Below are 115,343 nucleotides of genomic sequence, written 5' to 3'. Positions count from 1 at the left end.
GCCCCAGCTTAATAAAATACAAATACCTCCAAAATAGTGTTCAGTTGGATAAGTAAAAAGCAAGTTGAGAAATCTCGTCTGTTTGTCTATACTTTTTACTAATAGATAGAAAATAAATGCGATAAGTAGTGCAAAAAAACTTGCTGTTCCAAGATGTCTCTTTCCTAAATAATCCATCAGATCAAAAACCAGAAAAAAGCTGAGTCCAGTGATAGCAAAAAAAAGATTACTGATCAAACAGCTGATAAACAGGTTTTTCGTAGTAAAATAAAAAAGAAACATCAATAATAAGCCAACTAGGTAAGGAAAGCTCACTTTAGGGATAGGAAGTAAAAGTGTCACCACCATCAAAGCTATACAACCAAAGCTGTTTTTTACTAGCAGTTGTTTCGAAAAGAATAAATAGATACCTAAATCTAAAATCAAAGTAAAGGTCAAATAAAGTGTCACTGTTGCGACCATCTTATTCCTCCATTGTTTTGTTTCAAAATGTACACATATTTTTTTAATAGGAGCCTGCATATGAAAAAGTATTTTATCATAGAAGATAACCAGTTTCACAGCGAATGGATCATCAAAGAATTGGTCAATCATCATATCGAGAATATCGTGCAGCTCACTTCTGTCTCTCAAATCAATCAGTTGATCCAGTTGGGCACTATTGATAATCACGATGTTTTCTTTATCGATATCGACTTGAAGCAATCACTCACAGGTATTGATGTCGCCGAACAAATACGTAAAAAAAATGCACATAGTAATATTGTTTTTTTCACCGCTTATACGAATTTTGCAGTAGAGATCATCAATCGGAAAATCCTTCCGATTGGATATATCAGAAAAGACAGGAATTTATCTGAACAAATTCGTCAAGTGCTAGAACAGATCAATTGGAAAGAACAGCAGATCGTAAATGTCGATAAAATCTTTATTGATCAAAAAGGTGGAAGTCTCGTCCTGTATCCTCGGGAAATTTTATATATTGAAAGTATCAAAGGTTTGAAAAACCAAGTTATGGTCAAAACAACTACAGAAGATAAATTAGTGAATACTTCTTTAAAACAATTGAAGACAGAGTTGGAAAAGTATGCTTACTTTTTACTATTAAAATCTTACTGTATCAACTTATCGCAATTGCAGAAAATTGATTCTGCTCATTATGTGTTAGAATTTTTCAATGGTGACTCCTTACTCGTTGGTCGAAAGATCTTTGAAAAGACAAAGGAACGTTTCCATGACTTCCAAAAAACTGCTTCGAGTTGATGAATAAGAGCTGAGACGTAAGCATAGCAGATTTCAGGGAGTAGGCCTTGAATCGGCTCCACTCCCTGAAGTCATTGATTTGATTTTACGCTTTCCCTTCTGTAGGAGCATCTGTTAACGACCATGTGAATGTTGAAACGTAGTTGTCTACGGCATAATTGGATACAGGAACAAATAATTCCACTGATTGTCTCCCTTGTTTCACATTCTCTCCTAATGAATAAATCCATGTGCCAATCCCTTCATTTGCTCCTGCAGTTACTAGATCTACTGCCTGATCCGCTGGGATCTCAATTCCTTCAGCGCCAGTACCAGAAATAGTAGATGGCGTTCCACTGCTATTAGTTGCGCTATTTCGAATCACGGCGTTTTTGAATTTCACCTTTGAACCAGTTAGTTTATTCGTATCAGATGTTGTACCAATAAATTCTGTTCGTTTGACTGATAGTTTCCAACCGGCATAATTTCCGCTTTTATCCGTTACTTGTACGAAATTCTGTACTTGTGTTGCTGTCCCTGTACTGTCCGTTCCGTTTTGTAATGCAGCATATACTGTTTTTGCTGTACCTAACTTGATTGTTCCAAAATCAAGATCTGGAGCTTGGTCAATCGTCAGTAATCCGGATGTTCCCTGATTTGGTTCGTCAGGTGTAAACGGCGTATCGGGATCATTTGGATCAACTGGAGGAACTGGAACAACGTCTTCAGGATTTGCGGCATCTGGTTTTGTTACAGAAATCGTTCCTTCTGTAGTGGCTGAGCACTTATTCTCAGCAAAAACACTTTGTGTACATAATAATAGACTTCCAGCTAGAACGGTACTTAATGCAATTGTTTTTTTCATTTCTTTTTCCTTCTTTCTTTTAAAATAAATAATCCAGCAAATAAGCCAATAAGAATGACTCCAACAAATATCAGCCATCGCCAGTCAAATGTTTCTGGCTGATTTTTTAAATCAATATCCTTTTCATTCAATTGGTCCGCTGCATCATCAGTTATTTCAAAATCGGTATAGAGATTCCAGCGTTTTTCTTTCCAAGCACCCTTCACAACCGCTTGATAATGTCCCGGAGCTAATTTTTTTCCTTCTAATGGGACAAGTAAATCAAAATTTGTATTGGGTGCTACATTTATTTTTTCTTTTTTTATTGAAAGGTAAGGTTCTTTTGATTCTTTTTTGTAGATTTCAACCGATGTAGTCAAGCCGAACATATAAGAAGCATTTGGATTTTGAAAATTCACCTTAATCACATTTCTTCCATCGCTTTGATCCGCATAAGCTTTTTTTAATTTCAAATCTGGGGAAGACTCTTTTTCGCTATTTCGAATCAAGATTGCTTTCACTTGAGAAAACTGATTGACGACACCAACTGTACTTTTGTTAGAAACGTTCTCTTTTTTTTCTTGAAACGTGATCCCTCCTGCGACCACACCAGCCAGCTCTTTTTCTGGCGCTTTCAGTGAAAGTGTCTCAGTGACCGCACTTTGAGGAGGAACAGTTATTTCTCCCACTGTTTTTGCTAAGTTTTTCATATCATAACTTAATGTTTCATCTAATTTACTTTTTGATTCTCCATATTCGATCACACCGTTTGAATTCGTCGTAGCGGAGTGGATCAATGTCTCAACTATTACTGATTTATCTGTTCGGTTAAAGACCGTGTAGGGGATTTCCTGTGTTTTCCCAGGCTCCATCCTTACATTTATATATGTTTTGTTCTTATCAATCTGATTAGCCGGTAATTCAAAATCTACCGCAAAATTGAATTCGGAGGCATGGACAGGTGTCTGCCAAAGGATGAATCCAAGGAGAAGGATCAGAAGTAAAGAGCAGTTGTTTCGATGACTTTTATTCCATATTCGATTCATCAATCATCCTCCTTGATCTTTATTCTGTCGGCGCATCTGCTAATGTCCATGTCATCTCTGCTGAGTAATTACCAGCTATCTGATTTTCTTTGGTTAAGACAAGTTTAAACGCCCGACCGTTATTTAAATATTCTGAATAATCTGCTTGCACATTCGTTGAATTTTGTCCTCTGACAATTTCCAGTTCTTCTTCATTCACTAATTGATACTCCTCAGCTTTCTTGAAATATAGGACATCCTGCATAGAAAATCCTGCATCGTTTGTGAAAGGCTGAGATAATTTTATCGTTAAGATCCATGGACTTTTTGTTTCTCGCTGATCATAAATCCATAATTTTTCCTGCCCATCCATTTGGCCAAATGCTTCTTGCGTCAACCCAGTTGCTTTGATCTGACCAAAATCGAGTTTGGAAGGGGCAAGAAATGAGAGACCACCTTCTACTACGATCTTCGTAGCAGGTGCAAAAGGCGGGGCATCATGATAAACAACTGGCGTATCACTTGGATTGTGATTCCCAATTTCATCGTTGGTACTTGGCTTGTTCTGCACACCCTTAGCAGCAGCTTCTCCTGCTTGGTCGTTTAATACAATTTCTAATACATCTCCTGCAAAAAGTTGATTTTCTGGGATAGAAAGAACAAATTTCCCTGTATCATCAATAGTTGTTTCGGACAAAACAGCTTGATTTTTTTTCAATGAAACCAAAGCTCCTGCTTCACCTGTACCTGTGATCGTGCGAGAAGCTGCATTGATCAATGTGGTACTTAATTTAGCAGGTTCAGGAGGAATCACATCGACTGTCGTTTTGGCAGAGTCCAGTTCTGTCACTTCTTGGCCGCCTCTTACTTTTTTAGCAGCAACTACTTGCACTTGATCCCCCGTTGTTAGTCTTTCTTCGTTGGGTACTTGAACTTCAAACAAACCGCCTTGTTCGCCTTCTCCCCACGGATTATATCCTGCCCCTTCATTTTCATCTGTTTGTCCTTGTGTGAGAGCAGTAATTTCTACAGGTGATTTCGTCGTATCTGCATAAGTAATACGTAAAGTCACTTCTACTTCGCCTGTCCAAGCATCTCTTGGCTTTGCCTCGACACCTTCGGGAACAACGACATGCCCATAGATTTTTTTATCTGCATTCGTTGGTACTCTTAAGGATTCAATCATCGGAAGCTGGTTATTGGCACTGATTCGATTATAATTTTTCATTCCGGCACCTGTCTGAGCAAATTCATTTGTTAAACCTGCACTAGGGCTTGATACAAAATTACCTAAGTCGGTTCCATTGATCGATAAGTCTGTCATATCAGAAAAATAATCCGGATCTTTTTCAAAGTTATCGAACGTTGCTCCTGCCTTTCGCCATAAAGCAATTTCTGAATGAGCGATCTTCAAAGAAGAATCGCCATTTCCTTGAAATACCCAGCCACCTATGCCATTAGTCTCGCTTCCGATCCGTTTGTTTTGGAAATCGAAATAGGTAGGAGATTCTAAGTCTACATTCAACACATCCCCACTGATGATGCCAGTCTTATCTTCCCCAGTTTTCCCGACCATGACTAAATAAGTTTTTTCGCCAGCCATAAAGTTCAAATCAATATCTCCAGTTGTATCTACGGTAGCTCCGGAATCTGCGCGTATATCGATATTTGATTTTTCTCCAGTAACCGTAAAATCAGCTGACCCTGGACTTTCTAGAAAACCAGAAGCGTCATAAAATTGGATCGCTTGGTTTCCTTGATTGAGTCTGTTCACATAAGATTTGCCATCCCCTGCATTTCTTACCTTCAATGAGCCTCCATTAGTTACTGTTAGTTTTTGCGTACCGTTCTCAAAACGAACTGCGCTAGAACGACCACTTTGCTTATCAATATCGATGACTGATCCGGCTCCTTCTACGATCAAAGAAAGTCCTTTCCCTACAAAACGCATCCCATTGTTTCCAGGTTGGTCGCTATCTCCAGCCATTTTGACCGAGATTTGTCCACCACTTGATACATGGATTTGACTAGAATCTCCTTGCAGGCGAAATCCGCCAGTAGTCGCTGTATTGATTGTGATTTTCCCATCATTCGACACAGCGACTCTTGATCCTGAGCCTCTCATTTGGATAATTCCGCGATTGTTGTCGTTGGTAATATTGATCTTTGTATTTACCGAAAATTCACTTCCTGAGCCACTGACTTCAAATGTGACATTCCCGGGTAGCGTATCGACAGCCTCTCCTTCATCGCTGACGCCATCTGCCCGATCATAGTCAAGAGAGACCTTTGAACCACTCAAGATATGGAGTCCTGGTGCTGTTTTTCCACTGCCCGTCTCATCACCTGAATCTAGAAAACCATAGAATTTTCCTAGATATGGTCCATAAAGCTGACTACCATTGATTACATTTAGCTGATAGCTTCTACAAAAATAAGCTTTACCCGGATCGGCATTCATCCCTTCTTTCACTGGTTGGACATCCAATACACCGGAAACACCATCTAATGTGACAGTTGCACGAGGGGCGTAAATCAGGCCTAATTTAGAACCATCATATAAGTCAAGTGTCCCGGTAAATTTTATTTCTCCCGTAAAATGATATCTGTTTCCCCAAAAATCGGACATATAAGCAATGATAATGGCATTTCCATCGATATTTGGTATCAACCCACCTGGATGAGCTGCCGTTCCTTTAAAATTCTGAAACTCGATCGACTGAGGTGTCTCATTGATATAGATGTGATGTGTGCCGAAATTATGAGCAAGTCCGCCAAAATCGATAACGATATCTCGCTTGATCTCCAATTCCCTGTCTAAAGTCAAAGGCTGAGTTAAACGAATCTTAGCTACTGATTCGTCTGCGAGAAGCTGCGTCAGTTCTTCTGTTGTGGCAGCTTCGCTGTACCCATCCGCTGAAACAACTCTAACCTGTACCTCTTCACTGCTATCAGACGTTTGTTCAGCTACTTCTGAGGTCTCACTTGTCTTATTTTCTTCTTGCCTTGTATTAGAAGTAGGCGCCTCACTTTGGGATTCTGTAGTTTCAGAAGTAATTGATTCTTCTGAAAAAGTAGTCTTGTCAAAACTTTGATTCTCTGATTGCGTTGATTCGCTTGTTTTCTCTACATCGGCAAAAACGGATGTCACCATCAAGAGAGGGAAGACAAACAAAATCGACGCAATCAGCTTTTTTACATATTGATTCATTCTCCACCATCCTCTCTGACGTTTTGACAATTTTATTTTAACGTTTTAATTTATTTGTAATTGTACTTTCATATTTAAAATATGTATTTTTATGGCAAATTTTTCTGTTAGGTGAAAATTTCTTTTTTGTACAAAAAAAGGCTGTGACAAAAGTCTTGTCACAGTCCCTTATTCCGAACAACCGATGTTCTCCTGACAACTCTTCGGTCACAACCTCCATTTTAACAATAAACCTGTAAATGTGAGGGTAACACTTTGATTGTCACAGGTAATTTATCCCCTTCATCTCCATCAACATTCGTCGTCAATTCTTCCTCATCAGCTAATGACACAACTAATTGCTCACAAGTAAGATAGGCTAGATTTTTCGTAGATTCATCTACTCCTTTTAATAGGTCTGGCAATGTTTTAAGCGTATCGATCAAAGAAGAATCTTTTAAATAAACCAAATGGAGCTTACCATCATCCACTTTTGCATTTGGAAGTAATGTTTCAAAACCGCCGACTGAGTTAGTTAGTCCTATCAGCAAGATACTGCTCTCAATTTCTTCCTTCTTTCCATCAACTTCTAAGTGAAACGAGTAGGATTGTGTGGAAGCTAACTGTTTGATTCCTGACATGAAATAAGCTAGTTTTCCGAATTTCGTCTTCTTCTCCGCATCTACATCATTGATTGCTTCAGGGATAGAGCCAATTGCGACGACATTCATAAAATAGTCGTCATTTATTTTTCCAATATCCAATGGCTTGACTGATTCAATCGAAAAATGATTGATCGCTTCCCCAGATTCTAGCGGTATCCCTAATGCTCGAGCCAAGTCATTCACCGTACCCAATGGGAAAAATCCGAAATTTGGCCGATGTTCTTGTTCAGCGATTCCACTGATTCCTTCGTTGACTGTTCCATCTCCGCCCATGACAAACACACTATGATACCCTTCCGTAGCCGCTTCGCGAGTAAAGTTTTTTGCATCCCCTGCTTTTTTTGTATACAAGACGACCACTTCATCAAACACCGATTCCAATTTTGCTATCGCTAATTGCTCAAATTCCTTTGCTTGTTCACCGCCTGAACTGGGGTTTACCACTAATAAAACTTTTTTCATCACTTTCTTTCCCTTCTGATTGATTTCTTTAATATAACGATAGCATAAAGAAAAAAATTAGGCTGTGATGAAGTACTGTTCATGAAACATTCATTTATTTTTTGACAAGATAAAACACCCATACTATGAAACTGAGGAAAATTAAAACAATGATATAGGAAATAAAAGAAAATGATAGGCATTGTATACCTAATAAAGTAAAAATCTTAGGTGGCAGATAAAAACACAAAAATAGCAAGAGAATGTAATAGCGTTTCTTCCACTTTTTGTTATCAGACCTTATAGCGATCAGAGGAATACCAAATGCATAACTGAAAAACTCTTGATGTACTGTTAATATGTCATGACCTTGAATAATAAATGCGACAATCCCCGCTATAATTAGTGTGCCTAACACCAAAACGGAAAATTGATGAATATATTTTATATACAAATGATCCATTGTACTTCCTGCCTTTTTATTTGTGAGAAAAACAAATCCGTATACGTGAATAACTTCTAGAAATAAAAGAAATTTGCAAAACCACTCCATTTATCTACTTCTACGTGCATTTTTTGATATTGTTTTCTTTATTTAAGATTATACAGAAAAATATCTAGGGTCGCTGGATTCTAAGTAAAAAAAATTTTTAAAATAAAAAGAACTAAATCAAGTAGTAATTAAACTACTGTTGATTTAGTTCTAATAAAAAGATTTAGATGAACAGTTTTATTGATTTAAATAGTTCATATTTTTTATTTATTCCGCTTATTTACTACTTGCTGTACTAGAATCTGAAGTGAATGTACTCAAAACATTTTCAAAGTCTTTGTCTTTGATTTTTACATTAGCGTCTTTCAATACTTCGCCAATTACTTTATTCTGGAAGGTACTGTCACTTAATTTTGTGTCTGTTGCAATTTCTTTCAATTCTTTTTTGTATTTATCCATGTCGTTGCCTTTGTTTTGGTTTTTCACCATTTTAACCACATAATATTCCGTAGTATAAGTTGAAGCATTGGTAGAAGTGATCACATCAGAAACTTGACCATCTTTCAACTTAAAGGCTGCTTCTTTGACTTCTGCCGGAACCGTTGTAGTAGTGGAATCAAATTTCACTTTTCCGCCATCTTCTTTTGTCGTAGTATCAGTTGACTTGTCTTTGGCTAATTTAGAGAAATCGTCTCCCTTATCAGCAGCTTTCTTCACATCTTTTGCATCATCTTCACTTGCTACTTGGATAATTTGAGCTTCCACTTCTGGATGGAAAGATTCCCAAGCCGTTTTTAAATCTTCATCGGTCAATTTGATATGTTTCTTTAGACCTTCTTGAAAGGCTAGACTTTGTTTGATACTGTCTTTGAATGTTTGTTCTGTGTAACCTGCAGATTTCAATTGTGAATCAAATGAATCACCCAATTGTTTCTTTGTTTGATCATATTGGGAATCGATTTCTTTGGTTGATACGTCATCTCCATATTTATTTTCAAATACTTGATAAACGATCAACTGTTGCACAGCGGAATCTGCTCCTTGCATTTTTTTCAAGCTATCCATTACTTCTTGTTCGCTGATTGTACCGCCTTTATAACTAACGGCTGTTTTTTCACCGGCATTCGTACAGCCTGACAATAAGCCAGTGCCTAGTACGATGGCAAGTGCTAAAAATCTTTTTTTCATTTATCAATTCTCCTACTTTTCGTTTTTTGCGAATTGCTAAAAACAAAGGTGTTCAAGATGAAAATCATCAAGAACACCTTTACTAATCTGCTCGATACGTCCTGAATAGATATAAGGCTACACAATCCAGAAAGTTCGCTCAGCAGAATAAATGTCAAGTAGCACATCACACCTTAATATACTACTTCTTTTGTTACCGTTTTTCAAGTCTATCTTGCGTTCCGTATTTAACGTAACTAATTCTTAGAACAAATGTTATCGATTTTGTTTTTCTTCTTCCGCTGCTGTGATATTCAAATCAGACACTTTTATGTTCGATTTTCCAGACATTTTTTTGTTGTTTTTATTGAAAAAAATTGATTTTTCATTTGTTTTCTAAAGCATGATCTTCTTGTTTCCTATTTTGGTCAGATATGGATCATGCGTGACCACGATAACTAACGTACCTTGGGAAGCCTGTTGCGATAAAATTTCAACTACTTTATCCTTATTTCTTTTATCCAATGACCCAGTCGGTTCATCGGCTAAAATGATTTTGCTATTCTTCAATAAGACTCTCGCACAGGCGATTCTTTGCTTCTCACCACCAGATAATGTATAAACAGGCGTACTTAGCTTCTTGTCTATATTTACTTTTTTCAATGCTTCATACTTTACTATTCGTTTATCCGAAGCATTTAAATTCGAAAACTTCAAGCCAATGTCTAAATTAAAATTGATCGTTTCATATTCAATCAATCCGAAGTCTTGAAAAAGAAAAGAGAGGGCATTTCTTTTTATCAAGCGCTTCTCTCTTCCAGTTAAATGTTTTGTTTCTTGATTAAATAAATAAAATTGCCCTGAACTGAATTGATCATTCAATCCTAATATATTCAATAAAGTACTTTTCCCTGCTCCGCTCTCTCCAACTACAGTCACAAAATCCCCAGCATCCGCAGTAAAATGGTCCAAATGAAGAATGGTTTTGTTTCGAATGATTTTTTTTGCACTTTTTATCGCTATCAACGGTTCCAACTGTTAACCTCCATTCATCAACAATAACTGACTTTTCTTTTCTGTAGACAAAATAAAAATAACTGAAAGAATAAAATCAATGAAACTAAAGAAAAAAATATTAAAAAGATACTCAGGCTCTCTTTCTATAGGGAAAAGGAAGATTACACTTGTCATTCCCCATTTGATGAGGTTCATTATGAAGAAATCTTTATATGTTTCGAAGAGCGAATAACCACTTAAACGAAAGATAGAGATTTTCCGGCAATTGTAGACAAAATATATGCGTAACATGACGTAGCTCAATAAGAAAAAAGAAAAGAAAGTGAGGAAACATACCTGTATCAAATAATGAAATGACCTGCTTAATACCTTGACAGCTGCCTCTTCTGTTTGAGTATACGGAAATGATAACTGCAAGTTATCACGTAACTGGCTTTCCTCAATCAATTCAAATAGCATTTCTTTCGACAAAGAGCCTATCTTGATCTTTAACGGCGGATAGATTTCTCCACTGAGAATATTCCTTTCCCAATAAGTACTGTTTTTCAATGTCAGTACTTCCACAAGCGGGTAATGTTCAATCCATGAGATAGAAGGAATAAATGTATAAATGGGTTGATTGTTTTTTATAATCTTAATTGTCAAATTAAGTTAGACAAATCATCAATACTTACGTAACTCAAAAATACTTCCAAAGGTGTTCGATAATCCAGTGATTTTCTAGGAATATTATTTCGTTTAGATGTGACAGATTGAATAAAAGATTCATCTACTGAATTGAAATCCATAGATTTCAATAAACCATCTCTACGTAACAATCCGTTAGAATTCTCGTTTAGGCCTCTTTGAGACGGTGTTCCTGGATCAGCGAAATAAATGGCAATATCATTGGCATTACTGATTTGTTTCCAATTTGAAAATTCCTTTCCACAATCAAAAGTGATGGATTTGAATAGATTTTTCGGTACAGATTCAAACCAATGATTTAATTTTTTTTCAATATCAATCGCTTGTCTACCACACGGTTTCAATGTAATGATAACTTTTGATAATCGTTCAACTAAGGTAATTACAGCACTTTTATGTTTCAGACCTACGATAGTGTCACCTTCAAGGTGACCAAACTCATTTGAGAATTGGCTATAATCTTTTTCACGTTCATGAATAGAGCGGCGGAAAGCTTGTTTTCCACGCCTTTCTTGATGTCCATTCGGTTTACGCTTGCCTTTCATCGGTAAGTCAGAAGGATTAAATAGCCCCTTTTTGAACATACGATAAATGGTACGAGCAGAACAACGAATAGGAAACGCTGCACGACCAACAATCACATCGGGTGTCCATCCTTGAACAACCTTTCTTTGAATATATTCTGATTGTTCCTCGGGTAAAACAAGCGGGCGTCTACCACAGTTTGATTTGTTTTTCTTATACTGTTGATAGTATTCTAAGGCTGATTTTCCTTGCTTGAAGAATAGGTATACTTTATGGATCGTTTGTCTTGAACGATTCAAGCAATGCGCAGTTTTCGCAACAGATTGATTTATTTTGAAATAAGACTCTATCATTACAAGTTCATCCGTTGTAAGATGGGTATAGGTCATTTGTACTCACTCCTTATAATTCTTTGGTCAGAACTATTTTGAGTGTAGCACAAATGGCTTTTTTAGTTGTCTAGCTTAATTTTACAATCGGCGTAAATAGAAATTTTGGTTCTTTTTCACTGATTTCTTGATAATATTCCGTTATTTTTTCTAGATTATTTTTTAAACCTGTATGTCTATATCGTTCAGGAATCAATATAACAGGGTGCGCTTCTTCTTCGGTTACTTGGATCAAGTTTCCATGGTCATCAGCCAAAGGAAATTTCTTAAGATAATTCGGATTTATTTTTATCCCTCTGCCGAACTGTTCGTTTTCTTCATTCAAGTAATCTGATACATTGACTAATATACTTCCGTTTTTATTCAAAGTTTCATATAATTCCTGATCTGCTGCTGATGCAAAACGATTGGAATAAATAAAATCCACATGGTTTTTCCCGATGGTTACTGGATAAAACACATGATAGTCTTCACCAGCAATTTCTTTTGGCGGTTCATGGGAAACAGCTAACTGTGAAGAAGAAAAAACGATAGTTGCTAATTCGACATTGGCAACGGTCAAAATAAGAGAAAATAACAACCAAAATGTAAAAAGAATGTATTGGATATAGTTGAACGCTTCTCTTAATGAAACGATTTTTTCAACTAATAGAAGAGAAATCAGAGAGATACCATATATTCCGCTGAACAAGAAAACGTACATCTGGAACAAATAAAGAAATTGCTCCTTATAATACATAAAAATAAAACCACCAATGATTCCTGCAATTATGAATGTAATAATGATTTTCTTTTTCCCCAATAAACACCACAATACTTGATGTAATGAAAAGCCATTATTCAACAATAAACTGATTTCTTTATTCATCAATAAGAAAAAGGATGATAACAAAAGGAATAAAAGAATCAATCCAATAGTTAAATACACTCGATAATTATATACGTCTGTACTTGAAATAACCGAATACGAATAGCTATTTTCAAAGTCTTCAAAAATATTAGTGGCATAATCAGTGTGAAATGCTTGATTGAATCGTTCCACAAATAGTGAAATGAACCGTTCATAGGCTTCTTTTTCTCTCGTCATCAAGAAAAATTCACCTTCAAAATCTTTTATTTTGATCGATTCTTCAATGGACGTTACGCGAAAGGAGGTATTAGAATAGGTACCTTCTCGTGAGAAGATTTGACATCCCCTTGATAATACAATGTCATTTCAAGCTTTGGCTGTATCTTGAAGTTCCAAGATGTATCTACTTCATTGGATTCATTTACTGTTTTTTTCATATAAGAAAGCTCAGTTTCTGATGAGACATTTTCAAATACCATGATTAGCTGCTCATATTCTTCTTGCCCAATAAAATGTTGTGGCAATCGAATCGGAGTATAAGTATCTGTTTGATGGAAAAATTCATTTGTCCGATAGAGTACCTGTTTATTTATACTAACCAAGGCAAAACCACTCATGATACCGGTCACTATGATTGTGAGTAAAACTGTGAACTTTTTTTTGATTATCACCACTCTCCCTTACTTAAATGATTCTTTGATAAAATCATACCGTTTTTCATCAAAAAAACGTATCTATCAAGTGTATAGGTCATGTAGAATAAATCTATATACTGTAGAATCGAAAGGAGAAGAAGATGAACATCGGAGAAAAAATACGAACTTACCGCAGAAATTGTAAGCTTACGCAAAAAGAATTAGGCGAAAAAATTGGTGTTTCCGATAAAACGATTTCTAGTTGGGAAAATTCTCGTACAATGCCAGACCTTGAAATGCTGTCACTTTTACATCAGACTTTAGGTCTGCCGATTGATTTTCCTTCTATTGAATCAGCTACCGAATCAATAGAACCAACATTGCCAGACGAACCTCTTGTTATCAAGAAATCTTATTCATCAAAACAACCCTTCTCACTCAAAAAGACACTATCTTTCTTTCTGCTCGTCTTTTGTTTGGTCTATCTTTTTCTTATCAATTATCAATACAAAAATGAAACGATTGATCGATTCAATCCTTTTTTGAAACCACAAATCGGCTATACCACACTCCCTGTAGGATACGTGGACAATTCCATCGAACATTGGGTATGTAATGATATCTTTGGCCATGGTACATGGCTGTCTTTTCACGCTGGAGAGGTAGAAAAAGAGAAAAACCATGCTGTAATCAAACACAAAGGAAAACACGTCATGAACGTTCGCCTGCTCACTTGGGAAGCCATTCCCTCAGATTACCAAGAAATTCTCAGCAAAGACTATGACGATGCCTTAAAAAGAAGCCCTCAGGAGCCAGATAGGCATTAAGTAGGAGATGAACGTGGAGATAGAAAAAATCAATGCACATGATCTTATCCAAAAAACAGGGGTACAAATTAATTGAAAAAGCCTTGAGATGAAAGTTCCTAAATAAAAAAGTTCAGAATGATAGGTATTTCTGGCTTATAGTATAATATTTACGCCACAGCCTCCCAATGATTCTTTTTGGAATCATAATCAAGGATGGACATTCACAAAAATATTTTGCTCATTCGATCCGAATAGATTAACGACCAATCTAGTAAGTAATATAGATTGGTACGTAGTCAAGCTGCACATAATTTAGATCAATTTTAGTTCTTTTTTATATTTCTATGATCTGCTCATTTACTTTTATATGATGGCTTACAGTAACATAAATAAATATGATAATCGCTGGTAGTTTATCCAAGAGTACTCAATAAAATACAAAATGGATTGTTCAAGCGCCTATCATAATGATAAAATGAAACAAATAAACGATACAAGGAGGAAGAGACTTTGAGTAATGGCAAAAAAATTTTTTCATTGTAAAAATTGTTCAGTTGTTAATCTATGGGATTTCGGTAGCATGGGCATTTTTTATAGAGGAATCACACCAAACTGGCCATTTTATCTCTTGTTAGTGGGAATATTAGTAGGAAATTTTGCCCCTCTTCACTATCGTACCAACTTTTTTTCAACTGATTCTGGCCTTTTTCTTAAAACAAAGACGCGAAAATTAGAAAACATTATTGAAATGACAATTACCTGTATAATCATTTTCTTAGTTATATTCCTAAACGTCTTCTAATAAGAATCTCTTAAAATTAGCTTGTTACAGTTAGTTACCTAGTTTATATAACACAGTTATCTTATCTTCCTTATCAACATCTTTTGCCAACTCTTTGTCTTAAATTCGAAACATATAAGCAGAGCTACGAACACCAAGACTGTTTCGGCTCTGTTTTTTGCATCAAATTCACTCTTATATAGCTGATAATCTTGGCTCTTTAAAAGAAATTATTTTCGCTTCATTTTATTATAAAAAGGCTAGGAACCTGATAACATCAAGGTTCCTAGCCTTTATTTAAGTATTACCCCACAGACCCTTCCATCTCATAACTGATCAATCGGTTGAGTTCGACTGCATATTCCATTGGAAGTTCTTTGGTGAATGGTTCAACAAAGCCCATGACGATCATTTCAGTTGCTTCAGATTCGGTCAGGCCTCGGCTCATCAGATAGTAGAGTTGTTCTTCTGAGATTTTTGAGACTTTGGCTTCGTGTTCTAAAGAGACTTGGCTGTTGTGGATCTCATTGAATGGGATCGTATCGGATTTCGACCATTCGTCCATAATGATTGTGTCACATTCGATATGAGAGATCGAACCCGCACTGTTTTTGGCGAAGGTTACTTGTCCTCGATAGTTTACTTCTCCGCCGTCTTTTGAGATTGATTTAGAGACGATAGAGCTAGATGTATTTGGTGCATTGTGGATCATTTTTGCACCCGTATCTTGGATTTGGTTTGCTCCTGCAAAGGCGATGGAGAGCATGGTGCCTCGTGCACCTTTTCCATCTAAGTAAACACTTGGGTATTTCATCGTTGTTTTTGCACCTAGGTTTCCGTCTATCCATTCAACGGTTGCGCCTTCGTATGCTTTTGCTCGTTTGGTTACTAAGTTGTACACATTGTCTGACCAGTTTTGGATCGTTGTGTAACGGCAATACGCATCTTTTCTTGTAAAGATTTCTACGATGGCGGCATGCAGGCTGTTACTTGAATAAGTAGGTGCCGTACAACCTTCGACATAGTGGATGCTTGCTCCTTCGTCAACGATGATCAGCGTACGTTCGAATTGCCCCGTGTTTTCCGCATTGATCCGGAAGTAAGTTTGTAATGGAACATCGACTTTGACACCTTTTGGCACGTAAATAAAGGTGCCACCTGACCATACGGCTGAATTCAGCGCTGCTAATTTGTTGTCAGTTGGCGGTACAAGTTTTGAAAAGTACTCTTTGAATAATTCAGGGTATTCTTTCAAAGCAGAGTCAGTGTCAGTAAAGACGATCCCTAACTTTTCGAATTCATCTTTCATATTATGGTACACGACTTCTGATTCATATTGTGCGGAAGCACCGGCTAGATAAGCTCGTTCTGCTTCTGGGATACCAATCTTTTCAAATGTATCTTTGATTTTTTCTGGTACGTCTTCCCAGTCACGAGCGGGTTTGTCACTTGGTTTTTGGTAATATTTGATGGCATCGAAATCGATGTCTGAAAGGTCGGGGCCCCATGTTTGCATTGGCATTTTGTTAAATGTTTCTAGAGATTTCAGACGGAATTCAAGCATCCATTCTGGTTCGCCTTTGATTCTTGACATCTCACGGATCACTTCTTCTGTCAAGCCTTCTCCTGTACTGAAAACCGGTTCGACATCATCGTGAAACCCGAATTTATATTCTTCTAATTCTGGTACGCCCATGTTCTCACTCCTCTTCCTTGTGGTAATGATGGAAAGCTGCGGTACCATCGTTTTCCATTGCTTTTCCTAGTGCTTTCCAGGCAAGTGTCGCACATTTGATCCGAGCTGGAAATTTAGCTACACCACCAAGCATAGCAGCATCGCCTAATTGGTCGGGATCTTTGACTTCTTTTCCTTGGACAAGCTGTAGAAAGTCTACAGTTAAATGTTCTGCTTCTTCTATTGATTTTCCGATGACGGCGTCTGTCATCATCGAGGCACTTGCCGTACTGATGGAGCAGCCACTGCCGTCAAAGGCGATATTTTTGATGATTCCGTCTTTTACATCGACTTGCAATTCGATCACATCTCCACATGTGGGGTTGTTCAATTCGATCTTACTTGTCGAGTCAGTCAAGCTTCCACGATGATGCGGATGGGAAGAATGATCCAAGATCACTTGACGGTATAAATTGTCTAATTTAGATAGTCCCATGTTGGAAAAACTCCTTTGTTGCCATGATTGCTTCAACTAAACGGTCGGCGTCTTGCGTTGTGTTGTAGAAATAAAAGCTCGCGCGAGCAGTCGCTGATACTTCAAGGTACTTCAATAGCGGTTGCGCACAATGATGACCTGCTCTGACGGCTACCCCTTCCATGTCTAAAGCTGTCGCGACATCATGGGGATGTAACCCATCCAAATTGAATGCAACGACTCCTGTCCGAAAATTCGGGTCTTGTGGACCATAAACAGTCAATCCATCAATTGCTTGTAATTTTGGCAACACATAAGCGGCTAGTTCTTCTTCATATCGATGGATATTGTCCATGCCGAGTTCTTGCAAATAATCGATTGCATGGCCTAATGCGATAGCACCGGCGATATTTGGTGTCCCTGCTTCGAATTTCCAAGGTAGTTCTTTCCATGTACTGTCGTATAATTCGACAAAATCGATCATTTCGCCACCAAATTCAACAGGTTCCATTTCTTCTAACCATTTTCTTTTACCATATAAAGCACCAATACCTGTTGGTCCGCACATTTTGTGTCCGCTGAAAGCAAAGAAATCACAGTCTAGTGCTTGGACATCAATGGCCATGTGCGGGGCAGATTGAGCACCATCTACTACGATGACCCCGCCGTTTTCATGGACAAGTTCAGCTAATTCTTGAACAGGATTGATGACACCTAAGACATTGGATACATGAGCAATGGAGACGATTTTGGTTTTGTCCGTAATCTTTTTCGCTGCATCCTCCATATCCAGGAAGCCTTCTTCTGTTAGTTCGATATATTTCAAGACAGCACCTGTTCGTTTTGCCAACTGCTGCCACGGGATAACATTAGAATGATGTTCCATGTAAGAGAGCACTATCTCGTCTCCTGCTTTGATATAGCGGTCGCCGAAGCTTCTGGCTACCCAATTCAAGCTTGTCGTCGTACCACGAGTAAACAGCACTTCTGCTGTTTCTTTTGCATGGACGAACGCCCGTACTTTTTCTCTTGCTTGTTCATAATCATGGGTCGCGCGTTCTGCTAACGTATGGACACCGCGATGAACATTGGCGTTATCGTGTTCGTAATAGTGCGCTAATGCCTGGAGTACTTGTTTTGGCTTTTGGGTCGTCGCTGCATTATCCAGATAAACTAAAGGTTCATCATTGACGTCTTGAAATAAGATAGGAAAATCATTGCGTAGCTTTTTAGCATCGATCATCCATTCAACTTCCCTTCGATTACTTCGACTAATTCTTTCCGAACTTGTTCTACAGGGATTGCTGTTAAGACAGAACCGAGGAATCCTCGAATCACTAAGCGCTCTGCTTCTTCTTTATGCAATCCTCGACTCATCAGATAGTACATTTCTTCTGGATCAACTCGTCCTACACTGGCAGCATGTCCAGCAGTTACTTCGTTTTCATCGATCAAAAGAATAGGATTCGCATCACCACGTGCTTTATCAGAAAGCATCAAGACACGACTTTCTTGTTGGGCATCTGCACCTTTTGCCCCTTTCAAGATGTGGCCGATACCATTAAAGGTCAATGTTCCTTTTTCTCGGATCACTCCGTGTTGCAAAATATGCCCGATCGTATGAGGGGCTTTATTGGTTACTCGCGTATCGATTCCTTGGATTTGTCTGCCCGAGCTGATTGCCACGATTTTGACTTCTGCGTGTGCACCTTCTCCTGCTAAATCTGAGTCAAAGTCAGCGATCACATGACCGTCATTCATGACACCAATTGCCCAGTCGACAGAAGCATCTCGTAAAATGTGCCCACGGCGATTCATATAAGAAGTAATATTTTCTCCTAATTGATCTACGGCTGAATATTTGATTTTTGAACCAGCTTTAGCGATGACTTCCACGATGATATTACCTGATGATTTTGCTACTTGTTCTTTGGTTGTCTGGAAACGTTCCAGATAAGAAAATTCACTATGTTCATCTGCCACGATCAACACATGCTTGAAGAAGTGCTCATCGGATGCGCCATCTTGAATGAATAAGGACTCGAGTGGTTCATCGATCACGACATTTTTAGGCACATACAGGAAAATACCGCTGTTCATAAAAGCTACATGGAGTGCAGTCAATTGGTCTTCGTTCATGTTTACTGCTTTTTTCATATAATATTCTTGGACTAGTTCTGGATATTCGATCATTGCAGTGAACAAGTCGGTAAAAATGACTCCTTTTTCTGCTAATTCCACAGGCAGTTGTTCAAAAATCGTCCATGAACCTTGTTGGACAAGCACAGGATTGTCTTTCATTGCATCAAATGCCGGAATCGTGCCTGTTTCACTGATGGTTTGTGTTTCTTTCACATCAAATAACGACCAGCGATGGAATTTCACCCGATCGATATGCGGCAATGGCAGTTCATCTGCTTTCGCTAGTGCGTCTTGACGGAAGGTTCTCATCCAATCAGGTTCGCCTTTACTTAAAGAAAAATCATTTACCGCGTCAAGATAATCGAGCCAGTTTTTTTCTTTCATTCTTGCTCCCCCTTACGCTTCTTCTTCTTTATAGTCGATTCCTAATTCTTTACTGATACCAGCGTAGCCTTCTGCTTCCAGACGTTTAGCTAGGTCAGCATTCCCTGTCATGACTACTCGGCCTTCCATCATGATGTGAACGACATCAGGTGTGATATAGTTCAATAATCGTTGATAGTGGGTGATGATCAATGCACCGAAATTGTCTCCGCGCATTTCATTTACTCCTTTAGCAACGACTTTCAAAGCATCGATATCCAGACCTGAATCGATTTCGTCTAAAATTGCAAATGTTGGTTCTAACATCAACAATTGCAGGATCTCATTCCGTTTCTTTTCTCCGCCAGAAAAACCTTCGTTCAGATAACGTTCAGCCATTTCTTCTGGCATATTTAGTAAAGCCATTTTTTCATCTAACTTTTTCAAAAATGCCATAACAGAAATTTTGTCGTTTTCATCACGTTTCGCATTGATCGCTGCACGCATGAATTCCGCATTCGTGATACCTGGTATCTCACTTGGATATTGCATAGCTAAAAATAAGCCAAGTCGCGCACGTTCATCTACTTCCAAGTCTAAAACATTTTTCCCGTCAAACAAAATTTCGCCTTCTGTTACTTCATAGTTTGGATTGCCCATGATAGCGGCAGATAAGGTAGATTTTCCTGTGCCGTTAGGTCCCATGATGGCATGAATTTCTCCGGTTTTCATTGTTAGGTTTACGCCTTTAAGGATTTCTTTTTCCTCGATCGACACATGTAGATTTTTTATTTCTAAGACAGACATGCATTATACCCCCAAATTCTCTTTCGTTCTCACTCATTTTAGACTAATTGAGAATGAAGCGCAATGACCTTCCTTACTAAAATCAAATATCTTTTATTTATTATTAAACAATTTTGATTTCTAAATTAGAATAGGTATAAAAAAGATGAGAAATAAGCCATTACAGACTTATTTCTCATCTTTTTTGTTCCATACCTTATTTTGCATCAGCCTTTACTGGTTTAACAGAGCCGCCCCATTTGTCTGTGATCCATTCTTGGACTTCTTTGCGGTGAAGCACTTCAATCAGTTTTTTGATTTTGTCACTGTCTTCATCACCTTTACGAGTCGCAATAATATTCACGTAAGGAGAGTTGTCCTTTTCAAGCAATACGGCATCTTCTAATGGATTCAACCCTGCGCCGTAAGCGAAGTTTGCGTTGATTGCAACTAGGTCACCTTCATCATTTTGGTACGTAGAAGCTAAAAGTGATGGGTCGATCGTATGGTTGAACTTCAAGTTCTTAGGGTTTTCTTCAATATCATCGAATGTTGCTGTTTCCAGATCTACTCCATCTTTGACTTTGACTAAGCCAGCATCTTGTAGAATTGTGATGATGCGTCCCCAGTCTGATTCAGAATTTGAAGTAATGATTGTTGCACCATCTTTTAATTCGGAAACATCTTTGACTTTTTTAGAGTACAAGCCCATTGGTTCGATGTGGACAGCACCGGCATTGACAAAGTCATATCCTTTTTCTTTGATTTCTTTGTTCAAATAAGGAATATGCTGGAAGTAATTGGCATCAATGTCGCCTTCTTCCAAAGATTGGTTCGGTAATACATAGTCATCGAATTTGACGATTTCAAGATCGATTCCTTCATCTTTCAATAATGGTTTCACATGTTCCAAAATCTCTGCGTGCGGTGTCGGTGAAGCGCCGACTTTCAATGTCGTGTCGTCTGCTTTATTTGCTGAATCTTTGCTGTCGCTGTTGTTACCGCATGCTGCTAATCCTACAGTCAGCAAAAGCGCTGCTGCAAATCCAAAAATTTTCTTTTTCATATCCTACATCCCCCTATATCCTATTATCTTTTGTCTGTTTTCTTAGTTAAGAAATCACCGATTCCTTGAACGATAAATACGATTAGTAAAATAATTAAAGTCGCAACGAATGTCACTGTCAGATTACCACGCTGGTAGCCTTCCTGCCAAGCAAGACCTCCAAGTCCACCTGCGCCGATCGCGCCGGCCATCGCAGTAAATCCGATCATCGAGATCGTTGTAACTGTTAATCCAGAAATCAATGCGGGAATACTTTCAGGTATCAAGACCTTCCAGATGATTCCCCAGTAACTTGCTCCCATTGCATCTGCTGCTTCCAGTACACCAGGGCTGACTTCACGAAAAGCAATCTCTACTAGACGGGCATAAAATGGTGCTGCGGATAAAACAAGAGCTGGAATGGCTGCTTGCGCACCTAGCATAGTGCCTACGATTGCTTTAGTAAATGGAATGATCAAAACCATCAGGATCATAAATGGCGTTGACCGGAAAATATTACTGATGATCGATACGATTCCATAAATGATTCGAGCATACGGTTTGTTTTTGCGTCCAATAGAGTAAAGGATCAATCCCAAAACTAATCCGATGATCGTCACTAAGACCATTGAGATTAATGTCATATATAGTGTATCAAGGATAGCCTGATTCATCGTTTCCGGGTTGATTTTTTTAAAATCTAGATATGTTTCTGAAAAGCTTTTATCCACGATGGATCACCTCAATTCCTACTCCTTGTTCGTTGATGAACACTTCTGCTTGATCTAATTCTTTGGTTTCACCAGTCATCAAGACAGTCAATGAACCAAAGGAACCTTCTTTCACTTGTTTGATCTTTCCATACACAACGTTGACATCGATGTTATAGCGTCGAATCGCTTGGGAAATGACTGGCTCGTTGGCATTTCTTTCGCTAAAGGTCAAAGTTGCCAAACGGCCGCTTGGATTTTCTTTGATGAGTTCAGCTAATAGTTCTGTCGAATCAGCTTCTGGTTCGATGTCTTGTTGTACAAAGCGTTTGGTTACTTCTTTTTTCGGTTGTCTGAAGACAGTCAATACGTCTCCTTCTTCTACGACTTTCCCCAACTCCATCACAGCGACTTTGTTGCAGATTTTGCGGATTACATTCATTTCATGTGTGATCAAGACGATGGTCAAATTCAATTTCTTATTGATCGCTAACAATAAGTCTAATACTTCTTCTGTTGTTTGCGGGTCCAATGCGCTAGTAGCCTCATCACAAAGCAGGATCTCAGGATCATTTGCCAATGCTCGTGCGATACCGACGCGTTGTTTCTGTCCGCCGGAAAGTTGTGAAGGATACGCTTGTCCGCGTCCTTCTAACCCGACTAAACGCAACAGTTCTTCTGCCCGTTCTTTACGTTTGCTCTTTGGTACGCCAGCTAATTCCAGCGGCAGCTGGATATTTTCAAGTACAGTTCTTGACCATAACAGGTTGAAATGCTGGAAGATCATACCGATTTTCTTTCGGAATGTACGTAATTCTTTGTTTTTTAATTTTGTAATATCTTGATCGTTTACGATCACTTCGCCGCTCGTGGGAAGCTCAAGTCCATTCAGGAGACGGACTAATGTACTTTTTCCTGCGCCAGAATAGCCGACGATTCCATAAATATCCCCTTTTTCAACGTTTAGTGAAACGTCATTGACGGCTTGGATGTTTCCGTTTTTCCCATTGAATGTCTTTTTGACATTCGTTAGTTGGATTAATGACATGCCATTCACATCTTTCTCTTATGATTTTTCAAACAAAAAAGCCTTCGCCCTCTTGCCTTAAGCAAAAGGACGAAAGCTTGAACTTCCGTGTTACCACCTTGATTTACCGTTACTTCGCAATAACAGCCTCTTCCAGTACTTGGACTTAGCTTCTTTCCGTATACTGTCGCGCTGTAACGGGCACTCCCGTAGTAAGTTTGCTTACGCTCGCTTACTCTGCTCTAAGACCATCTTCCATCTCATTTTCGTTACCCATTTTCAGCAAACAGGGCTCTCTTCAAACGTCCGTGACATGTACTCTTCTTTTCAAAGCTTTCTCGTTTCATATAGGATTGCTTATGATTATAGCAACTGGAAGAATCAGTGTCAACTTTTTTCAAGTGATTTTCTGATTTTATAATTCGTCAAATTCTTTTGGATCAACATCTTTGAAACTTAAGATCCACGCATTCATTTCATCTGAATCATTCAAGATATTGATATCTTCACCGATTTTATCATTAACAGAAGAAACTGTACCCGTTAGCGGGCTGGCAAATTCATTGACCGCTTTTTCCGCTTCAACTTCGATCAGAGGTTCATCTTTTTTTAGCGATTGTCCTGCTTTTGGCAGATTGGCAAACGTGATGTCTCCAAGTTCTTCTTGCGCTTCATTTGTCAAACCAACACAGTATTCTTTTCCATTAAATAAGATCCAAAGGTTGTCCTTTTTCTTCAAATGCTTGCCTGCCATTTTATATCAGTTCTCCTTCATAAATTTTTTCATTGAATCCAATTGCAACAAGCTGGTCCTCTCGTACGATCAGCGGCCGCTTGATCAGCATGCCATCTGTCGATAAGACTTGGCTTGCTTTTGAAGTCGTAAACTCGCCTACTTGATCTTTCAGTCCAAGTTCCCGATATTTCATCCCGCTTGTGTTGAACAGGCGACGGATTGGTACTTGACTCGTTTCTAGCCAAGTCTCAATCGTTGAGGCCTTCGGTACTTCTTTGATCATATCAATAGTTTGATAACTAACGCCATGCTGGTCTAACCACGCTTTGGCTTTTTTGCATGTTGAACATTTCGGGTACCAGTAAAAGGTGTACAATTTTCTTACCTCCTTGAAGATCTTGCAGGTGCTTCATTTTGGTATCTCATCGATAATATCAACCCGATACCGATCATGTTCCCTAAAATCGAAGATCCTCCCTGACTAATGAAAGGCAATGGGATCCCTGTTAAAGGAAGTAATCCGATATTTGCTCCAATATTCTCAAAGACATGGAACAGCAGCATCATGATCAAACCGCTTGCGATATAGGCGTAAAATTCATTATTCGTATCGAAACACACCCGAATCATACGATAGATTAAAATAAAATACAAGAAAATGACGAATGCACCACCGATAAAGCCGAAGTTTTCACCGATAACGGTAAAAATCATATCGGACTCACGAACAGGCACATAGATATTGCTTACGTTGAATCCTTTACCAAACAAGCCACCGGTACCAATTGCCAAAAGTCCTTGGGCCGGCTGATAACTCATTCCTGACGTATCATGGAAAGGGTCCAGCCATGAATCAATACGTGTAAACTGATAAGATTTGAAGCCAACTTTGTAAAGCAAGTCTCTTCCGCCTTCAGTCGTAACCAAGAAGATCGTTCCTGCTCCAACGACCACTGCCAAGATTACTACAGGTGCGATGATGCGCCAAGAGATTCCAGACATCAGGAAAATCCCGCCAAAGATCGCAAGAAAGACAAGCATCGTTCCAAAGTCATCTTGGGCCATGATCAATGCTAAAACCGGTATTGTCACGATCAAGAGCTTCCCAATCAGCCAAAAGTCCGATTTCATCGTCCGTTCTTTTACTTGCGTATTATGTTTAGTTACGATCAGTGCCATCATCAAGATGTACGCAATCTTCATCAACTCTGCTGGCTGGAAAGTAAATGCACCGAATCGAAACCAGTTTTTAGACCCTGTTGAAGCAGCTAAATTCTGATCATAGAATTTGAGCAAGAGTCCCATTACCACTAACCCCAAACCATAAAGGTAAGGAGTCAGTTTCCAGATCCATTTGGAATTCAAATGCATGATGACAACGATTGCTGCCGCTCCAACTAAATACCAGACAACTTGCATCCCTACGCCTTTCAAGACTGCTGGATTGTTCGGATCATGGCTAAGTGCTACATATAATGAGAGCAGACCAATCAAACATAACAGAAAGACTGGTAAAATCACGCCATAATCAATACGATTATCGTTCGAAGCTTTTAATTTTTTTTCCATGTTTCATCCCTTTTCTTAAAAACCATACTGCTGATTATTATAGCGGTCCAGTTAGATAATGGAAAGTCTTTCCATAGACATTTGGGAAAAATTAACTTTCCGTTTGTGCAGTTGCTTGAGCAAATGCAGTACAAAAGCCTACTGCTTATCTTTAGTGTATCATAGAACTTTTTTTGATACATGCAATTATCTACCAACTGAGATTCTCCTCGCTGTGAGAAGTTTCTGTGCTTTCATTGTATCGAAGGATCTCTTCAGCAATCTCTAGCAGCTGATCAGAAACCAGATTGGTTCGTTGGATGAAATAAAAATATCGATGGAAATTCAACGGAGTCATTGGCACATTTTCTGGAACAGAGCGCTTAGACAAAATCGAGCGACCGATTCCTTCCTTCAGCAACGCAACAATTACATCGTTACTTTTCACGATCATCTTCTTATCTTGGATATTCATCTCTTCAAAATAACGCTGCGTGTAATGAAAAACACCAGAGTTTGCTTCTCTTACAAGCCACAATTTGCTTTTTGGGTCCCCAGCGATGACTAGCTGGTCTTCCACCAAAGAGTATCTTTGTACGCCGGAAGTCTCTAATGGCTTTTCGATAAAACCAAAATCGGATTCATGTTTCGCTACTTGTTCTAATGATTCATGAGAATTCGCGATTTCGATCTCAAAATGCACTTTAGGAAACCTTTTGATCAGATGTTTCATCAACTGAGGCAAAAGATAGACAGCAAAGGTGTGGGAAGCAACGATCCGACATACTTCTTCTTCATTTTGTTCATTGAGCAATTTTTGCTGAGTTTCTTCCCATTCTTCTAACAAAACCAGTGTCCGTTCATATAATAAGTCGGCTTGCTTAGTTGGAAGCATCTCTTTTCTTCCGTTACGTTGAAAAAGATCGATATTCAATTCCCGCTCCAACTGTTTGATTTGATTCGAGACTGCTGGTTGAGATAAAAACAGTACTTCTGCTGCTCTGGAAAAATTTCTTGTTTCATATACTGCTCGAAAAGTCGTTAATAACTTAAACATGGCACCACTTCCATAACTTTTTATGATAATTACTATAAAAACTATTTGATTTAAATATACAAAAAACCATCTATAATAGAAATGTACAACAAAACAGTTGCTGATCCAACTAGTAACTTAGATGAAGACAATCAGCTGTCTGCTTGCTCGTAATCATACATTCCTATTCATTTTACAATGTATTCGTTCATCTTGGTACTAAAATCTATTAAATAAAAAGGAGAATATTATATATGAAGAACTTTTTGAAAATTATTCCGATCCCGATCTGCGGGTTGATCCTTGGGTTAGCTTCCCTTGGAAATCTGTTTAAAGACTATCACCATGTTGCTTTAGGCAATCTAACTGGCGGTATCTCTATGATTCTTATGATATTCATTTTTGTTAAATTGTTTATCTTATTCGAACACACGAAACAAACGTTGCATGATCCAATCATCGCCTCCGTTTCACCAACTTTTACGATGTCACTCATGGTTATTTGTACTTATTTTGTTTCATATGAAAGTATTGCACCAATTGTCAAATTCATTTGGCTGTGCGCTGTTATCTTCCAAGTGATCCTTGTCTTTTATTTCAATTATCACCATGTTATCAAAGCTGATCTTTCAATTGAAGCAATTTATCCAAGCTGGTTTATCATTTACGTTGGATTTGGGGTCATCACTGTAACTGCCGGGAACTTCTTCCCACTTATTGGAAAAATTTTCTTTTGGATTTCATTGATCTGCTATGCGTTCTTATTGCCGATCATCATCAAACGTGTCTTTTTTGTAAGAAATATGGCTCATCCGACACGTCCGCTGATTACGATCGTTGCAGCACCTGGTTCTCTTTGCCTAACAGGTTATCTTAAAAACTTTGCTGAACCTAATTTTTATCTTGTCGTAGCATTGTTCGCTTTATCTCAAGTATTGTATTTCGTTGTGCTGTCTATGCTTCCACGTTTGTTCAAGCTTCGTTTTTATCCAAGCTATGCAGCCTTTACATTCCCGCTTGTTATCTCTGCAACAGCTATATTTACTACTGTTCATTACTTCAACAGTTTAGGTATCTATAGTAGCGTATTGGATTTCTTAAAAGTTGCGGAATGTCTGTTTGCAAGTGTAGTTGTCTTCTACGTTCTTGCTCATTACGTACGTTTCTTAATTAAAGAACATAGCAAACATGGAAAATTTGTTTCTAAAAAAATCGCTTAATAATCGATTCAATAGGTTGTGAAAAAGCTGTTCTGCATCAAGTAATAAGAACGGCCAAACAAAAACAGCTGTTCATGTTTTTGTACTGGTTGGGCTTATTACCGCAGATGCAAGCTTTTGAACACCGTTTACCAAGAGGTCGTAAAAGAAGTGGTCAGCTTCAAGAAATAAGAAGGAATTTACGAAAATTGCTTCTCAAATTTTTGTGAAATTTCGGCTTATTTCCGAAAAAGCTACTTCTGGAACACCGTTTATTCGAAACAAGAGGTCGTGACAAGACTTTTGTCACGACCTCTTGTTCTTTTGTCAAAATACTGGTTTAGTGCTACTATGTTCGAGTATGCTTTTAGTATTTATTGACGAAAGGAACCGATCAAATGAAATCATTGTCACATCCAATAAAATCTGTAAGGGATTCAGCGGTCCGCGAAATCTTACCCGGTTTACTGCTTTCTTTTGCCATCGCTGCCTTCAGCAGGCTTCTTGCTATTTATCTGCCACAGTTAGGTGGAGCGACTATTGCTATTTTATTGGGTATTTTATTAGGAAATACTTTTTTTAAACAGCCTGTTCTAGCAATCGGCACAAAATTTGCTGAAAGCAAACTATTAGAATTCTCTGTTTTTTTACTAGGTGCAACTGTCACAGCTCAAACGATTGCTCAAATTGGTGTAAAAGGAATTGTTTTTGTGTTACTGCAAATGTCAGTCACTATCATCGGTGCTTACTTGATTGGTAAAAAACTGCAATTCAGCGATACTTCTTCTTTGATGATGGCTGGAGGAAACGCTGTTTGTGGTTCTTCTGCTATTGCTTCGATCGCCCCTTCCATCCATGCGAAAGAGGAAGAAAAAGGACAGATCATCACACTAGTCAATCTACTGGGTACTGTGATGATGTTGACTCTCCCTTTTCTTGGATTACAGTTGTTTGGTGGAAATCTCATTGAAAAAAGTGCACTTTTGGGTGGTACACTCCAATCTGTTGGTCAAGTAGTCGCTGGGGCAAGCTTACTTGACAATTCTGTTGTCGAATTCGCCATGCTATTTAAGATTCTACGTATTATGATGCTCGTTGTTGTTGTCTATCTGTTTGAAAAATTCATGCACAAGAAACAACCAGCTCTGTTTGAAACGCCAACTGATACGCAGAAAAAACGAAAATTACCACTTCCTTGGTATGTATTAGGGTTTGTGATCTTTTGTTTGGTCAACAGCTTGTTTTCTTTACCTGTAGTTATTGACCAATCGGCACATTTTATCAGCAGCTGGTTTGAGATCACTGCTTTAGCGGCAATTGGTCTGCGTTTAGACTTTGCAAAATTCATGAAAGAAGGTACACGCTTCTTATCTTATGGATTAGCTGTCGGGCTTCTCCAAACAGTGATGGCTTTACTATTTATTTGGCTGATCAAAGTTTAGAATGAACATGAAAAAACAGTTGTGATTCTCGCATGGAACAATGTCCGAATCACAACTGTTTTTAATTTTGCAGATATCCTTCTAACAACAACAATTGGCGTTTGATTTCAACCCCATCTATTACGTTTCCCATATATCCTGTCAGTTTTCCATTTTGCCCGATCACTCGATGACAAGGAATAACGATTGGCAATGGATTGGTTCGATTTGCCTGCCCAATCGCTCGCACAGCTTTCGGACTATCAACAGCAACAGCTACTTCTTTATACGTTCGGATTTCTCCATAAGGAATGGTCGACAAAGCTTTCCAGACATTTTGCTGAAAAGGCGTACCTCTCTTTATAGATAAAGGAACATCAAATTCTTTTCTTTTTCCCGCAAAATATTCTTCAAACTGTTCTTGTGTGCGCGTTAAAATTTGCTGATTCGCTGATTCGCTTTCTGAAATTGGCTGAAAAGATACAGCAGTCAATCCGGATTCATCTGCATCTAACCATAAAAAGCCGATAGGTGTGTGTATTTTCATTTTGTTTGCTCCTGGTCAATAGACTGGAACTTCCTCCTTTTTCTCTATCCAAAACTACTTGCCAACTAATAAAAATTGTTCTTAAAAGTTTGATAAACCGAGGAAACATGGTAAACTAAATACGTTAGTTTACAAAAAGAATACCTGTTCTTTTACGTAAAATCAAATTTTAAAGGTGTTATTTAAGGTTTATTAAAATTTTGAATGTAAACCATATATAAACATACGATTGAAAGGATAGAAACGATGAAAGTATCAATTGTTGTCCCATGTTTTAATGAAGAAAAAACTGTTCCTCTTTTTTTTGATGAGGTTGAAAAATTCAAAGGTGCCCATGAGTTCGAATATTTGTTTATTGACGACGGATCAAAAGACTGTACGTTAGCAGCAATCAAGAAGCTAGCCTCAGCTTATCCTTATGTCCGCTTTGTCTCATTTTCCAGAAATTTTGGGAAAGAAGCGGCTCTGTACGCTGGATTGCAAGCTTCTACAGGAGATTTAGTGACCGTGATGGATGTTGATCTGCAAGATCCGCCCGAACTGCTTCCTGAGATGATCAACCGGATCACTACTTCTGATATCGATTGTGTCGGCACCCGGCGTTCGACTCGTGAAGGCGAGCCTGCGATACGCAGTTTCCTTGCGAAAAAATTCTACCAGTTGATCAATAAAATCAGCGATACAGAAATGGTCGATGGCGCTCGTGATTTCCGCTTGATGACTCGTCAAATGGTGGATGCCGTCCTAGAATTAACAGAATACAACCGATTTTCAAAAGGATTATTTAGCTGGGTCGGATTTAAAACAGAATATATTTCTTATGAAAACCGCGAACGTGTGGCTGGCGAAACATCTTGGTCCTTCTGGAAATTATTCAACTACTCGATTGATGGTATCGTGAACTTCTCGGATGCACCGTTAACGATTGCTTCATTTATCGGCGCTTTGTCTTGTGTCGGTTCTGGTATTGCAATTTTGTTCATTATTTTGCGGGCATTGTTGTTTGGTGATCCTACATCAGGATGGCCTTCCATGGTCTCGATCTTCCTGTTCATTGGTGGAATCCAATTGTTATGTCTTGGAATCATCGGGAAATATATCGGGAAAATCTTCTTAGAAACGAAACAGCGTCCTGTTTATATCATAAGAGAAACAGAAAAAGTGAAGCCAAATGAATTGAAGCCTCACCAATAATATACGTCAAATGAAGTAAACATTTTTTTAAATCGCGAATTGTAAAATTAAGTTAGAAAAATAAAAAGGCATTTATGGTACACTCAAATTGTATTTCCGACGAAAGAAAACAAAGGAGTGTAACCATAAATGACCTACAAACATCTTACCATAGACGAACTGACAATGATAGAATCATATTATCTTCAACATAATAAGCCGGTTGAAATCGCTAACCGAATGGGACGTGCTATACAAACTATTTATAATGTAGTCAATAAGTTCAAGCAAGGTAAGACTGCTCTTGATTATTGGCACCAGTATAAAGAAAAAATGTGGTAGAAAAGTCATTCAATTACCTGCTCATGAAGTAGATTACATTAAAGAGAAAGTCACTCTTGGTTGGACGCCTGACGTCATTATCGGGCGAAAAGAAAGACCTGTTTCATGCGGTATGAGAACACTTTATCGTTTATTTTCTAAAGGAATATTTGATATTGACACACTACCGATGAAAGGTAAAAGAAAACCCAATGGCCATCAGGAAAAACGGGGAAAACAACAGTATCAGCGCTCAATCCATGATCGACCTGATAATTATCCTGATTTCAATTCTGAGTTTGGTCACCTTGAAGGTGATACGATCGTTGGCATTCATCATAAAAGTGCCGTCATTACTTTAGTTGAAAGATTATCTAAAGTCATTATCACGATTAAACCCAACGGCCGTAAGGCATTAGATATTGAAACTGCCCTTAATCAATGGTTTTCTCGCTTCCCTAAAAACTTCTTTAAATCTATTACGTTTGACTGTGGAAAAGAATTTTCTAACTGGAAAGCCATTAGTAACCAACATGATATTGATATATATTTTGCGGACCCTGGAACACCTTCTCAACGCCCATTAAACGAGAATTCTAACGGGATTCTGCGTCGTAATGGACTGCCGAAATCAATGGATTTTAGAGAAGTGAATCAGACATTTATTTCCAGTGTCAGCAATCAACGTAATCATATTCCAAGAAAATCATTGAATTACAGAACACCAATCGAAATATTTTTGAGCTATGTACAAGAAGCATTTTATTCTAGCTTAATTTGACAAATCATAAATGAAAAAGGACTGTGACAAAAGTCTTGTCACAGTCCTTTTTTCCGAATAATTGGTGTTCCAGAAGTAGCTTCTTCGGAAATAAGCCGAAATTTCACAAAAATTTGAGAAGCAATTTTCGTAAATTCCTTCTTATTTCTTGAAGCTGACCACTTCTATCACAACCTCTTTCATATCTTATTACTTCTTCATTGCTGCTTTTAGTGCTGCTGCTAATGGGCTTTCTTCTGGTTCTTCTGCTTGTGCATATTTTTTCAGCAAGCGTCGTTCTTCATGTTTGGTCATTTTCTTCTTCTGCTCTTTTTTATCAAGCATTTTTTCTGTCGTTCCATCGTATTTACAACGGAAATAAGCACCGTTTTTACCTTCGATGATTTCCATTTGCCGGTGACATTGCGGGCATCGATGATTAGAGACTTTTGGATCTTTTCTTCTGCGGTAGTTGCAATCTGAATTGGTGCAGACATAGATTTTGCCGTCACGTGTGTTTTTCTCGCGCAGATTGGCCCCACATTCTGGGCATTTCTTTTGGGTAATCGAGAAATCTTGATATTCTTGTTTGCTTGATTTGATCTCATTCACCAAGCGTTTTGTTTCTTTTTCGATTCCATTCAAGAAGGTTCCTGCTTGTTTCTTTCCTGCAGCAATAGCTTCAAGGTCTTTTTCCCAGCTTTCTGTCAAATCTGGTGTTACTAAAGAGGGATTTACCAATACTAATAATTGCTTACCTTTAGGAGATACTTGCAGTCCTTGAGGGGTACGTTCCATCAGTTCAGATTTGATTAGTTTCTCGATAATCTCTGCACGCGTAGCTGGGGTTCCCAGACTGTATTTTTCCATTTGACCAAGCAAGCTTGCTTCTGACAATGGTTTAGGCGGTGCAGATAGTTCTTTTTTGATGGCGAAATCGGGATTGATTCTCATTCCTTTTTCCCATTTGACTGTTTCCGTCTCAGTTTCAGTTTCGCCTTTCCATCCTGCTTGGACGACACGATTTTGCCGAAAAATGAATCGTTCTTTACCAAATTCAACCGTAACTTTTGTTTGGCTGACTTTATGGGGTTGAGCAAACAGTCCTAAAAAACGAGAGACAATCATTTGATAGATTTTTTGCTCTTCATTACTTAATTTTTCATAACGTGCTCTGTTTTCAGTTGGCAAAAGTGCATGGTGATCGGTCACTTTACTGTCTTGGAATACTTTTGTCTGTTGGACGATGGCTCCGTTTTTCAAATACTGCTTGACCTCAGGAGCAAAGTCGCTGACTGCTTGCAATCGTTCTTTCATCGTACTTTTCATGTCATTTGTCAGATATTTGCTGTCTGTACGCGGATAAGTAACGATCTTATGGGTCTCATACAAACTTTGTACAAGACTTAATGTTTTCTTTGCAGAATAGCCATAGCGTTGATTGGCTTCTCTTTGGATCTCTGTTAAATCATAAGGCAATGGCGCAGATTCCGTTTTTAATTTTTCTTGGACTTCTGTGACAGTTCCTTTGCTTGTACTGATCAATTGAACAAGTTTTTGTGCTTCTTCTTGTGTTTTTAAAGCAAATTGATTTTTTTGAAGCATTTTGGCTTGTTCTTTTCTAGCTTGCAACGTGATCGTGAAATACGTTTGTGGACGGAACTGCTCGATTTTCTTTTCTTGGTCTCTCACTAATGCTAGTGTCGGTGTCTGCACACGGCCTGCTGATAAATTATCCGCGTACTTCACAGTTAAGGCTCTGGTCACATTCAATCCTACCAGCCAGTCCGCTTTTGCCCGGGCAAGAGCAGATTCATACAATGCATCATATTCTTTCGCAGGTCTTAGTTGCTTGAATCCAGTTTTGATTGCTTTATCTGTTTGAGAAGAGATCCATAACCGCTTCACTGGTTTATTGAAATGCACATACTCTAAGATCCAGCGAGCAACAAGTTCCCCTTCTCTTCCGGCATCTGTCGCAATGACTGCTTCTGAGACATCTTTTCGCTGAGCCAGCTGCTTGATTGCTTTTAATTGATGTCCTGTTTTAGGAAGTGGTTTGATTCCTAGATTTTTAGGGATCATTGGCAACGTGTCCATTTGCCAGCTCTGCCATTCCTTATTCAGATCTTCCGGCATTTTCAATCCTAATAAATGACCAAGGGCCCAAGTAACGATCACCTTGGGTCCTTCATAATAATTTTTGTGCTTTTGATTAGCACCAAGCACCTTGCTTAGGTCTTTCGCAACGCTTGGTTTTTCCGCTAGAAATAGTTGTTTCATAAAATTCCTTTCCGCTTTCTACTGTGATGGGCTGATGATTTTTCAACAACGCAAGTCCTTTGTATTGCTGTAAATCATCGTCACACTCTTCACACCAGCGCTCATCTCCGTCATTCCAAAAGGCGCTGAGAAAGTTACTTTTTGCATTGATATATTCATAATTTTGATGGATTTCGTTCCATTGTTTTTCGTACGCTTGTCGTGCTTCTTCGAAAGACTCGAATGTTTCTTCTGCTTCAATATCTTCTTCCCAGTCTTCAAAAAACCACCAAGGCTCATTGTCCCCGAACATGGTAATTACTTGATACATACTCGTGCTCCTTCTTTCAGCTTTTCTAGACTCATCTTAGTCACTTTTCAAGAAAGTTGCAAGAATTTTCTCTTATAAAAGGGTCATTTAATGAACATCTTAAAATTGTTACAAATGAATCTGATTGTTTAAGGCAAAGTAGCGATAAAGTCATTGATCATCCAAAAATAGCTGTCTTCTGGATCGATTGTTGGTTCTTTTGTAAAGTATCCTAAAAAACGTAAGGAAAGATAACCGTGGATCATACTACGAAGTTCCCTGCTTCGATGAACTTTTTCTTCTTTCGTTAATTGAAAAGCCTCAAATATCTGCAAAATGATCTGATTCGTTTCATGGATTCCATCTAATAAAACAGCTTCATTGGTATGCGGTACACTGATCAGTAACTCATACACTGCTTGATTTGAAAAAGCAAAGGATCGATAAGTTTCTGCATAGATCTGCAGTGCTTCCTGACCACTTTTTCCCACAAGAGCCCGACGCAGCTGGTCATTAAGTTCCTGCAGAAGTTTCGCTGTTAGCGCTGTTTTGACATCACGAATATTTTTGAAATGGTTATACAGCGAGGGAGCCTTGATATCCAAGCGTTTCGCTAAATGCTGAAAGGTTATTTGCTGAACATCCATCTCTTCTGCTAGTTCTCGAAAGCAGTCGATGATTTTCTCTTGAGACAGATTTCTTTTTTTCATTTCCATGTTTCCTCTCATAAAATAAATCCTTCACTCTTTCAGTTTACCACGAAAAAGAAAGAGAAAAAAGAGACTTTCATTGATAAACTACATATTGTAGTTTATAATAAAGAGCTGTAGATGAAAATTTTCAGAAAGAAGGAGTCTAATTGGCTGTAAGAATAAAGGAAAAATTATTTAGGAAAAGAGAAACTTGGGAACAAAACTTGTTTGTCTTATGGTTTGGAACATTTATGGCTGGTATCGGATTTAGTTTAGTCATGCCTTTTATGTCACTTTACATAGATACGTTAGGTAATTATAGTACGTCACAATTGAACTTTTGGAGCGGATTGACTTTTTCATCTACTTTCTTGGTGACTACGCTGATCTCTCCTTGGTGGGGAAAATTAGCCGACCAAAAAGGAAGAAAATTGATGCTGTTGCGTGCTTCATTAGGAATGGCAATCGTCATTTCTTTGATGGGTTGCGTGACTAGTGTGTATCAATTAGTCGCATTGCGTCTGCTTCAAGGGATTTTTTCTGGTTATATCAGTAATGCCACTGCCCTTGTCGCAACTGGGACGCCAAAAGAAAAAAGTGGTCAAGTTCTTGGAACCTTAGCAACTGGTTCTGTTACAGGAACATTACTTGGACCGCTTCTTGGCGGGATCTCTGCTTCAGCGTTTGGCTATCGCCCTACCTTTTTCATTACAGGGATCATCTTATTTTTCGTCTTCTTGTTGAGTCTGTTTTTCGTCCATGAAAAATTTGTCCCAGTGAAAAAAGAAAACATGGTTTCTGCCAAACAGATTTTCAAAGACTTGAAATATCCACACGTCGTCATCGGTATGTTCGTCACAACGATGATCATCCAAGCATCCAACAATTCCATTAGTCCAATCATCAGTCTGTACATTCGTCAATTGCTGCATGGACATGGGAATGTTACGTTGATCAGCGGAATCATCGCTTCGATACCTGGGATTGCCACTTTGATAGCCGCTCCAAGATTTGGTCGCTTAGGTGACAAGATTGGGAGTGAAAGAATACTTGCGATTGGTTTGGGTTTTGCGATTCTGGTTTATATCCCAATGGCATTCGTCACGAATGTTTGGCAATTAGCTGCCTTACGTTTTTTGATTGGTATCTCTGATGCTTGTCTGCTCCCTGCTGTCCAAGCATTGATCACAAAATATTCGCCTCATCAAGCTGCTGGACGGATCTTCAGTTATAACCAATCTTTCCAAGCAACTGGTAACGTAGTAGGGCCTATGATCGGCTCCAGTGTTTCCAGTGCATTTGGTTATCGTGGCGTTTTTCTTTCGACTTCTCTTCTTGTTTTGGTCAACTTCTTGCTTGTACGACACAATACACAAGAGATCCATCAGCAAGAAACTGCAGAAGAAAAAGCTTCAGGAGTCTCCATATCTTCAGGGCACTCTCCTTCTCATAGACAATAAGCGTAAATGAAAAACACTGCTTGAACAGTTATCACAGACTGTCCTTGCAGTGTTTTTGTTTAGGCCTGTTTTTTCAAGAACTCAGATAAGAGGAATAATCCCTTTTCCAAGGTTTCTTTTTTACAACAGTAACCTAGTCGGGCATGCTTCGGTAAATCAAAGGCACTTCCTGGTACTAATAGTACTCCTGTTTCTTCTAATAAATTGATACAAAATGTCTGGTCATCTTCTTCGATGGCTAATTTAATGAAAGAAGTAGAGACGTAATTGGGAGCGACAAGTTCAACTTTCGGTTCATTGGCTACCCATTGTTTTAAAATCATAAGGTTCTCTGTAATGATCTTTTTGTTTCGCTCCAATATTTTTTCTTTATTCTTCAATGCATGTACAGCAAGATCATCTGACAGGACTCCGCCGCAAATCATCGTGTAGTCTCGATACTTTCGAAAAACTTCTGCCAACTCAGGTCCAGTAGCTGTCCAGCCAATACGAATACCTGGAATGGAGTAGGTCTTGGATAAGGAATTGGTTGCTATACCTTTCTCATAGACATCTACGATCGACAAGAATTCACCTTTATCCGTTAAAGGCGCATATACTTCATCTATCAATACATATGCATCTACTGTACGAGCAATTTCTGCGATTTTTTCTAAAGTTTTCCGATCTAGCAATGTGCCTGTAGGATTGTTTGCACTATTCAAACAGATAATTTTTGTTTCAGGTTTGACTAAGGCTTCTAGCTGTTCTAAATCAAACTGCCAATCTTCTTCTTCCTTCAAATGAACAAAGTCAACAGCGGCACCTAAAGATTTGGGGATGTCATATAATTGCTGATAAGTAGGAAGCATCGAAACAACATGGTCTCCTGCTTCCACTAACGCGTATAGAGCTAAAAGATTAGCACCAGTCGCTCCATTCGTTTGTAAGATGTTTTCCGGATCGACGGTTTGATAAAGAGAAGCGACTTCTTGTTTGAAAACATCTGATCCTTCGATCCAGCCATAGTCCAATGGTTCGTTTTTGCGTTTTTCGAAAAATTCACTTACGCTAGTCCCATCTAAGCCAACGAGTTCGTCTAATGTCAATGCTTCGATCGAGCTTTGTGCAATATCATATACCGCTTTCTTTTCCCATTTATTTAGCCATTCTTCTACACCGAAATTTGCGATTTTCATGTTTCTTTCCCCCTTATATCTTGATCCAGCCTACAGCAAGCAACCCGATTGAAAGCAGTGCGGCCACACAAATCAGCCCAATCATTACTTTTTCTTTTCCCGTAATTTGATGTTTGGTTTCACGACAAGCGATCCAGTAGAAGCAAAAACCAGGAAGATAGGCAATACTACATAAAAGGACATAAGAAAATCCTGCTAAAATGATGCCCATCAATTCAAAAACTACAGCAATCCCACCGATCACTACTTGTTTTTTGATTCCTTCTTTTAAAGAAAACTGGACTTGATAGATCCCGACAAGTAGATAACAAATCAAAATTGCCGCTGTACATAAAGAATAGGCAAATTGATAGGCATAATCAGTAACTAAGAAAGTCAATAAGAATAGATTAGTCAAGATTGCAGTAACAACTAACGAATAAGTTGGGGCATTTTTTTTATTCGTTTTTCCCCAACCTTTCGGCAACAGACCGTCTCGAGCCATCAACATCGTTGTTTCTGCTGGGAGCATCGTCCAAGACAACCAAGAACCAATGATCGAAATAATCAAGCCGATATTGATCAGCGCTGCTCCCCAATTTCCCACGATTCCTTTTAAAATATTTGCCATAGCAGGTTGTGAAATAGTTGCTAACTCTTCTTGAGATAAGACGCCGTATGGCAAGATCGAAGCAAGGATATAGATAAACAATAAACAAAGCAGACCAATGATCGATGCTTGCTGGGCTTCTGAACGTTTCTTCGCGCGGTTGGCTAAAACACTTGCGCCTTCGATCCCTACAAAGACCCACATCATAACCATCAAACAACCTTTAATCTGCAACCAGATCGTTCCTTGCTGCCCTGTTCCATTCACTAGATTATCAGATACGTTACCCCAAAAATCAGCAGTGAATATATTCACTTTAAATGCGATAAATACAAATATTAAAAATAGGAATAATGGCACTAATTTACAGATCGTCACGATTGTATTGATGACGCTCGCTCCTTCAACTCCATTGTTTACTAATAAAGTCAGACCCCAAATAAAAATACTTGCAAATAAAATAGAAGGAACATTTTGTCCACCTTTGAATATCGGGAAAAATTCTCCCATGGCGCTCATCAGCATCGTTGCAAAAGCAACATTTCCCAGCCACGCAGACAACCAGTAACCCCAACCACTGATGAAGCCACCTAATTTACCAAATGAAGCTTCCGCGTAACCGAAAATACCACCATCTAGATCTGGACGTTTTTCTCCTAAATGATTCAGCGATAATACCAAAGCTAAAATACCAATCCCAACGATTATCCATGAAAGGATCGCTGGCCCTGGAGCTGCAGAACTAGCCAGATCACTTGTGATCCCAAACACACCGCTTCCGATTGACGAACTGACAACCAGAGCAACCAGTCCCCATTTGCTAATACCCGTCGATTTCTTTTCCATTTCCTTCACCCTCACTTATAAAATTGAACAAATCACTTGCAAAAGATTCCCTTCTATTTTGCAACTGCTCTTGCTTAACAAAAAGCAACTTTATTCATATTATTGGATATTATGAACTTTTTACACAAGTATTTCAAGTATAAAATGAATAAAATTAATTTTATTGCAAAAAAACAGCTATGCTATCCAAAAGAAAAGGTGTTTCTTTTGTTAGCCATAGCTGTTTTGATTCATTTAATATCGCTTAAACGTATTGTAAAACTTTTGTTTCTTGATATGCGTGGTCGATCAAACCACCACCCAGACATTCCATTCCATCATAAAATACAACTGCTTGTCCAGGAGTGATTGCACGTACAGGTTCGTCGAATACGACTTCTGCACGATTATCATCCAATAAGCGAACTGTCACAGGAACGTCTTGCTGACGATAACGGAATTTCGCTGTACACTTGAATTCTTTTGGCATTGGTTCATTCGTCGTAAAGTGGATTTCACTTGCATCCAAGCTTGTGGCATACAAGGCAGGATGATGGAACCCTTGCCCCACATATAATGTGTTTGTCGCTAGATCTTTTCCTACAACAAACCAGGGTTCTTGCGAATCTCCTCCGCCACCGATCCCTAGTCCTTGACGTTGACCAATCGTATAATACATCAAGCCAGCATGTTGTCCTTTGACTTCACCATTAAGAGTGACCATATTTCCTTTTTTTGCTGGCAGATAGTTGCTCAAAAATTGTTTGAAGTTCTTTTCACCAATAAAGCAGATTCCCGTTGAATCTTTTTTCTTAGCAGTCGCAAGGCCTGCGCGTTCAGCAATTGCCCGTACTTCTGATTTTTCCATGCCGCCTAGAGGGAACATCGTTTTTGAAAGCTGTTCTTGTGATAATTGGCTAAGGAAGTAAGTTTGATCTTTATTATTGTCTACTCCACGAAACATGTGGACCACGCCGTTTTCATCGCGAGTGACTTGCGCATAATGTCCAGTAGCTACATAATCGGCGCCAAGATCCATTGCATAATCCAAGAATGCTTTGAATTTTATTTCTTTGTTGCACATCACGTCTGGGTTAGGTGTACGTCCTGCGCGGTATTCGGCTAGGAAATATTCAAATACACGATCCCAATATTCTTTTTCAAAATTCACAGAGTAATAAGGAATCCCGATTTGAGCAGCTACTTTCGCTACATCCTTATAATCTTCCGTGGCCGTGCATACACCGTTTTCGTCCGTGTCATCCCAATTTTTCATGAATATTCCGATCACGTCGTATCCTTGTTCCTTTAACAAAAGTGCTGTTACAGATGAGTCGACACCGCCGCTCATCCCTACGACAACGCGTGTTTTGCTGTTGTCTGTCATGATATCACCATCATTTCAATTAGATTCTGAAACATCTACGAGTTGAAGGTCGCAACTTTTCAGTATTTTACATTATACGTCATATTTCTGAAAATTTCATCCCTTAATTATCAAGTCGTAAAAATACTGTTCTACTGGACCTATTCAGTACACAAACATGATAGTCAACCAAAAAATCACTCATCTTTTGAGCATTCGATATAAAAAATTGGCATACTCATAAAAAGGGCCAGCCTTTCGGCAATAAGGAATAATTTTGTAAATTGTGAAAAACTATTTTTCAAAATTGCTTCTTATCGCTTAAAGCTGCACGTCTCATTTACAACCTTTTCTTTTTAGATGGTATGAGTTGCTCAGATAAGTGATTTTGTTTACTCTAAGAAAAAAGGGAGGCAAAAGATACATGAATTACTTTACCAGTGATATGCACTTTTTCCATGAACGCTTATTAGGAAAAAACGACTTTGCTCCGCGGCTCTTTGCAAATGTGGATGAAATGAACCAACAGTTGATCACTAGCTGGAATGCAGTAATAAAAGAAACCGACCATGTTTATCATCTAGGCGACCTTGCTATGCATCCGCAATATGAAAAAGCAAATGCAGAAATTTTGGAACTGGTCACTCAACTGCAAGGAACAATCCACTTGATCAAAGGGAACCATGACAGTCGCGCTTTTTTCCGTTATTTAGAAAAAAATGATCCTAGGCTTACTGACGGAAGTCCCAAATTTTATTTTTATGATGTAGGTGCCATCGTTAAATTCGACCATCAACAATATTACTTGACTCATTATCCGATGTTGCTCGGGCCTAACGACACTATCCGCAATCTTCATGGACATATCCATCATTACAGCGTACCTATCGAGAACGATGTCAATGTAGGCGTAGACGCACCGGAAAGAGAACTCTTAAAGGAAAAACTACCATTTGGCACTCCGTTATCTGAGCAACAAATCAAAGAAATCTATGAAGCAAAGAGGAAGTACGATAGGTCGTGAAAAAACTGCCCTATATCAAGTATTAAACAAATAAAGATAATTACTCATATTTTTCATTTGAGTAGGCTTATTGCCACAGGAACATTAGGATCAGAAATGGAGTTGTAACAAGACTTCTGTCACAACTCCATTCCATACTATTCGTCTTTTTGCTCATGGTGTTCTTTTACCAATTTTTTCTGTAATTCTTTATCATAATTTCGAGCAGCTGACGTTAAAAATAAAACGATTCCGCATAATAAAATCCCGATTCCAGAAAACAAGAACATTTTTTCTACCCCTAAACGATCAGCTAATGGTCCTGCAAATAATAATCCAATTGGACCTGCCAGGTTCATCAAAGAGTTGAAGTTCCCTAAGACACGACCTAAAACATTCGATTCATAACTCTGCTGGATCATTGCCATCAGCAGTGTATTGAAATATGGCGTTGCACAACCTGCTCCTGCATTCAAGATAAGAAAGTATAAGAACCCTTGACTATCGTTTGGAACCAATCCGCTTGCACCAATCGTCAGGCCCATAATGATGTAGGCTATAATAATAGGTTTCATTCGGTCTTTCCATGTTCCTATAAACTGATCAGTGCACCGCCTAAGAGCATTCCGACTGCGTAGACTACTTCCACTGCTCCCGCCTGTCCAACGGAACCACCAAAGTAATCTAGCGTCATCAATGGATACAGACTGATTGCTGGCATGAACAACAGCATCACAAATGCACCATTGATCGTTATGTACCATAACCCTTTGTTATCCATCAATTGTTGCAGCCCAAATTTTGCATCTTTAAAAATAGTAAGCGGAACTTCCAATATTTCAGGAGAAACTTTTGGGATCTTCACAAAAATCAATAAGCCGACACCAAAAACTGCCCCCAATACATCTAATAAAATAAGGTAATTGACAGGAACGACTGAAAACAAAGCCGCACCTAGAGCTGGCGCAATGATAAAATTCGCTGATTGGACCATTCCTAACTGTCCATTCGTCCTTGTTATGTGAGAAGATGGAACGATTGTCGGCATAATCGACTGGATCGTTGGCATTTGGAATGTTTGTGCGACCGAACGCATAAACAAAGACACAAAAACTAGCCAAATCGGGAAGGATTCTGAAATCGTTCCGACTACTGCTAAAATAAGCGCGAAAATCGCTACAATAATATCCGTGACAATCAAAAGAGCTTTTTTATCCCAGCGATCCACTAGCGGTCCTACAAATGGGCTTAGTAAAACCATGGGGATCATTCCTAGTAAAGTAGCAAAACTCAAAATTGTCGCCGAACCGGTTTCTCTTGTCAAATACCAGATGATCGCATATTGGACGACCATACTAGTGATTCCTGACAAAAACTGTCCCGATAAAAAGAACAAATAATTTCTCTTCCAATTCGTTAAAACGACCGACTGTTCATTTTCCATAAACATCCCTCTTTTCTTTTTCATTTTGTATAGCGTTTGCACAACAATCATTATACGGGATTCTTTTTTCAAAAAATACCTTTTTCCCTAAATAACAATCGTTTCAATTTAAATTTCTTTACTTAGAAACAATAAATCAGCAAAATATGATTTGTCAAATTAAGCTAGAATAAAATGCTTCTTGTACATAGCTCAAAAATATTTCGATTGGTGTTCTGTAATTCAATGATTTTCTTGGAATATGATTACGTTGATTGCTGACACTGGAAATAAATGTCTGATTCACTTCTCTAAAATCCATTGATTTCGGCAGTCCATTACGACGCAGAATCCCGTTAGAATTCTCGTTTAATGGGCGTTGAGAAGGTGTTCCAGGGTCCGCAAAATATATATCAATATCATGTTGGTTACTAATGGCTTTCCAGTTAGAAAATTCTTTTCCACAGTCAAACGTAATAGATTTAAAGAAGTTTTTAGGGAAGCGAGAAAACCATTGATTAAGGGCAGTTTCAATATCTAATGCCTTACGGCCGTTGGGTTTAATCGTGATAATGACTTTAGATAATCTTTCAACTAAAGTAATGACGGCACTTTTATGATGAATGCCAACGATCGTATCACCTTCAAGGTGACCAAACTCAGAATTGAAATCAGGATAATTATCAGGTCGATCATGGATTGAGCGCTGATACTGTTGTTTTCCCCGTTTTTCCTGATGGCCATTGGGTTTTCTTTTACCTTTCATCGGTAGTGTGTCAATATCAAATATTCCTTTAGAAAATAAACGATAAAGGGTTCTCATACCGCATGAAACAGGTCTTTCTTTTCGCCCGATAATGACGTCAGGCGTCCAACCAAGAGTGACTTTCTCTTTAATGTAATCTACTTCATGAGCAGGTAATTGAATGACTTTTCTACCACATTTTTTCTTATTTTCTTTATACTGGTGCCAATAATCAAGAGCAGTCTTACCTTGCTTGAACTTATTGACTACATTATAAATAGTTTGTATAGCACGTCCCATTCGGTTAGCGATTTCAACCGGCTTATTATGTTGAAGATAATATGATTCTATCATTGTCAGTTCGTCTATGGTAAGATGTTTGTAGGTCATTTATGGTTACACTCCTTTGTTTTCTTTCGTCGGAAATACAATTTGAGTGTACCATAAATGCCTTTTTATTTTTCTAACTTAATTTTACAATTCGCGAATATTAAAAATAACAACATGTGTTAAATTTAAAAATAAAAAAGACAACTAATTTGCGTCGTCCTTACAAAGTTAGTCATCTAACAATAGGCCGTTTCAAAACTAGTTGTCTTTTTATATCCACAGATCATTCGACTTTTTCGAATAACCCACGGCTAATCATCCCATCCATCAGAAAATAAAATTTATCTTGGCTCATTTTCTGTTTTGGATCTTTGAAAATATTGACTGCTTTCAATCCATTTGCTGTAGTGATCGACATTTTCAATGTTTGAATATCTTTTGATACAGTGATTTTTAATTTGAATCCTTCTTTGCTTTGCGGCGTGGCATCTAATGGTCGGATCAATTGATAATTGCCTCCGTTTGTTTCTGTAAATCCATTATCGCGCAATGTATATCTTTTTGCATCAGGATGCAAACGATAGCTAATTGGTGCGCCCAGTACCGTTGCTGTTGTTTCAAATGCCATGATTTTCACCTCGATAAAATTAGTTTCTCTTTATTATAAAAGTTTATCCTGATTTTTACTAGGTTTTTCAGTTAAGTTCCCTAAAAAATGAAGGCGTTCTCTCAGACATCTGTTCATATAAGAATGACTTCACTAGTTATTTTTTGACAGCACGAACTAATTGATCAAGGAAATACTGGATGTCGTCTTCGGTATTTCCCAAACCAAAGCTGATACGGATGGATTCTTTTAGTATCGGTGTATCTTCTCCATACATTGCTTCTAATACGTGTGAAGGCTCGATATTTCCTGCTGTACAAGCTGAACCAGTAGAAATAGCGACCCCATTAAGATCAAGCTTCATCAGTAGCAAATCATTTGCTTCGCCAATTAAGCGAAGATTCAACACATGAGGGAGTTTATTCGTTAAATCACCATTTACTTGATAAGGGATTTCGTTTGCTTCTAATGTATCAAGAATCAATTGCTGGAATCCTTTATATTTGTTGTTACGTGCTTCACGTTCTTCAGGTGACAGCAGTTCAACTGCTTTTGCCATACCCCAGATCCCTGCTAAATTTTCTGTACCTGCACGCCGCTTTTCTTCCTGCTCCCCGCCTAAAAGCAATGCAGGGATATTTACTCCGTCTCGTTTATATAAGAAACCGACGCCTTTTGGCCCATTGATTTTATGAGCAGAGATACTTAATAAATCGATTCCTAATTCTTCTGGATGGATCGTTTGGTTTCCGTACGCTTGTACCGCATCTGTATGGAAATAAGCTGGATGATCCGCTAAAAGTTCACCGATTTCTTTGATTGGCATCAAATTTCCGATTTCATTGTTCCCGTACATCACAGAGACCAAGATCGTATCTTCTCGTAACGCTTTTTTGACCTCTTCGATCGACAGATTCCCTTTTTCATCTACAGGCAGATATGTAACGTCAAACCCCTTTGTCTCTAAATATTTCATGGTATTAAGAACAGCAGGATGTTCGATAGCTGTAGTGATTAGATGTCTGCCTTCTTTTTGACGCGAGAACGCTGTTTCTAAGATAGCTGTATTATCCCCTTCTGTTCCCCCACTGTTAAAGATGATCTCGTGAGGTTTTGCTTGCAGACTGTCTGCAATGATTTGTCTTGCTGTTTCCAATTTTTCATGCGCGTGGCGACCAAATCCATGTATGCTTGAAGGATTTCCAAACGTGTCTTGCATGATTGCCGTCATCGCTTCAATTACTTGTGGATGCATGGGGGTAGTTGCCGCATGATCCAGATAAATAGTTTTCACTTCATTCATCCCTTCCAAATTATTGCTAGGCACATTCTAGCATAAAATAGCGAACAAACCAAAGAAGAGCTCATTTTTGTCTAGAGGACGTTTCATGGGCATAGAAAAAAGGAGCTGTGACAAAAGTCTTGTCGCAGCTCCTTGAAGCTGCTCACTTCTGTCACAACTTCTTTCCCTCTTTTTTTTGTTTATTCGAATTCTTTTTCTTCCAGACGGAATAACGGACTCATCGGTGTATTTTCATGGATGCGTTTGACCGCTTCACCCATTAATTCTGAACATGTAACGATTGTTAAGTTTTCTGGATGACGATTTTCTTCTGTGAAAACAGAATCAGTGATACAAATATCTTTGATTGGTGCATTGTCTAAAATACTTTTCGCATGATCGGACAATAATCCATGTGACGCACAGGCATATACTTCTTTTGCGCCGTTTTCTTTTAATACATTTGCTGCTCGTGCAAACGTTGCTCCTGTGTTCAAGATATCATCTACCATGATACATGTCTTTCCTTGAACATCACCGATCACATAACCACCCTCAGTTGAAGCATCATCTGCATGATCTACGATGGCTAATGTGCTGTTCAAATATTCTGAAAGACTACGTGCACGCTGAACACCGCTGTTTTTTGGCGAAACAACTACGATGTCATCTCCCGTCAGACCTAATTGACGGTAATAATGAGCAAACAACGGCATCGTAAATAAATTATCTACAGGAATATCAAAGAATCCTTGTACTTGAACCGTGTGCAGATCTAAAGTCAGTACTCGAGTTGCCCCTGCTTCTTCGATCAAGTTAGCGATCAATTTCGCAGTGATCGGTTCATGAGGTTTCGCCGTGCGGTCTTGCCTAGCATACCCATAGTAAGGCAATACGACATTGATCGTTTTCGCACTTGCTCGCTTCATTGCATCGATCATGATCAGTAGTTCCATATAGTAGTCATTGACAGGTGCATTCGTTGATTGAACGATATACACATGATCCCCTCGAATACTTTCTTCGATATTGATGGAAATCTCGCCATCACTAAATTGCTTCACGACGCTTTTACCTAATTCTGTTCCGAACACTTTCGCGATTTTTTCAGCTAATGGACGGTTGCCATTCAAACTAAAAATCTTCAACGTGTCATCCTGATACTTATTACTCATGTAGTCCTCCCCAAAACTTCTCTATTCTTCGATAGTTTAACATATTTTTCCAAGATTTTCTGTTAATTTCAGCAAATTCTTAAGGAAGTGAAACTGTTCCGTTACTCCAACTGGCAGGAATGACTTTATGATAATCGCCCCAGTTGTCGTGTACTTTGTAATAACGTTCTCCTGTTTCAGTTTCAAAATAAGCGTACGCTGTCACCCAATGATTGCCATATGTACTGCCAAGTACTTTCAAAATACCAATCATCACAGGTTTGCCTTCACGTATACGTTTTGTAGCTCGCTGCCATGAACCTAGAAGAGTTGCTCGTGCACGCTCATGATTGCCATTCTTCTTTAAAAAACTAGAAATCCCTGTACTAACCTGAAAAGGAATCGTAGGAAGTCCTAGTGGTTGGATCTGGCTACGCAATGCCTTCGTCAAAACCAACGAATCAGCCGTATTTTTCTTGCGAATCTCATTTGGAAGCATCCACCCCTTACGATAGTCTTGATAATAGGCAAGGAGAACTGCTGCCGCGTAAGTACCACAAAGATAGCCTGAGGGGGTAGCCCATTTCTTATACCTCAAAAAACGTTCTTCTGGCAATCCCACCCAGCAATTTGCGAGTTCCTTTCCTGACCTTTTTTCTTCGATCAAAGCGGGAATATCTTCTTTTCTGTTGATCCATCTAGATAACTCGATTGGCTCTTCATTGATCAGCTTCCATTTTTTACAAGAAAGACCCTCTTGATAAGTATATTTTGCTGGAGAATATTCTACCGGATGTCCTGATTGATCGATAATCACATAACTTTGATCTTCAAAAACCAGAGCTAAAAAAAGCAATTTACTTTTTCTTGACTGCAGCTGCTGAGTGCTGGCTAATTTTTTAATTTTTTTATCTACTTTGAAATATAAAGGTTTATCCACTACTTGATTCAGTTGGGATCGCCTCCTTTTTTTCATTATAAGTGAAGGATTGAAAAAAACAAATCAGTTTGATTGTTCGAATTTTCAATTTTTTATGTTCTATTTGTTAATTACTTCATTTTGTAAGATAATGGGCACACGAAACAAAAAAGGAGCGATCGATGAATGAACAAAGAACGATTGAAACAAGATTTCTATGAAGCAGTCAATGAAGAATGGCAAAAAACAGCAAAAATCCCTGCAGATAAACCAGCTACAGGCGGTTTCCAAGATTTAGTTGACGGGATCGACCAACTTTTGATGGGAGAAACAGACGATCTGCTTGCCCATCCAGAAAAAGTGTCTTCAGAAAAAATGAAACATTTCCTTGCATATTATCAACTGGCAAACGATTATGACCGAAGAAATGAGTTGCATGCTCAACCACTTCAACCTATAATCGAAAAAGTTGAATCATTGCAGTCTTTCGACGAATTGAATAAGCAATTTCCAGAATGGCTGTTGGATACATTACCATTGCCATTTAATCTGGATATAGATGCAGATATGAAGAATGCGCAAACGAACGCCTTCTTTGCTTATCCGCCTTCTTTATTCCTTCCAGATAAGACGTATTATGCATCAGACCATCCCAACGGTGCACAACTAATAGGCGTTTTCTTTGATATGGCTGTTCAGTTATTAGAGCTTGCCGGCAAAGAAAAAAGTCAGGCAGAAGCAATCACGGAACAAGCAGTGCAATTTGATAAATTGATTGCTCCTCATGTAAAAAGTGCAGAAGAAAACGCAGATTACAGCAAAATGTATAATCCGCAATCTTTTGATACATTTATTCAATACACAGATAAACTGGACTTGAAAAAACTTGTCACGGGTTTGATTGGGACAACTCCAGATAAAGTGATCGTAACTGATCCAGTGTACTTCGATCATTTGAATGACATCCTGACAGAAGCTCATTTTCCGTTATTCAAAAGCTGGATGATCATTAAAACAGTACGTTCTCTTAGTGGTTATCTATCAGAAGAATTCCGCCAAGTCAGCGGAATCTATTCTCGCGTATTGTCTGGAACAGACGAAGCAATGCCTCAGAAAAAAGCAGCGTATTACCTTGCCTCTGGACAATTCGATCAAGTAGTTGGCGATTACTACGGAAAAAAATATTTTGGCGAAGCTGCTAAAAAAGACGTAGAACAAATGGTGAAAAAAATGATTGCCGTTTATAAAAAACGTCTAGAAGAAAATGACTGGCTTGGGGATGCAACAAAAGAAAAAGCCGTCATAAAATTAAATAACTTAGGTATCCAAGTAGGCTACCCCGATAAGATCCCAGCATTATTCGACCAGTTCAAAACAGTACCTGCAGATCAGGGTGGTACTTTGCTTTCAAATACTCTTGTTTTCAGCAAACTCACATTAAAAGATCGTTTCAGCAAATGGAACAAACCAGTGGATCGTTCAGAATGGGAAATGAGTGCTGACACGGTCAATGCTTATTATCATCCATTTCGGAATGTGATCGTCTTTCCGGCAGCGATCCTTCAAGCACCATTTTACAGTCTAGAACAATCAAGCTCTGCTAATTATGGTGGAATCGGAGCTGTTATCGCTCATGAGATTTCCCATGCATTTGATAATAACGGCGCTTTATTTGACGAATATGGCAACTTGAACAACTGGTGGACAGAAGAAGATCTTACACAATTTCAAAACAAAGCACAAGCAATGATCGAAGAATTCGATGGTCTGCCTTTTGCTGACGGAAAAGTAAACGGAAAATTAACCGTTTCGGAAAATATTGCTGATGCAGGCGGTCTAAGCTGTGCATTGGAAGCAGCAAAAACGGAATCAGATCTTTCTATCGAGGAATTCTTTGTCAATTGGGCAACGATTTGGCGTACAAAAGCAAAAAAAGAATACCAACAACTTTTACTGCAAATCGATGTCCATGCCCCTGCTAAACTCCGAGCAAACGTGCAACCAAAAAACCTTGACGAATTCTATGAAACATTTGGTATCACGGAACAAGACGCTATGTATCTAGCGCCAGAAAAAAGAGTGCGAATCTGGTAAGAGGTTGTGCCAGAAGTGGTCAGCTTCAAGAAATAAGAAGGAATTGGGGAAAATTGCTTCTCAAATTTTTGTGACATTTCGGCTTATTTTTCGAAGAAGTTACTTCTGGAATACCATGTATCAGAGGTTGTGAAAAAGCCGCTTAGTTTCAAGTAGTAAGAAAAATTTTGTGAAAATAGCTTTCCACATTTTTGCATAAATTTGACTTACTACTGAGAAACTGGCTTTTGAACACCGTTTATCGAGAGGTTGTGAAATCAGCGTCCTGACCTGAGTATTAGAGAAAAAAACGGCAAAATAGTTCCTCATATTTTGCCGTTTGTTGAGCTAATACCGAGGGTCAGCTGATTGAACATCGTTTAGTGGAGAGATTGTGAAAAAGCTGTCCTGCATCAAGTAATAAGAACAGCCAATCAAAAGCAGCAAGGAGAACCTAATCTATAAAAAGATAGAAGGAAGTGAGACATCTATTGGTCTCATTTCCTTCTATTTTTACTTTCCTCAGTCAATTGTTTTACATCATAAAAGGAGAAATTCCACTTACTTTTTTCGCTGTTTCATGACATAAACAACTACACCGATTAACAAAATTCCTCCAGCTAATGCTAGCAACGGGTTATTAAATTCTCCCGTTTTTGGGAGTCCTTGAGTGCCATTTTTTTCACTTTCTTTTGCTGTCCTATCCGGATGAGAAGGTTTTCCATTTGACGATTCATTTCCTGGATTTTCTCTTTCTGGTTTGTCATTTCCCGGGGGCACATCGGCAGTTTCTCGCACAGTGATCGCTTTTTGCTGGGTAACAGATTCTGTATGAGCAGACCATTTTTTCCCCATCAAATATTTCCGAACGATAAGTGACTTCTAGCGTATATTCTCCTTTTGAAGGTGCTGAAAAAATAGCGGTATGATTAGAAAATTGAGCACTTGACTGTGTTTCAACGATTTGGATCTTTTCTGGGAAATAACGCATATCTTCAAAGACAGGCGTTCCTTGATTTGGTGTGAAAGTTGACACAAAAACTGTAAAAGGCTTCAGTTCAATGATATTTCCTTCTGCATTCTCCGCCACACCATTTGCTTCTTGTATAATAATCGGATTATTTTGTTCATTTGGTTTTGTCTGATTTGGTTCTTGTACGATTGCATACTCTGGATATTCCGAAGACGGTGAGGTTTCTCCGTCAAAAATAGCACCTACAGATAATGGAAGACCATCCACTCTTTCCTTTTCTGTTTGACGATTCCCCGGTTTAATCTGCATCAGTCCATGAACATGGATACTTCCATTTTCATAGCGCGTAACAGGCTGCTGACCTTCTTTCGAACATGTATTTAGAGACTCGATCCAATCTTTTGATACGGTATGTCCAAGAGTATTTTCTGATTGTTTCTCTCGTTCATTCCAATAGTAGTTCAACGAGTGGTAGATTTGATCTTCGTTTTGATTCAATGGGCGGATCTGCTCTCTCATCTCAAGATTCTCTGTTCGGAAAGATAAGATACCAGAAGCATGGTAGTCTGTGTTTCCTGCTGAAGAGGTATAAAGAGCCACATTATATGAACCGTTATTAAAACTTGTACTGCTATAGACGATAATATCTGTTCCGCTATTGGAATCGATTCCTTTCGCAAGATTTTCGAAAGACAAACTATTGATCAATTCATGAGGGCCCGTTAAAGAAGAACCGCCCATTTTGAATCCATTACCGTTACCTTCTCCCTCAATTCCCGGTACCCAGCCGTTTCGATAAGCAACTGAGTTTTTGATGATTACTTTTCCGATCGAACCTGTTTCATTTTTAGCAAAAAGGTCCCAACCGTCATCTGCATTATGATACGCGATACAACCGTCAAATACATTTCCTTCTCCTATTGTCAGTTTGGCCGCAAATCCATCGGCATCTTCAAATCCTGGATCGGCATTTTCAAAAGATGTACAGTTCTTGACTAAGTTATGCGCGGGCCATGCTTCGAAAGGATCATTTGAGCTACCGCTGATTTGGATTCCTGTATTTCCATTCCGATAAGCATGAATCTCTTCGATCAAATTATGATTTCCAGAAATCTGTAATCCTTTTTGCATAGCTGCACTATTTGTAATGTCAAACCCTCGTAAACCCCAGTAGTGACTGAACAGTGTCATCCCATTTCCAGTTCCTTTAAAATCAAGTACAGGACGCTTGTTTTCTGGATTTTTCTCTGCAATCAACTGAATTGGGTTTTCTCTTGTCCCGTTAACGCCTTTGGGAATCGTCAATCCTCTTTCGAAGGAATAAGTTCCAGGCGCCATGACGATTGTCTGCCCAGCATATGCGTATCTCAATGCTTGTGTCAGAGATAATGGATTTTGTCTGCTTCCGTTTCCTGCATCTGACCCTTCTGGTGTTACATAAACTGTCGAATATTTAGGTTTACGGTAGTCCACTGTATGAAGAATCTCTTTTGTTTCATAACTAGTCATCTCTACGTATTCTTCTGGCGGATAGTTTTTATCTGGCGTAAAACTGAAAGTAAATTCGTTCGTTCCTTCCATCAGTTTTGTCTGATAATCAAATTCCCGATTCGCAGTGATAGCCAAGTCTTTTGCGTTCTTAAGCAACTCTCCTGTTGCTTTATTTTTAATTGTCAATAATCCGTCAGCATTTGCTCTAAAGGACATAGTATGATCTTGGTTTCCTGAATGATTACTAGAGGTCACAGTGTAAATCGGATCAATCAAGCGAGTAGGTCTTTCTTGCCCAGGAGGATCTGTCGCAGGATCTGAGTAAGCAACTTCGATTCCTTCTACCTTGATCGTCATATTCCTTGCTGCAGCAAATCCTGCATAAATAACCGATTCATCTGAAGCGTATAATTTTTCCCAGTCATACATGATGTCAGAAGCCATTTCTTCTCCTGTTTCAGGATCGTAATAATATGCCTCTAAACCAGTATTCGTTTTTTTCATCTCTACGTCCAGTTTAGTAATCGAGTTCGTGGCCGGAAACAGATTCCCATGACCGTTTCCGAATATATTATAAGAACCTGTTTCTTTTTCCAAGAACCCTGCTGAAGTCTCTAAAGGTGTTGTTTCCACTGAGACACTCCCAGGAGCTGGCGCAGCTTGCGGATCTTCATATGATATTCCTGTGATTGCCCGTGTCCCCAATCCAAGTCGCATCGTATATTTGCTGCCGCTCGTGTTGACCACTTCTTGTCTATCCGAGTCCCAGACATATTCGATCCGACTGCCTAGTATGGCAAATGGATTTGAATAAAATGCCTGCCCAAACAAATGATCTTTTGGTACTGCGTCTCTTACCATTAAAGCAAATCCTTCTTGGGCATTCGTATAGGTCCAAGATTCTATTTCGATCGTCGCCCACATCCTAAAGTTGATGTCTTTAGGGATTGCTTGATAATAATAGGTCATTCCATCTGATCCGCTTGACTGGAATTTTCCGCCGTTATTCGTGGAAGAGAGCCGCACGCCGTCTTCTAATGGTTCAATGGCATACCTACTAGCACTTGTGCTTTCTCCGAAAACAACCCCTTTCCACTCTTCATTTGCTTCTTCAGATTGCTTTTTTGTCTTTTCATTTTCTGATTCTTTCATCATAGGATCATTTCCTTCTTCCGTATCCATATCTTCACTAGTTCTTGGTACTTCCTCCATTGTTGACATCCCTTCAGTGTTCACGTGTGCATTTTCTTCGTTCACAGACTGTTGTTCGTTAGCAGCAACTTCAACGACAGAAATTAAAACCGGGGTACTGAGCATAAGGAGATTCATCATTAGCGCACTGTATTTTATACGTTTTTTTAACAAGTGTATTCCTCCCGTAACAAATTAGAAAGCGCTTACTTAAAGTATTACCTAATTTATTTTCACTGTCAATAAAAAACAAAATTATAATAAGTGTATTTTATAAAAAGAAAAAATATAACTTAAGTTGTTGATAATAAAGAGATTTATTAACGTAAAAAGAATAATATTTTTTTAAAATAACGTATAAAAAAAGAGCGTAAAACAAAGTCGTTTGTTTTATGCTCTTCTTTTATTATTTTGTGCTTTTTATTTTATCAAATCACTTTGTTTTTTTATAAAATTTCTGCGCCTAGTGTGGATTCAAAATGTCTCAATGCCCATTCATGTCCAACGGGATCGAAACTTGCCACGGCATCTTTGAAAATATGGAGTTTGTATCCAAGATTATACGCATCGACTGCTGTATGCAACACACAGATATCTGTACATACGCCGGTCAAATAAATATCTGTGATCTGGCGTTCTCGCAAACGGATGTCTAGATCTGTTCCACTAAAAGCGGAATAATGCCGTTTGTCTATCCAATAAACATTTTCCTCTTGCTCATAGTCTTGGTATAAACTTTTTAAAGAGCCGTACAATTCCCGTCCACCCGTTCCTATCACATTATGCGGAGGAAATAAGCGGTTCTCCGGATGAAAGGAATCTTTTGGATCATGCGCATCAATGGCAAAAACGACAAAATCCTTTTGATCAATAAACTTCTTTGTATGAGCAGTCAGCTTTTTTTCAATTACTTGTCCTGCTGTCCCAGTAGTCAGCTTTCCATCCTCTGCAACAAAATCATATGTGTAGTCAATCGAGATCAATGCGTTCATCTTAGTCCTCCTTATACAAGATGTTTGACAAATTCGATCACCATTTCTGCTGATCGTTTGCCTGCGTCTTCGATAAATTCGTCAAAGCTTTGTGTCGCCGAGTGATCTGCTGTGTCGCTCATTGCACGTACGATCAAAAATGGGATATTGAACTGACGAGCTGTTTGTCCAACAGCGGCTCCTTCCATTTCGCAAGCTAATGCTTCAGGGAAATTCGTTAAGATTTCTTTGATTTTATCTGGCGAGTCGACAAATGTATCACCTGTAACGATCAATCCTTCTTTTGCGTTCAAATTCGTTGCTTTTGCTGCTTTAACCATTTCACTGCGCAAATATGTGCTTGCTTCATAATATAGAGGCATTCCTGGTAATTGTCCTGGTTTGTAGCCAAATCCTGTTGCATCTGCATCAAAATAAGCTACTTTGTCTGATATAACGATGTCACCTACTTGTAAGCCTTCACCGATTCCGCCAGCTGAACCTGTATTGATCACCATGTTCACGCCGTATTGTTGGATCAACAGACTTGTGGTAATAGATGCTAAGACTTTTCCTATACCGGAACGTACGACGATCACTTCGTGGTTACCTAATGAACCTGAAATAAATAAAGCGCCTGCGCGTTCCCATGATAATGGTTCGCTTAGGTTCTCTCTCAAAATTTTTACTTCTTCTTCCATTGCGCCAATAATACCGATTTTCATCTTTTTAATTCCTTCTTTCTATATAAATGCGATTGCTAAAAAAACCACACATAACATTAGGATAACAATAATAAGAGATTTCATCAAAAAAGAGTTCCATTTGGTCGTCTTTTCCCGTTCGCTGATCCTTGTTTTCGTGATTGGTTTATTCTTTTTGCTTTCTTTACGATAAAAGCTGGCAATCTTTTTTTCTTCTTGCTGATAAGCTGTTTCTGCTTTTCGCTGTTTTTTTAATGACTCGCTTGCTTGTGCTTGTTGTCGCTTGCGAAGTTCGCTTCGCGTAATAAGCGGTCCTTTGGCCATAAGCCGATCCCTCTACTTTCCTTTGGTCAATAGTTCCCAGTATTGAATCGCATAAATCGTCTTTGCATCACAAATCAACTGATCTTTCATCGCTTGTTGCGCCTCTTCAAGAGTTAGATGATACAACTCCAGTACTTCGTCTTCATCTTGTGCTAAAGTATTCTCGACCTTCTCTACCCCTTGTGCATGATAAATATGAAGGACTTCATTAGCAAAACCTGGTGAAAGATACATCGAAGTAAGATGGCTCAGCGACTTCGCACGATAGCCAGTTTCTTCTTCTAATTCTCTAGCTGCTGTCATTTCGGGATTTTGTCCTTCTCCTGGATCGATTTTTCCAGCTGGAATCTCCAAAATCACTTTTTCTAAAGGTTTTCGAAATTGTTTGACAAGAATCAGACGATCTTGTTCGTCAAAAGCAATGATCCCAACACCGCCAGGATGAAATACCAGTTCTCTCTTCGAAGTTCCTCCATCTGGCAAACGAACTTCGTCTACAGCAACATCAATAATTTTTCCGCTATAGATTTCTTTGCGACTGATTGTTTTTTCTTCAAATTGCTCATTGTTCAGCATATCTTCTCCTGCTTTCTTTGTAATCATAACTGCTTTTTTTTCATTTTTCAATTTTTCTCAAAAACTCCTTATTAGTTTACCATAGATAAACCTTAGATTTTCTCTAAATATAGAAAATCCTTCTTTAGTCCGATACTCTTTCTAGTAGTCCGTATGCTAAAATAAGTATGTAATCGAATAACGAAAAGAATTCAATACTCAACGATAAATGACATGGAGGGTTTATTATGATAAAACGAAATTGGCCGTGGCTTCTAGCATTGGTCTTGCTATTTCTCTTTGTCCGAAACAATAGTTTTTCTTTTGTTCTAGGACTTTTATTGATAGGTGTAGTTTTAGTTTTGTGGGGACTCTTTGGTTCGCGTAGGAAAAAGGGAAAACAAGAAGAAATTCCTGCACTGACTGACGAACTTGAAACTCACTATGAAAAAAGTGGTATGACAGCGAATGAAATTTCATTTTTTCGACAAACAATGAATCAAACAAAAAATGAGATCAATCAATTGCAAATGAATATGCAGCAGACAGCCAAACTTAAAGCAATCGATCTCCGCCATGATCCAGTCAAAGCAGCAAAAGCTTTATTCAAAGAATTGGTGAAAGAACCAAACCGACTGCATGAAGCAAGTCAGTTTCTTTATACGCATCTGCCGAATCTAGTTGATTTGACAAATAAGTATAATGAGATCAATGACCATGAGATCAAAAACAAACAGACCTATGAAAAACTAGAAGAAAGCGCGCAGATCATCGACCAGCTGTCAGCTTTAATCGCACAAGATTATCAAAAATTCGTTGCTGAGGATCTAGATGATATCGATGTAGAGATATCTGTTGCGAAACAGAGCTTAAAGCGTGATAATAAATATGAACCAGAACAAAAGGATTAACTCTTTTGTTCATAAAAGAAGACTCGGAACATTCAGATGATGTCTGGCTGTTTCGAGTACTTTTTCTAAAGTAGAGACATTCATGTAAGAATCGAGAACAGATTCAACAAGGAGGAATTTTTTATGGATCATAAACCGACTGAAACAAAAGATGTTACACCAGTTAACGATACACTTGAAGATTTATTGAACAACCCGTTTTCAACTCCAACAGATACGCTGACCACTTCACAACAAGCGGAGATTGATCAGCTCCAAGAGCAACAGACAGCTGCTCGTTTAATTGACAAACTACCGGCGGAACGCCAAGAACAAGCTAAACAGCTAGCAGCAAAAATCGATGCTAATGATGCACAGTCTGTCATCAGCTACGGATCGGCTGCCCAAGCAAAATTAAGTGAATTCTCACAATCGATGTTGAATCATGTGCAAGCACAAGATATTGGTCCTGTAGGAGATTCCTTAACTGAACTGATGTATCGTCTCCAAGAAGCCAATCCTGACGAACTGCGTGCCGGAGAAGGGAACATCTTCCAGCGTGTCTTCGGGAAGGTCAAACAATCGATCTATGAAGTGACAGCAAAATATCAAAAGATTGGTGCACAAATTGACAAGATTTCAGTGAAATTAGATAAAGAAAAAGACGGTCTGCTAAAAGATAATCTGATGTTAGAACAGCTTTACCAGAAAAACAAAGACTACTTTGATGCACTGAATATTTATATCGCTGCTGGAGAATTGAAAATGGAAGAACTTCAAACAACGATCATTCCAGAAGCGATGAAAAGAGCAGAAGAAACTGGCGATCAGATGGATGTTCAGATTGCCAATGATTACACGCAATTCCTAGATCGTCTGGATAAACGTACGCATGATCTTCGCTTAGCTAGACAGATCACGATCCAGCAAGCACCACAAATCCGTTTGATCCAAAACACAAATCAGGCCTTGGCTGAAAAGATCCAAGCATCTATCGCTACAGCCATTCCGCTGTGGAAAAACCAAGTCGTGATCGCATTGACCTTGCTTCGTCAAAAAGATGCAGTAACTGCTCAACGCCAAGTCTCTGAAACAACAAACGACTTATTGAAGAAAAATTCAGAAATGCTGAAAATCTCAGCCATCGAAACAGCAAAAGAAAATGAACGTGGAATCGTGGATATCGAGACCCTTCAAACCACTCAAAATGATTTGATCGAAACAATCCAAGAGACATTACGTATCCAAAAAGAAGGAAAAGAAAAACGTCGTCATGCAGAAGTAGAGCTTGGACACATGGAAGAAGATCTGAAACAAAAACTGTTGGATTTAACCCAATAGATCACCTTTCGCTTGTTACTAAAACAAACGCCCATCAACAGTTTATTACACTGTTGATGGGCGTTTTTCTTATCTTTCTTCTAACTTCTCCATTGGAGTCTATTTCTCATTCATCTTGCTGTGTCCATAGCCATAGCCAAAATAAATGATCAGTCCAATAACCATTACGATACCGAACACGATCCATGTCACAGTTTGCAGACGAAGCATCAATACAATACAAGTCAAGATGGAGACGATTGGCAATAGCGGAACGAATGGCACTTTGAATTCTCCAGCTTTTGGTTTGCCAAACATTTTTCTCAACTTCAGTAAGCCTAGACTAACAAGCATCAAATAGGCGAGCGCCATGATATTCGTTAGTTCCGCTAATACATTCAATGGGAAAAATCCGGCAAAGAATACAGCTGCCACACCAGCGGCATAAGTCGCTTTTTTCGGTGTACAATGCTTTTGATCGATTTCTGTCATAAACTTAGGAAGTAAGCCATCCTTGCTGACAGCAAACAGTAAACGAGCAAGTGAATACATCATCGAGATCGTTACCGTCAGTAGCGTTAAAATTGCCCCTACAGCGATCACCGCGCCCACTGTTCCATGTCCTACATACCTCATTGCAAAAGCCACTGGGTCATTGACTCCTAGTTCAGTATACGGAACGATTCCTGTCAAGATCAGCGTTACGATGATGTAAAGGACAGTAGCAATCAGTATCGAACCAATGATTCCTCTTGGCACATCTTTTTGCGGGTTTTTGACTTCCTCGGCTGCCATTGCAACGGCATCAAATCCCAAGAAAGCAAAAAACACAAGAGCTGCACCATCTAGCACACCGGAAAAACCAAAAGGCATGAATGGCTGCCAGTTATCAGGTTTAACGAAAAATATTCCTACAATGATAAACAACGCGATGATACCAAATTTGACATATACCATGGCATTATTCAAACGTAATGCTTTCTTGGCTTCAAGCGACACGATGTAAGTGACGAATATCACTACGAGCACCGCAATCAAGTCAATGTATGTACCATTTTCCGGATTGTACCCGCCAGTTAATGCTTGTGGAAGTTCGGCCCCTAAACTTTTCAAAAAACCTTGCATATAGCCAGACCATCCGGAAGCAACAGAGGAAACCGCTAGTAAAAATTCCCCGATCAACAACCACCCTGTCAGCCAGGCAGCAAATTCACCAAATACAACATACAGATAGGCATATGGCCCACCAATCACTGGCACTCGCGAAGCAAATTCTGCGAAACTTAGTCCAGACAAAATGACAACGATTGCAGCTAAGACAAATGAAAGTGACAGTGCTGGACCAGCATTTTGATTGGCCGCAACCCCTGTCACCACAAATATTCCCGTACCGATGATCGCACCAATTCCAAGCATGATCAAATCAGACGTTTTTAGTTCTTTTTTCATCTCACTCGTATGATTGAGATTGATCTCTTTCTTACGAAACAAATCCATTGAAGTTCCTCCCCATTTTAGGTTGGAAAACAGCGATTAAACTGTTTTCATATACCCTAAAAGGATACCACCTAAAATGACTAAAAGGCAACCAACAATAACATAAATGAGCTCTTTTTTCGTTTTTCTTTCGCCAAGGATGAAAATCCCACCTAAAGTAGAGATAATGATCCCCATTTGTGAAAGTGAGAAGCCAACAGCTAAACCAAGTGATTTGACTGTTAGAAGCATGCAGATGTTTCCTAAGCCCCATAATAATCCACAGATCATGTTTTTCCACACAAACTGATCGACTTTAACTTTACGGAAAGCAAAAAAGCTTGCGCCTAAGATCATTCCGATACTTTGAGGTAAGATAATTGACATCGCATCCAAATTCGCCCAGTTGACGATGATGGTATATACACCATAACCAATCGTAGAGAAGATCAATGCTCTAAAACCCTTACCAAAATCAAGCATTTTATTCTCTGTATCTATTTTTACTTCGTCATCTTGTCGGGCAGTCAAATACGCACCGCTTACAAGAAGAGCTAAAGCAATAATACCGTATACATAATCTTTCGTTTGTGTCCATTCATGGAAGAAAACGGCTCCCGCAATCGTATTCAAAATTAATTGAAAACCAGTAGACAATGGTAACCCTACAGAAACACCCATGTACTTCATTCCATGGAACTGTCCATTTTGTCCAACACTCCAAGCTAAGCCGGATAAAAATCCGATCAAGAAAATCCAAGGGGTGATTACAGGACTAACAACGAAAAAGACAACTAAAGAAAACAGAAATGCACCGATCGTCATTCCTAGTGTTTGTTGATTGGCATCGCCACCAATTTTACCACTTACTAAACCAATACTACCCCATGCCAACATAGGGACTAATGCTATTAAAATTTCCATAACCAATCTCCTTTTATTTCACATGATAAGAAACTTATCAGCGAAAACGTTAACAATACAAGCACTTTTTTTCGTTTCTAACGATTTTCTAACGTTTTTCATTATAAAAATTTAAGATTGGGAAAAATAAAGTCATTGTTGTCCCTTTTCCTTCAGTTGATTCAGCCGTCAAATGGATCCCTAATTTTTCGGCCAGATTTTTTGCTAAATAAAGTCCTAATCCTGTTGAATGTGTTTTGCTAAGTCGACCATTTCTCCCAGTAAATCCCTTATCAAAGATCCGTTTCAAGTCTTCTGCTGGGATACCTATCCCTGAATCTTTAACTGAAAGGCTGACTCCTTGCGCTTCCTTTTCTATGCTCACAATGATGTTTCCGTGATCCGGCGTATATTTGATGGCATTACTAAGCAATTGGTTGAAGATAAAAGCGATCCATTTAGCATCGGTCAAAACAGTATGATCCTCGCCAACGATCTCGTAGCGAATATTTTTTTGGATAAAATAATTTGCCTGACTGCGTATCACAGGCTGAATGATTCCTTTTAGTCCATATTCTTGGATGAGGTAGTCCCGCGAAAAACTGTCTAGTCTTGCATAATACAAAACTTGTTCTACGTATTCATCGATTTTTGATAATTCATTTTCTAGTAATGTATACTTTTGATCGTCAATATCGAACTCGATCGAACGAACTAGCAATTTAGAAGCGGAAAGTGGTACTTTGATTTCATGGACCCATGAGTCAATATAATCTTTTTGGTCTTGTTGATTACTGATTGCTGATTGCATTACTTCTTGGTGTTCACGGATCAGCTGATTGATATATTCTTCTACCAGTTTTTCTTCTTCTGTTCGTCCACCGCTCAAATAGTTTTGCAAAGGGGAAGTTTTTTGTATGTCAGCTAATTTTCCCCACCATCTTCTCTTGCTCAAGTAACCACCCAGCAGATAAAAAATCAGAAAGACGCCCTCAATCAAAGCTAAATAAGCAATTGTGCTCAAATCAACTTTGATGTTTGGCGCCAGCCACATCACAAAGATCGTCAATGCAATAAAAAACAGCCATCCCAAGATCAATGTCCACTGATCTTTCAAATATTTAAAAAAATTCATCTTAACCGCTCATCCTTTCAGGGAACGATATATCCCTGTCCTACTTTTGTTTCGATATATCCTTGGATACCTGCCTGTTCGATTTTTCGGCGTAACCGATTGATGTTGACTGTCAATGTATTGTCATCTACAAATCGTTCGTCATCCCACAGTGCTCGCAGCAATTTTTCCCGACTTAAGATCTTTCCATTGTGCTTCATCAAAATAAATAATAGACGATATTCATTTTTGCTCAAATCAATGATCTCTCCGTTGATTTCCATACTTCCGTTGTCAACATTCAACGTAATGCCATTGTGGCTCATCATTTCACTAGATAATTCTGTGTAGTTGTAAGAACGGCGAAGTAATGCATTGATTTTTGCAATCAGTACATCGATTTGGAAAGGTTTTGTCACAAAATCATCTGCCCCCATGTTCATAGCCATGATCATATCCATATTCGTATTCCTGCTGGAGATAAAAATGATCGGTACTTTCGATACTTCACGTATTTTTTGACACCAATAATGGCCATCCAAAACGGGAAGATTAATATCTAGTAATACAAGCTGTGGTTCTTCTCTTTCAAAGTCTGAGAACACTTGATTGAAATCGGTCGTTCCAAAGGTTTCAAATTGCCATTTCTCAAGTTCCTCCATGATCAATTGTCGAATGATCTCTTCGTCTTCGACTACCATGATTTTTGCCATAAAAAATCCCTCCATCTTTCTTCTTGCTACTACAATATCAAAGAAGCCCTTGTGAAACAAGTTGGCTTACCTGGAAAATGTCATTTTAGCAAACGTTTAAAAAAAACTGGAAATATGCGATTTAATCGCTTTTGTCTTTTCAATACAGCTTAAATTTATTATGTTATTCTTAACAATTGGTCTATGATCTGTTATTTTTCCTTAGTTGTTTTTGTCTTTTAAATTTCCAATAACACCAATAACCGAAAAGCGTTAGCACTAGCAATATACCTAGAAGGGGTATAAGTAATCGATAAAGATGGTATTTTTTTGTCTGTTCTATCTTTGAAGAGACTTCTTCTGTAAAGGGAACTCGCCTTCCTGTCATTAGTAATCGGTGAGTGTTCACGGTGTAAGGTGTACAAGTGATAAGTGTGACTAGGTCCTGCTTTTCTCTGATTGCTAATGTATTTGTTTTTGTTGGAAGGACAACAATTTTCTCAACGACTTCATAAGCGAGCATCCGACCATACACTTCAAGATAGAATCGGTCATCTTGCTCCATTTCTTCAAGATCCGTAAAGAGTTTTTTCTCAGCAATACCGCTATGGGCGGTAATCACGGAATGTGTACTCTCTCCTCCAGTTGGAAAAGAGGTGCCTTGCAGGACTGTCGCTCCTCTATCTAACAAAAGATCATTCGTTTCATCAAATAAAGGCAAGCTAACATTGATTTTCGGAATATAGATGGCTCCGATCATATGTTGTTCGTAATATTCTTTTCCTGGATTTTGGACATTTCTAACCGCTTGCTCAAAAGGATCTTTGACTTGTCCCATTCCTGGGATTACTGATGTATGAGCAAGCGTCTGATTTTTCTTTTCATGCACTGCTAATTGTTGCTCATGTTTTTCTTCTTTATCGCGTTCAAGCTGCTTTTGATAATTCTCGATCCTTCTTTGATCCAAATAATTGCTGAGAGCATCTGCTAAAAATGGATATGTAAAAACTGCAGCTCCGGCAAGAAACATCACTGCCATAAATAATTGTAATAAAAGACTGATTTGGGTTTGAGGTCTATTACCTATTTTCTTTTCCATTTTCTTCACCTTCTTATTTAAAAAAAACTGCAGCAACCTTTATAAAACCGATTGCTGCAGCTTATTTTTGTTGCTTATACTTCAGACTTCATTTTAGATTTACGGTACCAGCTGTACGCTCCAATCATCAAACTTATTCCGATTAGTAAGAATGCCAAGAGCCCGTTCCCACCAGTAGCAGGAAGTGACCCGCGTTTCATATTCGGTACTCTTTCTGGCCCTGGATTTTCTACTCCTACGTTCTGAATTTCTTCATTATAGCTTCCATAAGAGATGATAAATTCAGTAAAGGCTGCCTCACCTGTTGGAAGTACATAACCTTCTGGCGCCATGGTCTCTTTCATTTGATAGGTTCCATAATCTAACCCTTGAACCTCAAAGTATCCATTTCCATCTGCGACAAATTCTGTTGCTTGTCCGCTTGTTGCCCACTCAATTCTATCTGCTCCTGATTCATAAACAGCTAAAGGCGACACCCCTTTATAAAATATTGCGTATTCAGAACGGTCTTCATTCCACAATTCGAATCTTGCATCTTTAAGCAATTCACTACTTGATGCATCATATTTTTCAAACTTTCTTCCACCTGTTGTGACTTTCTCTGGTGGCTCTACTCCTTCTTCATAATCAAATTCATCATTTCGTCCGATTTCAATAACCGCTGTGTTGTTATGGAAATCATCCGCTTCTAGTTCTGTGGAAACCTTCAAATTATACGTGATCGTTAAATCTCCTCCACGTGCATCTGCTAATCTACCTAAAGTATCTACTTTGGCTACTCCATTTTCTTCTGTCAAAATCGTCACGACAAACCCGTTGTTTACTACTTCTACTATATAATCTTGTCCTTTTGTTAAAATCGTCTCGCCGGCTCGCACTTCTATTTCCTGATCATAATAAGTTAGACCAACTGTAGGCGTATCTGTGATTTTGTAATTTTTGATAACAGCGCTTCCGTTTTCAAGGACAGAATCGATGAAATAAGGAATAGGTGCTGTGATCGTGTAAGAAGCCGTTTTTCCTCTTTCTAGATCAATATAAGAAATCGTTTCTTGTTCTCCAGCTTCATTAATAATCGTTACTTGTCTAAGGTCGCTTTCCTCTACATTCATCTGTTTATCTGCTTCTCTGATTTCGTTTTTCGGATACAAATGCACATCTGTATTGTATGTGTCTTTCCATGTAGAACCATCCCACACACCATCCACCATATCAGGCATCATCACTGGCATCATAACAACCATTGGAGACGCGATTCTGGAAATATGAGCTGGCGAATAAGTTTCTAAGAAAAGATAGACTTTATCTCTAGAAGAAGGTGCTTCTTCCGTCACTTGGACGGTAGAAAATACCGCTTCTCCAGCTTCATTCGTTGTTTGTTTGTATGATTTGTCAAATTAAGCTAGAATAAAATGCTTCTTGTACATAGCTCAAAAATATTTCGATTGGTGTTCTGTAATTCAATGATTTTCTTGGAATATGATTACGTTGATTGCTGACACTGGAAATAAATGTCTGATTCACTTCTCTAAAATCCATTGATTTCGGCAGTCCATTACGACGCAGAATCCCGTTAGAATTCTCGTTTAATGGGCGTTGAGAAGGTGTTCCAGGGTCCGCAAAATATATATCAATATCATGTTGGTTACTAATGGCTTTCCAGTTAGAAAATTCTTTTCCACAGTCAAACGTAATAGATTTAAAGAAGTTTTTAGGGAAGCGAGAAAACCATTGATTAAGGGCAGTTTCAATATCTAATGCCTTACGGCCGTTGGGTTTAATCGTGATAATGACTTTAGATAATCTTTCAACTAAAGTAATGACGGCACTTTTATGATGAATGCCAACGATCGTATCACCTTCAAGGTGACCAAACTCAGAATTGAAATCAGGATAATTATCAGGTCGATCATGGATTGAGCGCTGATACTGTTGTTTTCCCCGTTTTTCCTGATGGCCATTGGGTTTTCTTTTACCTTTCATCGGTAGTGTGTCAATATCAAATATTCCTTTAGAAAATAAACGATAAAGTGTTCTCATACCGCATGAAACAGGTCTTTCTTTTCGCCCGATAATGACGTCAGGCGTCCAACCAAGAGTGACTTTCTCTTTAATGTAATCTACTTCATGAGCAGGTAATTGAATGACTTTTCTCCCACATTTTTTCTTATTTTCTTTATACTGGTGCCAATAATCAAGAGCAGTCTTACCTTGCTTGAACTTATTGACTACATTATAAATAGTTTGTATAGCACGTCCCATTCGGTTAGCGATTTCAACCGGCTTATTATGTTGAAGATAATATGATTCTATCATTGTCAGTTCGTCTATGGTAAGATGTTTGTAGGTCATTTATGGTTACACTCCTTTGTTTTCTTTCGTCGGAAATACAATTTGAGTGTACCATAAATGCCTTTTTATTTTTCTAACTTAATTTTACAATTCGCGTTTAAAGAAAAAATGAACTGGCTACAATTTATTTCTATTTATATCCAATAAGATATACTTTAAACAAAACAATTTTCTAGATAGTTTACAAAGGGGAATTTTGCGTTACTTAGTGTTATATAGTATACTTTTATTAAGGGAGTGATGATAATGCTTGTTACAAAATCTAGATTACAAGGAAGTTCTGTAGTGGTAACTTTACCTTCTGATAACGGAAAGAAACCTTCAGAAAACCAAGAATATATCGTTGTGTATTCTGATGATGGAACAATTACGTTAGTTCCAAAAATTGAAGATCCATTTAGTGGTGGGGAAGAGGCCGAGTATTATGAGAAAGACGAATGGGAAGATTTAACTCCTGAAGGAAGAGAAATTTTATAGTGTCAGGAGAAAGAATTTATATTCCTAAAAAAGGTGATATTGTATGGATTGATTTTGATCCCTCAGTAGGAAAAGAAATTCAAAAAAGACGACCAGGACTAGTCGTCTCTCGTTATGAATTTAACCGTAAAACAATGTTTTCGGTCATATGTCCAATTACTTCCACTATAAAGAATTTACCGACACGTTACTCATTACCTGAAGAGCTAGATATAAAAGGACAAGTAATTATTTCACAATTAAAATCTCTTGATTTTAAGGAACGAAAACTCAAAAAAATAGAAAACTTACCATTGCAAGACATGGCTAAAATTGATCAGATTATACAGTATATGTTTTAAGCATTGTAAGTAAACTCTATAATATTTTTATACGCTAAACATAACGAAATTAAAAAAAGGCCAAGTAAATGTCGTTCATTCTACTAGTGTGGTCGATGGGATTAATTTCTGTATCTTAAACTAAAGAATATATAGCATTTTAAATGAATGATTGAGGTGATTTCCTCAAGTCATTCGTTTTTTTGTGTCACAAAACTTGTTTTTTCACGACATATCTTAACGTATACGAAAAGTCGCGACAATACTTTAACAGAAAGAAGAAAAAGAACAACTGACAGTTTTAGTCCTAAAAAATCTAAACTCTTTAGATATGAGTAATGTCATTTTAAACTATATCGATGCTTAAAAACGTAAAATTTGGGATCAAGATCTGTCTAGGAAAGAATTTCTATAGTTTAACTGAATAACACAAAAAGGCATATCATGCGACAAGAAAAACAATGAAAAGAGAAATTTGCCATCACTGGAACATCCGTACAGAAATTAGCATAGATTCTGAAAAATCTACCGCTAGTTTCTATTTAGTTGTTCTAACGACACCAATACTTGTAATGCTCGAAAATGTGCAATTGGGTCAGATAGTGAACCAAAGTAGAATCTCAAAGCGACAATTATGAATGTAAAAGTACCTTTTATGATTAGTTTATTCTCTAATTGATTACATCCCGTATAATTAATAAAATTACTTTACCGATTACACGATCTTATGTCAGTAGAGCTTTTAGGTACACTATCAATACAGTTCATTCCAGTATAATGTAAGGTTTTTTTTATTTTGAGTCACTTTTTGTCAATATTATTATTTACAATACCTTCTATAATAAAAGCTATTTAAGGAAGTGTTTATGAATGAGTAAAAATTCTAAAGGATTCCTAACCATCTTATTAGCTTTTATAGGGTATATGTTGGTTGGGCTGCTAAAATCATACAGTAATGAGTTGCTGAATCTTTCAACATTTATTAATGATACATTAGTTCCAAGTTTGTTTTTCATCGTATTTTTTGCTGTTGGTTATTTTACGCGAATTGTAAAATTAAGTTAGAAAAATAAAAAGGCATTTATGGTACACTCAAATTGTATTTCCGACGAAAGAAAACAAAGGAGTGTAACCATAAATGACCTACAAACATCTTACCATAGACGAACTGACAATGATAGAATCATATTATCTTCAACATAATAAGCCGGTTGAAATCGCTAACCGAATGGGACGTGCTATACAAACTATTTATAATGTAGTCAATAAGTTCAAGCAAGGTAAGACTGCTCTTGATTATTGGCACCAGTATAAAGAAAATAAGAAAAAATGTGGGAGAAAAGTCATTCAATTACCTGCTCATGAAGTAGATTACATTAAAGAGAAAGTCACTCTTGGTTGGACGCCTGACGTCATTATCGGGCGAAAAGAAAGACCTGTTTCATGCGGTATGAGAACACTTTATCGTTTATTTTCTAAAGGAATATTTGATATTGACACACTACCGATGAAAGGTAAAAGAAAACCCAATGGCCATCAGGAAAAACGGGGAAAACAACAGTATCAGCGCTCAATCCATGATCGACCTGATAATTATCCTGATTTCAATTCTGAGTTTGGTCACCTTGAAGGTGATACGATCGTTGGCATTCATCATAAAAGTGCCGTCATTACTTTAGTTGAAAGATTATCTAAAGTCATTATCACGATTAAACCCAACGGCCGTAAGGCATTAGATATTGAAACTGCCCTTAATCAATGGTTTTCTCGCTTCCCTAAAAACTTCTTTAAATCTATTACGTTTGACTGTGGAAAAGAATTTTCTAACTGGAAAGCCATTAGTAACCAACATGATATTGATATATATTTTGCGGACCCTGGAACACCTTCTCAACGCCCATTAAACGAGAATTCTAACGGGATTCTGCGTCGTAATGGACTGCCGAAATCAATGGATTTTAGAGAAGTGAATCAGACATTTATTTCCAGTGTCAGCAATCAACGTAATCATATTCCAAGAAAATCATTGAATTACAGAACACCAATCGAAATATTTTTGAGCTATGTACAAGAAGCATTTTATTCTAGCTTAATTTGACAAATCATAAAATAAAAAAATAATCCAAGAAACATTGAACCTATGGATCCAAAAGCTACCCAAATACTATAGCTAACTCCCCGCTACCTTCAATTTTGCAGATAAAACGCTTTGGGAGAAAATCGCAAAGACGACAGGCCATCCTATCATGCCCGATTATAAACAAAAAGCTGGCTATTCCTTTTGCTCTGACAAATTTCAATTGGGAAAGTTCACGAAACTAGCAGGTGAAGAAGTTTCAACTGTTCGGATCAAAGAATGCCCGATTCAAATAGAAACGTTGGTTCAACGAATTTCAACTAGAGAAGACTTTGCTATTGTAGAATGTGAGATCGTAGCTATTTTTGTAGAAGAAGGGATTTTACATGATCCAACTCATATCAATGTGGATAAATGGCAACCTCTTATCTATAAACTCAGAGAATATACAACTGCCAACCAGTCGTTAAGTTTGAATTTTAGATTCCAAGAATTCAAAGAGTCATAATGATAAACATCGTTAGGTATAAATAAAAAAGACTCGCAGCACGAGTAAAAAACAAATAGAAGCTATACCTTAGAAAGGTCGACTGTGACTCTATAGATGCAGTATATGCAGCTTATGAGCATTTCTTCTGTTCTCTTTGTTTTTGGGATCTGTGCTGAAGTCTTTTTCGTTTTTTGCCGCTCTTTCTTTGAAAAATCGATTATGTTATACCTTCTCCATTACTAATTCAGGCATCTGCTGAGTAATGATTTTTCGCGCAAAAGAAATATCTGTTACCCAAGGTTCAATTTGTTCTTCAGTCAAGACAAGCGGCATTCGGTCATGGATTGGTGCGACTGTGCGGTTAGGTTCAGTAGTCATTATGATTGATTCTGCCATTTTTTCATCCTGATGGCTACGATAAAAACCGCCAATATACACTATTTTTTCCTTATTTGAAAACATAAATTTGTCTTTTTCTTCATTCCACTCATAAAAGCCACTCATTGGGAAAACACAACGATTTTGCAAAAATGGTTGATGAAAGGTCTTTTTTTCTTCTACTGTCTCTGCACGGGCATTAATCATCAATTGTCCTTTTTTAAATCCGGTAAATCCCCACTTCATGATTTCCGGAGTGAGGATGTTTTCTTCCTCTTTTCTTAACGTCACAACAAGATTTGACGGAAAAACTTCTCCAGCTGCTAATTCTGCTGCCTGCTCCGGTTGTTTCGTCTGGGCTTCTCGATAATAATTCTGAAGGAGCTCTGACTCTAGATCAAAAAAATAACGACCACACATCCTAATCCCTCCCAATCTTTTTTTCTATCATACACTGCAACAAGAAGTTCGCACCAACAAAACGCTTTCAATTTGTGTAGAACTAAAAAAGTTGTGACAAGTGACAAACTCTCCAGTGAATGGTATTCTCCTGCCAACTCCTCGGTCACAAGTCACAATATTCAACAAACATGAGAAGCTCTGCTTTTTGAAATTGTTCCTTGTGACTCGGAGTGAAACGGCAGGCTTACGACCTCTGGGTAAACGGTGTTCCAAAGCCAGTTTCTCGGTATTAAGCCGAAATTTCACAAAAATTTGAGAAGCAATTTTCGTAAATTCCTTCTTATTTCTTGAAGCTGACCACTTCTTTCACAACCTCTAATTATTAAAGAACCTTTTGCGAAGTTAACAATCTTTCTTTGATCAATTGAAAATTTTGTCTAAGTAGTGATAGATCCTGTGTGACTTTCAACAATAAGATACTTCCCTGGATTTCAGCAATCAACGCTTTGGCTTGACGGTCTGCTTCTTCATCGGACAGTTTTTCTTCAGAAAGTGCCAGGATATTTTGTTTCGTATACTTGACCCATTGATTGACTAATTCTAGTAGCAACAGACGGTATTCTTCATCCACTGTACTCAACTCAATAATCAAATTACCTACAGGACAGCCATGATAAGTGATCTGTGTCTCATGATCAGCAAAAATCCAGTCCAACATTTCTTCTAATGCTTCTTCTGGCTGTTTTCCAGCATTTAAGATGTCTTCGAACAATTCTGTCTGCCACACGTCCATATGCGCATGGATCACCGCTAGACAAACTTCTTTTTTTGAAGAAAAGTAATAATAAAATTGCCCTTTCCCCGTCTCAGAAGCTGCTAGAATATCTCGGATTGACGTTTCATGATAGCCTTTTTTATAAATAAGATCTTTGGTCGCTTCCAAGATCTTTTCCTTTGTTTTCAATGATATTCTCCTTTTTCATTTCTCATAGTCCTATATTATACAATAAATTCATCATTTTTTCTTCTTAATCGTTTAAAAAAGACTGTGCCAAAGTTCGTCAACGCTGCGTCCATTGCTTCTTGACCAGGAGCACCAACTGCATCTGTCGCTACCACAACATTGAATCCACTCTCTACCAATTCACGCATATGGGAATCGCTACACAAGTTTCCGTTCATTCCACCGAGAATTACTGTGTCGATTCCATTTTTTCTCAATTGAAGCGCTAAGTCGTTGCTTTCTGGTCCAAAGATTTTATGAGGAGAGCTGATGATCGTATTTTCATCCAAATATGGTTTCAATTCTTCGATGAAATCAGCTCCTGAACCTTCTTCAACTGATTCATATTGACTTTTTCTAGCAAACATTTGCTGTTCAAGCATCATATGTTCTCCTGCACCGCCAAATTGCCATTTATGGTCATGTGGGTAAAAATAATGAGGGAGAAATAAAGAGTTTGTATCCTTTTTCTTTTGCTTGTTTCACCATTTCGATCATGTTTTCGATCGTATTGTATTTTTCTAAGATATCTTTTGTCAAACCAAAGCCACCGCCTGCTGGTTTCAAGAACTCGACTTGCGGGTCAGTGAGAACTACTGCTGTATTTTTATTATTGAACATGGTGGATTCTCCATTCGTTATTTATTTTAATACATCATTTAGAGCTTCACTCATTGTTGGATGAGAATAGATTTGATCTCTCAATAACGTATAAGGAAGTTTTCCATTCATAGCTAGCGAAATCAAGTTGATGACTTCATGAGAATCTTCCGCATAGATACTTGCCCCTAGAATCAAGTCAGTTTCAGGGTCGACTAAAACTTTGAATACACCTTTAGGATCTTCTAATACTTGTGCTTTAGGGACACCGCTTGTCATATACTTGAATAATTTGTAATTGACGCCTTGTGCTTTGGCTTGTTTTTCTGTTAAACCTACATTGGATAAAGTCGGAGTGATAAATACACTGTAAGGCACAGCTTTCCGGTTATTCGTTGTTCGTTTATTCTCGCCCTTCAACTGATCCATAATGATTCGATAATCATCTAGAGAGATATAAGTGAACTGCAATCCGCCTTTGACGTCTCCAATCGCCCAAATGTTGTCTGCATCTGTACGAAGGTATTCATCCACAGCGATTGCTCCGCGATCTGTTAGTTTAACATCTGTATTTTCTAATCCAAGTGATGCTGTACTTGGTTTTCTTCCAGTTGCAGCCAAAACTTTTGACGCTTGGATTGTTACTTCTAGGCCATCTTCTGTAAAGGTGACGGCAGCTGTTGATTCTTGGTCTGCTACTTGATCTACAGATACACCTAGATGGAATTCGATTCCCGCATTTGTCATGTCTTCTAAAATCATTTGCGCGATATCTTCATCTTCACGTGGAAGAAATTCAGAATGGGCATCAAGAACGACAACTTTAGATCCGTATTCATTGAACATTGATGCAAATTCCAAGCCAATATATCCAGCCCCGATGATCACTAATTTTTCCGGTAATTGTTCCTGATCCATCGCTTGCGTAGAATCAATCAAGTAGCGACTTGTATTCAATCCTTTGATTGGTAAAATGATTGGTTCAGAACCAGTATTGATGAAAATCCGTTCGCCTTCAACAATCACTTTTTCACCATTATTCGTCACTTCGATTTGATGGTTAGAAAGAAAACGTGCTGTACCGTCCATCACTGTCCCAGTTGCCTCATCGCTGATCATATGATAATTTTTGGCGCGAAGCATGCCCGTCAATTTTTCTTTCCGAGCAACAGCCTCTGTAAAGTCGATTCCTCTTTCTCCATTGAAAATCAATGATTTAGAAGGAATACAGCCGATGTTGATACATGTTCCGCCATACATACGTATTGACTTTTCAACGACTAAAACCGATTCACCTTTTGAAGCTAACGCCTTCGCTAAAGTCTTACCGCCCTTTCCAAAACCGATCACAATATTTTGATATTTTTCCATCATTTTTCCCTCGCTTCTTTTTACCTACCGATTGGTACAAAAATATAATAACCGATAATCGTCTATTTTCCAAATCATCTGCTTTATTTGTCAAAAAAAAAAACCAGACAAAAAGCGGTCCTTTCACGTTTTTAGTCTGGTTCGATTTCCTTTATTCTTCTAAACAATCGTTACTTCTACATCGATATTTCCTCTAGTTGCTTTGGAGTAAGGGCAGAATTCATGCGCATCTTCTGCAATTTTTTGGGCTTCTTCTTCGCTGATGCCATCGATATGCACTTCTAATACTACACCGATCTGATAGCCGCCATCATCTAAATTATAAAGAGAGACACGTGCTTTTACTGTGGACTCTGCTGTCATTCCTGCTTCTTTGATCATATGTTGTACCGCCCCATTGAAACAAGAAGCATAACCTGCTGCAAATAATTGTTCTGGATTTGTTCCTTCTGCATGGATTCCTGGAGGAGTGATTTTCATATGCATCGAGCCATTTGGTGCCTCGACTTCTCCATTGCGCCCGCCATGGTTGATCATTGCTGTTTCGTATGCTTTTTTCATTGTACTGCTCCTTTCGATTGACCATTTGCTACTTGGCTATAATTATAGTGTATGACAAGTAAGGCGCTTTCTACAAAAATTCTGCTTATTCGAATACCAGAATGCCGTCTTCTACTATTTTTCCAAAAAACAAAAAAATACTACTCGTGAACAACAGCGTCATATTTGTTCCAAAATAAATAGCAATCTTTTCTACATAATCTTTTATATGATTGATTTTAAGATACATATATACCAGAAAGTTGCCCCCATAAACCAATACTGTTAAAAAAATAACCATATTCGTTACCATTTTTTCCTCCTTTTGCTGGTCTCCCTACCAGCACTCGATTTAACCATACCACTTTTTTTGCCGTCCAAGCAACTAGCCTTTCAAAAAGACTGGTTTATTCTGCTGTTAATGATTCAAGATCAGAAAAATGTCCGAATAATTTTGCTAATTTTACTAATGCCAACTTGTTCTTTCCGAATTCATCATTTTCTATCTGTAATACTAGTAACGGCTCATGTAAGCTTAAACGGATCAAAAACCAGCCGTTTCCGTATGGCTCTTCTAGATCATACCGAATACCTTCTTCATTTTCCGGGTCGAAGTTCATCCCTTTTTCTTCTTCCAACAGTCGCTTCATTTCTTCTAATATCTTGTTTCCTTGTTCGCGTGGTTCATCGCTGAACAATTTTAGTCGGATTTCTTGTACTTCTACGGGCTGTTTCAACTCTTTGATTTGTTCATCTAATGTGATACCTTTTCTTTTTAATTCTGGCAAAAGCATCAGGATCTTTGCGATGACATATGCACCATCATCCAGAAAATAATTTTCCTTGAATGCAGCGTGTCCGCTTGTTTCGATGGCTAGCTGTGTATCTTTCCCAAGACGGTTAAGTTCTAATGCTTTATTGATTACATTTCGATAGCCGGAAATATAACGAACTTGGATGCCTCCTTTTTCTTCAATGAATCTTTGTAGATGAGAAGAAGTAGGGGAATTCGTCACGATTCTTGTTCCTGGATGCTCTTTTAATACGATTGTACTTAATACTGCGATCAAATTATTTCGATTGATCACTGTTCCAGAAGCACTGACAATTGCAGAACGATCCACATCTGTATCGAAAATGATCCCAAGATCTGCTTCATTTGCTAAAACAGCCTGCTTGATACTTTCCATCGCTTCTTTATTATCAGGATTTGGGATATGATTAGGAAATCGGCCATCTGGTTCCAAAAATTGGGAACCTGTTGAATCCGCACCTAAGCTATTCAATACTTTTTCAGCAAAGAATCCACCAGCACCATTTCCGGCATCAACAATGATTTTCCAACCATTTAGTGGTTTGCTTTCTAGTGTTCCAATCCCCTTTTTAATTTTTGTGACTAAATCTTGCGCATAAGGTGTCAAAAGGTCTGCTTTTTCTACGCTTCCAGTTTGTTCGCTTTTTATTTTTTGCTGCTGTGATAGGATAAAAGCAATATCTTCTTTTTCTGCTCCTCCTTCTGAGGTAAAGAATTTTATTCCATTATAATAATAGGGAAGATGGCTAGCAGTCAGCATAACCGCAGCATCGCACGAGAACTGTTCAAATTGAGTGGACATAAACATAGCAGGCGTAGTAGCTAATTCGAAATCGATGACATGTATCCCTTGTTCTTTCAGACTTTGGATCAACGCCTCTTTCAGTGCTGGTCCGCTTATCCTACTGTCATGACCAATCCCAATCGTCCATTTTTTATTTGGATTGGTTGACTTCTTCTTTTTCTTTATCCAGTTTGCTAGTCCCCAGCCGATCTTTTTTACCATGTCTGTCGTCAAGTTTACTTCATATCCTTCAACTGGTAATGCGATTCCTCGAATATCCGATCCGTTTTGTAGCGCTTTCATATCTTTCATATAAAAGTCCTCCTCATTTATTCCCTCATTTTTTCCAGCTTTTCTGCAAATCGCTGTGCTTCTTCTTCTGAGCGACAAATAATAATGAATGTATCTACACCGGCCATCGTTCCGACAACTTCAGGGTAAGCCACTTCATCTAGCCAATTCGTTACCACATCGGCACCATTTCGTTCAGTCAATACGATGACCATGAACTGAACAGACTGGATACGCAAAACCTCGCGTCTAATTGCTGTTCGCAAACGTTCTTCATTTAAAGAAACAGATGGCTGGTTAAATAATGTATAGCGTACTATTTTGTTTTCATTTTGACTTTTTACTAACTTCATTTCTCGAATGTCTCGAGAAATCGTTGCTTGAGTCACATCGGCGCCTGCTTCATGCAGCCGCGCAAGCAGCTCTTCCTGTGTCCCAATAGGTTGTTCTGTAATGATCTGGCGGATCAGTGCTTGTCGCTGTTTCTTTTTCATATTAGACACCTCTCAATGTTGATTATAGCAAAAGATAAGTAATATTTCTTCATATTTTAGTATTTTTTACTTTTATTTTTTGTTTTCATTCAGGTTGCTAACCTTTTTCTATTTTAACACGCAAAATCGTCTTCATTTTTTCAGGTGCTGATTTTCTTGGATCGCTGATGTAAATCTCTTTGTGTTCTTTAGAAGCTCTTTCATAGCCTTCTTTTGCGATGAATGCTTCTAATTTCTCAAACGTTGCTGGTTCTTCGTCATAGGGCCCGACGTGTAAGATTTGGGCACAAAGACCTTCTTCCATCTTTTTGAATACTACTTGTTCTTTCAAGTCTTCCGGAAGTTTGCTAGAACGCTGAATGGCTTCTTGTGCTATCGCTTCTGTAACAAAGTCAGGCTGTCGGATCATCAATTGATAAGAAAAATGTTCTTTTTTCATCACTGGTTCATGCAAATACTTTTCTTGCAGTCCCCATTGTCCTTCCAGTGGATAGACAGTATACATCTGATAATCAGGAATCAGCCAATTTTTTTTAGGCGACATGCGTATTGCATAGCTGACTGCATATAGACAGGCTACTCTTCGTTTAAAGTCTTCCTGATTCGGGTCGCCGATCCCTCTGATGCTAAAGAATGGTTTTTTAGGAACCTCTAGTATTTGCGGGCTTTTTTTCATACTATAGCTCTTGTCTTTACGCCATTCAATTTTTTCCATTTTTCTTCCTCCGCGAAATTCCATTTAGTTATTTATTATCATACCTCTTTTTGAGTGACTTGGCTAATCGTGTTGACACTATTTTTCAGTTTGTGCTAGAATAAGTTAAGTAAATAAATCGTACAGATAACACGTTTCGGCGTGTCGAGAGAGAGGCGGTTTCTATTTTTATAATAGAAATCACTCTCTTTTTTTACGAAATTTTTTAGAGGTGATGTAAATGACAAAACAAAAACAGCTGCTTTTAGTACCTGCAGTAATTGCAACAGGGATGATGTCTTTTGCGGGCGTATTGATCGAGACGGCCATGAATGTAACTTTCCCAACTCTTATCAGACAGTTTGATTTAACGACTGCACAAGTCCAATGGGTAACAACGATTTATCTTTTGATGATTTCGATCATTGTTCCGCTGTCTACTTATTTGAATCGCAATTTTAGTCTCAAAAAACTCTTTTTAGCTTCAAATCTGCTTTTCTTGGCAGGTATAATGATCGATTTCTTCTCTCCTACCTTCATGGTCCTATTGTTTGGTCGATTGCTCCAAGGTGCAGCGACAGGTATCGCTCTTCCGTTGATGTTCCATATTATCTTGACATTTGCCCCCCTCAATCGACGAGGCGCGATGATGGGTGTTGGTACTTTGACAACGGCCATTGCTCCAGCAATTGGTCCCACTTATGGAGGCATTATGACTTCACATTTTACATGGAATCATATCTTCCTGTTTCTTGTGCCCGTTTTGATTCTTTCTTTGATTATCGGCTGGTTTGCTATTCCCGAGATGGCAGTACAAAAAAGTGGTTATTTGGATTGGATAAGCGTTTTAGGAATTTGTCTTTTGTTTAGTGGAAGTCTAACATTTTTGAGTACGTTGGGAACAGTTTCCAGCTGGATTGCTTTAATCATCGGCGGTATTGGCTGGTTCCTTTTTTACTATCGAAGTAAAAAAGTGGAGCATCCGCTGATCCGACTGTCTATTCTTTCAAATAAAACATTCCGCTTGTTTTTGATTGGCTTCTTAGTTTATCAGTTTTTATTACTTGGTGTATCTTTTGTCTTGCCGAATTTCCTTCAGATCGTTCAAGGAAGTAGTCCTTTTGTCGCTGGATTAGCGATGCTTCCCGGCGCAGCGGTTGGTGCTTTGCTTTCCCCTTTTTCCGGGAAAATGCTGGATCAATATGGTCCGAAGAAGCCAATTTTTGCTGGACTGATTCTTTCTTTGATTGGTTGGCTAGCATTATTCCTACTCATAGGACACGCTTCAGTGGGTGTATTGATTGCTTGTCATGTGTTTTATATGATCGGTATCGGATTATCTTACAGCAATATGATGACCACCGGAATGAATGCACTGAATGAAGAACTACAAGGAGACGGGAACGCAATGTTCAATACCTTGCAGCAGTTTTCTGGCGCTGTGGCTACTTCATTAGTAGCGGTCATTATCAATTACGTCCAGCATCATACTTCCCATAACTATGAAGTGTCTACTACATTAGGATCAAAAGCAGCATTAGGCGTCTTGTTGCTGTTGCTTCTCGTAAGCTTTGCTCGATTCGCCTATTATCTGTTCTTTGCTAAAAAAGCGTAGATTCCATATACGGCAGGTGTTGCATCTGCCGTTTTTTTGTGTGAAAATGGTTGTTTGTAAAAGGAGGCTTTTTTATGGAAAAAATTGCCATTATCGGTGGCGGGATCATTGGTATGACCCTAGCCAGTTACTTAGATACATCAAAATTCAATGTTGCTTTATTTGATGAAGGGACAGGACAGGCAACTAAAGCTAGCGCTGGGATTATCTCCCCTTGGTTGTCGAAACGCAGAAACAAACAATGGTATCGTCTGGCTAAAGACGGCGCTGCTTTTTTCCCTAAACTTATAAAAGATTTCCAACTTGATCAAACGATTTACGCACAATCAGGGACACTTCTGCTTCGACCTGAAAAAGATTTAGCTGAATTGACTGTTCTTGCCGAGAAACGAAAAGAAGAAGCGCCAGAAATTGGAAACATCGAATGGCTTTCACCTGAACAGACATCTCAAGCACTTCCGTTATTGAAACCAGCAGTTTCACTGCGTATCAGTGGTGGTGGTCGTCTGGATGGAAAAGCATATTTAGAACATCTTGGTCAGCGTTTAGCACAAAAACAAATGGAGCAGATCCAGGCAAAAGTCACTTTGCATAAGAAGAGCAATTCTTGGCTCATCAAGGGACCGTTTGGAGAATACACAGCTGATCGTGTAATTTTGACACCTGGCCCGGTACTTAAGCCTTTATTACAAGAATTAGGCTATGCTGCAGATATACGTCCGCAAAAAGGGCAGCTCTTAGCATTTCAGACATCTTATAAGATGAGTCAAGACTGGCCTGTTGCTATGCTTGACGGAGAAGCTGATTTCATTCCTTTCATGGATGGAAAGATCCTTTTAGGTGCTACCCATGAAAACGATCAAGGCTGGGATTTGGCTCCTACTAGCGAAGCTTATAAGGGATTGACTAAGAGTACAGAACAGTTCTTGACTGATCCAGATCAGATAAAAAACTGGCCATACGAGTTCCGTGTAGGTACCCGTGCTTATACGTCAGATTTTTCCCCATTTTTCGGCGTACTGCCAGATGATCCAAGCTTACTGGCTGCTAGCGGTCTAGGCTCTTCTGGCTTGACCACAGGTCCTTATATCGGCTATCTATTAGCCAACTTCTTAAATACTGGTCATTGGCCTACGGAAGATTATCAAAAGGACATCTCCACCTATATTACGAAAAATCCATCATAGAAAAACAGCTTTTTCAAGTAAGGATCCCGAGCGATATTGCGCATGGATTACTTCTTGAAAAAGCTGTTATTTTAGTTCAATTTCTGAATCAAATTCTCCAAACTTTCTTTTGCTTCATCTGGCAAGAGATCTTTTCCTATCTGAGCTTCAATGAATCGTAAACGAATATCAAGTCGTTGTTTCACCAGATTTTTATAGGACGTATCCTCAAAAGAAACAGGAAAATCTGGTATAGGTAAATAGTGGATGTCTTCAAATGGACCAAACGACTTGAATTCTGCCGTTTGTTGCACGATTCTTTCAACGATTGACAATGTCGTTTCAGGTTTGATTTTTTTATCATCGAAATATCCAGTATTCAGGACATAGCAGGCTGTTTGCTGTTTCAAAAACAACTCTCGAAAAGCTTGATAGTCTTCCCTAAGAGGATAGACACGGAAAGGATTAGCAAATGGTTCAATGACTAGCTCATCTAGCTGTCTTTTTGTAGTGATATTTTCCGCGTCTGATCGTTTTGTTGCTAATGTTGCACCAAAAGACGCTGCTAAAACTGGGTCATTGATCTTGATAATTGGCGGAAGCGAATCATCTTTCATGATCCAAAAAACAGCATCGATCTTTTCGCTAAGATGATCGACTCGGTCGGGTGTCGCATAACGTGATTTGACTGTCCGCCCATTTCCGTTTCGTATATCTCCTGTTACTAGGACTTTTTCTCCTTTACTTGTACATGTCACGCCCACATTCTGACAAGTAAGGAAAGAAGAAATGGCCGGATCATCAGACGGATAGTCTTGTGTTTTATCAAAGTAAGAAGGTTCCAAGGCAGTAGCAAAACCATTTTTTCGAGAAATAACGAAAGCATCGTCATGCAAGATCGAAACAGAGTGACCTTCCGTATGTTTTGCTAAGGTAATCGTTGATTTTCCAGAACCGGACAACCCAAATACAGCCATCGTATAGGTCTGGTCATTACTAGCATATTGTTTCATCCCACCGTGGCAGGCAATAAAGCCATTGCGATTTCCCAATGCCCAAGCAAGCGTAAAAGTCGCTTTTTTTAATTCTCCAAAGTAACGTAATCCTAGCACAGCCGCTGTATTATGGAGAGCATCAAACAAAATGAGTCCATTGGGAAATGTTTCATGTGTCCATTCGGGATCACAAAAGATATAAAGATCTCCCTCATCAAAGGAAACAGACTTTTGATAAGTCTCTAAGATCTTCGAATTCGCTGGCTGAAAATTCAGCAAATAAGAATACAAATTGTTCTCAAATCCTTCTGGAATCAGCAAATGACTTTGCACAGAAAATTCTTCAGATAGGCCAACGATTACTTTTGTATGGTAAAACTGGCGCTTGCGACTTTGATACACAGCTTCTCTTAAAATTTTCTCGTATTTGCTTTGTTCCTTGTCTAAGTCCTCAAAGATCCGCCGAGCACTTGCTGTTCTTCCCACAATGCTTCCATCATTGAATACTAGTGTCCTGACATCAGCTGGTAAATCTAATTCTTCAGCATGTGAGATTGTTAAATCTGTGATGATCGTTCCTGGACTCCCTTTTGCTAGTTGATAAGCTGTCTTCCTGTCAAAAACTTCATGAACATTATTACCGTAAAATGTCGTTTCTACAATCGATCGAATACTGGATAACAGTGGATTTCCACTTGTGATTTCGTTTAATTCGAGACTCTCTTTTGTACTCATGGCTCCTCCTCATTCCCTAAACAAAAAAACGTTTTCTTTATTATACATTATTCGAGTTTTTATTTGTACTGCTGCGCTGTGGGAAGCAAACGAGTTATTTTTCACACAAAAAAACCGAGAACTTGAATAAACAAGTTTCTCGGTTTCATCATTTTCCTTTTATCGGCTTAGTACCAGCCGTTTGCTAACCAGAATGTTTTAGCAGCATCCCATGAACCATAACGAGATGTTACATATTGTTCTGCTACACGTTCTTGATTGGCAGCTGAATAGTCGCCGTTTAAGTATGAAGCATCTAATTGATAACGGCCGATGTAACGTCCGTTAGTAGCTGTGTATGAACCGCCTGATTCTTTTTGTGCGATCCATTCTTTTGCAGAGCTTGAAGTTGGCGCTGTTGCAGCAGCTGGGGCAGCAGGAGCTACTTCAACTGTTTCAACAGGTGCAACGTATGTATGTTCTTGCGTTGCTGTTTCAGTTGTAGATGCTGTATTTTCTGTTGTTTTGTTTTCTGTTGTTGCTGAAGAATCATTTGAAGTTGGGATTGTTAATTGTTCACCAACATAAATGCGGTTGATGTTTGCGATCGAATTTTTTTCAGCAATTGCATCGATCATTGAGTTGTCTCCTGCAAATTTTTGTGAGATCTTAGATAATGAATCACCTGATTTTACTGTATAAACTTCATCAGCGTGAGCATTTGTAGTTCCTACAAACATTGCAGTAGCACCAGCAGCAAAAGTTGTACCTAAAACAATTTTCTTAAATGAATTCATATTAAACTCCTTTTTTTTCTCCGTTTTTTATTCTTTCGACGCTATTAACTTTATCATTTAGAAATATTTCATAGGTAAAAGAATCATGACATTTAATGACAAAATGACGAATTATTTAATATTTGTAATATTTAAACAAATATTTTTTTGATACAAAACCATAAAAGCCTTGTTGTATAAGAAAAGTAATCGTTTTTCTATGTTTTTTTATTTTTGAATGAAAAACGCAGATTCTGTAACATTCACTGCAATAATCCATAAAAAAAAGCAAAAAAATTTTTGATTATTATCAAATTCTCTTAAAAAAATGTAAAAAATACAAAAAAACCAGTAATTGTTACAACAATTACTGGACAAAAACTTTGAATAATGTTAACTATTTTTTTATTTTAACTTTCTCCACAATAATTTCTGGGCATGTTCCAATTCGTTTATAACGACTTCTTCTGTTTCTTTAGCTAATATTTCATCTAATACATCAAGCCATTTTTCCGGTTCTTTTGTTCCTAGACGTCCAATAGCCCAAGCTGCTGTTCCTCTGATGACAGGGCGGACATCTGTTAAACATTCTGAAATCTCAGGCAATGCCGTTCGATCACCTAGATTAGCTAAAGCAATCAATGCGTTTCTCTGCAAAGGTTTCTTCCCACGCCATGAACCAGCTAAATGCCCAAATTGCTGTTTGAGGTCTTTATTAGACATCGAAAGCATTGGCTTTAATTTTGGATATACTTCGTCTACTTTTGGTTCCATCTCTTCATGAAAATGAAAATCTTTTCCTTGATTGTAAGGGCAGACTAACTGGCAGATATCACATCCATAAATGACATTTCGCATTTTTTTACGATATTCTTCCGGCATCATCCCTTTTGTCTGAGTTTGATAAGACAAACATCGCTGGGCATTCATTCTTCCGTCACCAAGCAATGCTTTTGTCGGACAAGCAGTCACGCAGCGCATACAGTCACCGCAACCAAATTCTCCTGGTTTATCAGGCTCAAATACAATATTAGTAACGATCTCACCAAGATAGACAAATGAACCGAACTCTTCAGTGATCAACAATCCGTTTCGTCCAATAAATCCTAAACCAGCTCGCTGTGCTACAGCGACATCGATCAGTTCTCCAGTATCTACTTGCGGAGCTAGACGCCATTCCTCTTCTTTTTGCCATTTTTCTGCTCTTGTTTGGATGAATTCGATCAATCGGTTCAAACGGTCTCTGAGTATATCATGGTAATCGATCCCCCAAGAAGCACGAGCAAACTGTCCGCGTTTTTCATCCCTAGGCACTTCTTCATGGATCCTAGTAGGATACGCAAGTGCAATGGAAATGATCGATTTCGGCTGATCAAATGTCATTTCAGGATAAAGACGCTCATCGATATTTGGATGTTCAAAGCCAGAAGTATGGCCAGCTGCTTTTTGTTCTTCCAACGATTCTTTTAATGAATCAAAAGGTTCCGCCGTGGTGAACCCGATTTTGTCAATTCCTAATCGTTTGCTTTCTTGTATGATTTCTTCTTTTAATGTCATGGTCTTCCTCGCTTGCTGTTAACGGCTGTATAACCCATAATATAGTTTTTCTTTTTTCAGCTGGACAAACTGGATCTGCTGATCGGCAATCTTCTTTTCTTCCATCCATTTTTTTCTTGCAGCAAATACTTCCCAATAATTTGTTGAAATTAATTTTCTTTTGTTATCTAATGCATTAAAAAAATTCAATGAAACTGGTTTTGTACTTAACAGTTCATGGAGCCTTACCTCTTCCCATGGCGAAAACTCAGACAGATCGCGGGAATACAATACTTCTTCATAGAGATTTTTTTGCTGTGTGTACGTGAATGTTTGCGGGATTTTCCCAGGCCTAGCAATTTCTACTAGACGATTATAAAACATATTCATTAATTTGCTGTTGGCAATAAATTGACTTTTATAATAGGCCGACTGGATCTTTTTGATTACTCCTTCTGCTTTGATGACTGAAAATAATGCAGGCCATGCTTTGACGGTTATTTCGTCGTTTTGTTTAACTAATACGCCAGGTGTGAAGCCGACTGGAGAAAGGAACACAAAATAACCGATACCGGTATTTTCATCTAAAGGCTGAAATTCATCAAACAACCATTTGCCTATGTACAGCTCTTCATCTGGTTCTGTTGTCTCATTTTGATTTGCTATGAATAATTTAGCTAATTCTGCTTCAAGAAATTGAAGGTCTTGATCCTTGTCGGTATTTTCCTGCTGGCTGATCAATCGAAAGACTTCTTCTTTAATCGTATATTTATCTTTACGTGTAAAATTCATAGCCACACCTTCCTTCCTTACTCTAACTATAACGGAATTTCTTCAAAAAAGGTATCTGTACGACGAAAAACAGCATAATTTTTTTCATATCTCTTATAAAAAATGCAAGGCCTGCTCCTCAAGCTAGACCTTGCACTTTTCAGCTTTCTTTTGTTTGTGACAAACCTTCATGGATCGTTTCAATATTCCATTTCATCATCTGATAGTAAGAATCTCCTTGTTCTCCTTCTTTTGCTATGGAATCAGTGAACAGTTTATCATAGATTTTCAAACCCGTTTCTTTTGCTACCCGTTCCATGCTTCTTGAGTCTACACTGGTTTCCACGAATAAAACCGGTACTTCTTTTGCTCTTATCTGATCAATGATCGCTTTCATTTGATCAGGCGTACCTTGACTTTCTGTATTGATCTCCCATATATAAGCTGCTGGCAAATCATATGCTCGTGAAAAATACTTGAATGCCCCTTCACTTGTTACTAATAATTTTTTGTTCTCTTCGATAGAAGCAAAACTTTCCTTCGCTTGTGTATCTAATTCTCTTAGTTTTTCCACATATGCTTCTGCATTTTTTTTATAGAGTGTCGCATTTTCTGCATCTTTTTCAGAGAATATACGTGCGATTTCCTCCACATATTTTATTCCGTTAGATATGTCTAGCCAAGCATGTGGATCTGCTTTTGTATGTTCTTCACCGCTAGTTAAATAAAGAGGTTCTACATTTTTGCTAACTGCAAAATAATCTTTTCCTTCTTCTTTTTTAGCCGTTTCCATCAAGTTATCGAACCAGCTGTTACCTGTTTCAAGATTCAAACCGTTGTATAAAATAACATCCGCATCGCTTGCCTTTTTGATGTCTTCTGGTAGTACTTCATATTCATGCGGATCTGTTCCGACTGGTACGATACTGTGGATATCTATTTGATCTGTTCCGACCTCTTTTGCCATGTCCGCCAAGATCGAATTGGTAGCCACGACTGACAACTTTTCTTTACTTCCTTCATCCGCTTGGTCAGAAGCCTGCTTTCCGCAACCGGCTAATACCAAGAAACTAACTGCCAAGATTAAAAAGAGTGATTTTTTTGTTTTCATCTATCTGCTTCCTTTCTGAAATAAAATTCCTTTTGTTGGAGAAAATAAAAAAGCAAGGATAAAAAATGCGGTACATGCTAACACGATCGTAGCTCCTGATGGCCAATTGTAACTATAACTGAAAAACACACCGACAACTGCACTTAGCATACCGATTCCTGCAGCTGTAATGATCATTTTCAGTAAATGGTTCGTTAGCAAGTAAGCCGTGGCGGCTGGTGTGATCAACATGGCAATCACCAAGATTGTTCCTACTGTCTGTAAACTGACTACAGCCACTAATGTCAAAAAGAACATCAAAAGATAATGGATCAGCGATGTGTTCAGCCCATAAGCTTTTGCCATTGTCGGATCGAATGATGTGATCTTCAATTCTTTATAAAAGAAAAAGACAAATATCAAGACGATTCCACTAACGAGTGCTGTCAGCAACAAATCGCTTTCCCTAACAGCTAAGACATTCCCAAATAAAATATGATACAAATCTGTCGCACTCTGGGCATATGAAATCAAGATAATCCCTAATGCAAAAAAGGAGCTAAAGACAATTCCAATCGCTGTATCATTTTTCAATCGGCTCCGCTGAGTCACGAAACCAATCACTGCTGCTGTTAGCATCCCAAAAGCAGTGGCTCCAAAGATGTAACTAAAACCAAACATATAAGAAATGGCTACACCTGGAAGAACTGCGTGAGAGATAGCGTCTCCCATCAAAGACATCCCTCGTAAAATAATAAAAGAACCGATGACTCCAGAAGCAAGTCCTACAAGCATGGAAGTGACCAAAGCGTATTGCAGGAATTGATAATTCATTAATCCATCAATAAAGGATTGGATCATTTTTTCTCTCCTCCTTTTACTAAATGTCTGATGATCTGACCATAGGCCAATTGAAGGTTCTTCGATGTAAAGACTTCTTGTACTGGACCGGAAGCGATCAGCTGTTTATTTAAAAGAATAACCTCATCGAAATATTCTTCTACTTTATGAAGATCATGATGGACGATCAAAATCGTTTTTCCTGAATTCTTCAATTCCTGCAAGATGTCAAAGATCTTTCGTTCACTTAACGCATCAATCCCTACGAATGGTTCATCTAAAAAGATCCATTCTGCTCCTTGGGCTAGAGCTCTTGCAATAAAAACTCTCTGAAGCTGTCCACCCGATAGTTCGCTGATCTGTCTTTTGGCATATTCTTCCATCCCTACTTTTTTCAAAGCTTGTCTTGCACGTTCTTTTTCTTTTTTTCCAGGTCTTTGTCCAATTCGTAAAGATGGATATGTTCCTAAAAGTACAACGCCTAATACATCAATTGGAAAGGAAAGATCCAATTCACTTCGCTGTTCCACGTAGGCTATTTTTTTACGGACTGAGTTTACCGGCTGTCCAGAAAAGGTGACTTTACCAGTAGTAGCTGGTATCAACTCTAGCAAAGATTTCATAAATGTTGATTTTCCTGCACCGTTTGGTCCGATAATACCGGTAATTTTTTGTGGATTTATCGTCAAGTTGATAGTTTTCAAAACAGTTTTCCCTTGATAAGCGGCTGAAAGGTCTTGAATTACAATGGCCGTACGTTCCAAATTTTACACTCCTTTTCAGGTTTACCTAACTTTTTATTTAAATATAGTTTAACTAAAATGGAAAGCATTTTCAAGTAGAATGATGAAAAAGTTTTTTTCGAATTTTCCTCGCATTTTATGAAAATTTTCTGTAGAATCACATCAAGAGTTCAATAAGGCTAACCTAATAATGAAAAACATGTGTTGAAACGTTTGATTATTTTTTCTTGTTGACTCAACAACGAAAGGAGTTTTTGTATGGAAGAAGAAAAGTTAACTCGAAGTCTTAGTGCCCGTCATATCCAAATGATCGCACTAGGTGGAACGATCGGTGTCGGTCTGTTTATGGGTGCCTCCTCAACCATACGCTGGACAGGGCCCTCAGTGATGGGAGCCTATGCGATTGCAGGATTCTTTTTGTATTTGATTATGCGTGCTTTAGGCGAAATGCTTTACGTTGATCCTTCGACTGGTTCTTTTGCAAATTACGCGAGCGAGTACATCCATCCTGTGGCTGGCTACTTGACCGCTTGGAGTAATATTTTTCAATATATTGTCGTAGGAATAAGTGAAGTGATTGCTGTAGGATCTTATATGAATTATTGGTGGCCTGATTTGCCGGCAATTATTCCCGGGATCATTGTCGTCTTGTTTCTTATGCTGGCAAATCTTATTTCTGTCAAGGCGTTTGGCGAATTAGAATTTTGGTTTTCGATCATCAAAGTCATAACGATCATTTTGATGATCATTGCAGGTCTTGGGGTAATCTTATTTGGATTTGGTAATCATGGTCAGGCAGTAGGGATTTCAAATCTTTGGAAAAATGGTGGATTCTTCACTCGAGGCGTCAAAGGATTTTTCTTTGCATTATCGATCGTTGTTGCTTCCTATCAAGGAATCGAACTGATCGGAATGACTGCTGGTGAAGCAGAGAATCCTAAAAAGACGATCATTGAAGCTGTCCAGTCCACTATCGGTCGAATCTTGATTTTTTATATTGGTGCTATTTTTATCATTGTGAGTATCTATCCGTGGAATCAATTGAGTGAGATTGGTTCACCTTTTGTACAAACTTTTTCTAAAGTCGGCATTACATTTGCTGCAGGACTGATTAATTTTGTCGTGATTACAGCGGCATTATCAGGTTGCAATTCAGGGATTTTCAGCGCAAGTCGTATGGTCTATACACTTGCCATGAATGGAAAGATGTCTAAAAAATTTCTGAAACTTTCTCGTCACGGCGCGCCTTTTTATCCTGTCGTAGCAATCTCAGGTGGAATCTTAATTGGTCTGATCTTAAATTATCTTCTACCAATGTTCATCAACCAGTCAGAAAATATTTTCGTTTTCGTATACAGCTCAAGTATTTTGCCTGGTATGGTTCCTTGGGTAGTGATTTTGATCAGCGAGATTCGCTTCAAAAAGAAGCACGCAGATAAAATGCATGATCATCCTTTTAAAATGCCACTATCTCCTTATACGAATTATGTGACACTTGCTTTTTTAGCTATCGTATTGATTTTCATGTTTATCAATCCTGAAACGAGAATCTCATTGATTATTGGACTCGTTTTCTTGCTTTACATGACGATCCATTACTTTGTACGCGAAAAAAGAACCGGAAAATAAAAAAAGAACGAAGCTTCACCTTAGTGGAAGCTTCGTTCTTTTTTATTGCTTTTATCAATTCAATTTTAGCGTCTCACCGGGAGTCAGGAAATAATTCTCCATGCTCATCCCATTCAGCGACAAGATCGTTTCTACTGGTACGCCAGTTCGTTCGGCTATTTGATTTGGACCTTCTCCTTCCAAAACTACGGTTGTCGCAGCCTGTGAAGTCGCGCTGTTGGTATTAGTTTCAGAGGAATCTGTTGTGTCTTGTGTTGTTCGAGCTTGCATTTCAGAAGCTTCTACCGACTCTGCCGTCTCAGAATCAGAAGATGTTGTGTCTTGTGTGCTTGTTGACTCTGCTTGAAGAGAGGCGCTAGTCTGCAAATAAATATCGGAAATCTTAGCTACATGATTCGTATAATTAGCCGATAATTGATTGATCAAAGTATCTAAGTCTACACCGTCTTTATTTTCTGCTGCCTGATACGCTGCACGTAATTTTCTGATCCCTTCGTCGGAGATTGCTTGAAGCTCACGTGCTTTTTGGTTAGCAACTGCTGATAAACCAGCTATGCCCTCTTGATTTCCCTGAATTTCTGTCTGGTATTCTTCAATCAATGCAGGCGTCTTTTCTTCGATCTTTTTCGAATAATCATTTACGATTGCTTGAAGTTGCTCTGGCAAACCATTTGCTGTTTTTTCTTCAGAAGTTTGTGTCTCTTTTGTTTTAGTTGATGACTCACTTGTTTGTTTCGTCTCTGTTTTCTTTGTCGTTGTTTCCGTTATGGTCGTACTTTTCGCTTCTGACGAATTTTTTCCATGAAAATATAGACCCGCAACTCCTCCTGCTATGATCAAAAACACGGCAACTGCTGCCCCAATCATGATCATCCGCTTACGAGCTGCCTGTTTTTGCTGTCTTCTTCGGGTCATCCGAACATTTTCTCCCCACTCATTTTCATCATACATTTTTTTCACCACCAATTTTTATGTATAATAGCGTTATCAAACGCTTCATATTCTTATTGTAGCAAATAATTGCCGCTGTGCACATTTTTATCTTTGTTATTTATAAGAAAATTTCACCAGTTGAGATGATTCCAAGATTGTCCGTCGATTTCTCCTTGCAGCTGCATTGTTCGTTCGTCTATCTCAGCCATCAGTTTCTTTATTTCATATAAGAGCGCACGGTCTTGATATTCTGATTTTTCGCTTAATTCATCTAATTGTTGGATCAGCCAATCATTTGTCATAATGAAGTTCCTTTCATTTCTTGCAGTGTAAAGGTCAAGTCTTCGATCTGCTCTTTTGCCTCAGTCAGTGCTTCTACGATATATGCTTGTTTTTCAGATTCTTCTTCCTGCATTTTCTGATTTTCCTGTACTCTTTGAATAAACCAGTCAATCCGCTGAGTCAGCGATGGTTTGCCTTCCAATGAGAGATACTGCTGATAAGCAATTAGCTTTTCCCAACGTTTTTCCTGGGATAAATACATAAATTGTGCTAAAACGAATGGCGGAAGATAGGTCATATGGAATTTATTTGCGATTCGCTGATACGGCCTCAAAAATTCGGAAATCGTATATTCTTCTTTTCCTCCAGCTTGGTATTCTTTTTCCGCCACACCTGTTGTCAATACGATTCCTAGTTCTTTCCCTTTTAATACATGTGCTGCTCGTTCCAAGACATTATCTTGCCAAATTTTTAAATGAGCAGGAGAACTATACCAGTAAAACGGAAACTGGAAAATGATCCGATCATGCTGGGCCAAGAGCTGTAGTTCAGTCTCTATATCTATTTTTCCGTCTGGATAACTTGATTCCAAATGATGCCAAGTAGCTGGTAAACCAGCAGAAGCTTCTTTGAAAAATTGCTGATTTAAAGATTCTTCGATCGTTGGATGGCTAATGATGATAAGTGTACGCATCCCTTTTCCTCCTTTTTAGTCTTCGCTTTACAGTGTAGCATAACCGCCACAAGTTTCTTTTGCCGATGCTTGTCATTTTAACCAGACTAATCAGGTTGTCCAAGAAACTGCGGTTTGTTTTTCCAACTGTTTTTTCAAGGTATCCAAAGCAATATTCTTAAAATTTTCGTTTTTCATACGTTTACGATAGTTCGTAGCCGTTTCTCCGGTACTCTTTTTGAACATTCGGCTAAATACGACTAGACTATTGAACCCTACTTGATAGGCAATACTTTCCACGGATTCATCCGTCAGAGAAAGAAGAAACGCCCCTCGATTGATCCGTACCCCGATCAAATATTCCTTGATACTGGTACCCATATGATTTTTGAATACTCGCGACAAATGGCTCCGATTGACCGCTAAATGCTGGGCGATTTCCTCAACAGACAATTTTTCAGCATAATGTGCCTCGATGTATTTGACTGTCTCAACAGCTAAAGAGGAGTGAACCTTTTGTACACCACCGCTGACCTTTCCGCCATCTTTTAAAAGGACTGATAAAAAACGGTAGGTTAATGCTGTTAACTGTAATTCATTTTCCAAGGTTTCTTCCGTATCTTTCATGCATTCTAAAATAATGTCGATATATTTTTGTATGTCAGAAGAGACCATCGTGTATTGGTCTTCTCTGAAAAGCGACTGCCGAATGATTTCTTCTGCAGCACTCCCACCAAATGAAAGCCAGCAATACATCCACGGATCTTCTCCATCTGATAAGTAAAACGTCGAGTCTCCTGGACGAATCAAGAACAGATCACCTTTTTTCAATTGGAATTGTTGATTTTTCACATGATAAGATCCTTTGCCTTCCATCACGACATGCAGGATGTAATCATTGCGAATAGCAGGACCAAAAGAATGAAACGGCATCGTTTTAGAGAAACCACAAAAATCAAAATACAATTCTTTTTCTACTTGTTGATGTTCCTTTTTTAAAAAAATCGATTGCTCCACGTCTATCCCTCCTTACTCCTTTAGTATAATGCAACAAAAAGTTAAATAAAAGTCACAGAAATATATTAAAAAGGAAGCGATTTCTTGTTAAGTTTAAGTCATTAAAAGATCTTTGTTATTCGTTGTAACCGGTTTACTTAGTATTATATATTGAACAGGAGAGGAATACAGATTATGAAAAGCAAAATGATCCAACGTGTGTCCTACGCTTTAGGCGCTTTTGGACACGACACATTCTATGTTACATTAAGCACTTATTTTATGGTATTCGTGACAAGCCAGATGTTCGCAGGAACAGATAAGGCAACGAATGCAAAAATGATTGCTACAGTTACAAGCTTAGTTGTAGGTATCCGCTTAGTTGAAATTATTTTTGATCCTTTGATTGGTGGCATCATCGATAATACTCGTACAAAATACGGTAAATTCAAACCATGGTTAGTTATCGGCGGCGTTGTTAGTTCCGTACTCTTGGTAGCAATCTTTACCAATTTCTTTGGCTTAGCTACTCATAATACGACTTTATTTATCATATTATTTGCAATCGTTTTCATCTTATTGGATAGTTTTTATTCATTTAAGGATATCGCTTTTTGGTCAATGATTCCAGCTTTGAGTACGGAAACAAAGGAACGTGAAAAATTTGCTACGTTTGCTCGTTTCGGCTCTTCTCTAGGTGCAAATGGTACTACTCTAGTCGTTGTCCCTATCGTTACTTTCTTTACCTATCTTGTTACTCATAAACATATTGAAGGCGCTTCAGGCTGGTTCTGGTTCGGTGTGATTGCTGCTGTTATTTCAGGCGGTACTGCGATTATCACTGCCTTGGGCACAAAAGAAGTCGATACTGCGATCCGTCAGCAAAATGAAAAAGCTGGGATCAAAGATGTGTTCAAAGCAGTTGCTCAAAATGATCAGTTGATGTGGCTTGCCCTTGCTTATATCGCTTATGCGATTGCCAATGTAGCAACAACTGCCGTATTATTCTACTTCTTCAAATATGTACTTGGCCAACCAACTGAATTTTGGATCGTTGGTCTAGTTGCTGCCTTACTTGGTTTAGTAGCTGTTCCACTATTCCCAATGCTTACACGCGTCATCTCTCGTCGCTACGTTTACCTTGGAGGGATCGCAATGATGATTTCTTCTTACTTTTTCTTTACGATCGCAGGTTCAAGTTTGCCAATCGTTATCATCGGGCTAGTATTGTTCTACTTCCCTCAACAATTGATTTTCTTATCCGCTTTGATGACGATCACAGACTCTGTTGAATATGGTCAATGGAAAAATGGTATCCGTAACGAAGCTGTTACTCTATCAATTCGCCCTTTACTAGATAAAATCGCTGGTGCTTTGTCTAACGGGATCGTAGGGTTTGTCGCTATCGCTTCTGGGATGACTGGTAATGCTACTGCTGCTGATATCACTGCTCATGGCGTAACGACTTTCAAAGCTTATGCATTCTATGCTCCTGCTGCTTTGATGATTTTCTCCGCTATTATTTTTGCTTGGAAGATTACATTGACAGAGAAAAAACATGCACAAATCGTTGAGGAATTGGAAAACAAATTGGCTCCAGCTGATACAATGGAAGATGAACTTCACGATGCAGTAGTTCCTTCCCATTAAGAAAGGATCTTGAAAATGAAGATTACAGAAAAAGATTTTGGCCAAGGTTATCACTTGATAACCTTGGAGAACAAAAACAAGCTAGCACTTTCTATCTCTGATTTAGGTGCAAGAATCGTCAGTTTAAAATCAAATGATCGAGAATTAGTTTTGGGATTTGATACCGCTGAAGAATATATCGAAAAAGATCCGTATATCGGTGCTTCTATCGGTCGCACCGCAGGGAGAATCGAAAATGGCCGCTTTTCTCTCAATGGAAAAACTTACCAATTAGCCACAGATCCAAAAACTGGGCATAATCTGCATGGTGGTGCTCCTGGATTTGAATTAAAAAAATGGTCTTATGTCATTTTGAATGGCGAAAATGAAGCTTCTGTCATTTTTACTACTACAAGTCCCGACGGAGAACATGGTTTTCCAGGTACAATGGATGTGGAAATCCGCTATACTTTGACACAAGATAATATCTGGCGAGTGACCTCTCGCGGCACCAGTGACCAAGATACTTTATTCAATCCGACAAATCATGTTTACTTCAACTTGACGGGAGATGCTTCTCAATCAATCGATCAACATGAGCTTTGGCTCAATAGCGAAGCTTATGCTCCTTTGCGAACAGATAGTATTCCTATAGGGGTAAAAGAAAATACTGCAGGAAGTGCTTTCGATTTTCAAATACCTAAAAAATTAGCGTCCGTTTTTGCTAGTGATTTGGATCAAAAAAATCTTGTTGACGGAATCGATCATCCATTTTTCTTAAAAGAAACCGGCTTGGATAAAGAAGCCGCTCGCTTGACTAGCCCCGATAAAAGAATCCAAGTAGATATTGCTACAGATGCTTCTAGTGTGGTTATTTTCACTGCAAATTTCGGCACAGAAACACCAGAAATGCGCAACCGAAAACTGGCACATCATGGTGGCATCACATTTGAGACTCAAACAGCTCCAGGTGCAGAGCGCTTCTCAGCATTTGGTTCGATTCATTTAAAAGCCGGATCAGTATTTGAAACAGTGACAGAATTCAAAATCAAAACAAGAAAGGAATAACTCATCATGGAAATCAAAAGAAGCTTAAACACAAAATTTGCCGAAACATTCGGACCTAAAAAAACTACACAATACTTCTCACCAGGACGCATCAATTTGATTGGTGAACACACAGATTACAATGGAGGCCATGTCTTCCCCGCTTCCATCACTTATGGAACGCAAGGTGTCGCAGCACCTCGAGACGATAATAAAATATTAGTTTATTCCACAAACTTTGACGATATCGGTGTCATTAGTTTTACTTTAGATGAGCTAGAATATGATAAAAAAGCAAACTGGGCAAATTACGTAAAAGGAATGGTCCTTAAATTAAAAGAAGCTGGACACTCAATCGATCATGGGTTTGAGTTGTTAGTGGAAGGAACAATCCCTAATGGTGCAGGACTTTCCAGTAGCGCTTCATTAGAATTATTGGTAGGTGTTGTATTAGAAGATCTGTTTGATTTAAAAACAAATCGCTTGGAACTAGTCCAAACAGGTAAAAAAGTAGAAAATGAATTCATCGGTGTCAATTCAGGTATCATGGATCAGTTTGCCATCGGCTTCGGTGAGCTAGATCATGCAATCTTATTAGATACAAATACGCTGAAATACGAAATGGTTCCAGTGAAACTAGATGGTTATGCAATCGTCATCATGAATACGAATAAGCGGCGGGAATTGGCAGATTCAAAATACAATGAACGCCGCAGCGAATGCGAAGAAGCCATGGCACGTTTGCAAAAAACTTTGCCTATCTCTTCTTTAGGAGACTTAGATGAAGAAGAATTTGAATCAACTATTGACCAAATCGGCGATGATACATTGATACGTAGAGCTCGCCATGCCGTTTCTGAAAATCAGCGGACTTTGAAGGCAAAAGCTGAATTAGAAGCTGGGAACTTAGAAGCATTTGGTCAACTGTTAAATGATTCTCACCACTCTCTTCGCTATGATTATGAAGTAACTGGGATCGAATTAGATACACTAGTAGATGCTGCTCAAAAACAAGAAGGTGTCTTAGGTGCACGAATGACAGGAGCTGGATTTGGTGGCTGTGCGATTGCTCTTGTCAAAGAAGAAAATATACCTGCCTTCAAAAACAATGTCTATGATGAATACATGAAAGTTGTCGGCTATGCTCCGGAATTTTATGTTGCACACATTGGAAATGGGACAACAAAGATCGATCCAGAAGCTGTTCATGTTTGATAAAAAAATCAACGATCTCAGCTAAAAACAAATAGATAAAAATAACCTCTCAGCAATTTTCAAATGTGAGCCTTTTGCTCGTATTCGAAAATTGCTGTTTTTTATTGACACGGAAAGAGAACGTGTGTTCTAATTGTGTTGAAGAGGTGATTGTTATGTGGGCGAATCAAAATCCGGTATTTGTTTATGAAAAAGAACCTTCAAGAGATATTTTATGTATTGACTGCAAATCTTTTTACGCCTCCGTAGAGTGCGTTGAAAAGGATCTTGATCCCCTTACAACTAAATTAGTAGTCATGTCCTATCCGTCCGATTCGACAGAAACACGGGGTAGCGGATTAATCTTGGCTTCCAGTCCTGCAGCAAAAAAAGCTTACGGCATCACCAATATCAGCCGTGCCAGAGATCTTCCCTTCCCCTATCCAAGTGATTTATATATTGTTGCCCCAAGGATGGCCTATTATATGGAAAAGAACAGAGAAATCAATTCTATCTATAAAAAATATGCAGACGAAGCGAACCATCGTGTCTATTCCGTCGATGAAAGCTTCCTTGATGTAACAAATAGCATGGCACTCTTTGGTAAAACAAATGCGTACGACATGGCTAAACTGATCCATAAAGATGTGTTTGAGCAGACCGGAATCTACACGACTATAGGAATTGGCGATAACCCGCTACTTGCTAAACTAGCCTTAGACAATGGCTCAAAAGACGGAAAACAAATGTTTGCTGAATGGCGTTATGAAGATGTACCAGAAAAGTTATGGAAAATCTCAGATATCACTGACTTTTGGGGAATCGGCAAACGAACAGCAAAACGTCTGAAACAAATGGGTATACATTCTGTTTATGATTTAGCTCACGCGGATTATTATCACTTGAAAAGCAAGCTAGGGGTCATCGGTACTCAGCTTTATGCCCATGCTTGGGGGATCAATCGAAGTTTTTTGGGACAAGAATATACACCAAAATCAAAAAGTATCGGAAATAGTCAAATCCTAGATAGAGATTATACAAGACGAGAAGAAATCGAGATCGTTATCAAAGAAATGGCCGACCAAGTCGGCACTCGCTTGAGACGATCTGCAGCAAAAACACAAGTAGTCAGCTTATGGGTAGGATACTCTTTAGGCTATCTTGATCCAAATGGCAAGACCGGGTTTCACCAGCAAATGAAAATCGAAGCGACAAATGCTAGCAGAGATCTAGCAGATGCTTTATTGACCATTTTCCACCAGCATTACCACTACCAGGATATTCGGCGTGTAGGCGTGAACTGTTCCGACCTCGTATACGCGACAGGTTTACAGCTTAACCTTTTTGAAGATCCTGAAAAGCAGATAAATGAAGCGAAAGTTGATTTTGTTGTCGATACGATTAGAAAAAAATACGGCTTTCAATCAATCATCCATGCGCATAGTCTCTTGCAAGGAGGACGCGCCATCGCACGTAGTTCTCTCGTTGGCGGGCATGCCAGGTGGTATGAGTGGATTAGAAGGTGGAAAAGATGAGACGGACAGCAAAAAAATTCATTGACTATAACGAGTATCGAGATCGGCCATTTGGATTAAAATGGGGGACTGCTTTTGCGATGGAAGAACTAGTCAACGGTATCAAAAAAAATGAAGAAGAAGCACGCAAACAGCCTCTTCCTAAACAACAAATGACATTGCAAGAAATCGATAGTATACTGACAGAAGCCTTTTTATCTCGTAAAGCAGTAATCATTCAGCTCAATTTAAAAGATGAATTTGGAAGACTCTTGGATGAGGTCGAAGGGCACTTCATTGGTGAAGCCTATGAAGATTACTTTATGATTGACCATCAGCCGATATTGTGGGAAGACGTACGGTATATTGAGTTAAAGGAAACAAAAAAATGGTTTGTGACATGAGAGGTTGTGACAGAAGTGATCAACTTCAAAAAATAAGAAAGGATTTTTCGAAAATTGCTTCTTAAATTTTTGTGGAATTTTGGCTTATTTTTCGAAGAAGCAACTTCTGGAACAACGTATATTAGATATCAGAGGTTGTGAAAAAGTCGCTTAGTTTTGAGTAACAATCCAAGGCGCTGATTTCACAACCTCTGTCTATCCATCTATTCGGTAAGATTCATGCATGACGTCTTCTTTATTTAGTATGTAGAGCCCTTTTTCTTCTGACCATTCAACATAAATCAGCTGTTTTACATCTGCATAGCCTTCTTTCTTCAAGTTCTCCGTAAGCCATGCTTCAGTCAATTGATTGGACTGAAGCACTTTATGCTGAATTTGCCCTTCATCTACAAGCAGGATCGATAAAGCTTTGTCTTCATCTGATTTTTTCAATACACTCATTTGACCTGCATTCTCTAGGATAACATGTTTGGCATTTTCAAGAGAAAAGCATTCCTGCTGTCTTAAGATTGCTCGCAACTGCTCCATCTCGATATGGTTATTTGTCAACTCTGTCATGTTGATGACGCCGTCTTTGATTAGAACAGATGGCTCGCCTTTGACCCAACGATTGACCTTTTCATTTTTTTGGACGATACGTTCGATACCATAAATCATTACTGCCCAAAGCGCAATGGCAAATAGGACATGTCCTACATGGACATTGTCATCATAGGTTGATTCTTCTAAGATCCCACCTAAAACAAGCGTATAGACTAAATCAAACGGTGTGATTTCTGACATGGATTTCTTCCCAAGCAAACGTACCACTAATAATAAACCGATCAACCCGAATACCAGTTTCATTGTAATTGAAAAAATCATTTTTTCTCCCCCTAACTATCTGTTAATTAAATTATATATGCTTTCTCACGAACACGCATGGAATATACAAGGAAGAAATGTATCCTTTTACTAAAAAAAGGACTGTGACACTGTAGTGACCCCCAAAAGTTAGACTTTTTTGGAGTGGAGAAATCCACTCCTTTTTTTCATTCTCTAAAATGATATTTTTACACAACCGTTACGGTTGTTTTACGAAATTGGAAGAGACTTTGCCAGTTTAATTTCTGTTTTATCCGTTCATTATTGTAGTAATAGATATAGCTATCGATGGCTGATTTTAATTCCTCGAAACAGTTATAAACTTTCCCGTGAAAAATCTCTTGTTTTAATAAGCCAAAAAAATTCTCCATAAGTGAATTATCTAAGCAGTTCCCTTTCCGAGACATGCTTTGAAAGATTTTGTACTCCTTCAATTTGTTTCTATAAGCTTTCATTTGATACGCCCAACCTTGATCTGAGTGAAACGTACGACGATAGGGACAATCGTTAGTGGTCTGGATAGCTTCCTCCAAACCTTCCATTACCGCTAATGCATTGGGCTTTTCAGAGATACGATAGGATAAAATCTCACTATTGAACATATCCATAAAAGGATCTAGATACAATTTATTTTGACGGATAATGCCTTTGGCATCCACTTCATGGTATTTAAATTCAGTTGTATCCGTCGTGATTTTCTGATGGCAGATACTGGTGTAGAAACGACGATGGATCCGATTTTTGGCTACTGCTCCGACTTGTCCTCGATAAGAATTGTAGCGCCGTGATTTACGTGTGTATGCCGTTACTTTTATTCCTAGCTTCTTGATCAGGCGCTGAACTTTCTTTTTATTGATAGAGAAACCGCGGTTTCTTAGTTCATTGGTCATCCGTAAACAGCCATAATCCTTGTGCTTCTCCCGAATTTTAAGCATTTCCGCTTCAATCTCTTGATCTGGATTTTTACGGTCCAATCGCCTTTGCCATCCAAATAATCATGAACGATCTTTAATTTAAGTTCAAAAGTATATTTAACCATAAAAAATACCGACCTCCAAAAGTTAGATTTTTTGGTCTAACTTTTGGAGGTCGGTACACAAATCGTGTCACAGTCCCTTTTTTGCAAATAAACGGTGTTCAAAAGCTTGCATCTGCGGTAATAAGTCCAGCCAAGTTAAAAACATAAGAAGCTGTTTTTACTTGGCTGTTCTTATTACTTGATGCAAGGCAGCTTTTTCACAAAAATTTGAGAAACGATTTTCGTGAATTCCTTCTTATTTCTTGAAGCTGACCACTTCTGTCACAACCTCTTTTCAAATATTTCGTTTTCTTATTCTACAAATGGTTCTTCTCCTAACGCTTGTTGAGCGGCTAGATTCAACATGCTCCATTGTCGGTCAAAGCCTGGCTGGAAGAAGAAGTCAGCTTCTGCTAGTTCTTCTAAAGTCAGTTTGTTTTGGATCGCTAGTGCCAATACATTTCCTTGACCTGTAACATCATAGGTAGATAATACTGCTCCTCCTAGCAATTGATGGGTCATTGGATCCGAGAATAATTGGATGGACACTTTTGGATTTCCTTGTTCTTCTGGTACATATTTTGGTCTTAACGTATCTTCATAATAAGACACTCGTACATCTACTCCTGCTTTTGCTGCTGTAAAGCTATTCAATCCGCTTGCTGCAAAATGATAGTCAAAGACACTTAATGCAGAGGAACCTACGACTCCGCCGAACGGTTTGTTTGGTACTTCTTCAAAAAGATGTTTTACTACATAACGTGCTTCTCTACGTGCAACAGTCGCTAAAGCGATCGGCATTTTTTTGCGGGCTGGGATAGAATAAGCAAGTGTAGCATCTCCTACTGCATACACATCTGGAAGATTCGTTTGCAAGTATTCATTTGTTTGGATCCAGCCACGTTCATCTAAGTCAACGATCCCTTTTAACCATTCTGTATTTGCCTTCACACCGGCAGCTTGAATGACCAGATCTGCTGGGATTTCTTTTTCACTTGTTTTGATTGCCTCAACTTTTCCGTTACCAGTAAAAGCTTCGATTTTTGCATTTGTCAAAACTTCAATACCGTTTTCATTTAGGTGTTGTTCTAAAATGTCTGTCATCTCAGCATCTAAATAAGTGCCTAAGGGTCTGTCGATCACATCAAGCAAGACGACTTCTTTCCCAGCTTTTCGGCTTGCTTCTGCTGCTTCGATCCCAATGTAACCAGCACCTACGACAGCGATTTTTTTTATAGCCGGATCATTTAATTTTTCTTTGATTTTGGTTGCCCAATTGTATCCACGCATCAAGTAGACATTTTCTAGATCTGCTCCTGGTACTGGCAGATTGTTTGGTTTGACACCAGAACTCAAAATCAATTTGTCATAAGGATATTCTTTTGTTTCGTTATCTGATGCGCTAGTAACCGTTACTGTTTTTTTATCGGCATCGATCGTTTTTACTTCGTGATTATTTAAAATATGAACATTGGATTGCGGAAAGTTTTCTGGTCTGAAATTACGCACATCATTTACATCTGTTACCTTGTCTTCTAAATACAGCTCCATACCGCATGACATGAAGGAAATATAGTCTCCTGCTTCAAATAGCGTGATATCTACATTTTCACCGTATCGTGTCAATAGTTCCAAGATCGATTGATGCCCTCCATGAGATGCACCTACAATGACAACTTTGATTTTTTCCATTGATGAAACCTCCTTGAATATTCTTTTAAAATCATTCTAAACAATTTAAACTTAACATTACATTAGTTATGAATCAAAAGAAACGCGTTCATTTGAACTAAATTTAAAAAACAATCGTCTCCTTGCAGAATATACCGCAAAATTAACGATTGTTTTTTTGATAAAATCTATGAATCACTGTTCTGTTAAAAAGTCTTTGATCCGTTTGCAGGCCTCATGTAATTTTTCCATGCTGCTAGCATAAGAAATCCGGATATAACCTTCTCCTTCTGGGCCAAATGCAATTCCTGGGATACACGCAACTTTTGCCTGTTCCGCTAATTCTACACAAAACTGCCAAGAGTCAGTTTGAATGGCAGCTGGGAGTTTGCAAAACAAGTAAAATGCACCGTTTGGCTGGGTCACTTCAAATCCTAAAGGCGCCAATTGCTGGACCAGATAGTCTCTTCGTGTTTGATATTGCTCTTTCATATTCTCGCTATCTTTCACCCCATTTATTAGCGCTTCAGCTGCAGCTTTTTGCGACATCGTTGTAGCGGCAGTCACCAGATATTGATGGACTTTAATTAGTTCGTCAATAAGGGCTTTTTGAGCAAAAATAAAGCCCACTCGCCAACCAGTCATCGCATGTGACTTGGATAACCCGCTTATCACGATTGTTTGTTCTGGAAGATAAGTAGCTATGGACATATGCGTTCCACTATAAGTCAATTCAGCATATACTTCATCACTTATAACAAATACCGGATATTTTTTTAAAACCTCAGCGATTGCTTTCAATTGTTTTGCAGACAATGTCGTCCCAGTAGGATTGTTAGGATAGTTTAAAATGACTGCTTTGACAGCTGATCCATATTGTTCAAATGCTCGTTCAAATTGTTCCGGCTGACAGACAAACCCTGTGTCAGAAGTATCTATCGGGATCAATTCAGCACCAGCTAGTTCCACTAATGGCTGATATCCTGAATAAGCAGGCGCTGGAATAAGAACCTTGTCTCCTTCTTCCAAAACAGATAACAACGCAGAGGCAATCGCTTCCGTTGCACCAACTGTCGTCAAAACTTCCGTTTGCGGATCATAAGTTAATCCATAACGCTGTTGCTGAAACATACAAGCCGCTTCCCGCAGTTCCTCTAATCCTCTCATTCCGGTATAGTGAGAAAAGTCTTCTTCAATCGCTGCTATTCCTGCTTGCTTGACATGTTTAGGAGTTGGAAAATCCGGTTCTCCCAGGGTGAGTTTGATCACATCTGGTATCGACGATATTTGCTGATCGAATTGTCGTATTTTTGATACTTCTATTCTAGAAAGCCTGGGACTAAATCGATTGGATAAATTCATCATTATTTACTCGCTCCTCTTTTGAACTGCTATCGATTTTTACAAGAAGATTTTCTGTAAAAAGAATCGTTTTGTACCATTCTACACCATTTTCTAAAACATCCATATCAAAATCGAACGTCGGATCATGTAAAGCAGGGGTATCACCGACACCTAAAAAGAAAAATACACATGGATATTGTTGCGTATATATGCCAAAATCTTCGGCTTGAAGAACTGGAGCATCTAATTCATGTAGTTTGTTTGAATCTAACAGTGCTGCATATAAGCCTCTATGGTTGATTACAGCTGGATAGCCGTCATTATAGCGAAAAGAAATAGTAGCTGTAGAGTGAAACTGTTCTGCTAAATGGTCTAATCCCCTCTTCAAATAATTTTGCATATCTGAACTGTAAGAACGGATACTTCCGGATACAATAACTTCTCCAGCTAAAACATTTCGGATCGTTCCACCTTGGATTTGGCCAAATTTCATTAGATGATTCCACTCTGCCGGTAATTGCCGGTCAAAATCATAAACATTCTTCAAAAATCGTACAGCTGCCTCAAGACTATCGATTCCTTTTTCACTAGAAGCAATATGTGCAGACTGGCCTTTAATGATAATGTCTGTTTCACTGCTTTGTGCCATCAAAGGTCCTGGTCGAGAGAAAACTTCTCCCTTAGCTAGTCCAGGCCATAGATGAAAGCCAAATATTGCTTGTACTTCATATTTATCCAACAATCCTGACTGAATAACGCTTTGTGCGCCACCGGAAATTTCTTCTGATGGCTGATAGATCAGTACTACATTATAAATAAGATCCTCAATGTGTTTAGTTATAAAGTCAGTCAACCCTAAAAGCATCGCCATATGTCCGTCATGACCACATGCATGCATATAACCTTCATGCTTAGAAGCAAAAGAGAGATTCGTTTCTTCTTTGACTGGCAGTGCATCGATATCTGTTCGAAAAGCAATCGTTTCTTCTTGTTGATTATCAAAATAAAGGAGTAGTCCTGTTTCGCCGATTTCATGGATAACGGCCCCGCTGTTTTTTACTTGTTCATATAAATATTTTTTTGTCTTGAATTCATGAAATCCGATTTCAGGAATTTGATGGAGTGCCATTCGATATTCTTTCAGCATCCGTATTCACCATCCCTTCATAGATACCCTTCACTACTGTTTCATATTGATTATTCGGTACACCGATGATCAGATTCAACTCCTGTGCTCCTTGTGATAAGATCGATGTGCGAATTTCTAATTTGTTCAATATCGATAACACTTTTCCAGATAATCCAATCAATTCTTTATGCGGTCCGCCAACGACAGAGATCAAAGCTAAGTCTTCAATCACGACGATTTCTTCCACGCCAAGTGTTTCTTTTAATTCTTTCGTGATGAGAAATAATTTATCGGCAATCGCTTCTGCTGAGACGATCACTCCGATATTGTCGATCCCTGAAGGAATATGTTCGATTGATATCTCATGTTTAGCAAAAATGCTCATTGCTTTCCAGATAAACCCGATTTCATCGGACATATGACGTTTGAATAAAGTGATGGAAAGAAAATCCTTGCGTCCAGCTATTCCTGTCAGTCCATTTTCCTTTTCTATTTCGTGATTCGATATTTTTGTCCCTTGAGCGAAAGGATCATTGGTATTTTTTATTTGGATGGGGATATCAGCCTCTTGAACTGGGAAAACAGCTGCTTCATGAAGAACGTTAGCCCCCATATAAGCCATCTCTCTCAGTTCTCTAAAAGAGATTTCCTCGATGATTTTAGGATGATCGATGATTCGCGGATCAGCCATCATGATTCCTGAAACATCCGTCCAATTCTCATAACTTTCCGCTTGCAACATCTTCGCCAGTATCGCGCCGGTAATGTCGCTTCCCCCACGGCCCAATAATTTTTCTTTTCCTGCAGGGTTCGCCCCGTAAAACCCTGGAACAACCATTTTCGGATATCTTTTAAATGCTTTTGTGATTTCCTGTGCTGTTTTTTCCTGATCGATTTTCCCATCATAGTCAAAGAAAATCAGGTCTTTTGCGTCAATAAACTGGTAACCAAGATACTCAGCCATCAGTTGAGCAGTCAGATATTCACCTCTACTTACTAAATAATCTTCAGTTATCTTTTCGTCTTCCAGTTGTTTCTGTATGCGTGCTAGTTCATCTTCAATAGGTAACTGCAGGGCAAGAACATCTCTTACTTGAATGAAACGATCACAAATCCTTTTCCAAAGGGGTGTCCAATCAACATGATGCTGAAGGTAAGCATAAATCAAATAAAGTAAGTCTGTTACTTTGTCATCATCTGACGTACGTTTGCCTAAAGCAGAAACAACGATCACTTGGCGATTGGGATCTGAAAGAACAATTGTACGGACTTTTTTGAATTGCTCTTCATGAGACATCGATGTTCCGCCGAATTTCGCTACTTTCAGCGTATTACTCATCTTGCCACCTCCGCTATTTTCTGCATTAAAGCTGCAGCAATCTGTACGGCATTCGCAGCGGCTCCTTTGCGTATGTTATCGGCAGTCGTATAGAACAACAATCCGTTCTCTAAAGAAGTGTCTTTTCTGATCCTCCCAACATAAACCATATCTGTTCCTCTAGCAAGAATGCTCGTCGGATATTTATGTGCTGCTAGATCATCTTCTAATTGAATCCCTGGAAACTGGCTGAGACACTCTCTAATTTCTTCCGTCGTAAACTCTTTTTGCAGTTGAACTGCCACAGAGACTCCATGTCCATTTTCGATTGGCACACGTACGCAGGTTGCTGATACTGGCAAAGCAGGCTGATGCAGAATCTTACGGGTCTCATTTATCATTTTCTGTTCTTCTTTTGTATACCCATTTTCCAAAGGCTGATCGATTTCCGGAATCACCGTTTGGCTAATATTATAAGGATACAAAACTGGTTCCTCGTCATTTTGCGTACGATGAAGATCTTCAATGCCTTTTTGCCCGGAACCAGAAACTGCTTGATAGGTCGAATAATTGACTCGCTGGATACCAAAGGCTTCTTGTAAAGCTTTAAGCGGAAGTACCGCTTGAATGGTTGAACAATTTGGATTTGCAATCAGCCGATTCAATGTATAGTCTTCCAGATTGACCTCTGGAACGATTAATGGAATATCCGAATCTTCCCGCCATGCTGAGGAATTATCTATGACAAATAGTCCCTGACTTCGTGCGATTGGCGCAAACTCTTTGGATACAGAAGCACCTGCAGAAAATAGCGCTAAATCATATCCTTCAAATGAAGTTTCTGTCAATTCCTGTACAGTGTGTTTCTTTTTCTTGAATACACAAACTTTACCGGCTGAACGTTTTGAAGCTAATAATTTCAATCGTCCTACTGGAAAATCATATTCTTCTAACACTTTGAGCATCGTTTGGCCGACTAATCCGGTTGCCCCCACAATACAGGTATCTATTTCGCGCATTTTTCTCCATCTCCTCTATAATTCGCGTAACGCAGCAATCAATGCTGTATTTTCTTTTGTCTGATCATCACTTATTTTTAATACACGTGCAGGTATTCCACCGACAACAGTGCCTGCTGCCACATCTTCTAAAACCACTGCTCCTGCTGCCACGACTGCATCTTTTCCGATATGGACACCTTCAACAATCACTGCATTCGCACCTACCAGTACGCCGTCTTCTACGATAACCGGTTTGGCCGATGCTGGTTCGATCACACCTGCTAAGACAGCTCCTGCACCAATATGGCAGTTTTTGCCCACTGTCGCTCGTCCACCTAAGACAGCACCCATATCAATCATCGTGTTTTCACCGATTACTGCACCAATATTGATAATCGCTCCCATCATGATCACGGCATTGTTGCCGATTGACACTTGATCTCTGATAATAGCACCTGGTTCGATACGAGCATTAATTTTTTTAATATCTAGCAAAGGAACTGCGCTGTATCTTGCAGCAGTTTCGATTTCGATTTCAATGATTTTTTCTGATTCAGCTTCTAAAACCGGAGCAATCGTCTCATAGTCACCAAAAACAACGAAGCTGCTTCCTTCACCAAAAACTTTACTTTCTTTAAATTCGATTGGCTCGGTTACATTCAGATAGACTTTCACAGGCGTCTTTTTAGATGCCGTTTGAATGTAGCGGATGATTTCTTGAGCTTCCACGTTTTTTACACCCCTTTGTCCATTAATAAATCTTCTAATTTGTAATAACCTGGTGACTGATCTTTCAACCAGTCCGCTGCTTCTACTGCGCCTGCAGCAAAGATTCGATTAGAAAAAGATTCATGTTTGATCGTAAATATTTCATCAGTAGCAGCAAACAATACATCATGTTCACCAGGTAAAGAACCTGCACGAATACTGTGTACACCAATTTGGTTTTCTTCTCTTTTTTTCCCTTGCCAGTTGTATACGGGCTGCAGCTTTTGCACTTCTTGGATTGTTTGAAGCAGCATATTTGCAGTACCAGATGGTGCATCTTTTTTACGACTATGATGTTTTTCAATCAGTTCGATCTGCCAGCCTTGCAACATTGCAGTTGCTTGCTTGATTAGTTGATTCATCACCATGATGCCGAACGAAAAATTAGCACTATACATCACAGGTACATGTTTGGCATGTTCTTTTATTTCTTGGAACTGTGATTGTGTATAACCTGTCGTGCCAATGACTAACGGAAGTTGATATGATAAGCTATACGAAAGGATTTTCTCTAAATTATCTGGATGAGAAAAATCAATAAGCAGTTCTGGCAGTTCCGTAAAAGCAAGCGTAGTTGCTTCTTTAGGTGCCGTCCGTAAAAGAAGGACCGTATCTCCTCTTTCTTGTGCAACTTCTTCGACTCTATTTCCCATCTGTCCACTGCCAATCAGTCCGATTTTCATTTTTCAACCGTCCTTTCCCTTAGCAAAAGCAGAGCTAATTGTTTCTTTTTCTCTTTTGAAAGAGAAACTAAAGGCAGGCGTAGAGGTCCGGAAGGTAAGTCTAATAATGACATGGCTGCTTTGACAGGAATAGGATTGGTCTCACTGAACAAGGCATGGATCAGTTCAAGTGCATTTAATTGCTTTTCTTTTGCTTGCTGCCATCTTCCGTCCTGCGTATCTTTTACTAATTCATGGACTATTTTAGGTTGGATATTCGCCCATACACTTATTACACCGCTTCCTCCTACACTCATTACTGGTAGGATCAAATCATCATTTCCACTGTAAAGGAAGAATTCTTCTCCAATCAACCGAGCGGCATCCATCACATAAGCCATATCTCCTGAGGCTTCTTTCAAACCAATGATATTAGGATGTTCTGCTAAATTTACTAATACATGAATTGGAATCGACATGCCTGTTCTAGAAGGAACATTATACAAAATAAGCGGAATCGGTGAGGCTTCTGCAATTGCTGTAAAATGAGCAGCTAGTCCTGCGTCACTTGTTTTGTTGTAGTAAGGGGTGATGACCAAAAGTGCGTCTGCCCCCAAAGAAGCAAAATGCTTCGCTTTTTCAATCGTTTCTTTTGTATTATTCGTTCCAGCTCCTGCAATCACCGGCACACGGCCAGCCACTTTCTTTACTGTCAGTTGAAGGATCTTCTCCTCCTCAGATTGTGTGAGCGTAGAAGATTCTCCTGTTGTACCTAAAACTAATAATCCGTCTGTTTGTTCATCTAAATGGAATTGGATCAATTTTTCCAAACCAGCATAATCTACTGATCCCTCTTCATTCATCGGCGTGATCAGCGCCACGATCGAACCTTTTATCATCTTCATTCCTCCAATATTCTTGTCCATTCATGAACTGCTGGGCCAGCCATTTGTATCGTATCCTTACCAGAGATCATCAAGTCTCCTTGTTCCAAGTGAACAACTACCTGATCTGCTGAAATTTTCCCAGTTTCCTTAGCAACCACATAAGAGGCACAGCAACCTGTACCGCAAGCAAGTGTCCAACCTACACCTCTTTCATAGGTACGGACGATCAATTCTTGTTCATTGACTACTTCTACAAAGTTGACATTGGTTTTTTCTTTGAACAAAGGATGATGACAGATCAGTTCACCTCTTTTTCTCCAGACTTCCTCACGCGCATTTTCAACAAAAACAACGGTATGAATCGTTCCTAAAAATAAACTAGTGATCGTTACTTTGTCACCATTGATCTCTATTTCCTGGTTTTTTATTGGATAAGTTTGATTAGTTTTGATTTTTTCCGGAGAATCATCTGGCACTCCCATATCTACGCTGCAATAAAAAGGTGAGGGGTCCAACACCGTAATTTTTCTTGTGCCTGCTAATGTCTCTACGTTGAATTCCTGTTCATTCATCATGTTCTGATCATTTACGTATCGAGCAAAACAGCGAATGCCATTTCCGCACATCGGCGCGCGACTGCCATCTTTGTTGTAATAGATCATTTCCAACGGATCGATTTTTACGGCGATCAATCCGTCTGTATCATATTTTTCTTTTGTGCATAAAGAAGCGGCTAATTGACTATAATCTGTGTCTTCTGCGTAATCTAATAAGATAAAATCATTTCCGCAGCCATTATATTTATGAAGGATCATAGGAAACTTCCCCCCTTAGTAGATCAGAAAATGCTTGTCTGCGAACAATCAGTCTTGATTGGCCATTATTGACAAAAACAACTGCTGGTCGTGTCGCTCGATTGTAGTTGCTGCTCATCGAGTATCCATAAGCTCCCGTGGAATAAACAGCTAAAAGATCACCCGATTCTGCTTTCGGCAAATAAGCTTCTTTAATTACCACATCGCCTGATTCACACATTTTTCCTGCAATCGTCACTTTCTCTGTTTTTTCTTCCGACAGTTTTGCTGCTAAATCACAATCGTATTCTGCCTGATACAGAGCTGGACGGATATTATCTGTCATCCCGCCATCTACAAAGTAATATTTTTTATGTGGTGTCTTTTTGATGAAACCAATCGTGTATAGTGTTGTACCAGCTTCTCCAACAATACTTCTACCCGGTTCGATCAGTAATTGACGAATGGTCAGTTTTCGTTTTTCCAAAGCTTCTTCCGTATATTCAATCAGTTTTTTTAGTGCCTCTTCGACTGGGATTGGCTGATCATTTTGTGTATAACGAATCCCAAACCCTCCGCCAAGATTCAAGGAAAGAGGTTGGTCAAAATCGGTTAAGTAATTCGTCAATTTGTCGATTTCAGCTAACCAAGCAGTAACATCAAAAATTTGTGACCCGATATGAGCATGAAATCCTTCTAACTCTAGATAGCTGCTTTCTTTTATCAACTGAAGGGCTTGTTGGCACTCTTTACTTTCATAGCTCATGCCGAATTTTGAATCAATATGCGCAGTGACGATATATTCATGAGTATGTGCTTCTACTCCGACATTCAACCGAAGCATGATACAGATTTTTTTTAAATAGCGTTGGCTTAATTCTGCTAATAATTCAACTTCCATCAAATTATCGGCAACAATATGCAACAAATCATTTTCAAGTGCATAGATCAGTTCCTCTGGCGTCTTGTTGTTACCATGGAAGTAGATAGTATCTCTAGGGAAATCAGCTTGCAAAGCGGTATAGATTTCCCCACCACTGACAACATCTAGCCCGAATCCATATTCACGAACTAAATGCAGCATCTCAATCGTTTGGAATGCTTTAGAGGCGTAAAGCACTTTTGTATCAAAACGTTTCGATACAAAGCCTCGCTTGAATGACAGCATCGTTTGTCTCATCTTTTCTTCATCATACACATACAGAGGTGTCTTATACTTTTCTGCCAATGTGCTTGCTGTGACTCCGCCAATTATCAATTCTGTCATTTTTTCATTCCTCTTTTCACTTTTTTTCCGTTTTTATTGGAATTTAATTTGATAAAGATTTGAATTTTATTGGAATAATATTAAACAAAATTTTCTGAATTGTCTAGTATATTTCGAAATATTTTTTTAAAAATAAGAATAAAAATGGTTATAAAAACAAAATACCCGAACTATTAGAAGCTATTTATACATAAAAACATAAATTCAACACTATTTAGTGATGAAAGAATATTTTCGCTTCAATATAGTTCGGAATAGTTCGGATATTTTCAATTTTATGAATCATTTCAATTTCTTCATAAATAAGTGCAGTTTCTTCTTTCTCTAGCTTTTGCCATTCATCTTTCAAAATATAAATAAAATCAAATACTTTTTTATTTTTCAATTTGCTGATTCCACAAAAAAACCTCTTGAAAGGCAGATCCGATGATCTGCCTTTCAAGAGGTCAAGCTCTGTTTTCAAATTCTTATCAATCCGTTAGCGAATTATTTTGACGCACGTTTTACATAAGAACCTTCTGCTGTATTGATTTCCAACAATTCATCTGTTTCGATGAAGTCAGGAACATTGACTACTAAGCCAGTTTCCATTGTCGCTGGTTTACCTGAACCAGTGACTGTTGCACCTTTGATGGAAGGTTGTGTTTCCACAACACGTAATACGACAGTTGTTGGTAATTGAACGCCGATGACTTCGCTACCGAAGAATTGGATTTTTACTTCCATGTTTTCTAGGATATATTTCATTTCTTCTTCTACTGTTTCTACAGGAATTTCATATTGCTCATATGTTTCCAAATCCATGAAGAAAGCTGTATCATCCATCGTGTACAAATATTGTACAGGTTTTGTGTCGATATGTGCTTTTTCAAATTTTTCTTCTGGTCTGAACGTTGTGTCGTATGTTGCACCTGAACGGACATCTTTCAGTTTCATACGCATAACTGTATTTCCTTTACCAGGTTTATGGTGGCTTGCATCCAGAACTTTAATCAGTTTGCCGTCTTGTACGAAAGTCATACCGGCTCTTAAATCACTTGCTGAGATCATTATTTTTGCTCCTTCTTTTCTTTATCATAATCAACTTTATTGTATCAGACAACCGGCCAGAAAACTAGAGTATTCTCTATCTTTTAAGGTCTCATGCCTATTTGTCAGAAAAATAAACACGGGTAAACGATGCTATCGAAATATTTTTTTCTTTCAAGCCTTTGACTTTTATTTTTTTTCATGCTATCGTTAATAAAAATTTTACTTGGAGGGATACACATGACAGTCAGCAACCAAAAACAATTGAATCGTTGCTGTTGTATGGTGCATAAAAGCAGCATACTATTTGTCATGTCTATTAATTGCCCTTCATAGAATGAGTACCAGGTAACTTATCTTTTTATCTACTCAATTTTTCTCTATGTCTTTCAAGGAGCTGATTTAATAGTCAGCTCCTTTTTTTATTATCTTTTTTTAGGAGGCCCATATGATTATCTCGACAATTACAGAAGCTATTGGTTCCACACCGCTTTATCGCTTTGACAATCAGCACTATTCTATGCCTAAAGGTTCTGCTATTTATGCAAAACTAGAATATTTAAATCCTGGAGGAAGTATCAAAGATAGATTGGGCAGTTATTTGATCAAAGAAGGATTTGCCCAAGGAAAAATCAATGAAAAAACGACGATCATCGAACCAACTGCCGGAAATACAGGAATTGGGATCGCTCTGGCCGCACTCACATACAAATTAAGAACGGTTTTTGTTGTTCCAGAGAAGTTTAGCTTAGAAAAACAACAATTGATGAAAGCATTGGGAGCAAAGATCATCCATTCTCCTAGTGAGCAAGGAATCATCGGTGCCATCAGCAAAAGTAAAAAACTTGCAGAGGAGATATCAAACAGCTATCTGCCTCTTCAATTTGAAAATAAAGATAATCCTGCTGCTTACTATCATACGTTAGGGCCAGAAATCTTTCATGAAATCAAAGAAAATATCCATAGTTTTGTAGCAGGAATTGGGAGTGGTGGAACCTTTGCTGGAACTTCTACCTTTTTGAAAGAAAAATATCCCGACATTCGAATAATCGGTGTAGAACCAGAGGGCTCTGTGTTAAATGGTGGTGATCCAGCCCCTCACGAAATTGAGGGTATCGGTGTAGAATTCATTCCGCCGTTTCTTTCTCACCTTTCAATCAATCAGATCGAGACAATCTCTGATGTAGAAGGGTTTAACTATACTAGGCAGTTAGCACGAGAACAAGGACTATTAGTTGGAAGTTCGAGTGGTGCGGCTTTTGCAGCAGCATTAAGAGAAATTCGTCGTTTACCACCTGGTCATCGTGTCGTTACGATTTTTCCAGACGCAGCAGACCGCTATTTATCAAAAAACATTTACTTATAGGAGGAAAGAAACATGCACATTCAAACAAAATTGATCCACGGAGGCATCAGTGAAGATCCCACAACAGGAGCTGTCAGTGTACCTATTTATCAAACATCCACTTATCGGCAAGATGGCGTCGGCCAGCCTAAACAATATGAATATTCAAGATCTGGTAATCCTACTCGTTTTGCATTGGAAGAACTGATTGCTGATTTGGAAGGCGGTGTTCGAGGATTCGCTTTTTCTTCTGGTCTTTCTGGGATTCATGCCGTTTTTTCTCTTTTTCAAGCTGGCGATCATATCTTATTAGGAGATGATGTCTATGGAGGAACATTCCGTCTATTTGACAAAGTTCTTACTAAAAATGGTCTCGAGTACACGATCATAGATACGAGTAATCTTGATAAAATAGAACAATCCATCAAACCCAATACAAAAGCACTTTATCTTGAAACACCTAGCAATCCGCTTCTAAAGATTACTGATTTAGAAAAAAGTGCCACTCTGGCTCATCAACATGGATTGATAGTTATTGCTGACAATACATTTGCTACTCCTTATTTTCAAAGACCTTTAGATCTCGGTTCTGATATCGTTGTCCATAGCGGTACCAAATATCTAGGCGGACACAGCGATGTAGTAGCTGGTTTAGTGACTTCTAACCATAAAGATCTAGCCGATCAGATCGGATTTTACCAAAATGCTATCGGAGCCGTACTTGGTCCCCAAGATAGCTGGTTACTTCAGCGCGGAATCAAGACACTAAGTGTTCGTATGGAGGAACATCAAAAAAATGCTTTTGTGATAGCTGATTTTCTATTTTCTCATCCAGCAGTAGAAAAGGTCTACTATCCAGGATTACCCGATCATGAACTCCATGGAGTTGCTAAGCAACAGATGAGCGGCTTTAGCGGAATGATTTCTTTTACTTTAAAAAATGAAGAATCTGCTATTCCATTTGTTGAATCACTCCAACTATTTACTTTAGCAGAAAGTTTAGGTGGCGTAGAAAGTTTAGTGGAAATTCCTTCTGTCATGACTCATGCGTCTATTCCAAAAGAAAAACTAGAAGAGGCTGGCATAAAGGACGGCTTGATCCGTCTTTCTGTAGGAATTGAGTATGGTCAGGATCTCATAAACGATTTAGCTCAGGCATTTGACAGAATCAAGAACTAGAAGTCCCAATAAACGACTTAGCAGAAAAATCTAAAAAATATTTCAGATTGCTACACCTTGGAAACGATAAGTGTTAGAATCAAGTAGAAAGACGTTTTTGTAAATTTCACTAAATAATTCTTTAGTGAAAAGCATCAAAACGAATGAACAAACAGATAGGAGTCTTACAAATGAGAATGAATGTCGAAAGTTTTAATCTTGACCATACAAAAGTCAAAGCACCTTATGTACGTGTAGCTGATCGAAAAACGGGTGCGCATGGCGATGTCATCATTAAATACGACGTCCGCTTTAAACAACCAAATAAAGAACACATGGACATGCCAAGTCTACATTCACTTGAGCACTTGACTGCCGAACTAATCCGCAATCACGCAGATTACATCGTAGACTGGTCTCCAATGGGATGCCAAACAGGCTTTTACTTGACTGTATTGAATCATGAAAGCTACGAAGACATTTTAGATGTTCTTGAAGCAACAATGAAAGATGTTCTTGAAGCTACTGAAGTACCTGCAAGCAATGAAACACAATGTGGCTGGGCTGCCAGCCATACACTAGAAGGTGCACAAGCTTTGGCTCGTGAATTTTTAGCAAAACGCGATGAATGGTCTGAAGTAGAAGCATAGTTTCTAAAAGCGCGAATTGTAAAATTAAGTTAGAAAAATAAAAAGGCATTTATGGTACACTCAAATTGTATTTCCGACGAAAGAAAACAAAGGAGTGTAACCATAAATGACCTACAAACATCTTACCATAGACGAACTGACAATGATAGAATCATATTATCTTCAACATAATAAGCCGGTTGAAATCGCTAACCGAATGGGACGTACTATACAAACTATTTATAATGTAGTCAATAAGTTCAAGCAAGGCAAGACTGCTCTTGATTATTGGCACCAGTATAAAGAAAATAAGAAAAAATGTGGTAGAAAAGTCATTCAATTACCTGCTCATGAAGTAGATTACATTAAAGAGAAAGTCACTCTTGGTTGGACGCCTGACGTCATTATCGGGCGAAAAGAAAGACCTGTTTCATGCGGTATGAGAACCCTTTATCGTTTATTTTCTAAAGGAATATTTGATATTGACACACTACCGATGAAAGGTAAAAGAAAACCCAATGGCCATCAGGAAAAACGGGGAAAACAACAGTATCAGCGCTCAATCCATGATCGACCTGATAATTATCCTGATTTCAATTCTGAGTTTGGTCACCTTGAAGGTGATACGATCGTTGGCATTCATCATAAAAGTGCCGTCATTACTTTAGTTGAAAGATTATCTAAAGTCATTATCACGATTAAACCCAACGGCCGTAAGGCATTAGATATTGAAACTGCCCTTAATCAATGGTTTTCTCGCTTCCCTAAAAACTTCTTTAAATCTATTACGTTTGACTGTGGAAAAGAATTTTCTAACTGGAAAGCCATTAGTAACCAACATGATATTGATATATATTTTGCGGACCCTGGAACACCTTCTCAACGCCCATTAAACGAGAATTCTAACGGGATTCTGCGTCGTAATGGACTGCCGAAATCAATGGATTTTAGAGAAGTGAATCAGACATTTATTTCCAGTGTCAGCAATCAACGTAATCATATTCCAAGAAAATCATTGAATTACAGAACACCAATCGAAATATTTTTGAGCTATGTACAAGAAGCATTTTATTCTAGCTTAATTTGACAAATCATAAAGAACGTAAAGATGAGAAGCAATATAGCTATCTTATCTTCGTATTTTATTAAATATTTATTGTCTGAAAAGAGTTCTAAACGG

Annotated in this window: 101 protein-coding genes, 9 pseudogenes and 1 other annotated feature (1 of these 111 cut by a window edge); of the genes and pseudogenes, 28 read left to right on the top strand and 82 right to left on the bottom strand. The window is 38.5% G+C overall.

Annotated features, from left to right (window positions below):
* A protein-coding gene (locus MKX69_RS02880) for a GHKL domain-containing protein (RefSeq protein WP_341008712.1) crosses the window boundary here: on the bottom strand, positions 1 to 462 show its 5' end (the start). 792 nt of this gene lie to the left of the window's left edge; 462 of the gene's 1,254 nt are visible here — the first part of the coding sequence; it begins with the start codon at positions 460 to 462; its stop codon lies beyond the left edge, outside the window.
* Positions 463 to 522: 60 nt separating this feature from the next.
* On the opposite strand from MKX69_RS02880, the gene MKX69_RS02875 reads away from it, so the two are divergent.
* Entirely contained in the window at positions 523 to 1,263 is a 741-nt protein-coding gene (locus MKX69_RS02875; RefSeq protein ID WP_002291154.1) for a LytR/AlgR family response regulator transcription factor, read from the top strand.
* 85 nt (positions 1,264 to 1,348) lie between these two features.
* Here the strand turns inward: MKX69_RS02875 and MKX69_RS02870 are convergent, their stop codons facing one another.
* From MKX69_RS02870 to MKX69_RS02825, 10 genes and pseudogenes are all read right to left on the bottom strand, one after another.
* Positions 1,349 to 2,107, bottom strand: a complete 759-nt coding sequence (locus MKX69_RS02870; protein WP_341008709.1) for a WxL domain-containing protein — start codon at positions 2,105 to 2,107, stop codon at positions 1,349 to 1,351.
* The gene (locus tag MKX69_RS02865) at positions 2,104 to 3,132 is read right to left on the bottom strand and encodes a DUF916 and DUF3324 domain-containing protein (RefSeq protein WP_258430671.1); all 1,029 of its coding nucleotides are present in this window, start codon (positions 3,130 to 3,132) and stop codon (positions 2,104 to 2,106) included. The genes MKX69_RS02870 and MKX69_RS02865 overlap by 4 nt, the downstream gene beginning before the upstream one ends.
* A gap of 19 nt (positions 3,133 to 3,151) precedes the next feature.
* On the bottom strand, positions 3,152 to 6,322 hold the full coding sequence (locus MKX69_RS02860; protein ID WP_341008703.1) for an Ig-like domain-containing protein: 3,171 nt from the start codon (positions 6,320 to 6,322) through the stop codon (positions 3,152 to 3,154).
* Positions 6,323 to 6,543: 221 nt separating this feature from the next.
* Entirely contained in the window at positions 6,544 to 7,428 is an 885-nt protein-coding gene (locus tag MKX69_RS02855) for a diacylglycerol/lipid kinase family protein (RefSeq protein ID WP_002376233.1), read from the bottom strand.
* 94 nt (positions 7,429 to 7,522) lie between these two features.
* Positions 7,523 to 7,960, bottom strand: coding sequence for a hypothetical protein (locus tag MKX69_RS02850; RefSeq protein WP_002331638.1), 438 nt, complete (start codon positions 7,958 to 7,960; stop codon positions 7,523 to 7,525).
* 216 nt (positions 7,961 to 8,176) lie between these two features.
* Positions 8,177 to 9,088 carry a peptidylprolyl isomerase gene (locus MKX69_RS02845; protein ID WP_002376240.1) on the bottom strand — a complete coding sequence of 304 codons (912 nt, stop codon included), beginning with the start codon at positions 9,086 to 9,088 and terminating at the stop codon, positions 8,177 to 8,179.
* 375 nt (positions 9,089 to 9,463) lie between these two features.
* On the bottom strand, positions 9,464 to 10,102 hold the full coding sequence (locus tag MKX69_RS02840) for an ABC transporter ATP-binding protein (protein ID WP_010726080.1): 639 nt from the start codon (positions 10,100 to 10,102) through the stop codon (positions 9,464 to 9,466).
* A 3-nt stretch (positions 10,103 to 10,105) separates the two neighbouring features.
* Positions 10,106 to 10,714: pseudogene (locus MKX69_RS02835) on the bottom strand (DUF1430 domain-containing protein); the annotation flags it as partial.
* An 11-nt stretch (positions 10,715 to 10,725) separates the two neighbouring features.
* Complete coding sequence (locus MKX69_RS02830; protein ID WP_002330482.1) at positions 10,726 to 11,685, bottom strand: IS30 family transposase; 960 nt, start codon at positions 11,683 to 11,685, stop codon at positions 10,726 to 10,728.
* A gap of 94 nt (positions 11,686 to 11,779) precedes the next feature.
* Positions 11,780 to 13,152, bottom strand: a pseudogene (locus MKX69_RS02825) (DUF1430 domain-containing protein); the annotation flags it as partial.
* 179 nt (positions 13,153 to 13,331) lie between these two features.
* Here MKX69_RS02825 and MKX69_RS02820 point away from each other — a divergent pair.
* Positions 13,332 to 13,997: a helix-turn-helix domain-containing protein gene (locus MKX69_RS02820; protein WP_010726082.1), complete on the top strand. Its 666-nt coding sequence runs from the start codon at positions 13,332 to 13,334 to the stop codon at positions 13,995 to 13,997.
* 1,067 nt (positions 13,998 to 15,064) lie between these two features.
* Here MKX69_RS02820 and sufB read toward each other — a convergent pair.
* The 12 genes from sufB to MKX69_RS02760 all read right to left on the bottom strand — a co-directional run bounded on the left by sufB (position 15,065) and on the right by MKX69_RS02760 (position 26,324).
* A complete protein-coding gene (gene sufB / locus MKX69_RS02815; RefSeq protein ID WP_002287686.1) occupies positions 15,065 to 16,456 on the bottom strand; it encodes a Fe-S cluster assembly protein SufB in 1,392 nt (463 codons plus the stop codon).
* Between the two features lie 4 nt (positions 16,457 to 16,460).
* Positions 16,461 to 16,931, bottom strand: a complete 471-nt coding sequence (sufU, locus tag MKX69_RS02810; RefSeq protein WP_002287684.1) for a Fe-S cluster assembly sulfur transfer protein SufU — start codon at positions 16,929 to 16,931, stop codon at positions 16,461 to 16,463.
* Positions 16,918 to 18,153: a cysteine desulfurase gene (locus MKX69_RS02805; protein ID WP_341008699.1), complete on the bottom strand. Its 1,236-nt coding sequence runs from the start codon at positions 18,151 to 18,153 to the stop codon at positions 16,918 to 16,920. The genes sufU and MKX69_RS02805 overlap by 14 nt, the downstream gene beginning before the upstream one ends.
* On the bottom strand, positions 18,150 to 19,436 hold the full coding sequence (gene sufD / locus MKX69_RS02800) for a Fe-S cluster assembly protein SufD (protein ID WP_002287681.1): 1,287 nt from the start codon (positions 19,434 to 19,436) through the stop codon (positions 18,150 to 18,152). The genes MKX69_RS02805 and sufD overlap by 4 nt, the downstream gene beginning before the upstream one ends.
* Positions 19,437 to 19,448: 12 nt before the next feature.
* Positions 19,449 to 20,222 (bottom strand): Fe-S cluster assembly ATPase SufC, encoded by a 774-nt coding sequence (gene sufC, locus MKX69_RS02795; protein ID WP_002287679.1) that lies wholly within the window; start codon positions 20,220 to 20,222, stop codon positions 19,449 to 19,451.
* Between the two features lie 196 nt (positions 20,223 to 20,418).
* Entirely contained in the window at positions 20,419 to 21,267 is an 849-nt protein-coding gene (locus tag MKX69_RS02790) for a MetQ/NlpA family ABC transporter substrate-binding protein (protein ID WP_002287678.1), read from the bottom strand.
* Positions 21,268 to 21,290: 23 nt separating this feature from the next.
* Positions 21,291 to 21,977 carry a methionine ABC transporter permease gene (locus MKX69_RS02785; protein ID WP_341008696.1) on the bottom strand — a complete coding sequence of 229 codons (687 nt, stop codon included), beginning with the start codon at positions 21,975 to 21,977 and terminating at the stop codon, positions 21,291 to 21,293.
* Positions 21,970 to 23,004: a methionine ABC transporter ATP-binding protein gene (locus MKX69_RS02780; RefSeq protein WP_341008694.1), complete on the bottom strand. Its 1,035-nt coding sequence runs from the start codon at positions 23,002 to 23,004 to the stop codon at positions 21,970 to 21,972. The genes MKX69_RS02785 and MKX69_RS02780 overlap by 8 nt, the downstream gene beginning before the upstream one ends.
* A 62-nt stretch (positions 23,005 to 23,066) precedes the next feature.
* Positions 23,067 to 23,323 (bottom strand) — a binding site (T-box leader).
* Positions 23,324 to 23,398: 75 nt separating this feature from the next.
* Complete coding sequence (locus MKX69_RS02775) at positions 23,399 to 23,737, bottom strand: glycine cleavage system protein H (protein ID WP_002291179.1); 339 nt, start codon at positions 23,735 to 23,737, stop codon at positions 23,399 to 23,401.
* 1 nt (position 23,738) lies between these two features.
* On the bottom strand, positions 23,739 to 24,095 hold the full coding sequence (locus MKX69_RS02770; RefSeq protein ID WP_341008691.1) for an arsenate reductase family protein: 357 nt from the start codon (positions 24,093 to 24,095) through the stop codon (positions 23,739 to 23,741).
* A 5-nt stretch (positions 24,096 to 24,100) separates the two neighbouring features.
* Complete coding sequence (locus tag MKX69_RS02765; protein WP_341008689.1) at positions 24,101 to 25,288, bottom strand: FtsW/RodA/SpoVE family cell cycle protein; 1,188 nt, start codon at positions 25,286 to 25,288, stop codon at positions 24,101 to 24,103.
* A 190-nt stretch (positions 25,289 to 25,478) separates the two neighbouring features.
* A complete protein-coding gene (locus MKX69_RS02760) occupies positions 25,479 to 26,324 on the bottom strand; it encodes a LysR family transcriptional regulator (RefSeq protein WP_341008687.1) in 846 nt (281 codons plus the stop codon).
* Positions 26,325 to 26,557: 233 nt separating this feature from the next.
* Here MKX69_RS02760 and MKX69_RS02755 point away from each other — a divergent pair, with 233 nt between their 5' ends.
* Both MKX69_RS02755 and MKX69_RS02750 read left to right on the top strand, forming a co-directional pair.
* Entirely contained in the window at positions 26,558 to 27,523 is a 966-nt protein-coding gene (locus tag MKX69_RS02755) for a TDT family transporter (protein WP_002291188.1), read from the top strand.
* Positions 27,524 to 27,900: 377 nt separating this feature from the next.
* Positions 27,901 to 28,944, top strand: a complete 1,044-nt coding sequence (locus MKX69_RS02750; protein ID WP_341008684.1) for a YeiH family protein — start codon at positions 27,901 to 27,903, stop codon at positions 28,942 to 28,944.
* A 61-nt stretch (positions 28,945 to 29,005) separates the two neighbouring features.
* Here MKX69_RS02750 and MKX69_RS02745 read toward each other — a convergent pair whose 3' ends face one another.
* Positions 29,006 to 29,470, bottom strand: coding sequence for a methylated-DNA--[protein]-cysteine S-methyltransferase (locus tag MKX69_RS02745; RefSeq protein ID WP_341008683.1), 465 nt, complete (start codon positions 29,468 to 29,470; stop codon positions 29,006 to 29,008).
* A 246-nt stretch (positions 29,471 to 29,716) separates the two neighbouring features.
* On the opposite strand from MKX69_RS02745, the gene MKX69_RS02740 reads away from it, so the two are divergent.
* Entirely contained in the window at positions 29,717 to 30,664 is a 948-nt protein-coding gene (locus MKX69_RS02740) for a glycosyltransferase family 2 protein (protein WP_341008681.1), read from the top strand.
* Positions 30,665 to 30,793: 129 nt separating this feature from the next.
* Positions 30,794 to 31,745, top strand: a pseudogene (locus tag MKX69_RS02735) (IS30-like element IS6770 family transposase).
* A gap of 189 nt (positions 31,746 to 31,934) precedes the next feature.
* On the opposite strand, the gene MKX69_RS02730 reads toward MKX69_RS02735, so the two are convergent.
* The 3 genes from MKX69_RS02730 to MKX69_RS02720 all read right to left on the bottom strand — a co-directional run bounded on the left by MKX69_RS02730 (position 31,935) and on the right by MKX69_RS02720 (position 35,006).
* Entirely contained in the window at positions 31,935 to 34,007 is a 2,073-nt protein-coding gene (locus tag MKX69_RS02730) for a DNA topoisomerase III (RefSeq protein ID WP_341008678.1), read from the bottom strand.
* Positions 33,940 to 34,317: a DUF1033 family protein gene (locus MKX69_RS02725; RefSeq protein ID WP_341008676.1), complete on the bottom strand. Its 378-nt coding sequence runs from the start codon at positions 34,315 to 34,317 to the stop codon at positions 33,940 to 33,942. Before MKX69_RS02725 ends, MKX69_RS02730 begins: the two co-directional genes overlap by 68 nt.
* A 128-nt stretch (positions 34,318 to 34,445) precedes the next feature.
* A complete protein-coding gene (locus tag MKX69_RS02720; protein ID WP_002323745.1) occupies positions 34,446 to 35,006 on the bottom strand; it encodes a TetR/AcrR family transcriptional regulator in 561 nt (186 codons plus the stop codon).
* Positions 35,007 to 35,155: 149 nt separating this feature from the next.
* Between MKX69_RS02720 and MKX69_RS02715 the strand changes: the two genes are divergently transcribed.
* Complete coding sequence (locus MKX69_RS02715) at positions 35,156 to 36,448, top strand: multidrug efflux MFS transporter (protein ID WP_086324505.1); 1,293 nt, start codon at positions 35,156 to 35,158, stop codon at positions 36,446 to 36,448.
* Between the two features lie 59 nt (positions 36,449 to 36,507).
* On the opposite strand, the gene MKX69_RS02710 is transcribed toward MKX69_RS02715, so the two are convergent.
* From MKX69_RS02710 to mnmA, 3 genes are all read right to left on the bottom strand, one after another.
* On the bottom strand, positions 36,508 to 37,626 hold the full coding sequence (locus tag MKX69_RS02710) for an aminotransferase (protein WP_010718309.1): 1,119 nt from the start codon (positions 37,624 to 37,626) through the stop codon (positions 36,508 to 36,510).
* A gap of 13 nt (positions 37,627 to 37,639) precedes the next feature.
* Positions 37,640 to 39,061 carry an arginine-ornithine antiporter gene (gene arcD / locus MKX69_RS02705; RefSeq protein ID WP_002286721.1) on the bottom strand — a complete coding sequence of 474 codons (1,422 nt, stop codon included), beginning with the start codon at positions 39,059 to 39,061 and terminating at the stop codon, positions 37,640 to 37,642.
* A gap of 244 nt (positions 39,062 to 39,305) precedes the next feature.
* Entirely contained in the window at positions 39,306 to 40,427 is a 1,122-nt protein-coding gene (gene mnmA / locus MKX69_RS02700; protein WP_341008672.1) for a tRNA 2-thiouridine(34) synthase MnmA, read from the bottom strand.
* A gap of 403 nt (positions 40,428 to 40,830) precedes the next feature.
* On the opposite strand from mnmA, the gene MKX69_RS02695 reads away from it, so the two are divergent.
* Positions 40,831 to 41,430, top strand: a complete 600-nt coding sequence (locus tag MKX69_RS02695; protein WP_002291205.1) for a metallophosphoesterase — start codon at positions 40,831 to 40,833, stop codon at positions 41,428 to 41,430.
* 137 nt (positions 41,431 to 41,567) lie between these two features.
* Here the strand turns inward: MKX69_RS02695 and efmA are convergent.
* The 6 genes and pseudogenes from efmA to MKX69_RS02665 form a co-directional block, all read right to left on the bottom strand.
* Positions 41,568 to 42,853: pseudogene (gene efmA / locus MKX69_RS02690) on the bottom strand (multidrug efflux MFS transporter EfmA).
* Positions 42,854 to 43,007: 154 nt separating this feature from the next.
* A complete protein-coding gene (locus MKX69_RS02685; protein WP_002293280.1) occupies positions 43,008 to 43,967 on the bottom strand; it encodes an IS30-like element IS6770 family transposase in 960 nt (319 codons plus the stop codon).
* 223 nt (positions 43,968 to 44,190) lie between these two features.
* Positions 44,191 to 44,535, bottom strand: coding sequence for a DUF1831 domain-containing protein (locus MKX69_RS02680; protein ID WP_002286736.1), 345 nt, complete (start codon positions 44,533 to 44,535; stop codon positions 44,191 to 44,193).
* Between the two features lie 136 nt (positions 44,536 to 44,671).
* On the bottom strand, positions 44,672 to 45,817 hold the full coding sequence (locus MKX69_RS02675; protein WP_002295158.1) for a cysteine desulfurase family protein: 1,146 nt from the start codon (positions 45,815 to 45,817) through the stop codon (positions 44,672 to 44,674).
* Between the two features lie 179 nt (positions 45,818 to 45,996).
* Positions 45,997 to 46,971, bottom strand: coding sequence for a ribose-phosphate diphosphokinase (locus MKX69_RS02670; RefSeq protein WP_341008668.1), 975 nt, complete (start codon positions 46,969 to 46,971; stop codon positions 45,997 to 45,999).
* 79 nt (positions 46,972 to 47,050) lie between these two features.
* Entirely contained in the window at positions 47,051 to 47,926 is an 876-nt protein-coding gene (locus tag MKX69_RS02665; protein WP_002331654.1) for a hypothetical protein, read from the bottom strand.
* A 129-nt stretch (positions 47,927 to 48,055) separates the two neighbouring features.
* Here MKX69_RS02665 and MKX69_RS02660 point away from each other — a divergent pair, with 129 nt between their 5' ends.
* On the top strand, positions 48,056 to 49,963 hold the full coding sequence (locus tag MKX69_RS02660) for a M13 family metallopeptidase (RefSeq protein WP_341008665.1): 1,908 nt from the start codon (positions 48,056 to 48,058) through the stop codon (positions 49,961 to 49,963).
* Positions 49,964 to 50,503: 540 nt separating this feature from the next.
* Here the strand turns inward: MKX69_RS02660 and MKX69_RS02655 are convergent.
* The 5 genes and pseudogenes from MKX69_RS02655 to MKX69_RS02635 form a co-directional block, all read right to left on the bottom strand.
* A pseudogene (locus tag MKX69_RS02655) lies at positions 50,504 to 53,771 on the bottom strand (right-handed parallel beta-helix repeat-containing protein).
* A 272-nt stretch (positions 53,772 to 54,043) separates the two neighbouring features.
* Positions 54,044 to 54,589 carry a cysteine hydrolase family protein gene (locus MKX69_RS02650; RefSeq protein ID WP_002291217.1) on the bottom strand — a complete coding sequence of 182 codons (546 nt, stop codon included), beginning with the start codon at positions 54,587 to 54,589 and terminating at the stop codon, positions 54,044 to 54,046.
* A gap of 11 nt (positions 54,590 to 54,600) precedes the next feature.
* Positions 54,601 to 55,293 (bottom strand): 5'-methylthioadenosine/adenosylhomocysteine nucleosidase, encoded by a 693-nt coding sequence (locus tag MKX69_RS02645; protein WP_002291218.1) that lies wholly within the window; start codon positions 55,291 to 55,293, stop codon positions 54,601 to 54,603.
* 18 nt (positions 55,294 to 55,311) lie between these two features.
* The gene (macP, locus tag MKX69_RS02640) at positions 55,312 to 55,596 is read right to left on the bottom strand and encodes a cell wall synthase accessory phosphoprotein MacP (RefSeq protein ID WP_002286760.1); all 285 of its coding nucleotides are present in this window, start codon (positions 55,594 to 55,596) and stop codon (positions 55,312 to 55,314) included.
* Between the two features lie 12 nt (positions 55,597 to 55,608).
* A complete protein-coding gene (locus tag MKX69_RS02635; protein ID WP_341010480.1) occupies positions 55,609 to 56,172 on the bottom strand; it encodes an NUDIX hydrolase in 564 nt (187 codons plus the stop codon).
* A 227-nt stretch (positions 56,173 to 56,399) separates the two neighbouring features.
* On the opposite strand from MKX69_RS02635, the gene MKX69_RS02630 reads away from it, so the two are divergent.
* Positions 56,400 to 57,062 carry a 5-bromo-4-chloroindolyl phosphate hydrolysis family protein gene (locus MKX69_RS02630; protein WP_002286764.1) on the top strand — a complete coding sequence of 221 codons (663 nt, stop codon included), beginning with the start codon at positions 56,400 to 56,402 and terminating at the stop codon, positions 57,060 to 57,062.
* 123 nt (positions 57,063 to 57,185) lie between these two features.
* The gene (locus MKX69_RS02625; RefSeq protein WP_002286766.1) at positions 57,186 to 58,382 is read left to right on the top strand and encodes a toxic anion resistance protein; all 1,197 of its coding nucleotides are present in this window, start codon (positions 57,186 to 57,188) and stop codon (positions 58,380 to 58,382) included.
* Positions 58,383 to 58,481: 99 nt separating this feature from the next.
* Here MKX69_RS02625 and MKX69_RS02620 read toward each other — a convergent pair whose 3' ends face one another.
* The 7 genes and pseudogenes from MKX69_RS02620 to MKX69_RS02590 all read right to left on the bottom strand — a co-directional run bounded on the left by MKX69_RS02620 (position 58,482) and on the right by MKX69_RS02590 (position 65,997).
* Positions 58,482 to 59,858, bottom strand: coding sequence for an amino acid permease (locus MKX69_RS02620; RefSeq protein ID WP_341008661.1), 1,377 nt, complete (start codon positions 59,856 to 59,858; stop codon positions 58,482 to 58,484).
* Positions 59,859 to 59,894: 36 nt separating this feature from the next.
* A complete protein-coding gene (locus tag MKX69_RS02615; RefSeq protein ID WP_341008659.1) occupies positions 59,895 to 60,761 on the bottom strand; it encodes a GRP family sugar transporter in 867 nt (288 codons plus the stop codon).
* A gap of 88 nt (positions 60,762 to 60,849) precedes the next feature.
* On the bottom strand, positions 60,850 to 61,875 hold the full coding sequence (sapS, locus tag MKX69_RS02610; RefSeq protein WP_002286770.1) for a two-component system sensor histidine kinase SapS: 1,026 nt from the start codon (positions 61,873 to 61,875) through the stop codon (positions 60,850 to 60,852).
* A gap of 17 nt (positions 61,876 to 61,892) precedes the next feature.
* Positions 61,893 to 62,567, bottom strand: a complete 675-nt coding sequence (gene sapR / locus MKX69_RS02605; protein ID WP_341008657.1) for a two-component system response regulator SapR — start codon at positions 62,565 to 62,567, stop codon at positions 61,893 to 61,895.
* A 181-nt stretch (positions 62,568 to 62,748) separates the two neighbouring features.
* Positions 62,749 to 63,645, bottom strand: a complete 897-nt coding sequence (locus MKX69_RS02600; RefSeq protein WP_341008655.1) for a class C sortase — start codon at positions 63,643 to 63,645, stop codon at positions 62,749 to 62,751.
* A 74-nt stretch (positions 63,646 to 63,719) separates the two neighbouring features.
* Positions 63,720 to 65,027, bottom strand: a pseudogene (locus tag MKX69_RS02595) (SpaH/EbpB family LPXTG-anchored major pilin); the annotation flags it as partial.
* Positions 65,028 to 65,037: 10 nt separating this feature from the next.
* Complete coding sequence (locus tag MKX69_RS02590; protein ID WP_002293280.1) at positions 65,038 to 65,997, bottom strand: IS30-like element IS6770 family transposase; 960 nt, start codon at positions 65,995 to 65,997, stop codon at positions 65,038 to 65,040.
* A 246-nt stretch (positions 65,998 to 66,243) separates the two neighbouring features.
* Between MKX69_RS02590 and mazE the strand changes: the two genes are divergently transcribed.
* From mazE to MKX69_RS02565, 5 genes are all read left to right on the top strand, one after another.
* The gene (mazE, locus tag MKX69_RS02585) at positions 66,244 to 66,474 is read left to right on the top strand and encodes a type II toxin-antitoxin system PemI/MazE family antitoxin (RefSeq protein ID WP_002323011.1); all 231 of its coding nucleotides are present in this window, start codon (positions 66,244 to 66,246) and stop codon (positions 66,472 to 66,474) included.
* Positions 66,474 to 66,815: a type II toxin-antitoxin system PemK/MazF family toxin gene (locus tag MKX69_RS02580; RefSeq protein WP_002349927.1), complete on the top strand. Its 342-nt coding sequence runs from the start codon at positions 66,474 to 66,476 to the stop codon at positions 66,813 to 66,815. The genes mazE and MKX69_RS02580 overlap by 1 nt, the downstream gene beginning before the upstream one ends.
* A gap of 849 nt (positions 66,816 to 67,664) precedes the next feature.
* Complete coding sequence (locus MKX69_RS02575) at positions 67,665 to 67,859, top strand: hypothetical protein (protein WP_341008651.1); 195 nt, start codon at positions 67,665 to 67,667, stop codon at positions 67,857 to 67,859.
* A gap of 73 nt (positions 67,860 to 67,932) precedes the next feature.
* Entirely contained in the window at positions 67,933 to 68,892 is a 960-nt protein-coding gene (locus MKX69_RS02570) for an IS30-like element IS6770 family transposase (RefSeq protein WP_002293280.1), read from the top strand.
* A 148-nt stretch (positions 68,893 to 69,040) separates the two neighbouring features.
* On the top strand, positions 69,041 to 69,379 hold the full coding sequence (locus MKX69_RS02565; protein ID WP_002306002.1) for a hypothetical protein: 339 nt from the start codon (positions 69,041 to 69,043) through the stop codon (positions 69,377 to 69,379).
* Between the two features lie 204 nt (positions 69,380 to 69,583).
* On the opposite strand, the gene MKX69_RS02560 is transcribed toward MKX69_RS02565, so the two are convergent.
* The 9 genes and pseudogenes from MKX69_RS02560 to MKX69_RS02520 form a co-directional block, all read right to left on the bottom strand.
* The gene (locus tag MKX69_RS02560; protein ID WP_002318335.1) at positions 69,584 to 70,159 is read right to left on the bottom strand and encodes an SOS response-associated peptidase; all 576 of its coding nucleotides are present in this window, start codon (positions 70,157 to 70,159) and stop codon (positions 69,584 to 69,586) included.
* Between the two features lie 364 nt (positions 70,160 to 70,523).
* The gene (locus MKX69_RS02555) at positions 70,524 to 71,105 is read right to left on the bottom strand and encodes a TetR/AcrR family transcriptional regulator (RefSeq protein WP_002300332.1); all 582 of its coding nucleotides are present in this window, start codon (positions 71,103 to 71,105) and stop codon (positions 70,524 to 70,526) included.
* A 35-nt stretch (positions 71,106 to 71,140) separates the two neighbouring features.
* Positions 71,141 to 71,765: pseudogene (locus MKX69_RS02550) on the bottom strand (isochorismatase family cysteine hydrolase).
* A gap of 21 nt (positions 71,766 to 71,786) precedes the next feature.
* Entirely contained in the window at positions 71,787 to 73,118 is a 1,332-nt protein-coding gene (locus tag MKX69_RS02545) for an FAD-dependent oxidoreductase (protein WP_341008648.1), read from the bottom strand.
* A gap of 156 nt (positions 73,119 to 73,274) precedes the next feature.
* On the bottom strand, positions 73,275 to 73,676 hold the full coding sequence (locus tag MKX69_RS02540; protein WP_002286825.1) for an organic hydroperoxide resistance protein: 402 nt from the start codon (positions 73,674 to 73,676) through the stop codon (positions 73,275 to 73,277).
* An 85-nt stretch (positions 73,677 to 73,761) separates the two neighbouring features.
* Positions 73,762 to 73,968: a hypothetical protein gene (locus MKX69_RS02535; protein WP_341008645.1), complete on the bottom strand. Its 207-nt coding sequence runs from the start codon at positions 73,966 to 73,968 to the stop codon at positions 73,762 to 73,764.
* 94 nt (positions 73,969 to 74,062) lie between these two features.
* Positions 74,063 to 75,565 carry a phosphomannomutase/phosphoglucomutase gene (locus MKX69_RS02530; protein ID WP_341008644.1) on the bottom strand — a complete coding sequence of 501 codons (1,503 nt, stop codon included), beginning with the start codon at positions 75,563 to 75,565 and terminating at the stop codon, positions 74,063 to 74,065.
* Between the two features lie 17 nt (positions 75,566 to 75,582).
* Positions 75,583 to 76,038, bottom strand: a complete 456-nt coding sequence (gene argR / locus MKX69_RS02525; RefSeq protein WP_002286829.1) for an arginine repressor — start codon at positions 76,036 to 76,038, stop codon at positions 75,583 to 75,585.
* A 97-nt stretch (positions 76,039 to 76,135) separates the two neighbouring features.
* Entirely contained in the window at positions 76,136 to 76,753 is a 618-nt protein-coding gene (locus tag MKX69_RS02520) for a GyrI-like domain-containing protein (protein ID WP_002325134.1), read from the bottom strand.
* Between the two features lie 220 nt (positions 76,754 to 76,973).
* On the opposite strand from MKX69_RS02520, the gene MKX69_RS02515 reads away from it, so the two are divergent.
* Together MKX69_RS02515 and MKX69_RS02510 are read left to right on the top strand one after the other, a co-directional pair.
* Positions 76,974 to 78,347: an MFS transporter gene (locus MKX69_RS02515; RefSeq protein WP_002293681.1), complete on the top strand. Its 1,374-nt coding sequence runs from the start codon at positions 76,974 to 76,976 to the stop codon at positions 78,345 to 78,347.
* A gap of 74 nt (positions 78,348 to 78,421) precedes the next feature.
* On the top strand, positions 78,422 to 79,534 hold the full coding sequence (locus MKX69_RS02510; RefSeq protein ID WP_341008642.1) for an NAD(P)/FAD-dependent oxidoreductase: 1,113 nt from the start codon (positions 78,422 to 78,424) through the stop codon (positions 79,532 to 79,534).
* A 71-nt stretch (positions 79,535 to 79,605) separates the two neighbouring features.
* Here the strand turns inward: MKX69_RS02510 and MKX69_RS02505 are convergent, their stop codons facing one another.
* The 7 genes from MKX69_RS02505 to MKX69_RS02475 all read right to left on the bottom strand — a co-directional run bounded on the left by MKX69_RS02505 (position 79,606) and on the right by MKX69_RS02475 (position 86,999).
* Positions 79,606 to 81,243: a phosphoenolpyruvate carboxykinase (ATP) gene (locus MKX69_RS02505; protein ID WP_341008641.1), complete on the bottom strand. Its 1,638-nt coding sequence runs from the start codon at positions 81,241 to 81,243 to the stop codon at positions 79,606 to 79,608.
* 167 nt (positions 81,244 to 81,410) lie between these two features.
* A complete protein-coding gene (locus MKX69_RS02500) occupies positions 81,411 to 82,019 on the bottom strand; it encodes a LysM peptidoglycan-binding domain-containing protein (protein ID WP_002286836.1) in 609 nt (202 codons plus the stop codon).
* Positions 82,020 to 82,403: 384 nt separating this feature from the next.
* Complete coding sequence (queG, locus tag MKX69_RS02495) at positions 82,404 to 83,555, bottom strand: tRNA epoxyqueuosine(34) reductase QueG (protein ID WP_341008638.1); 1,152 nt, start codon at positions 83,553 to 83,555, stop codon at positions 82,404 to 82,406.
* Positions 83,556 to 83,573: 18 nt separating this feature from the next.
* Complete coding sequence (locus MKX69_RS02490) at positions 83,574 to 84,326, bottom strand: hypothetical protein (RefSeq protein WP_002286840.1); 753 nt, start codon at positions 84,324 to 84,326, stop codon at positions 83,574 to 83,576.
* Positions 84,327 to 84,465: 139 nt separating this feature from the next.
* Complete coding sequence (locus tag MKX69_RS02485) at positions 84,466 to 85,416, bottom strand: metal ABC transporter substrate-binding protein (RefSeq protein ID WP_341008635.1); 951 nt, start codon at positions 85,414 to 85,416, stop codon at positions 84,466 to 84,468.
* Positions 85,417 to 86,256 carry a metal ABC transporter permease gene (locus MKX69_RS02480; protein WP_002286845.1) on the bottom strand — a complete coding sequence of 280 codons (840 nt, stop codon included), beginning with the start codon at positions 86,254 to 86,256 and terminating at the stop codon, positions 85,417 to 85,419. It abuts the gene before it with no gap.
* Positions 86,253 to 86,999 carry a metal ABC transporter ATP-binding protein gene (locus MKX69_RS02475; protein ID WP_341008632.1) on the bottom strand — a complete coding sequence of 249 codons (747 nt, stop codon included), beginning with the start codon at positions 86,997 to 86,999 and terminating at the stop codon, positions 86,253 to 86,255. Before MKX69_RS02475 ends, MKX69_RS02480 begins: the two co-directional genes overlap by 4 nt.
* Before the next feature lie 237 nt (positions 87,000 to 87,236).
* Here MKX69_RS02475 and MKX69_RS02470 point away from each other — a divergent pair, with 237 nt between their 5' ends.
* Complete coding sequence (locus tag MKX69_RS02470) at positions 87,237 to 88,607, top strand: amino acid permease (protein ID WP_341008631.1); 1,371 nt, start codon at positions 87,237 to 87,239, stop codon at positions 88,605 to 88,607.
* Positions 88,608 to 88,661: 54 nt separating this feature from the next.
* Here the strand turns inward: MKX69_RS02470 and MKX69_RS02465 are convergent, their stop codons facing one another.
* From MKX69_RS02465 to MKX69_RS02450, 4 genes are all read right to left on the bottom strand, one after another.
* Entirely contained in the window at positions 88,662 to 89,558 is an 897-nt protein-coding gene (locus tag MKX69_RS02465; protein ID WP_002286848.1) for a LysM peptidoglycan-binding domain-containing protein, read from the bottom strand.
* A 113-nt stretch (positions 89,559 to 89,671) separates the two neighbouring features.
* Positions 89,672 to 89,842 (bottom strand): hypothetical protein, encoded by a 171-nt coding sequence (locus MKX69_RS02460; protein ID WP_002286849.1) that lies wholly within the window; start codon positions 89,840 to 89,842, stop codon positions 89,672 to 89,674.
* Positions 89,839 to 90,516: an NAD(P)H-dependent oxidoreductase gene (locus MKX69_RS02455; protein ID WP_002286851.1), complete on the bottom strand. Its 678-nt coding sequence runs from the start codon at positions 90,514 to 90,516 to the stop codon at positions 89,839 to 89,841. Before MKX69_RS02455 ends, MKX69_RS02460 begins: the two co-directional genes overlap by 4 nt.
* A 90-nt stretch (positions 90,517 to 90,606) precedes the next feature.
* Positions 90,607 to 91,512 carry an AraC family transcriptional regulator gene (locus MKX69_RS02450; RefSeq protein WP_002286852.1) on the bottom strand — a complete coding sequence of 302 codons (906 nt, stop codon included), beginning with the start codon at positions 91,510 to 91,512 and terminating at the stop codon, positions 90,607 to 90,609.
* Between the two features lie 174 nt (positions 91,513 to 91,686).
* Between MKX69_RS02450 and MKX69_RS02445 the strand changes: the two genes are divergently transcribed.
* From MKX69_RS02445 to MKX69_RS02425, 5 genes and pseudogenes are all read left to right on the top strand, one after another.
* The gene (locus MKX69_RS02445; RefSeq protein ID WP_002293689.1) at positions 91,687 to 93,141 is read left to right on the top strand and encodes a glycoside-pentoside-hexuronide (GPH):cation symporter; all 1,455 of its coding nucleotides are present in this window, start codon (positions 91,687 to 91,689) and stop codon (positions 93,139 to 93,141) included.
* A gap of 15 nt (positions 93,142 to 93,156) precedes the next feature.
* A complete protein-coding gene (locus MKX69_RS02440; protein WP_002325138.1) occupies positions 93,157 to 94,188 on the top strand; it encodes an aldose epimerase family protein in 1,032 nt (343 codons plus the stop codon).
* Positions 94,189 to 94,194: 6 nt separating this feature from the next.
* Positions 94,195 to 95,382 carry a galactokinase gene (locus tag MKX69_RS02435; protein ID WP_341008625.1) on the top strand — a complete coding sequence of 396 codons (1,188 nt, stop codon included), beginning with the start codon at positions 94,195 to 94,197 and terminating at the stop codon, positions 95,380 to 95,382.
* A 155-nt stretch (positions 95,383 to 95,537) separates the two neighbouring features.
* A pseudogene (locus MKX69_RS02430) lies at positions 95,538 to 96,921 on the top strand (Y-family DNA polymerase).
* Positions 96,893 to 97,279, top strand: coding sequence for a hypothetical protein (locus MKX69_RS02425; protein ID WP_002293692.1), 387 nt, complete (start codon positions 96,893 to 96,895; stop codon positions 97,277 to 97,279). Before MKX69_RS02430 ends, MKX69_RS02425 begins: the two are co-directional and overlap by 29 nt.
* A gap of 195 nt (positions 97,280 to 97,474) precedes the next feature.
* On the opposite strand, the gene MKX69_RS02420 is transcribed toward MKX69_RS02425, so the two are convergent.
* The 14 genes and pseudogenes from MKX69_RS02420 to efp all read right to left on the bottom strand — a co-directional run bounded on the left by MKX69_RS02420 (position 97,475) and on the right by efp (position 111,052).
* A complete protein-coding gene (locus tag MKX69_RS02420; RefSeq protein WP_002318354.1) occupies positions 97,475 to 98,143 on the bottom strand; it encodes a DUF421 domain-containing protein in 669 nt (222 codons plus the stop codon).
* A gap of 188 nt (positions 98,144 to 98,331) precedes the next feature.
* A pseudogene (locus tag MKX69_RS02415) lies at positions 98,332 to 99,129 on the bottom strand (IS3 family transposase); the annotation flags it as partial.
* Positions 99,130 to 99,473: 344 nt separating this feature from the next.
* A complete protein-coding gene (locus MKX69_RS02410) occupies positions 99,474 to 100,853 on the bottom strand; it encodes an FAD-dependent oxidoreductase (RefSeq protein ID WP_002286868.1) in 1,380 nt (459 codons plus the stop codon).
* Between the two features lie 174 nt (positions 100,854 to 101,027).
* Entirely contained in the window at positions 101,028 to 102,197 is a 1,170-nt protein-coding gene (locus MKX69_RS02405) for a pyridoxal phosphate-dependent aminotransferase (protein ID WP_002321347.1), read from the bottom strand.
* A complete protein-coding gene (locus MKX69_RS02400; RefSeq protein ID WP_002294351.1) occupies positions 102,172 to 103,323 on the bottom strand; it encodes a M20 family metallopeptidase in 1,152 nt (383 codons plus the stop codon). Before MKX69_RS02400 ends, MKX69_RS02405 begins: the two co-directional genes overlap by 26 nt.
* Positions 103,283 to 104,632, bottom strand: a complete 1,350-nt coding sequence (locus MKX69_RS02395) for an aspartate kinase (protein ID WP_002304192.1) — start codon at positions 104,630 to 104,632, stop codon at positions 103,283 to 103,285. Before MKX69_RS02395 ends, MKX69_RS02400 begins: the two co-directional genes overlap by 41 nt.
* Positions 104,633 to 104,640: 8 nt before the next feature.
* Positions 104,641 to 105,642, bottom strand: a complete 1,002-nt coding sequence (locus MKX69_RS02390) for an aspartate-semialdehyde dehydrogenase (RefSeq protein WP_002286873.1) — start codon at positions 105,640 to 105,642, stop codon at positions 104,641 to 104,643.
* Between the two features lie 15 nt (positions 105,643 to 105,657).
* The gene (gene dapD, locus MKX69_RS02385; RefSeq protein ID WP_002301230.1) at positions 105,658 to 106,353 is read right to left on the bottom strand and encodes a 2,3,4,5-tetrahydropyridine-2,6-dicarboxylate N-acetyltransferase; all 696 of its coding nucleotides are present in this window, start codon (positions 106,351 to 106,353) and stop codon (positions 105,658 to 105,660) included.
* A gap of 5 nt (positions 106,354 to 106,358) precedes the next feature.
* Complete coding sequence (gene dapB, locus MKX69_RS02380) at positions 106,359 to 107,075, bottom strand: 4-hydroxy-tetrahydrodipicolinate reductase (protein ID WP_002319316.1); 717 nt, start codon at positions 107,073 to 107,075, stop codon at positions 106,359 to 106,361.
* A complete protein-coding gene (gene dapA, locus MKX69_RS02375) occupies positions 107,072 to 107,953 on the bottom strand; it encodes a 4-hydroxy-tetrahydrodipicolinate synthase (RefSeq protein WP_002339135.1) in 882 nt (293 codons plus the stop codon). Before dapA ends, dapB begins: the two co-directional genes overlap by 4 nt.
* A gap of 2 nt (positions 107,954 to 107,955) precedes the next feature.
* A complete protein-coding gene (gene dapF / locus MKX69_RS02370; RefSeq protein ID WP_308947663.1) occupies positions 107,956 to 108,756 on the bottom strand; it encodes a diaminopimelate epimerase in 801 nt (266 codons plus the stop codon).
* A complete protein-coding gene (lysA, locus tag MKX69_RS02365) occupies positions 108,743 to 110,002 on the bottom strand; it encodes a diaminopimelate decarboxylase (protein WP_002286883.1) in 1,260 nt (419 codons plus the stop codon). The genes dapF and lysA overlap by 14 nt, the downstream gene beginning before the upstream one ends.
* 214 nt (positions 110,003 to 110,216) lie before the next feature.
* Positions 110,217 to 110,465: a hypothetical protein gene (locus tag MKX69_RS02360; RefSeq protein WP_002305974.1), complete on the bottom strand. Its 249-nt coding sequence runs from the start codon at positions 110,463 to 110,465 to the stop codon at positions 110,217 to 110,219.
* Positions 110,466 to 110,488: 23 nt separating this feature from the next.
* On the bottom strand, positions 110,489 to 111,052 hold the full coding sequence (gene efp / locus MKX69_RS02355) for an elongation factor P (protein WP_002289434.1): 564 nt from the start codon (positions 111,050 to 111,052) through the stop codon (positions 110,489 to 110,491).
* 427 nt (positions 111,053 to 111,479) lie between these two features.
* On the opposite strand from efp, the gene MKX69_RS02350 reads away from it, so the two are divergent.
* From MKX69_RS02350 to MKX69_RS02335, 4 genes are all read left to right on the top strand, one after another.
* Positions 111,480 to 112,397 carry a PLP-dependent cysteine synthase family protein gene (locus tag MKX69_RS02350; protein WP_025478382.1) on the top strand — a complete coding sequence of 306 codons (918 nt, stop codon included), beginning with the start codon at positions 111,480 to 111,482 and terminating at the stop codon, positions 112,395 to 112,397.
* A 12-nt stretch (positions 112,398 to 112,409) separates the two neighbouring features.
* Positions 112,410 to 113,555 carry a cystathionine gamma-synthase gene (locus MKX69_RS02345; RefSeq protein WP_002319320.1) on the top strand — a complete coding sequence of 382 codons (1,146 nt, stop codon included), beginning with the start codon at positions 112,410 to 112,412 and terminating at the stop codon, positions 113,553 to 113,555.
* A gap of 170 nt (positions 113,556 to 113,725) precedes the next feature.
* A complete protein-coding gene (locus MKX69_RS02340; RefSeq protein WP_002289439.1) occupies positions 113,726 to 114,184 on the top strand; it encodes an S-ribosylhomocysteine lyase in 459 nt (152 codons plus the stop codon).
* A 106-nt stretch (positions 114,185 to 114,290) separates the two neighbouring features.
* A complete protein-coding gene (locus MKX69_RS02335; protein WP_131774227.1) occupies positions 114,291 to 115,250 on the top strand; it encodes an IS30-like element IS6770 family transposase in 960 nt (319 codons plus the stop codon).
* The last annotated feature ends 93 nt before the right edge of the window (positions 115,251 to 115,343 follow it).

This window comes from Enterococcus sp. FSL R5-0957, from assembly GCF_038008005.1.
Taxonomy (GTDB): Bacteria; Bacillota; Bacilli; order Lactobacillales; family Enterococcaceae; genus Enterococcus_B; species Enterococcus_B faecium.
Note: the sequence above shows the minus strand (reverse complement) of the source record. Positions and strands in the feature narration are given on the sequence as shown.

Bases quoted from the DNA above. Each gene is read 5' to 3' on its own strand.
- MKX69_RS02875 (WP_002291154.1), top strand. From the start codon at position 523: ATGAAAAAGTATTTTATCATAGAAGATAACCAGTTTCACAGCGAATGG.
- MKX69_RS02870 (WP_341008709.1), bottom strand. From the start codon at position 2,107: ATGAAAAAAACAATTGCATTAAGTACCGTTCTAGCTGGAAGTCTATTA.
- MKX69_RS02865 (WP_258430671.1), bottom strand. From the start codon at position 3,132: ATGAATCGAATATGGAATAAAAGTCATCGAAACAACTGCTCTTTACTT.
- MKX69_RS02860 (WP_341008703.1), bottom strand. From the start codon at position 6,322: ATGAATCAATATGTAAAAAAGCTGATTGCGTCGATTTTGTTTGTCTTC.
- MKX69_RS02855 (WP_002376233.1), bottom strand. From the start codon at position 7,428: ATGAAAAAAGTTTTATTAGTGGTAAACCCCAGTTCAGGCGGTGAACAA.
- MKX69_RS02850 (WP_002331638.1), bottom strand. From the start codon at position 7,960: ATGGAGTGGTTTTGCAAATTTCTTTTATTTCTAGAAGTTATTCACGTA.
- MKX69_RS02845 (WP_002376240.1), bottom strand. From the start codon at position 9,088: ATGAAAAAAAGATTTTTAGCACTTGCCATCGTACTAGGCACTGGCTTA.
- MKX69_RS02830 (WP_002330482.1), bottom strand. From the start codon at position 11,685: ATGACCTATACCCATCTTACAACGGATGAACTTGTAATGATAGAGTCT.
- MKX69_RS02820 (WP_010726082.1), top strand. From the start codon at position 13,332: ATGAACATCGGAGAAAAAATACGAACTTACCGCAGAAATTGTAAGCTT.
- sufB (WP_002287686.1), bottom strand. From the start codon at position 16,456: ATGGGCGTACCAGAATTAGAAGAATATAAATTCGGGTTTCACGATGAT.
- sufU (WP_002287684.1), bottom strand. From the start codon at position 16,931: ATGGGACTATCTAAATTAGACAATTTATACCGTCAAGTGATCTTGGAT.
- MKX69_RS02805 (WP_341008699.1), bottom strand. From the start codon at position 18,153: ATGATCGATGCTAAAAAGCTACGCAATGATTTTCCTATCTTATTTCAA.
- sufD (WP_002287681.1), bottom strand. From the start codon at position 19,436: ATGAAAGAAAAAAACTGGCTCGATTATCTTGACGCGGTAAATGATTTT.
- sufC (WP_002287679.1), bottom strand. From the start codon at position 20,222: ATGTCTGTCTTAGAAATAAAAAATCTACATGTGTCGATCGAGGAAAAA.
- MKX69_RS02790 (WP_002287678.1), bottom strand. From the start codon at position 21,267: ATGAAAAAGAAAATTTTTGGATTTGCAGCAGCGCTTTTGCTGACTGTA.
- MKX69_RS02780 (WP_341008694.1), bottom strand. From the start codon at position 23,004: ATGTCATTAATCCAACTAACGAATGTCAAAAAGACATTCAATGGGAAA.
- MKX69_RS02775 (WP_002291179.1), bottom strand. From the start codon at position 23,737: ATGGCAGGCAAGCATTTGAAGAAAAAGGACAACCTTTGGATCTTATTT.
- MKX69_RS02765 (WP_341008689.1), bottom strand. From the start codon at position 25,288: ATGGAAAAAAAATTAAAAGCTTCGAACGATAATCGTATTGATTATGGC.
- MKX69_RS02760 (WP_341008687.1), bottom strand. From the start codon at position 26,324: ATGTTTAAGTTATTAACGACTTTTCGAGCAGTATATGAAACAAGAAAT.
- MKX69_RS02755 (WP_002291188.1), top strand. From the start codon at position 26,558: ATGAAGAACTTTTTGAAAATTATTCCGATCCCGATCTGCGGGTTGATC.
- MKX69_RS02750 (WP_341008684.1), top strand. From the start codon at position 27,901: ATGAAATCATTGTCACATCCAATAAAATCTGTAAGGGATTCAGCGGTC.
- MKX69_RS02745 (WP_341008683.1), bottom strand. From the start codon at position 29,470: ATGAAAATACACACACCTATCGGCTTTTTATGGTTAGATGCAGATGAA.
- MKX69_RS02740 (WP_341008681.1), top strand. From the start codon at position 29,717: ATGAAAGTATCAATTGTTGTCCCATGTTTTAATGAAGAAAAAACTGTT.
- MKX69_RS02730 (WP_341008678.1), bottom strand. From the start codon at position 34,007: ATGAAACAACTATTTCTAGCGGAAAAACCAAGCGTTGCGAAAGACCTA.
- MKX69_RS02725 (WP_341008676.1), bottom strand. From the start codon at position 34,317: ATGTATCAAGTAATTACCATGTTCGGGGACAATGAGCCTTGGTGGTTT.
- MKX69_RS02720 (WP_002323745.1), bottom strand. From the start codon at position 35,006: ATGAAAAAAAGAAATCTGTCTCAAGAGAAAATCATCGACTGCTTTCGA.
- MKX69_RS02710 (WP_010718309.1), bottom strand. From the start codon at position 37,626: ATGAAAATCGCAAATTTCGGTGTAGAAGAATGGCTAAATAAATGGGAA.
- arcD (WP_002286721.1), bottom strand. From the start codon at position 39,061: ATGGAAAAGAAATCGACGGGTATTAGCAAATGGGGACTGGTTGCTCTG.
- mnmA (WP_341008672.1), bottom strand. From the start codon at position 40,427: ATGACAGACAACAGCAAAACACGCGTTGTCGTAGGGATGAGCGGCGGT.
- MKX69_RS02695 (WP_002291205.1), top strand. From the start codon at position 40,831: ATGAATTACTTTACCAGTGATATGCACTTTTTCCATGAACGCTTATTA.
- MKX69_RS02685 (WP_002293280.1), bottom strand. From the start codon at position 43,967: ATGACCTACAAACATCTTACCATAGACGAACTGACAATGATAGAATCA.
- MKX69_RS02680 (WP_002286736.1), bottom strand. From the start codon at position 44,535: ATGGCATTTGAAACAACAGCAACGGTACTGGGCGCACCAATTAGCTAT.
- MKX69_RS02675 (WP_002295158.1), bottom strand. From the start codon at position 45,817: ATGAATGAAGTGAAAACTATTTATCTGGATCATGCGGCAACTACCCCC.
- MKX69_RS02670 (WP_341008668.1), bottom strand. From the start codon at position 46,971: ATGAGTAATAAGTATCAGGATGACACGTTGAAGATTTTTAGTTTGAAT.
- MKX69_RS02665 (WP_002331654.1), bottom strand. From the start codon at position 47,926: ATGAAAAAAAGGAGGCGATCCCAACTGAATCAAGTAGTGGATAAACCT.
- MKX69_RS02660 (WP_341008665.1), top strand. From the start codon at position 48,056: ATGAACAAAGAACGATTGAAACAAGATTTCTATGAAGCAGTCAATGAA.
- MKX69_RS02650 (WP_002291217.1), bottom strand. From the start codon at position 54,589: ATGAACGCATTGATCTCGATTGACTACACATATGATTTTGTTGCAGAG.
- MKX69_RS02645 (WP_002291218.1), bottom strand. From the start codon at position 55,293: ATGAAAATCGGTATTATTGGCGCAATGGAAGAAGAAGTAAAAATTTTG.
- macP (WP_002286760.1), bottom strand. From the start codon at position 55,596: ATGGCCAAAGGACCGCTTATTACGCGAAGCGAACTTCGCAAGCGACAA.
- MKX69_RS02635 (WP_341010480.1), bottom strand. From the start codon at position 56,172: ATGCTGAACAATGAGCAATTTGAAGAAAAAACAATCAGTCGCAAAGAA.
- MKX69_RS02630 (WP_002286764.1), top strand. From the start codon at position 56,400: ATGATAAAACGAAATTGGCCGTGGCTTCTAGCATTGGTCTTGCTATTT.
- MKX69_RS02625 (WP_002286766.1), top strand. From the start codon at position 57,186: ATGGATCATAAACCGACTGAAACAAAAGATGTTACACCAGTTAACGAT.
- MKX69_RS02620 (WP_341008661.1), bottom strand. From the start codon at position 59,858: ATGGATTTGTTTCGTAAGAAAGAGATCAATCTCAATCATACGAGTGAG.
- MKX69_RS02615 (WP_341008659.1), bottom strand. From the start codon at position 60,761: ATGGAAATTTTAATAGCATTAGTCCCTATGTTGGCATGGGGTAGTATT.
- sapS (WP_002286770.1), bottom strand. From the start codon at position 61,875: ATGAATTTTTTTAAATATTTGAAAGATCAGTGGACATTGATCTTGGGA.
- sapR (WP_341008657.1), bottom strand. From the start codon at position 62,567: ATGGCAAAAATCATGGTAGTCGAAGACGAAGAGATCATTCGACAATTG.
- MKX69_RS02600 (WP_341008655.1), bottom strand. From the start codon at position 63,645: ATGGAAAAGAAAATAGGTAATAGACCTCAAACCCAAATCAGTCTTTTA.
- MKX69_RS02590 (WP_002293280.1), bottom strand. From the start codon at position 65,997: ATGACCTACAAACATCTTACCATAGACGAACTGACAATGATAGAATCA.
- mazE (WP_002323011.1), top strand. From the start codon at position 66,244: ATGCTTGTTACAAAATCTAGATTACAAGGAAGTTCTGTAGTGGTAACT.
- MKX69_RS02575 (WP_341008651.1), top strand. From the start codon at position 67,665: ATGAGTAAAAATTCTAAAGGATTCCTAACCATCTTATTAGCTTTTATA.
- MKX69_RS02570 (WP_002293280.1), top strand. From the start codon at position 67,933: ATGACCTACAAACATCTTACCATAGACGAACTGACAATGATAGAATCA.
- MKX69_RS02565 (WP_002306002.1), top strand. From the start codon at position 69,041: ATGCCCGATTATAAACAAAAAGCTGGCTATTCCTTTTGCTCTGACAAA.
- MKX69_RS02560 (WP_002318335.1), bottom strand. From the start codon at position 70,159: ATGTGTGGTCGTTATTTTTTTGATCTAGAGTCAGAGCTCCTTCAGAAT.
- MKX69_RS02545 (WP_341008648.1), bottom strand. From the start codon at position 73,118: ATGATGGAAAAATATCAAAATATTGTGATCGGTTTTGGAAAGGGCGGT.
- MKX69_RS02540 (WP_002286825.1), bottom strand. From the start codon at position 73,676: ATGAAAAAAGCATACGAAACAGCAATGATCAACCATGGCGGGCGCAAT.
- MKX69_RS02535 (WP_341008645.1), bottom strand. From the start codon at position 73,968: ATGGTAACGAATATGGTTATTTTTTTAACAGTATTGGTTTATGGGGGC.
- MKX69_RS02530 (WP_341008644.1), bottom strand. From the start codon at position 75,565: ATGAAAGATATGAAAGCGCTACAAAACGGATCGGATATTCGAGGAATC.
- argR (WP_002286829.1), bottom strand. From the start codon at position 76,038: ATGAAAAAGAAACAGCGACAAGCACTGATCCGCCAGATCATTACAGAA.
- MKX69_RS02520 (WP_002325134.1), bottom strand. From the start codon at position 76,753: ATGGAAAAAATTGAATGGCGTAAAGACAAGAGCTATAGTATGAAAAAA.
- MKX69_RS02515 (WP_002293681.1), top strand. From the start codon at position 76,974: ATGACAAAACAAAAACAGCTGCTTTTAGTACCTGCAGTAATTGCAACA.
- MKX69_RS02510 (WP_341008642.1), top strand. From the start codon at position 78,422: ATGGAAAAAATTGCCATTATCGGTGGCGGGATCATTGGTATGACCCTA.
- MKX69_RS02505 (WP_341008641.1), bottom strand. From the start codon at position 81,243: ATGAGTACAAAAGAGAGTCTCGAATTAAACGAAATCACAAGTGGAAAT.
- MKX69_RS02500 (WP_002286836.1), bottom strand. From the start codon at position 82,019: ATGAATTCATTTAAGAAAATTGTTTTAGGTACAACTTTTGCTGCTGGT.
- queG (WP_341008638.1), bottom strand. From the start codon at position 83,555: ATGACATTAAAAGAAGAAATCATACAAGAAAGCAAACGATTAGGAATT.
- MKX69_RS02490 (WP_002286840.1), bottom strand. From the start codon at position 84,326: ATGAATTTTACACGTAAAGATAAATATACGATTAAAGAAGAAGTCTTT.
- MKX69_RS02485 (WP_341008635.1), bottom strand. From the start codon at position 85,416: ATGAAAACAAAAAAATCACTCTTTTTAATCTTGGCAGTTAGTTTCTTG.
- MKX69_RS02480 (WP_002286845.1), bottom strand. From the start codon at position 86,256: ATGATCCAATCCTTTATTGATGGATTAATGAATTATCAATTCCTGCAA.
- MKX69_RS02470 (WP_341008631.1), top strand. From the start codon at position 87,237: ATGGAAGAAGAAAAGTTAACTCGAAGTCTTAGTGCCCGTCATATCCAA.
- MKX69_RS02465 (WP_002286848.1), bottom strand. From the start codon at position 89,558: ATGTATGATGAAAATGAGTGGGGAGAAAATGTTCGGATGACCCGAAGA.
- MKX69_RS02460 (WP_002286849.1), bottom strand. From the start codon at position 89,842: ATGACAAATGATTGGCTGATCCAACAATTAGATGAATTAAGCGAAAAA.
- MKX69_RS02455 (WP_002286851.1), bottom strand. From the start codon at position 90,516: ATGCGTACACTTATCATCATTAGCCATCCAACGATCGAAGAATCTTTA.
- MKX69_RS02445 (WP_002293689.1), top strand. From the start codon at position 91,687: ATGAAAAGCAAAATGATCCAACGTGTGTCCTACGCTTTAGGCGCTTTT.
- MKX69_RS02440 (WP_002325138.1), top strand. From the start codon at position 93,157: ATGAAGATTACAGAAAAAGATTTTGGCCAAGGTTATCACTTGATAACC.
- MKX69_RS02435 (WP_341008625.1), top strand. From the start codon at position 94,195: ATGGAAATCAAAAGAAGCTTAAACACAAAATTTGCCGAAACATTCGGA.
- MKX69_RS02425 (WP_002293692.1), top strand. From the start codon at position 96,893: ATGAGACGGACAGCAAAAAAATTCATTGACTATAACGAGTATCGAGAT.
- MKX69_RS02420 (WP_002318354.1), bottom strand. From the start codon at position 98,143: ATGATTTTTTCAATTACAATGAAACTGGTATTCGGGTTGATCGGTTTA.
- MKX69_RS02410 (WP_002286868.1), bottom strand. From the start codon at position 100,853: ATGGAAAAAATCAAAGTTGTCATTGTAGGTGCATCTCATGGAGGGCAT.
- MKX69_RS02405 (WP_002321347.1), bottom strand. From the start codon at position 102,197: ATGATGAATTTATCCAATCGATTTAGTCCCAGGCTTTCTAGAATAGAA.
- MKX69_RS02400 (WP_002294351.1), bottom strand. From the start codon at position 103,323: ATGCTGAAAGAATATCGAATGGCACTCCATCAAATTCCTGAAATCGGA.
- MKX69_RS02390 (WP_002286873.1), bottom strand. From the start codon at position 105,642: ATGCGCGAAATAGATACCTGTATTGTGGGGGCAACCGGATTAGTCGGC.
- dapB (WP_002319316.1), bottom strand. From the start codon at position 107,075: ATGAAAATCGGACTGATTGGCAGTGGACAGATGGGAAATAGAGTCGAA.
- dapA (WP_002339135.1), bottom strand. From the start codon at position 107,953: ATGATAAAAGGTTCGATCGTGGCGCTGATCACGCCGATGAATGAAGAG.
- dapF (WP_308947663.1), bottom strand. From the start codon at position 108,756: ATGATCCTTCATAAATATAATGGCTGCGGAAATGATTTTATCTTATTA.
- lysA (WP_002286883.1), bottom strand. From the start codon at position 110,002: ATGACAGAATTGATAATTGGCGGAGTCACAGCAAGCACATTGGCAGAA.
- efp (WP_002289434.1), bottom strand. From the start codon at position 111,052: ATGATCTCAGCAAGTGATTTAAGAGCCGGTATGACTTTCGTACAAGAC.
- MKX69_RS02350 (WP_025478382.1), top strand. From the start codon at position 111,480: ATGATTATCTCGACAATTACAGAAGCTATTGGTTCCACACCGCTTTAT.
- MKX69_RS02345 (WP_002319320.1), top strand. From the start codon at position 112,410: ATGCACATTCAAACAAAATTGATCCACGGAGGCATCAGTGAAGATCCC.
- MKX69_RS02340 (WP_002289439.1), top strand. From the start codon at position 113,726: ATGAGAATGAATGTCGAAAGTTTTAATCTTGACCATACAAAAGTCAAA.
- MKX69_RS02335 (WP_131774227.1), top strand. From the start codon at position 114,291: ATGACCTACAAACATCTTACCATAGACGAACTGACAATGATAGAATCA.